We start from the raw sequence: 115,343 nt of genomic DNA, 5'->3' as shown, positions 1-115,343 counted from the left end.
TCATTGTTTTAGTAACAATAAGTTTACAAGCCCAATCCAAAAAATGGACGCTCAAAGAATGCGTAGAATATGCATTGGAGAATAATATTTCCGTTAAGCAGAGCGAGCTGGATGTAGAATTGGCAGATGTCGACAAATTAACAGCTAAAGGAAATTTTATTCCGAGTATAAATGCAAGTACCAGTGTTTCAGAAAATACGGGACTTAGTTTTAACCCAGTAACCAATAATGCTCAGACCACGACATTTTTATCCGCTACAGGAAGGATTAACGTCGGTTATACACTATTTGATGGTCTAAGAAACTTTAGACAGTTGCAACGTGCCGATATTTCTAAATTGGCAAGTCAATACCGTCTAGATAAAATGAAAGATGATATTTCTCTTTTTGTGGCGAACAATTATCTTCAGGTTATTCTCAATAAAGCGAATCTAGAGGTATTGCAATCACAAAACCAAGTAACTCAAGAGCAGATTGAAAGAACTCAACAATTGGTAGAAGCAGGTTCGTTGCCTAGAGGAGACCTACTCGAAATACAGGCTACCAATGCTAGTGAACAGCAGTCTATCATCAATGCCCAAAATCAAATACAAATTTCACTTATAAGTTTAGCACAGTTGTTATTGATTAAAGATTATGAAAATTTTGATATAATAGATGAAGGTTACGATATATCTGATGAAGATATTACCAATAAAAATGTTTACGAAATAATAGCGAAAGCAAAAGAAAATAGATCTGAAATTAAAATAGCAGAGCAAAGCGTAGAATTAGCAAAAAAAGATCTTCAAATTGCTAAAGGAGCAAATTATCCAACACTTTCGGCATTTTTTGGATATGACACACGTTATACAGATGCAACTTCATTTATTCAGGTAGCAGATCCTAATGATCCAGTTACAGTACGACAAATTGGTACTGTTGAAGGAACGGGACAAGCGGTAATTGGCGAATTTCCTAATACCGTTCCAAGAGAAGTAGGTGCAGATCCGTTTTTTGATCAGTTATACCAAAACGATGGTATTGGTTATGGCTTATCACTTAACATTCCCATTTTGAACGGTTTTAACACAAAAGGAAATATTCAGAGAAGCAGAGTTAATTTGGAACGTACCAAATTTCAATTAGAGCAAGCAGAACTAGATCTCGAATCAACGGTGTACCAAGCCTATGTAGATGCAAAAGGTGCTTTAAAATCTTATGAAGCGGCACAAACAGCTGTAGAATCCCAAGAGTTGGCGTATGATTATGCTAAGGAACGTTACGACGTTGGATTAACAAATGCATTTGACTTCAGTCAATCCAAGTTACGATACGATAATTCTAAAATCGAATTGAATAGAGCAAAATACGATTACATTTTTAAGCTAAAAGTTCTAGAATTGTATTTTGGGATTCCCGCAACAGAATTAAAATTTTAATTATGAGTAAAACAGTAAAAATAATCATTGGAGTAGTAGTTGTAGCACTTATTGTCTTAGTGGCTGGCTCTAAAATGGGGTGGTTTGGTGAAAAAGGTAACTTTAAAGAAGTTACAGTACAGGAAGTAGCTTTAAAGGATATTGTTGAAACCGTTTCTGCTACCGGAAAAATTCAACCAGAAGTAGAAGTAAAAATTTCTTCCGAAGTTTCAGGTGAAATTTTAGCGCTACCATTTAAGGAAGGTGACGAAGTTAAAAAAGGAGACTTGTTGGTGAGGGTAAATCCAGATTTAATACAATCCGCAGTAAGTAGATCACAAGCTTCCTACCAAAATGTAAGAGCAGGTTTAGAACAAGCCGAAGCTAATTTAAAACAAGCTAAAGCAGACTACGAAAGAAGTAAAAGACTCTTTGAAAAAGGGGTAATTTCTAAAGCAGATTGGGATAGGGCAGTTGCAGCATATGAAACTGCTCAGGCAAGTAGAAGTTCTGCTTATTATAATGTGCAAAGCGCTGCTGCAACCGTAAACGAAGCAAAAGACAACCTAAACCGTACAACGATTTACGCACCTATGAGCGGAACAATTTCATTATTGAGCGTCGAATTAGGAGAACGTGTTGTTGGTACACAGCAAATGGCTGGAACGGAAATTTTAAGAGTGGCTAACCTTAATAACATGGAAGTTGAAGTAGATGTAAATGAAAATGATATTGTTAAGGTCCAAATAGGAGACTCTACAATTGTTGAAGTTGATGCATATTTAAAGAAAGAATTTAAAGGCGTAGTAACCGAAATAGCTAATTCAGCAGCGGGAACTTTGGCGGCAGATCAAGTGACTAACTTTAAGGTAAAAGTAAGAATTTTAGAAAAATCCTATGAAGATTTAACCGAAGGAAAGCCTGAAACCTACTCACCTTTTAGACCTGGCATGACAGCTACTGTAGACATTATTACTAAAAAGAGAGAGAACGCAATTGCTGTTCCTATTAGTGCAATTGTGATAAAAACAGATACAAGTTCTACAAGCTCACCATATAGTAAGTCTCCAACAAGCACTGAGATAGGATCTGTTGAGGAACAAAAGTTTGAATGCGTATTTGTAAACGATAACGGAAAGGCCAAATTAAAAGTAGTTAAAACAGGCATTCAAGATGACACTAATATTGAAATCGTGTCAGGATTAGATAAGAACGATAAAATTATTACTGGACCATATAATATGGTGTCTAAAATGTTGAAGCCTGGTGATGACGTTGAAGTAAAAAGTAAAGATTTGGCTCTTAACAATGAAAACTAAGAAAATTAAAAATGGGGTTAATTCTTAATATAGAAACAGCCACAACAAATTGCTCAGTCTCTCTATCGCAAGATGGAGAGATTTTGGTTTTAAAAGAAGACTACAATTCTGGCTATTCTCATGCAGAAACCTTACATGTTTTTATTGATAAAGTTTTTGATATGGCTGGAGCAGACCCAAAATCTATTGACGCAGTTGCAGTAAGCAAAGGACCTGGTTCTTATACTGGCTTACGCATTGGTGTTTCTTCAGCAAAGGGATTATGCTACGCGCTCAATAAGCCGTTATTGGCTATAGACACCCTAAAAAGCTTAGCACTTCAGGTTGATACGGGTGATGGTTTTATAGTACCTATGTTAGACGCAAGACGTATGGAAGTATATTCCGCTATTTTTGATTCGGAATTAAATATACATCGATCAATAGAAGCTCAAATATTGGATGAAAACAGTTTCAAAGAAATTCTAAACCAATCAAAGGTGTATTTTATTGGTAACGGAGTTAAGAAGACCAAACAGCTTATTCAGCATACAAATGCCGTGTTTATTGAGGGTAAGTTGCCGTCAGCTAAAGAAATGGCTCTACTTTCCGAACTGAAATATAAAAAAAGCGACACCGAAGATGTCGCTTACTTTGAACCTTATTATTTAAAGGATTTTGTTGCTTTAAAGAAAAAGGCTTAAGTCGTTTCTTTATATAAATGTACATCTGTTTGAGGAAATGGTATCTCAATTCCGGCCGCTTCTAAACGTTTTTTGCCTTTCTCTAAGACAGTCCAGCGTATATTCCAAAAGTCCTCGTTTTTGGCCCAATAACGAAGAGAAAGATTTACAGAGCTATCTGCAAGTTCTGCCACTACAACCATTGGTATTTTTCCTTCCTCTTGTAGCACTAATTCTTGCTCATTGACCAATTCAAGAAGAATGTCTTTTGTTAATTTAATATCACTATCATAACTCACACCGAAGGTTAAATTTTCTCGCCTTATATTTTCGCCAGTGAAATTAATGATGTTGTCGTTTGAGAGTTTTCCATTAGGAATGATAGCTAGTTGATTACCAAAAGTGTTTAATTTGGTATTAAAAATAGAAATCTCCTTTACCGTTCCTTCTACCCCTTGAGCTTTGATAAAATCACCAATTTTAAACGGTTTTATTATTAGGATGAGAACACCACCTGCGAAATTGGCCAAAGAACCCTGAAGGGCAAGACCAATCGCCAAACCAGTTGCCGCAATTACTGCTGCAAATGATGTTGTTTCAATACCAACTGTACCTAACACTACTAAAATCAAAACAACTTTGAAAGTCCATTTAAGTAAATTGAGCAAAAATGTTTTTAGGCTTTCGTCATAGTTGGCTTTGTTCATTGCTTTTCTGACTCCTCTAATCAGTATGTTTATAAGCCAGCTTCCAACTATCCATATAGTTATTGCCGCGAGCACTTTTGGTGCAAACTCAATAATTAAATTGTATCCTGCATCAATCCATTTCTGTGTTTCCATAAAATTTTGGTAATGTAATTTGGTTAATATTTAGGTTGTTAAAATTTATTTCGGCACTAGCCAAATAAAAATGTGTAAGATCAAAGTGACATTAGAAATTATACATATTATAAAATTTCTAGTTAGACATTTTAAACTCACACATTTGAAATACTTGTAACTCTGTAAACTTACAGAGTAAACTCTCTAAAGTTGGTTGATATATTTTACTAACGATATCAAATCTTCCTCTTTGGAAGTTTTTATTCTATTTTTCTTTATAAAAGTTTTGATTTCCTTCTCATACTTTGGAAAAAGCTCCGCTATATCATTTTTATTAGAAGGAAGTGGCATAGCTTTTTCTGCGCCGATTTTAATGTAATATTCATCTTTTTGTCTCTCGTACTTTGCAGGCCTGCTTTTTTCATAACTTGATTTTGCAGGTTTAGCTGGTTCAAATTTAACCTCCTGTTTTTTTAATAAAGAAACTCTATTAGTTTTGACGAGATTTACAAAAAAGTCTTTTTTTGATTCATTATCTTCATTTACGTATTCATAGGTTTGATATAATTCTCCACTCGTAGTAAATTCTAATGAAATATCATTTATATCCTTCGAAAGCACATAGAAATCATCAGTTTTACTATCCATCTCTTTAACTTCCATATTGCCAGTGAAGGCATTATATTTAGCCAAAAACCTTTTATCTTCTTTTTGGTTAAAAATTTTGATTGGTAAGAACTGTTCTGAAAGATACTTCGATCCTTGAATATTTTCAGGCTCTTTCGCTGCAGTTACCTTTGTTGTCATATACTGACCAATTAATCCAGCGCCGTCTACATTCGTAGGACTTGCCGTGGATTGAGCGTTTGTAATATTAAAACTTGCTAAAACAGCAAAAATTATAATTAAATGTTTCATAATAATTATTTTGGTTATTTCTTAAAAAATTAATCTTCCCTTATAATACATCAAAAACTATACCGCTCATTGAAGATTAGATTTTTACGTTAATTTACTTCAAAAGTCAACTTAACATTGACTCTAAATTCAGTAACATCGTTATCTTTTACTACTGCTGTTTGCTCATTAATGTATACGGAACGAATATTATTAACTGTTTTAGAAGCTTCTTTTACTGCTTTTCTTGTAGCATCTTCCCAACTTTTGTCAGAGTTTGCTAATATTTCTAATACTTTTAATACTGCCATTTTGTTTAATTTTAGATTAATACTATTTAAAGTATAATATAAGAAATTATGGAGCAAATGTCGTTAACTAATTGTTAATTGCGTTGACCGTAATGGCTTGATCGTTCAACATTTCCTTAAGCATATTTTCAATACCATTTTTTAAGGTAAATGTAGAAGACGGACAACCACTGCAGGCACCCTGTAAAAGCACCTCTACTTTCTTGGTATCTTTGTCGTAGGATTTAAATTCAATATTACCTCCGTCGCTTGCGACGGCAGGTTTTATATATTCTTCTAAAATATTAACTATATTTTTTGAAATGTCATCTAATTTTTCAAATTTTTGCTCAATCGCAGTTTCGGTTTTATTAAGTTGTTTCGGCGCATTATCAGCAAGAATAGTTTTACCTTTTTCAACATAATTTTTTATAAACTCCCTTAATTGAAGAGTAATCTCTTCCCATTCTACAATATCATATTTTGTTATGGATATGAAATTCTTCTCCATAAAAACTGTTTTTACAAACGGAAATTGAAACAACTCCATTGCCATAGGAGAAAGTTTTGCTTCTTCTATAGACTTAAATTCATATAAGGTAGGTACAATGACCTTGTTGCATACAAACTTTAAAACAGCAGGATTGGGAGTGCTTTCTGCATAAACCGTAACAGCTGCTTTTGGCTGCTGTGCTTCTTCGGATACTATAATGGCGTCACTGGAAAGATATTGCTCAATCTGCTCTGCCACTTCATCCTGTACGTCTGACCACTCTACAATATTGTAACGTTCTATAGCTATAAAGTTTGAAGCTATATAAACCTTCTTCACAAAAGGAAGATAGAACAGTTGTTGTGCCAAAGGAGAGTTTTTGGCCTCGTCTATATTGTTAAATTCAAAACTATTATGGTTGGTCAAAAACCGGTCAGCTTCAAATTTCAGTATTGCTGAGTTTGAAGTTGGTACAATAGAAATCTTTGTTTTTGGCATCTTTTTTTGTTTGCAAAAATATGAAATATCAAATGGATACGTTAATGTTAAAGGCCGAGTTTTGTAATTCAATTCATATAAATTCGTTAAATTTCGGGCTCATTAAAAATTGCTACTTAAATATAGCATGATGTAAGTCATGTTTATGTCTGTTGGTTTGAAAAAACTAAATATGAAAAAGACCCTTTTCTTTGTTATTTTCTTTATTAGTTGTTTTGGTTTTTCACAAGATCTTACAATGCAAAATGGCAGTTTTAACCGCTGTGCTCCAGATCGGCTTTTTGATTCTGGAGGCGAATCTGGCAATTACAGCAATAACGAAGATATAGTCACCACTTTGTGCTCGGTCAACGCAGGTGAGCTTATTATCTTAGACTTTATTCCATTTAGTACCCAAGAAGGTCAAGATGTCCTCACAATTTATGATGGAACGGATACAACTGCTCCAATTATAGGAACATTTTCTGGCACCACTTCACCTGGAAGAGTTGAAGCGACCGCTTCTAATACTTCAGGATGTTTAACGTTAAGGTTCACTACCAACGGCTCAGGAAACACTACAGGATTTGCTGCAGATATTATTTGCGCGGCGCCATGCCAAACGATCGTTGCTTCTATAGATACTACCAATCCAGCTCAAAACGGGTCGGGATTTGTTGAGGTATTTCCTGGCGATACAGTCGACTTTTCTGGTAGTGCTACATTTTCTGGTAACGGAACGGGTGCAACTTACGATTGGGATTTTGGAGATGGCAATTCGGCGAGCGGAACGGATGTGTCAAATACTTTTAATCAACCCGGAAATTATACAGTAACCTTTACGGTACAAGATGATAATCCGCTAGGTTGCGAAGATAGCGTTACAATTGATGTTGTGGTTTTACCAGCGTTGGTAACTGTAAATAATTCAGCATATCCTCAATCCGAACTTTCACTTGAAGAACTAGTTGATCAAGTTTTAGTCACGGGTGGATGTTCTGCGGTCGAGAATTTTTCAGTTCAGGTAAATGGAAGTCCAGGTAATACCAATAATAAAAGCTATGGATACTTTACAAATGGTGGTGCCACTAACTTTCCATTTGAAGAAGGGATAGTATTAACTACAGGAGTTGCTTTTCAGGGTGGCAATCAGGTTATTACGCCAATAGTGAGTAATCTTAATGGTCAGCCAGGTGATAATGACTTAGAAATGGCATTAGGGCAAAATAACACAAATGATGCGACATTTGTTAAATTTAATTTTACCCCAACCGTTAATCGTATAAGTTTTAGGTATATAATGGCATCGGAAGAGTATAATCAACGTGACGAATGCAATTTTTCTGATAGTTTTGCTTTTTTGCTTAGGGAAGCAGGAACAACAGCATATACTAATTTAGCTGTATTGCCCGATGGGACACCAGTTAGTATAACGAATATAAATGCTTTCGCGAATTGTCCAGCAAATCAAATGTTTTTTGAAGGCTATAATATTGGTGAAACTAATTATGGCGGAAGAACCATTGTGTTAACTGCAACTGCAGATGTTATTCCTAATACGACGTATGAGATAAAATTAGTGGTAGCAGATCAAGGGGATTCTGCATTTGACTCTGCCATATTTTTGGAGGCCGGAAGTTTTAATCTAGGTGGAGATTTGGGTGAAGACCTTACAATTGATGCTGGTACAGCAGATTGTGACGGAAACCAGGTAACTTTAGATACTGGAGCATCTACAGCAACACATACTTGGTTTTATGCAGCAGATCCAAATATGCCTAATGATACAGTTGAGATTATGGGAGAAACCACATCAACCTTAGATGTGGACCAACCAGGTATTTATTATGTCGATGTAGAGTTTGGCACAGGTTGTTCCACATCAGACTCAATTTTAGTTGAGTTTAGGGAGAGTCCGGTAGCCAACCCAGCTCAAGATTTAATATTGTGCGATACTGATGGTAACATGGAATTTGACCTTTCTGAAAACAACGATGATATTCTTGGAGGACAAGACCCTGCCGATTATGAAATATCGTATCATCTCACAGAGCAAAACGCCATAGATAATGCAGGTGCACTACCACTAAATTACGTAGATACTAATACAACTACCCAAACGATTTGGGCAAGAATAGCTTCAACAGATCAATTATGTTTCGATATAACCTCTTTTCAAATTGAATACAATGCTTTATCTGTAAATGACTCCTTAGATCCTCTAGAGAATTGTGATAATAGTGCCAATAATGGTTTTACAGAATTTATGCTTACAGACAGAGATGATGAGGTTATAGGAACCAATGATCCAGCAGATGTCAATGTAACCTATCATGATAGTTTTGATAATGCAAATGACGATATGTCTCCTTTGGCTAGCCCTTATCTTAATGTCGTACCAAATATGGAACAAGTTTTTGTTCGATTGGAATTGGTGGCAAACCCTTCGTGTTATTTCATCACGACTTTAGACCTGATTGTGTTAGAAAATCCAACTGCTAACGATGCTACTTTATCATTATGTAATGCGAATGTAGAATCAGCCAATGATGAATTTACCGAATTTAATCTCACAGATAGAGAGATCGATATTACTGGAGGAGCTACTGGAATTGTTGTTACATATTATGAACGTGATGCGGATGCTCAGGCCCTAACAAATGAAATTGATGATCCTACAGCATATACCAACCAATCAGTTGATGGGCTACCAGCAAATCCACAGACCATATATGTTGTTGTTAGGGATATATTAACTGATTGTATAAGTTTTACAACCTTAGAACTAGAAGTATTGGATACTCCAAATCCAACTCAAAGCGATAATATTACTCCAATTGAACGATGTGATATTAATAATCCAGGAGATGGTATTGAAGTTTTTGATTTAACCGAAAATGAAACTCTTATACTAAATGGTGAAACGGATATTACAGTAACTTATCATGAAACACCAGAGGGTGCAGATTCTGGGAATGGTGAAATGATTGCAGATCCCACGCAATTTAGTAATGTGTCTACGCCTGAAGACATCGTTTATGTCAGGGTCACTAATAATGTCTCGGATTGCTATGTTGTTGTGAATTTTATTATTCGAGTTAACCCATTACCTTCTATAGAGCCGATTTCTGATTTATTATCATGTGAAGTAAACACAGATGGTATTGATAGTTTTGATCTTACAGTAAAAGATGCAGAGGTTTTAAATGGACAAGACCCATCGCTTTACCAAGTAAGCTATCATAGTACTCTAAGTGATGCTCAAAATTTAAATGCTCCTCTTGCCAGTCCTTATACCAATCAATCAAATCCTCAATTAATTTATGTGGCCATCACCAATACGGATACCGGTTGTTCGGCCTCAGGAGAAAGTTTTAATATTGGTGTTGAGGAAGCTGCAGTTGCCAACCCTGATATGGTACCAATTGTTTATGAACTTTGCGATGACAATATGGAAATTGACGGAGACCCAACTAATGATAGCGTCCAGTTCGATTTATCAACCTTAGACCCTGAGGTGCTCGATGGACAAGACCCAACAGGTTATATAGTTAGTTATTATACCACACAAGAGGCTGCGGATATAGGTACGGACCCAATCCCTTTTATTTATGAGAATGTATCTAATACACAAACCATTTACGCTAGAGTAGATAATGATAATTTGGTAGTTGTGGCAATTTCCTTGGACATTTCAGCTTTGTCAACAGCATTAGACCTTAATATTGACGGCAATCTAGATATTTTTGACACAAATGGAGATGATATTTTCGATTTGTTGGATGTAAATGGAGATGGCTTATCGGACGGAATTGATACTAACGCTGACGGTATTTTCGAATTTGTAGATGTTAATGGAGATGGTTTGGGTGATCCCGTAGACCTTAATAATGACGGCACTTTTGATAATTTGAGCGACGAATTTATTTGTTACGATACTACAAGCTTGATATTGCAAGTTAATCCGCTTCCAAATTTTAATCTGGAAGATAATTATACGTTATGTCTTAATACCAACGGTACAGAAATTTTAGATCCATTAGTAATTGACACGGAATTGTCTGTAGCAGATTATATATTCGAATGGTTTTTTAACAGCACTTTGCTTCCCGAAGAAACAGGCGGGGCAATAATGCCAAATCAAGGTGGTATGTATCAGGTCATTGTAACAGATAGAACTACTTTATGCGTCAATGACTTAGATGTAGGTATTACCCAAGTGTCTGAAAGCGAACCACCAATTTTAGAGGTCAACTTAACAACACAAGCTTTTGAGGGAAAAAATGTTATTGAAGCGACCGCTACAGGATTCGGTGATTATGAATTTAGTTTAGATGGTGGTCCATGGCAAGACGAAGGCACTTTTACAAATGTATCACCAGGTATTAGAACCATTACGGCAAGAGATAAAAACGGCTGTGGTATTGCGACAGAAGAAGTGTTAGTCATAGATTATCCACTTTACTTTACTCCGAACGGTGATGGTACTAATGATACTTGGAACATTGTTGGTATAAGCACGCAACCTAATGCGAAAATTTATATATTTGACCGTTATGGAAAATTATTAAAAGAGCTGAGTCCCACTGGTAATGGATGGGACGGCACCTTTAATGGTAATCCATTGCCAACAAGCGATTACTGGTTTAGGGTCACATACAATGAGCCTTTAACGGGACAACGAAAGGAATTCAATGCCCATTTCACCTTGAAACGATAAATCATTATGAGATTTAAAAATTATTGTTTAATAGCACTTATAGTTATCACGGCAAATTTTAGTTTTGCACAAGAAGGAGTACCGATTTATTCAGACTACCTAACAGATAATTACTATCTCATCCATCCGTCGATGGCTGGTGTTGCCAACTGTGCGAAAGTAAGATTAACAGCAAGACAGCAATGGTTTGGAGTAGACGATGCTCCGAGTTTACAAACGTTAAGCGCCAATGGTAGAATTGGAGATACGCCATCTGCAATAGGTGGTATTTTCTTTAATGATTCTAATGGTTATCATTCTACAGTAGGTGGTTATGCTACTTTTGCATACCATTTAATGTTTTCTAGAAATGAGATCGATTTGAATATGCTTTCCTTTGGTTTAAGCGCAGGATTTCTGCAGTATAAATTAGATGAAACTGATTTTTTGGCACCAGGTGAATTTGACCAATTAATTGCAGGTATTGAGCAAAGTGCAACAAACTTTAATGTAGATTTTGGGTTTTCATATCACTTCATTGATTTCTATGCGCACTTTACAGCGAAAAATATACTAAAAAATGAAGGTATTAACTTTAACGACCAAGGTTTTGAGTTTGATAATTTAAGAACATATCTATTATCTACAGGATACACGTTTAGCAAGTTAGGAAGCCCTTGGAGTTACGAGCCATCTATAATGTATATGTACAGAGACGCAACTGAAGAATCTTCAATAGACGTCAATGCCAAAGTGTATAGAGAAATGGATTTTGGTAAAGTTTGGGGAGGCCTATCCTATAGACGCAGTTTGGACGGTGCCGAATTTAGAGATGGATCTAGTATTAGCAGCCAAAAGCTACAATATATTACACCGTTTTTAGGTGTGGATTATAATCAATTTGTATTTGCGTATACCTTTTCTTATCAAGCAAATACTGTTAATTTTAATACTGGTGGTTTCCATCAGCTTACCTTAGGATACAACTTTAATTGTAGAAGAGAAAAATTTGAATGTAATTGCCCAGCGGTAAATTAAAATAATAGGCTCAATATATACTGGGCCTTTCTTTTTTATTTCAGAAGAAAAAAATCGCGATGAGTGACTAATCGGTTTCAATGTGTGAAACCGTAAATACTTTGAGTGTGTACCACTTTTTGTTCATTTTTATTCTATTAATAGGAATTTATCAATTATTACAATTAAAATAAAGTCGTATGTTTAGTCTGTAAAAAATAAATATAGACTGTGGTTACCTGCAAATTTTCTCATATCGTACTATTGTTATTATGGTTTACCACAGGTTCATTTGGTCAACAAAATAGCAACTTCGGAACATCACAGGATGAGCTGTTTACGATTCGCGGTGAAGTCTATGAACTTTCTACGCTAAAACCCTATGAAGGTGTCACTATTGTACTTAATAATGGTCGCTATACGACGACGGACTATAATGGTAAATTTACTGTAAAAGCTAAGATTGGCGATCAGTTAGTGATAAAGCACAGGGATTTTGAAACTATTTTTCATACCGTTCAAAGTGATGATAATAGACTTACTATTAAAGTAGATAATCGAGATCGCCGAAGCGCTCAACAAATTAAACTCGATAAAAACAACCAAAGCTTCAATCAAATGATTGATTCTGCAGACGTTTATTTAAAAAAAGATGCTGAGAAGAGTATTAAGTTTATAGGAGACGCGCTAGATATTGAAATTACAACTCGTCAAAGTGCCGAAGCTCATGAACTTTTGGGTGATATATATAAGTATTGGAAACAGTACGATTTGGCCATCTCGGCATATAAAATAAGTCTTCAAAATGCCAAAAAAAATTCTGCTAAATTAAAATTGGCGAAAGCTTATATGCTTAATGGAAATTATCAAAACAGTATTGTAGCATATAGTAAAATAGATGTAGAAAGCTTATCTAATTACGAGAAAACCCAGTATTACGAAGGGATTGGTGATGCATATGTAAATTCTAAAAATTTTGTAAAGGCAATTGATGCATTTACTAATGGTTTAAAAGTTGCAGAACAACATAAAATATCCACGAAAATTACAGATTTAAATTCTAAGATAGCCCAAACTTACAGTATTCAAGGTAAAAAAAATGAAGCAAAATTATATTTCAATAATTCGCTAAATCTAGCTAAAGAACAAAATGTTAAACGGGCAGTTGAAGAACAAATTGAAGTCGCCGAGTTTAATAATAGAAATAGAGATTACGATGACGAAATTGAACTCAGAAAACGAGCCATTGAAGGTATTGAGGATATCGAAAAGGACTCGGTAATCACAAATGAAAGTCCAATTACCACCCAGAAACAGAATTATAAAATAGGGTCAGCATATTATCTTCAAAATGATTTTCCCAAAGCCATTGAATATCTTGAAAAGAGTAAGGAAGAAGCAGATAAAAAAGGCGATTTAGTTGTTGGTAAAGATGCCACAAGAAAATTGTCGGAAGTGCTTATAAGCTCAGGTGAAACTGAAAAGGGGATTGAGTACATTAACGAATACAAGAATATCGTAGATAAAATCTACGCTCAAAAAGAGCAAGAATTATCTCAAGTCGCCAGGTTTAGCAGGAACATTGCAGAGCAACAGAACAGGATTACATCTTTAGAAAGTGATCGTAAACTGTCATTGAGCAAATACCAATTGACTCAAGAACGAAACAAGCGGCAGCAACTTATTATTTATTCGCTCATTGGTGGATTGTTGTTACTTCTCGTCACAGGGTTTTTAATGTTCAAGTACATCAAACAGCAGCGTCTAGCTAACAATTTATTGGCATTAAAATCGCTGCGAAGCCAAATGAATCCGCATTTTATTTTTAATGCTTTAAACTCAGTAAATAGTTTTATTGCAACAAATGACGAACGTACGGCAAACAAGTACCTATCTGATTTTTCACTTTTAATGCGTGCAGTCTTAGAGAATAGTGAAGAGGATTTTATTCCATTGAAACAGGAAATCGAATTATTAGAACTATACACAAAGCTCGAACATTTTAGGTTTAAAGATAAGTTTGAATACAACATTCATATAGATAAAAATGTTGATGTGGATAGTTTTCAAATTCCACCCATGTTACTTCAGCCATATATAGAAAATGCAGTGTGGCATGGTCTACGCTACAAATCGGAAAAAGGGCACTTAAATATCGATATAAAACGGAAATCTAAAGATGAACTAATCATCACTATTTCTGATGATGGTATTGGCAGGGAGCGTTCAAAGGCTTTAAAAACAGAACATCAGAAAAAGCAAAATTCTAAAGGTATGAACAACATTAAAAGGAGGGTTGCCATATTAAACAACATGTATAAAGATAAAGTTGATGTTTCCATTGAGGATTTTCAAAATTTAGATGATACCGGTACCAAAGTTATTGTAACATTAAAGAAAGATTAGTTATGAAGTTAAACGCCATTTTAGTAGAAGACGAAGAAAATAGTCGAGAAATTCTCAGGAATTATTTGGCCAAATACTGTCCCAATGTCAATCTCTTAGGTGAAGCTTCAAATATTGATGATGCTTTAGTACTCATTAGAAATAACGATCTGGATGTGGTATTTCTCGATGTAGAAATGCCTTACGGTAATGCTTTTGATCTATTGGACAAAGTTGGTGATGTAGAGTTTGAAACCATATTTGTCACCGCTTACAATCATTACGCTATTGATGCTTTAAACGCTCATGCTTCATATTATTTAATGAAACCTATTTCTATTGACGAGCTCATCAAAGCCGTAGATTACGTCACTGAAATAAAACAAAAAGAAGACGCTTTGCAGGATCACGTTTTAGTGCCAAAAACAAAGTCTGTAAACGGTAAGATTACCATTCCTCAACAGAGTGGATTTGAGGTCATAGATACTTCGAATATTATGTATTGCAAAGCAGATGACAACTATACAGAAATTCATTTAAATACTAACAAGAAAAAATTAGTGAGTAAAACTCTTAAATATATCGAAGAAAGCTTGAAGGACGGCAATTTTGCGAGAGTTCATAAAAGTTATTTAGTCAATGTTGATGAGGTGGTCAAATACCAAAAAGGAAAAGGAGGTAGTGTGATTTTGAGCAATGGAAAAGAGATCATGGTCTCGGCCTCAAAAAAGTCAGATTTATTAGCTTTTTTTAAGTAGTTTTAAGCTTAGAGAATAACAGGAAACGGGACTGAACGCAACAATCTCCTAAATTTAACTATAAGGGACTTCTAAAGGATATTTTTATTTAAAGAAACATTATGCCAATTATAAAACCAGTAAAAGGAAGATACCCACAAATTCCAGACGATTGCTATGTGGCAGACAATGCCGCAATAGTTGGGGATGTAAAAATGGGAAACCAGTGCAGCGTCTGGTTTAATGCTGTTATTAGAGGCGATGTACATTATATTAAAATGGGAAATAAAGTGAATGTACAGGACGGAGCTGTAATCCATGCCACCTACCTAAAAGCCGCTACCATAATAGGGAATAACGTATCCATCGGTCATAATGCGATTGTGCATGGATGTACCATTGAAGATAATGTACTAATTGGTATGGGCAGTATCGTTATGGACAATGCCATTATACACAGCAACAGTATTATTGCTGCTGGTGCTGTGGTAATAGAAAATACCATTGTGGAATCTGGAACTATTTATGCAGGAATCCCGGCCAAAAAAATAAAGGATATCAGTGAAGAATTGATTACAGGTGAAATTGATAGAATTGCCAACAACTATGTAAAATATTCAAGTTGGTTCAAAGAATAATGGCTTACTCATGCTGAATTTATTTCAGCATCTTAAATATTGGATTTTAAATTTACAATCAAATCTTCAACATTAGTTATACCTTCCAAAATCTCATTTGTTATAACTGTTGTAAGTTGGTTGCCTTCAAGTTTTAAAACTGTAGGGTATATGAGATTTACATTGGGGAATCGAGCCTCAAATTCATCCTTATGAAAAAATTTCATATCAATATTACTGTCTTCCCTAAATTTTCTCCAGGTTTTATCTTCACTGAATGTATCAAAAGTGAGCGCGCACAATTGACATTTATAGGTAGAAGGGCTAAGTAGCTTATGCCCAGTATCTAACAGTGCATTTAATTTGCTGGATTTTGCATTATAAACAAAAAGTAATTTCATAGAATAAGAGTGCGATGTACTGATTTAACCTAATTAAAAATTTAAATAAGAACTGGTAAAGCCATCACCAATTAGCGATCGAAGTACTTCGACGTTCCCGTTGGAATATAGCTTTAATTCAGGTGGAATTACTGAAGGGTTCAGCAAACTGTTGGCCAACAAAATAGCTTTGGTCTGTTTGGCCACTGCCAACCCTGAATCTATGATTTTAACTTTTGTAGGAAGCATTTTTTCCAATACTGGAATTAAATATGGATAATGTGTACAACCAAGCACCAAGTGATCTATATCTTGGTCTAACATGGGTTTGAGATAGGTTTTTAAAAGTAACTCCATTTCTGGGGAATTTAATTTACCATTCTCAATTAGTGGCACAATACCTTCTCCAATTTGTTCTATCACTTTTATATTACTCGCATATAAATTGGTTGTATTGTGAAACAGCTCACTACTCAACGTACCTTTGGTTGCCAATATCCCGATGGCTTGGGTCTGTGTTTGCAGCGCTGCTGGTTTAATAGCTGGTTCTATACCTATGAAGGGCACGTTATAATGTTCTCGTAAATAGGATATGGCATTGGTAGTTGCTGTGTTACAAGCCACAATAATCATTTTACAATCTCTGCTCAATAAAAATTCTGTATTCTTGATGCAGAGTTGCAGTATTTCGGCTTCAGATTTGTTGCCGTAAGGTGCATTTTTACTATCTGCCAAATAAATACAATTTTCATAAGGCAAAAGGGTATGCACTTCCTTAAAAATGGAGGTGCCTCCAACGCCAGAATCAAATATACCTATGGGATTACGCTTCATGAGTATAAAATTAAAAAGCCGCTTTTAGCAAAGCGACTTTTTATAAATTTATTTTAAAAAAGGATTATATTCCTAATTCTTTTTTTACGTCTGCAAGTAAGTCTTTACCATCTGCAACTACTAATGTAGATGCATCTAATACATATTGATAACCTTGAGCTTTTGCAACTTTCTGAATGGCAGCTTTTGCCTTTTCTGTAATAGGCTTCAGTAAGTCAAATTCTTTTTTCTGTAAATCCTGTTGTGCTTGTTGCTGGTATTTACTAAGGCTTTGCTTCATACCTTCAACTTCTTCCATTCTTTTAATATTAGATTCTTCAGTTTGAGCTTCTGCCTCAGCATTATATTGCTTTAACTTGGTATCTAATTCTTTCAGCGAACCTTGTATGGTCGCTTCGTAAGTTTTTCCTAATTTTTCTATTTCTGCTTGGGCAGCAATAGTTTCAGGCATTGCCTTGATAAGCTCTTGCGTATTGATATGAGCAATTTTACTTTGGGCAGCAGTAAAACTTGTAGCTCCAATAAATAATGCCGTTGCGAATAAAAGGGTTTTTAAATGTTTCATTTTTCTGTTAATTGTATTACGTGTTATAAATTATTAATCGTTGTTTTCATCTTCATTGTCCTCAGCTTTCTTTGCTTTGGCAATTGAGTCTCTCTTTTTTATATTTTTTTCACGTTCTTCACGTGCTTTTTTTCGTTCTTCTATTATTTTTTGTTTTCTAGCTTCTAAGGCTTTTCTTCGCTCTTCGCGATCTTTTATCTTTTGTTGACGCTTCTCTTCTGCAATTTGAGCTGCGGTTTTTGGTTTTTTAGATGCTGTTGAATCCTTTTTTACCTCAGATTTTGCTTTAGTACTATCGGCTTTAATTATAGGTTTAACCTTTAATGTTGTATCTTTTTCTAATCCTTTTGTTTCAAGTTCTGAAGTTTCAGATTTCTCATCTCGAGCCTCTAAAATTTTTCTGCGTCTCTCTTCTGTTTCACGCTTTTTAGCTTCTCTAGCTTCTTGTTGCTGTTTTCTTCTTGCTTCTAATGCAGCCTCACGTTCTGCACGTTTTGCTGCTAATTCTGCTTCTCGAGTTGCTTTCTTTTCTTCTAAAGCCTTTGTACGCTCATCTAATTCTGTTGTCACTTCAGGGACTACCTCTTCTTCCTCTAAGGCTTCGCGTTCTCTTTTATTTTTTACCTGAGTTCTTTTTGAAGCTCTGGTAATCGTATTAAGTACACGCTCACTTATATCGTAACGTTCTGCTGAATACAGCATCACAACATCAGCGGATTTATCGAAAACAAAATCGTATTTTCCAGTTTCCGCAATGTCTTGCACCGCTGCAAAAATCTGATCTTGAATTGGAGCTATTAGTTGACGCTTCTGAATCATTAAGTCGCCATTAGGTCCAAATCTATCTTGCTGATATTTTAAAATTTCAGCCTCCTCAAAAGAAATGTCTTCAAGACGCTCGTCGTATAGCTCTCTAGTTAATAGTACACTTTCGTTATTAAGCTCTTTTTTCTTAAGCTCAATCTCATTTAATCGCTGCTCTATTTCACTTTTCCATTTAAGGACTTTTTGATCTAATTGTGCTGTTGCCTCTTGGTATTCAGGTACATTTTGTAAAATATATTCAGTATCTATATAACCAATTCTAACTCCACGTTGTGCATTTGCACTAAAGCTCAATAGACCTATAATTGCCAGTAAAAAAAGAACTTTAAATTTCATCATTGCTCTGTGTTTTTGTTTTGAGACATTAATGTTATACCAAACACCTTTAATATCTGTCAGTATTACATTGCTTCAAATTTAACGAAATAAATTCTTAAAAATTTTAGCAGCATGACGAATTCTTATTAAGCTATTAGAAAATATCGTGCCAAACTTAAAACTGCTGTCCAATAATAAAATGAGTTTCCCAGCCATTGGCTCCGGTTGTACCTGGCAGAGGATCGAAACCATGACCAAAATCAATACCTAATAAGCCAAAAGCCGGCATAAATATTCTAAGTCCTAAACCTGCGGATCTATTTAGTTCAAACGGGTTAAAATCCCTAAAATCATTAACTGATTGTCCTGCTTCCAAAAACGTTAAAGCATAAATTTTAGCTTGGGCACCCAATGTAATTGGATAACGTAGTTCTAATGAGAATTTGTTATAAATTGAACCACCATCTTGAGAAGATAAAGATTGATTAGGATAACCTCTTAATTGAACAACCTCTCTTCCGTCTAATGCAAAATTACCTAAACCATCACCTCCAACAAAGAAACGTTCAAAGGGAATAACACCTCGATCATTATTATAAGCTCCTAGAAAGCCAAATTCTAAACTAGGTCTTAGAACAAGTTTTTTTGCAACTTCTGTGTACCAATCTGCTTTGAATTTAATTTTATAAAATTCCAACCATTTAAATCGTTCTTGATCTATCTCACCAATACGTTCAAAATCATCGGGATCTGACGGGTCTAAATCATCGCGTTCTTCGGCTAATGCTTTGTAGTCTACACCATTAACCAATGAGTATGGAAATGAAAACTTAGCCGATACAGAGAAATTTGAACCTCCTGTTGGGTAAATTGGATCTACATAAAGGTTGTTACGTGTAAGACCAACTGTATATGATAGGTTATTGGATGTACCATCACCAAAAGTAAATAAACCAGTGTTGTAATTCTGTAAATCGTAATGCTGATAACTAATGGCTTGCGACAATGAGAAATAGTTGTCTGGTTCAGTTAATCGTGTGGCTAGGCCTAATGTTAAACCTGTAATATTAAAACGTCTGCTTTTATCTGCTCTTCTAGTTTGCGGATTAAATAAAAACTGTCTTGAGTGAGATATCGAGGTTGAAAGTTGATAAGGCTTTTTACCACCTAACCAAGGTTCGCTAAAAGAGAAACTATAAGTTTGAAAAAACTGACTGGCCTGCAATCTCAAAGCTAAACTTTGTCCATCTCCTCTTGGTACTGGTTTGTACGCATCTTTATCAAAAACATCTCCAATTGCAAAGTTGTTAAACGACAGACCTAAAGTACCAATAAAGCCACCTCCGCCATAACCACCTTGTAATTGAATCTGACTAGATCCTTGCTCTACGACAGAATACTCTACATCCAAAGTTCCATCAACTGGATTAGGGTTTTTAATGTTAGGTGCAATTTGTTGTGCATCAAAATAGCCCAATTGTCCCAATTCCCTGATAGTTCTTATGATATCAGATTTGCTATAAAGTTCACCCGGTCTGGTTCGTATCTCTCTGTAGATAACATGGTCATTTGTAACATCGTTACCAACAACTGTAACGCTGTTGAAATAAGCAGGCTTTCCTTCTGAAATACGGATCTCCATATCAATAACATTTCCGGCGGCACTCACTTCAACTGGGTTAATTGTTGAGAACATATAACCGGTGTTTTGATATAGATTAGTTAAATCTGCCGCATCAGGATCTTTTGGGTCTGCAATACGTTCTCTAAGTTCTACTCCATTATAAGTATCACCTTCTTTAATGCCTAATACAGCTGCTAAATATCTATCTGAGTATACAGTATTACCAACAAAATCAATTTTGCCAAAAGTGTATTTTTCACCTTCTTCTAACTCAATATTAAGAGTAATGGTTTTGTCATCGTTATAAATAATAGAATCCGAGAGCACACGTGCATCTCTATAACCATTTTCTTTGTACTTATCCACCAAGCTCACTAAATCCTCTCTAAAATCTTCTTCAATATATTTTGACCTTTTTAGGACTCTAAGAAAATTTTTCTGTTTGGTATTGGACATCGCTTTTCGAAGCTTCTTATCCTTTAGTTTTTCATTACCAATAAAATTGATCTTTTTGATTTTTACTTTCTCACCTTTGTCGATTTTTACAAGCATATTTACACGCTCTTTCTCAACAGAATCAATAACTTTAGTGGTGATAATGTTTACCTTGGCATTAAGAAACCCTTTTTTCTTGTATTTATTTGTGATATAATTTCTTGTTGTAGTAAGAAGGTTTTCTGTGACCTTAACACCTGACTTTAATTCGTTCTCACTTAAAATTTCATCGACTTTTCCCTTTTTTACGCCTTCAAGTTTAACGTCTTTTAATTCTGGTAAATCAATGAGGTTGATTTCTAAATCCGCAGTGTTTCCGTCAATATTTACGATGTAAATATCTATGCTGCTAAATAAATTTGATTTCCAGAGTGTCTTTACTGCATTTCCTATTTTTTCACCACCCAGTTGTACCTCATCGCCTTTCCTTAATTTGGAATAAGCAATAATAGTTTGCTCGCTAAAATTGGTGTTCCCAGTTACCGAAATATTATTGATAACATATGTTTCGCCTTCATTAACCTGGGCGTTAGTGGTAAAAGAAACTATTAAGAATAGTATGGTAAAGGTAAATTTCGTGAATGCTTTCAACACTTTATGCTTAGGTGAGTTGTTCGCTTGTTTTTCCAAATCTTCGTTCTCTATTTTGATAATTTATGAGTGCCTCGTATAGATGCTCTTTTCTGAAATCTGGCCATAAAATATCTGTAAAATATAATTCTGCATAGGCAATCTGCCAAAGCAAAAAGTTACTGATACGTTGCTCTCCGCTCGTGCGGATTAGGAGGTCAACATCGGGTAAATTTTGCGTGTAAAGATGCTTATTTATAATTGATTCATCAATACTTTCACTAGAAATTATATTATTTTTAACTTTAACTGATAATTCCTTTATAACATTAACAATTTCTTCACGAGAACCGTAACTTAAAGCTAGGGTTAGTGTCATATTCTTATTGTTTTTGGTTTTGTCGATAACGTCCAACAGTTCGTTATGTGCTTTTTTAGGCAAATCAGACAAACAACCAATGGCTGCTAATTTAATGTTATTGTCATTGAGTGTTTTTATTTCCTTTTTCAATGATTTTACCAGCAACCTCATTAATGTTTGTACTTCCAGCTTTGGTCGGTTCCAGTTTTCGGTTGAAAATGCATAAAGCGTCAAATTTTTAATACCTAACTCTGCACTTGCTTCAACAACTTGTCTTACTGATTTTGTACCATTTTCGTGACCAATGACACGCATTAAACCTTGTTGTTTTGCCCAACGACCATTGCCATCCATAATAATTGCTATATGGTTGGGTAGTTTTTCTTTATTTATTTGTTCTTTTAAACTCATTTTAAAAGTTGCAGTAACATGGTTTTCTTCCAAAGGTGTAAGTTAAGGTAATTCCTGAAAATACATACCAATCGTTACTGTTTGTATTGCCAAAACTGAATTGTTCTCTAAATCTTGCGTCCGGAACACTACCGTCTAGCTCATCAGAAAATGTATATCGAGCACCAACTTCTGCCGCCAATATTAAATGGTGGGATATATTTGCTTTATAACCCAATATCATGGGTATGCCGTATGCCCAGCTTTTTGTATTTTCTGAAGTGTAAGTGCCATCAGTTGCAAAATAATAATTGTCATGGTTGGCCATTGTGATACCTGTATATAAGTATGGTGTGCTTTTTAGACCCGGTTTGTGCAAATCAAAATCCCAAAAGGTAAATTCCATTCCGGCTGAAAGTTCTAAAACACCAACATTAAACTCATAATCACGTTGCACTCTTCTTGGATCATCCGACTTACTGTCTTTACCTTCTAAGTCCGAAAAAATAACAGATGCCCTAAAAGCGTGTCGTGGACTTCTGTTCCACTTGGCAATAATACCAAAAGCCGGCTGATTTGGAGAAATGTAATTGGTTGCACCAACATCACCTATAAAATTGCTGCCACCTGCAAAAACACCAACTTCATAAATCTGGGAGGAAGCAGTTTGGAACAATAAAACACTTAATAAAATTAGGAATAAATACCTCATAAAATTTTTAGGATTTGCAAATATAACAATTATGATAAGCCTGTAAAGATTTGATATAAATTGTCTTACAGATAAACAGAATTTGCTTGTATTTATTGTCTAATTACGACGATCTTCTCCCCAGAGCAGTTTTTTTCTAAGGGTATCTAAAAAAGTTTCATCTAACAGTTCTACCATTTTAATTGCGAATCCAGCTTTTCTTACAGTAACTGTTGCTGTATTTGGTAGGGTTACAATTCTAGAATCTAAGGACATCAAGAAATGATCTTCCCTTCCATCAACTTTTAATGTTATTTCAGTATGGTCTGGAATAACCAATGGTCTTGCACTAAGATTATGTGGTGCAATAGGTGTGATGACAAAGTTGTTTGCGTCTGGCGTTATTACTGGACCTCCGCAACTTAAGGAATAACCCGTGGATCCGGTAGGTGTGGAAAGTATTAAGCCATCTGCCCAATACGAGGTGAGATATTCGTGATTCAAATGAGTGACGACGGTAATCATAGAAGTTGTATTTTTTCTACTTACCGCAATTTCATTTAATGCAAAATTCGTTTCAGAAATCGCTTCATTGTCTGGTGCAGTGGTGACACTTAGTAACGAGCGTTCTGATATTTTGTAATTACCTTTAAAAATCTGTGCTAATGCAGCTTTGATTTCTGTAGTTTGGATTGTGGCCAGAAAGCCCAATCGACCAGTGTTAATACCTACAATAGGGATGCCCAAATCACGTACAAAAGTTATTGCTCTTAATATAGTACCGTCACCACCTATGCTAATCACCAAATCAAAGCTTGTGTCTAATGCGGTAAATTTTTTAATGTTAGAAATGAGGTTTTCAGATATATTTTGCTGATCTAAAAAATCTGCTTCAACATAGACATTAACATTAGCATCCGATAATAGTTTCAGAAGTACGTTGAATGCCTCTTTAGTTGCATCTCTGCCATGACTTTTTCCGTAAACCGCAATTTTCATAATTACATATTCAGATATTTGTCCAAATATTGCGAACGTTCTTTTAAGCTTTCAATATATGAATCCTCTTCATGTCCTGATACGATATTGTAACTATAACGCCTAAAGGTCTGAGTCACCTCATTTAGGCTCGCATTGCCAATTTTTATAGTAACACGAACTAAATCTGTATCCATTTTGGAGATGAAAGCGCCCAAAACCTTACCGTCATTAGATTCTACAATTTGGCTAATTTCACTAAATGAATAATCATGAATGCCTTTTTCTATAATCAAAACACCACCAGGTTCTGCAAAAAAAGGCGTTTCATTAAATAAATGGATAATGTCGTTCAGTTCATAATAACCTAAATACTGATTCTTTTTATTAAGAATTGGCATGATGTTAGAATTATTCTGAGCGAAAGCTTCGAGTACATCGAGCCAATTAGTTGCAGGCCTTACAAAAAAGCCTTCTATTGCATGAATACAATCATTAATGGATGTGGCTTTCTCAAAACAATGGGCATCATTTTCAGAAAGACAACCAATATAAACACCATCTCGATGAATAGGAATGTGAGAATAAGTCAACTGATTAAATAACATTTGTAAATCGCTGATCTTATCATTGATGCTAATCGGTTTTATATCGTTTATAACAAAGTCCTGTAATTGCATGATTTGGTAAAAATTTATATCGCAAATTAATCAAAATTTACCACAAAAATGCGTCCTTGAGTTCGTATTTTTGTGTTTTAAAATGCATTAGTATGACCAAATTAAGTGTTAATATCAACAAGATCGCTACACTAAGAAACAGTAGAGGTGGTGATGTGCCAAACGTAGTTCAGTTCGCAAGAGATGTGCAGGGTTTCGGAGCTGAGGGCATTACTATTCACCCACGACCAGACGAACGTCACATCAGGTATCAAGATGCTTATGATTTAAAACCTGAAGTATATACAGAATATAACATTGAAGGTAATCCCATAGCCAAATTTATAGATATGGTATTGGAGGTTAGACCTACGCAGGTGACTTTAGTGCCAGATGCCGTAGATGCAATCACATCCAATGCAGGATGGGACACAATCAAGCACAAGGATTTTTTGGTCGAGGTAATTCAGGAATTTAAAAGTAACGGTATAAGAACTTCAATTTTTGTAGATCCAGATTTGCATCAAATTGAAGGAGCCAAAGAAACGGGAACAGATAGAATTGAACTATATACCGAAGCTTATGCGCACAAATTTTCACGTGGAAATAGGGAGGCCATAAAACCTTATATGGAATGTGCAGGATTAGCAAATACCTTGCAATTGGGCATCAATGCAGGACATGATTTATCATTAGAAAACATTCAGTTTTTCAAGGAAAATATAACGGGTTTGTTAGAAGTTTCTATTGGGCATGCATTAATAGCAGAAAGCCTATATCTAGGGGCTGAAAATGTGATTAAAATGTATTTAGATAAGCTGAAATGATTTTACACTCCAACATCATAGGCAAAGGAAAACCTTTTGTAATCCTTCATGGTTTTTTAGGCATGGGAGATAATTGGAAAACCTTAGCTCGCCAATTTGCCGAGGAAAATTTTCAATTGCATTTAGTCGATCAGCGTAATCACGGTCGTAGTTTTCATTCGGATGAATTTGATTATGAAATAATGGCAGTAGATTTAAAACGCTACTGCGATGATCATAATTTAAATAACATTATACTTCTTGGCCATTCCATGGGAGGGAAGACGGCCATGCTTTTTGCTTCAAAATATCCAAGTTATATTGAAAAACTTATAGTTGCAGATATTTCACCTCGATACTATCCAGTGCATCACGACGCAATTTTAGAAGGTTTAAGCAATCTCGATTTCTCAAAGATTGAAAGCAGAGGAGAAGCAGAGGAAGCACTAAGTAGTTATGTCGCAGATATTGGTACTCGCATGTTTCTACTCAAAAACCTTTATTGGGTAAAAAAAGGTCAACTTGGGCTACGCATGAATCTCGAAGTTTTAAAAGAAAATGTGTCTGAAGTCGGAGAGGCTCTACCAATACATCTCACATTCAGTAAGCCAACTCTTTTTTTAAGAGGAGACAAATCTGAATATATTGGTGAAGCCGATGAGGCTATTATAAAAAGACATTTCTTAGACTCAAAAATTAAATCTATTGCCAATGCTGGCCATTGGCTGCATGCTGAAAATCCCAAAGATTTTTATGATGCAGTAATTGAATTTGTTTAAATTCAACAAAAATTTTAAAATGAAATTAATTCTATCATTTGTACTTTTTCTTTTGAGTTTTCAATTAGGAGTTGCTCAAAATAACGGACCATTCAAAGAGTACTACGAGGACACGGAAATCTTAAAAGCAGAAGGCCAATACACTAACGGAAAAAGAGTTGGTAAATGGAAGAGTTATTATAAAACCGGTCAAGTCTCAAGTTTGTATAGTTATACTAATGGGAAAAGAGATGAGGAGTATATATCATATTATAAAGATGGTACAATAAAGAGTGAAGTAGAAAAAATAGAAGGGATTTACGTTAGAAAGTTTTATTATGAAAGTGGAAACATACGCTCCGAAAATAAACTAAAAGAAGGTTACTACAAAGGGTATTTGGAAGATGGAACTTTAGAAGTTGAAGCTAGTTATAAAGATTATGAACTTTCAGGTGAATGGAAGCGATTGTATGCGGATGGCACTACGGAATGGATGGTAACGTATAAAGACGGTTACAGAGATGGTGTATACAAGCAATATTATGAAAATGGTATGTTGCGAACCGAAGGAAAAAATAAAAACGACAAAAAAGAAGGTACAGAAAAGCGTTATTCAGTTGATGGTGATCTAGAATGGGAGGGTAGCTATGACCAGGGAAAGCTAGAGAAAACTTGGACCCAGTTTACTAAAGACGGCAAAAAGAAAACTAAAATAAAGTTTAAGGATGGTCTAACAAACAATTCTAAAATTGTTTTAAAACCTACCGAAGTTCCAGATGGAAGATTTGAGCATGTTCCGGTGTATAAAGGTTGTGAAGATATCTATGGCAACAAGGCAAGAAAAAATTGCATGAGCCAGAAAATAAGTGAATTAATTTTAAAAAATTTCAATTCTAATATAGCATCAAATGTAGGGCTTCAAGGTAAGCAAAGAATCTTTGTTAAATTTAAGATTGATAAATTAGGCATTATAAAGGATATAGAGGTAAAAGCTCCACATCCTAATCTTGAGAACGAGGCTATGAGAGTAATTGGTCTTATACCAAAACTTACTCCAGGCTATCAAAGGGGTAAAACAATTATAGTACCTTACTCGCTTCCTATTGTTTTTGTTGTACAATAATTTAATATTTTTTTTATGAACTTAATCATCAGACTTTTAATAAACGCATTAGCCGTTTTTGTATTGGCGCATATACTCAATGGTGTTGCTGTAGATGGATATTTGGGCGCGATAATAGTAGCCGTTGTGCTCGCCATTCTCAATCTTTTGGTAAAACCGATTTTGATAATTTTAACCTTACCTGTTACAGTGATAACATTAGGTTTATTTCTATTGGTCATTAATGCGTTAATGATCTTGTTGGCAGACAAGCTTATTGACGGATTTAGTGTCTCTAGTTTTTGGACCGCACTACTTTTTAGTGTGCTCTTATCTATACTTCAGTCCTTACTGCAATCCTTCTTAAAAGACGATAAAAAGTAACTAGAATTCAATCATTTAAAACTATTGTCGGGTTGCAAAAAAAATTGTATTTTTGCAGCCCAATTTTAGATACAGAAATTCGAGAATAATGAATATTACAAGAGAGAACATCGATGCATTAAATGCAGTTGTTAAAGTAGATATCGCAAAAGAAGATTATAGCGATAAAGTTGAAAAAATACTTTCAGATTACCGTAAATCTGCCAATATCCCAGGTTTTAGAAAGGGACACGTGCCTATGGGTATGGTTAAAAAACAATACGGAAAAGCGGTATTAGTAGATGAGGTTAACAAATTATTGCAAGATGCCCTTGGAAAATATTTGGTAGAAGAAAAGCTAGATGTACTTGGCAATCCGTTGCCAAAAGCGCAGGATGATCTTGACTGGGATTCTGATGCATTTTCTTTTGAGTTTGAATTAGGTCTAGCACCAGAATTCAACGTGGACTTAAAAAGTAAAAAAGCAATAACACATTACAATATTGTTGCGGATGACAAAATGATTGATAATCAGGTTAAACATATCCAAAAGCAATACGGAAAAATAATTGCTCAAGATACGGTTGAAAAAGACTCAGAAATTACTGGTGTCTTTAGAAACGAAGAAAAAGGTATAGAAAATACAGCAACGATTACTTTAGATAAATTAAAAGGAAAGACAAATCCAAAAAAATTAATTGGTGCTAAAGTTGGAGATGTTGTCACTTTAAAAACTAAAGGTCTTTTTAACGATGATCACGATTTGATGACGTTCTTAAAAGTACCTCACGATGATGCTCACGGTTTAGATATCGAAGTTAATTTTGAAATTACTGAAATCAACAAAAGAGAATTGGCAGATTTAGACCAAGAGCTTTTTGATAAAGTTTTCGGGAAAGACAATGTGACTTCAGTAACTGAATTAAAACAAAAAATCAAAGAGGATTCTGAAAAGCAATTTGTACAGCAGGGTGACCAGAAATTATTAAATGACGTTACCGAGTATTTAGTTGAAAATACTAAGTTTGATTTACCCGCAAGTTTCTTGCAGAAGTGGATGCAGACAGCAGGTGAAGAGCCAATGACTGAGGAGCAGGCTAAAGAAGAATATGAAAAGTCTGAAAAAAGTATGCGCTATCAGCTTATAGAAGGTAAATTGATAACCGATCATAAGCTACAAGTTCAATTTGAAGAACTCAAAGCCTTTGCAATGGAGATGATAAAAGGTCAAATGGCACAATTTGGGCAAATGAATCCTTCCGAAAAGGAATTGGAAGATATAGCTGCACGAATTTTGGGCAATCAAGAAGAGGTAAAGCGTTTATCTGAGCAACTAATGAGTCAAAAATTGTTGAAACTTTATAAAGACGAAGCAAATATCAAGACCAAGGATATTACCTATGACGATTTTGTTAAAGAATTCTACAGTTAAAAGATAATTGAATAAATTAGTATCTTTAAGGCGTAAAATTGAAAAGTTTTACGCCTTTTCTATAAAGAGTTTTCAGTAGAAAGTTCTTTATTAAGCCTGAATTAACTTGTGTACGACTTGTTTCAGTTTTTCAGGAAATCTAAAAAATTAAAATATAATTAAAGAACTAAATAACCCTATGGATTACGGAAAAGAATTTGAAAAGTTTGCTACCAAAGATCAAGGCATAAACGCTAACTATTATCAAAAAATAGTAACTAGCATGAATCCTTCAAACTTAACACCAAATATTATAGAAGAACGTCAAATGAATGCGGTTGCAATGGATGTGTTTTCGCGTTTAATGATGGATCGTATTATTTTTTTAGGTACTGGAGTCAACGATCAAGTGGCTAATATTATACAAGCACAATTATTATTCTTACAAAGTGTAGATGCTTCAAAAGATATTCAGATTTATATTAATTCACCAGGTGGAAGCGTGTACGCAGGTTTAGGAATTTACGACACCATGCAGTTTGTAAAACCGGACGTCGCTACAATATGTACAGGTATTGCGGCATCTATGGCAGCTGTATTGCTTTGTGCAGGTGAGAAAGGAAAACGTTCTGCCTTAAGGCATTCTCGTGTAATGATTCACCAGGTAAGTAGTGGTACACAAGGGCAATTGAGCGATATGCAAATTGCACTTAAGGAAACCATAAGAGTAAAAGAAGAATTATATCAAATCATCGCAGATCATTCTGGGAATTCTTTGGAACAAGTTGAAAAAGATTCCGACCGTGACTACTGGATGCGTTCAGGCGAAGCATTGGAGTACGGAATGATTGATGAAGTTTTAGAACGAAAGAAATAATATTTTTTACGACTAAAACAACTCATGCTATTAAAAAGTTGTTCGAAAAGTCAACTTCTCTGTCAGCTTACTTTAAATTAATAAGATAGAGTTACCCTAAATACTTTTCGTTTTATTGAATTGAAATTAAAACATGGCAAAAGAAGAATTAGAATGTTCATTTTGTGGTAGGAAAAAGCCAGAAACCAATTTGTTAATTGCAGGATTAGATGCACATATCTGCGACCGTTGTATAGAACAAGCGCACGGTATCGTAATTGAGGAATCCAAGCAAGCAGGCAATACTGAGCTCAGTGCAGAACTTATGCTCAAAAAACCGAAAGAAATAAAATCGTTTTTAGACGAATATATTATTGGGCAAGAATACTCAAAACGTGTTATGTCCGTGGCGGTTTACAATCATTACAAACGTTTGCTACAACCAGCTTCTGATGATGATATCGAAATACAAAAGAGTAACATCATTATGGTTGGCCAAACAGGTACGGGTAAAACTTTAATGGCAAAAACCATTGCCAGAATGTTAAATGTACCATTGGCTATTGTGGATGCTACGGTTTTAACTGAAGCGGGATACGTAGGTGAAGATGTGGAAAGCATTTTAACACGCCTGTTGCAAGCAGCAGACTATAATTTGGAAAAAGCCGAGCGTGGTATCGTATTTATAGATGAGATTGATAAGATTGCCCGTAAGAGCGATAATCCATCTATTACAAGAGATGTTTCGGGTGAAGGAGTACAACAAGCTTTACTGAAATTATTGGAAGGTACTACAGTAAATGTACCACCAAAAGGAGGAAGAAAACATCCGGACCAAAAATTTATTGAGGTCAATACCGAGCATATTTTGTTTATAGCAGGTGGAGCGTTTGATGGGATCGAAAAGCGAATCACTAAACGCCTTAACATGCAAGCTATTGGTTATAGTTCTATAAAAGTAGATAATATAGATAGTGACAATCTTTTGCAGTATATTATTCCTAAAGACTTAAAAGATTTTGGATTGATACCGGAAATAATTGGTCGTTTGCCAGTGCTCACGCACATGGATCCCTTGGATGCCGATACGCTAAGAGCTATATTAACAGAACCAAAGAATGCTATCATCAAACAGTACAAAAAATTGTTTGAAATGGACGATGTAGAATTTACCATTACAGATGGCGCACTAGATTATATTGTTGAAAAAGCAATAGAATACAAATTGGGTGCAAGAGGTTTGCGTTCGCTTTGCGAAGAAATATTAACCGATGCTATGTTTAATCTGCCAGGTTCCGACGAAACAAAACTAAATGTAACGAAATCTTATGCAGAAAATAGATTGAATAAATCTACTTTAAAGAAGTTGAAGGCTGTTTCATAGTTGAGAAATAGAATTAATAAAAAAACCACAATTTCAAAACTAGAAATTGTGGTTTTTGTTTTTAATTAGGATTGATTAATTTAATATCGCATTGCAATATATGGTAATAGCAGTGAGGGATTATAAATAATTGATAGCACATTTATTTACAGCTAAGTTAATCCCAATATGCGTTTTAACTTTTATAATTTGGACAAAGCCCAAATAAAACTCGATATATGAATTAGGTCGGTCGTTTTTTACGATGAAAAGCTCAAGACTTAATTCTACCGGGATTTTCTTTGGCAGCTAATTTCAATACTTCTCTATAAGCCACATCTGAGTTGGCATTGTCAGATTGAAATTGTACCATTGCATCTCTATAGCCGGCTTTTACGGTGGTTAAATGGTAAGCTTCAAACGGTCTTATTTTAAAATTATATGTTCCGTCACGTCCAGTTAATTGGCGCTCTACTTCCTTGCCGTCACTATCATGTAAAATTACAATGGTATTTGGCAAAACATTACCATCTTCTTTAACAACAATACCTTCTAATTCTTGGTAAATTGCTTGCGCATTAAATTGGTACATATTAAAACGTTGTCCAAGATTACCTGCATTAGACGAAAACACACCTTTTTCGTCATTTAACAACATAAAAGCTATATCGTCTCTAATTGAGTTAATTTTTATACCCAAATTTCTTGGTTCTGTATAGTTAAGATTCCTATAGTTGTTCGAGATAAAAATATCGAAACCACCTTGACTATCGTGACCTTTTGAGGAAAAGAAAATTTCTTTACCAGATTTAGTAGTGTGTGGATATTTTTCGTCTTCCTCAGTATTAATTGTTCTACCTAAGTTAATTGGCTCACTTAATGTACCGTCCTCATTAACTAGAGCTTTGTAAATATCAAAACCACCAAATCCACCTTCCATATTGGAAGAGAAATATAAAAATTGTCCGTCTGCAGACATGTGAGGATTTTCAACTGAATACGCTTCAGAAGTAATATTCAATAAAGTATGATTGATCCATTTTCCGTACGAGTCTTTCTTTAAATCAGCTTTATATAATTGATAATTTGCAGAATTATCACGTTCGCTTCTAGTGTAATAGATGGTGTATTCATCCAACGAAAAAGCAACTTGCCCTTCGTTACCTCTTGTGTTCAGAATTCTACTAAATAGTATAGGTTGGGAGAGTTCATCTCTTTTTAAGTTGATATCCGTACAGAATAAATCTGAGTATGGTTGATCAGTGTGCTCGTCAATTCCATTACCAATAGCACCAATTTTCTTAGTAGATGTAAGAACGAGTTTGCCTCTAAAAACTGCGCTCGGTATTTCGGAATATTCAGAATTTATTTTAGAAACATTCACGGTAAAAATGTAACCACTGGTGTTAAAATCTGCAGCGTCATTATTAATAGTAGGTACTGAGTTGTCCAATAAACTAAACGAAAGAAATGCAAATGCCGTTAAGACAAAGGGATTTAAATATTTCATAATTTGAGGGAAATGAATTAATTAGAATAAATTTAGGCTATATGAATGAATATCAATAGGTTTAAATGCTTTTTTAGATAAAACCCATATTTTATACGATGAGTTTACTGAATTTTGATATTCAAAATCGCAAAGATTTAGAATATACAAGAAATAACATCGTGTTATTTTATCTTATTAAGATGCAATAAACGATCCACATAATCTCTTGAATTAGACAATCGAGGTACTTTGTGTTGCCCACCCAATTTGTTGTTTTCTTTAAGCCAATCGTAAAAAAGATTGGGTCTGCCTTGGTGAATTTTTGGTTTGTTGAGTGTCATATTATTAAGACGTTTAGCTTCATAATCTGAGTTGAGGGATTTTAGCTGATTGTCAAATAATTCCTCAAAATCGGCCATATTTTGCGGTGGTGTCTTAAATTCAATGATCCATTCATGGGCACCTTTTTCTTTACCGTTCATAAATATTGGGGCAGCTGTGTAATCTACAATTTCAGAAGAGGTATGTTTACAAACAGCCTTTAAAGCATCTTCGGCATTTTCGATTATGAGTTCTTCTCCAAAAGCATTGATGTGGTGTTTAGTGCGTCCAGAAACTTTAATGCGATGAGGACTAAGGCTGGTAAACCTAATCGTGTCGCCAACTTTATAACGCCACAAACCAGCATTAGTTGTAATAATAATAGCATAGTTTTTTTTCAGTTCTACCTGACTAAGTGGAATGATTTTTTGATCTTCATTGCCATAAGTGTCCATTGGAATAAATTCGTAAAAAATACCATAATCCAGCATCAGCAGAAGCTCACCAGAATTATTCTGATCTTGTATAGCAAAAAATCCTTCGGAAGCGTTATATATTTCGTAATACTTAAACTTACTTGAAGGTAAAATGGTGCGATACTGTTCAATGTAAGGGTTGAAACTTACTCCTCCATGAAAATACACCTCAAGATTTGGCCAAACGTCAAAAAGATTATTTTTTCCGGTAGATTCTAAAACGTTATTCAGCAAAACCAACATCCAAGATGGTACACCAGCTAAACTTGTTACATTCTCGTATTTAGTTTCATCTACGATAGCCTGCATTTTTGTCTCCCAATCATGCATTAAAGAAACACGACTGCTCGGAGTACTACTAAATTCTGCCCAGAAGGGCATATTATCAATAAGTATAGCACTCAAATCTCCAAAAACAGTCCCATTTTCTTTATATAATTCTTTACTACCGCCTAATCTCAGGCTTTTTCCTGTGAATAATTGTGCGTCTTCGTTGTTGTTTAGGTACATACAGAGCAAGTCTTTACTCGCCGCATAATGGCAATCTTCCAAAGATTCGATACTTACTGGTATAAATTTACTTTTGGCGTTCGTAGTGCCACTTGATTTGGCAAACCACTTGATAGGTCTTGGCCAAAATATATTGTGTTCTCCTTGCCTTGAACGCTCTATTAAGGGTTGCATAGCCTCATAATTTACAATAGGAATACGCTCACTGAATTCTTTATACGTTCTTATAGAATTAAAGTCATATTGTTTGCCAATTTCAGTATCTTTTGCTTGTTTCAAAAGGCTAAAAAGTAATTCGTTCTGTACTTCATTCGGGTATTTTAAAAACAATTCGATTTGATGAAATCGTTTCTTTAAAAACCATGAAGCAATAGAATTTACAATAGGGATTGGCATGGATTGGCTATCTTTTGGCTAAATTAGTGGTGAACTAATTACAACCTTTTCCATTTGCTAAAAAAATGATTAATTTTCGCTTAAACGCAAAAGGTTGAAATAAGTTTAATGCTAAAAATACTAAATTTCTTTTATGCTCTACACCGGTGTACTCACTAAAATGCAAACTGAGTTTTCAGAACCGATTCAATATTATATGGTTTTTGAAAACGACTTTATTCATGTTAATCAATTATTGGAAAATACCCTTGAGATTCAGCTCATTGGCCACCAATGTTTAAGTTGTAAGTTGGATAGGCCGATTTTCCGTCAGGGTTTTTGTAGAACTTGTTTTTTTGACCAGCCCGTGGCAGGCGATTGGATCATGCGGCCAGAATTGAGTACTGCGCATTTAGATAAGGAGGATCGAGATTTAGCTTATGAGAAGAAAGTACAACTACAGCCACACGTTGTTTACTTGGCAAACTCAAGCAATGTAAAAGTTGGTGTAACACGAAAAACCCAAGTGCCAACACGATGGATAGATCAAGGTGCGCACGAAGCCATAGAAATGGTTGAGGTACCCAACCGCTATTTAGCTGGTATAACCGAGGTAGCATTAAAAGATCATGTAGCAGACAAAACTAACTGGCGGAACATGCTTAAAAATAATATTGAAGACGTAAATTTAGAAGAGTGGCGACAACGACTTAAATCCTATATTCCACAGGAAGCTTTGGATTATTTTATTGAAACCAACGCTGAAACTCATCTTCATTTTCCAGTGCTAAAATATCCTGAAAAGCCTAAAAGTCTTAACTTGAAGAAAACACGAAATTATTCGGGGAGGTTGATGGGTATAAAAGGGCAGTATCTCATTTTTGAAGATGACACCGTTTTTAATGTGAGAGCTAACGAAGGTTTGGTCGTAAACCTGAATGTTTAAAGAACAAAAAAAGAGCAACAATTAGTTGCTCTCTTTTATAAAATATTTATAAAGAAGATCTATACGTCCTCTTGATCTCTTAAGCCTTGAATGTATTCGGCTTTTTGGATTTCTCTTCTTCTTTTTACAGAAGGCTTAGTGAAATAACGAGACTCTCTTAAGTTTTGCATAATCTGCACGTTTCTGTGCTTACGCTTGTAACGCTTAAGCGCACGCTCTATATTTTCTCCTTCTTTGATTTCGATTTTAATCATTTATCGATATTTTATTGTTATCTAATTCTTGCAAATGGTCGGCAAATATATGCTAACTATTTGAAAATAAAAAATTAAATTATCCTAAATAAGTTTTTAAGATTTTGCTTTTGCTAGCATGTCTTAATCTACGGATACCTTTTTCTCTAATTTGTCTTACACGCTCTCTGGTAAGATCGTAAATTCCGCCAATTTCTTCTAGTGTCATTGGTGGCTGATCACCAATTCCAAAATTCAATCTAATGACGTCACTTTCCTTTTGTGTCAGGGTTTCTAAAGCACGCTCAACTTCAACATTTAATGATTCTTTCATCAATTGCTTATCAGGTCTTGGGGATTCTCCAGAACTCACAACGTCATATAAACTAAATGTTTCTCCATCCTTTAATGGTGCATCCATAGATAAATGGCGACCAGAATTTTTCATGGATTGTTTTACTTCACGCACGCTTAAATCCAACTCACGAGCAATTTCATCTGCATTTGGAGGTCTTTGGTTTACTTGCTCTAAATGAGAAAATGCCTTATTAATTTTATTAATGGTTCCAATTTTATTTAACGGTAACCTAACAATACGAGATTGTTCCGCTAAAGCTTGTAAAATAGCTTGTCTAATCCACCATACGGCATAAGAAATAAACTTAAAACCTCTAGTTTCATCAAAACGTTTTGCCGCTTTTACTAGACCTGCATTACCTTCGTTAATTAAATCTGGTAATTTTAAGCCTTGATTTTGATATTGCTTAGCCACAGAAACCACAAATCTTAAATTCGCCGTAGTTAACTTGTCTAGTGCAACTTGGTCACCTTTTTTAATGCGTTGAGCCAACTCTACTTCTTCATCTGCTGTAATCAAAGGAATCTTACTGATATCCTGTAAGTATTTATCTAATGATTTGTCTTCTCTGTTGGTAACCTGCTTGGTGATTTTTAACTGCCTCATGTATCCTGTTTAAATTTAGTGAACCCACATTATAACCCAATTTTTAAGAAAAGCAAATTATTACGCAATAATTAACAAAAATTGGCAAAAAAAAGCTGTTTTTGGGTTTGAAAATTAATTTTGGGTAGAATCTGTTTGTTTTTTCTTTGGTTTTAGAACATTATCTAAAATGCTTTTTACACCCTTTTTTACTTGATCTTTTGGCTTGGTTTTGGTGCTATCTGTTACTGTCGAATCTTTTTTTGAAGTATTATCTTTTCCTAAGCCACCACCTAGCAAATCAATAATCTTGTCTTTTCCTTTGCCGATGAGTTTTTGTTTTTCAATTTCTATCAGCTGTTTGGTCAGATTGGAAACACCACTCGTAAGGTCGGTCGATATATTAGGATTTGAAAAATTTCCATTTATATTGGCAGTAACGGGAATGGTAAGGTTGTTTACTTCGTTATCATTAATTTTTCCGATAAGACGATTCACCTCACTACCTAAGTATTTGGCTGGGACTTGAAACACCACATCGTATTTCATATTGTTAGTAAATGTATGTGTTCCTGAAATTTCTATTGGAATGTCCTTATATTTTAATGAGAATGGTTTCAAAGACACTTGGCCGTTTTCAAAACTTAATCTAGTATCGATATTTTGCTTTAATTCTTCTAGATCGAGAAAATCGAGCTTGCTGTCCAAACCTTGAAGTAAAGGGCTTTGTGAAACATTAATATCAGATGTTAGTATTTCCGCTAAAGCGTTTCCTGAAATAGTGCTTAAATCTGGCGAAAAGCTGTTGTTTAATAAACCGCTTAAATTTATGGTTGAATTGAGCTTACCTTCAATCACCTTTGCAATTGGCGCTAATGCCTGTAACATTTCTAAATCTTTAAATGATTGCGAAATGTCAAGTTGCTGCAATGCCAAATTCATATCAAATCTGGGCGTTGCCTCTTTGGTCGAAACGTTACCGGAAACACCTATTTTACCATTAAATATATCCGTAGTGACATTACGTAAATTGGCGTTTTGATCTTTAATGACTAGCTGTCCTTTTACATTTTTTAAATTGAGATTATCATAAATTACCGTGTTCGCATTTGCGGTAATCGTACATTCTAAAAATTCAGGGATTTTAAGTGCTTCTGTTGCCGAAGTGCTTCCGTTGGCACTAGTGGTTACATCTGTCTCATCTTTCATAAAGTCTGAAATTGCCAACGTATTAGAATTTAAGTTGAAATTTCCCTGAAGGTTTTTGTCGCTCAACATAAAACCTAATAGATTATTAATCGTTCCTGTTGCTGTAAAATCACTCTTTCCCGTTAATGCAGAAAATTTATTCAGGCTCACAAATCCATCTTTAAAAGTCAAATCTGCCTCATTGATTTGAACTGGGTTAGCAATATCTTCCGACGAAAATACGAAGTTAGAAATTGAAATATTTCCTTTGTTTTTTATGCGTTGATATGCATTTGTTTCAATCGCATCCATATCAAAAGAGGTGACAATATTACCTTTGAGAATGCCACTAAGTTCATTTTCAAGTTCAATCGGGTAGGCTTGGGTGATATTTGCTAAATTTATGACACCATCCAAGTTGGCTTCTACCAAAATATTCTTGGTGAGGTTTTTTATGTGCGCTTCGGATTTAAAAACGTCATTATCAATTTTAAAGTTCAGTTTATTAATATCAATATAGGTATCATCCACAAGACCTGTAGTGTTTTTTACATTAGCATCGATCATAATGTTCTCAACACTTTTTGGTAGGTCTGGATATTTAAACGACGCATTGTCTGATTGCATATTAATATCTAAAGTAGGTATAGTCTCTTCGGAAACTAAACCTTTAATGATACCATTGACCGTAAAATTTCCAGTAGTTTTTACAGTCTCAATATTTTTGGCATAAGCTTTTGGGATAACAGCTAGGAAATCTTTGAATGATGATTCGGGATTTTTAAAGCTGATATCTACCTGCTGTCCGTTTTCAACCTGCTGTACATAACCTTGAAACTCGAGAGGCAGTTCGTTGATGTATCCTTTATTTTCTTTAAACGTATATTTTTCCTGTTCTAAATCCAGATCAATTAATGCGTCTAATTTTATAATATTATTACTTAAATATTCAACACTATCCATTGCAAATGTTGCTTTAGCTTCTGTTCTTGTTTCTAATTCAGATAGTCCGCCAGAAAAAGTGCCATTGCCTTCATGATTGATTTCGGTAAGATATATAACCGTATTGTTGGTTTCGTCTATATAAGTGAAGGCACTATTGTCAATTTCGTAATTTTCAATATCAAAAGTAAACCCAGTAGTGGTAGAATCTGAAGCGGTTATAGTGTTTTCACTCGTCTTCAGGATATCGTAATTAACAGCGCCAGTCGCGTTTGTTTTTATAACCAAGAGTAGTTCGTTAGCAATAATTTCATTGACAGTCAATGGCTCGTCCGACCCTTTGAAAAGCTCGCCAATTGGCATTTTAAAGGAAATGGATTTTGCAGTGGCAAGAGTTTCATCCTCAAAAGGGGCATATGTGGTGATTTTTAGATTATCTACACTCACATTTGCATTTGGAAAACTTTTAATGAGGCTCAAGTCTATATCATCAAAGCTCAATTTGGCATTGAGATTTTTATCAGCATAATTCTGCACTATGGAATCTACTTTAGATTCTAATACAAAAGGAATTGCTATAAGAACAGCAATAAAAATAAGTAGAATAATACCAATTATTTTAAATACTTTTTTCATAAGTAATGTATTGTCAAGTTTAAAAGATAGCTTAGTATGTATATACACAAAAATCCTCAGAATAGTTGTGATTTCAGCTAATTTTAAGAAGAATTTAAAGGTTAATCTGCTTTTAAATTAGACTAATTTCCTCGTTGATTTTTAACTTGAAGCGTTTTCGAAAAAAGTAAACTCCAAGATATAAAAAAGGAGTATCAAATGCTGCCACTAAAACTTTAAATAAAAACCCGCTTATGAGTAAGCCTTTAAAGCTGGACCACGGCAAAACTTCAAAAAAACATAATAGGCCGATAATAAATAAAGTATCTACAAATTGAGAAAGCCAAGTAGAAAAGTTATTTCTAAGCCATAGATGCTTTCCGTTGGTCAATTTTTTCCAAAAATGGTAAATCCGTATATCAATAAGTTGAGCAAGAAGATAAGCAAACATACTAGAGCCCACGGCCAAAACTGTTTTGCTAAACACTAGCTTAAAGACCTCGTCATTTATGGGAGAGTTTATAATTGCCGGTACGTAATCTGCCATTAGAATGATTGCAATTGAAAATAGTGAAGCAAAAATCCCTGCAATCACGATATCGTTGGCACGTTTCTTTCCGTAAATTTCACTGACCAAGTCAGTAATTAAAAACGTTATTGGATAGGGTAAAATTCCCACTGAAATCTCAAATAATTTTGATCCAAAAATTTCAATATTTAAGGGATACCAATAAAAGAATTTCTGAAAAATTAAATTTGAAACAACTAAAGACGTGATAAACAAAGCACCTAAAAGAAGATAAATACGTTGGGCTAAAAGCTTGTCTTTTATTGACATTAAAAATGGTTGATAAATAGTTTTGGTAAAGATAAAGGAATAAATTTTCTTTTAGTTATTTTGCTAATTCAGCTTATGACGAACATCAAAACCATTTACATCGCTTTGGGCAGCAATAAAGGCCTGAAACTGCAGAATATACAGTCTGCAATCGACGGGATTTACGAAAGTGTGGGTGCGGTGCAGAAAATCTCAAAAGTATACAATACACCTGCATTTGGTTTTGAGGGTGACGATTTCTATAATGCTTGTATCAAGGTTGAAACGCAACTCAAACCGAAAAAACTCCTAAAGGCATTACAAAACATAGAGGCTAAACTCGGAAGAACATTAAAAACTTCAGGTGGTTATGAATCGCGCGAAATCGATTTGGACATTATTTTTTATGAAGATGAAATAATAGATGAAACTTCGCTGAAAATTCCACATCCCGAAATGCACAAACGTAAGTTCGTGTTGCAACCGCTTTGTGATATTGCCAAAGAAGTTGAGCACCCTCAGCTTAATAAATCTATCGAGTTATTACTTGAAGAATGTGAGGATAATTCGGTCATAGAATCTATAAATATATGGTTGAAAAACCCTAAGAAAGCTTATGCTTTTGGCGATTATAATTATATCGCTATTGAAGGAAATATCGGAGCCGGAAAAACCAGTTTAGCGAATAAAATAGCACGAGATTTTAATGCTAAATTGATATTAGAACGCTTTAAAGACAATGCATTTTTACCTAAATTTTACAAAGAACCAGAGCGCTATGCATTTACTTTAGAGATGTCTTTTTTAGCCGACCGCTATCAACAGATTAGCGATGATTTATCGCAATTGGATCTGTTTAAGGATTTTATGGTCAGCGATTACGACGTGAACAAATCATTAATTTTTTCTAAAGTCACTTTGCCCGAAGATGAATTTAGATTGTATCGTAAATTATTTCATCAAGTATATAAAGACATTGCCAAGCCAGATTTGTACGTATATCTCTATCAGAATACAGAACGTTTACAAGCTAATATTAAAAAAAGAGGTCGTAATTACGAAAAAAACATTAAAGACGATTATCTCGAAAAAATAAATGCAGGTTATCTTGAATTTTTAAGGAGCCAAACAGAAATGAACGTGAAGATCATTGACATTTCAAATAAAGATTTTGTTAAAAGCCGTGAAGATTATTTGTGGGTTTTGGGTGAGATAAATAGTGTTGATTAGTTAGTAATATTTTGGTTTTGTCAACCTGAACACGTTTCAGGATCCCATAAAAATGAATGCACAGTAATCCAGCAAATTTAATAGAATGATGAACTCTAAAACATCGTAAAAAGTAGCGTCACAATTTTGCTTTCAGGTTGTTTTAAAACGGTTTCCGCCAACAATTGTTTTGATTCAATTTTCAAATTAAAAGGTTCAGCTAGTAAATCCACGCCACTACCTTGTTTCAATCGAATTCCTTGACTTGTAATTTTATCTTTATTAGGAATAAAGTCACCAAGCGGTAAGTGTTCGGTAAGAATCACATATTTGTAATTGTGAAGTTTATTGACGATTTTTTGAATTTCAGCATTTGATAGGTGTTGAAGCACTTGTCTTAAAATGAGGCAATCTGCCATAGGGATATCGTCTTTTGAAATATCGAGATTAAAAAATTCTAAGTTGTTTTCCTTAAAAAGATTTCTATTTCGCTCGATTAAATCTTCAACAATATCAACGGCAAAATAAAGTTGCGCATATGGCACGAGTTCTTTGCCAACATTGAAGTCGCCACAACCTAAATCGCAAACCCTCAATTTTTTATTGTTGGACTTCAAAAAATCTCGAACAGCTTCTACATAGGGTTTTATGATTGCTGAATCATGGGAACCTTCACCTGAATAGAAGTCAGAATCGTTTCCGCCCCATAGATGTTGCTCGTAAATTTGTTTCATTACGGCTTTTGTAGGCCAAGGTTTCTTTGTTGTCTTTTTCATTTATTCGAATTTGCCATTCCAAAATTAACAACGCGTTGTGTTGAGCTTGTCGAAATAATTGAGGTATCTCAAAATAGATTTTTTTTTGAGATTTTTAGACTATGCTCGAGCTGGCAGAAAAGAATCTAATGTTTTAACTTCGAAAACACGTCCCATACCACAACACCACAACTAACAGAAATATTTAAAGAATGTTTGGTACCGTATTGTGGAATCTCAATAACCGCGTCACTTATGTTAACAATTTTCTGACTTACGCCTTTAACTTCGTTTCCAAAAACAAAAGCATATTTTTGGTTGGGTTGAGGTTTAAAATTGTTAAGCATGGTCGCATTTTCAGCTTGTTCAATCGAACAAATTTTTATGCCTTCATTTTTTAGTTTTTCTACCAAATCAACAGTCGTGTCAACATATTCCCAATCTACAGTTTCGGTACTGCCCAAAGCCGTTTTTCTAATATCGTTATGTGGTGGTGTTGCGGTAATACCACAGAGGTAGATCTTTTCAATTAAGAACGCATCACTTGTTCTGAAAACTGAACCGATATTATTTAAACTTCTAATATTGTCAAGAATTATTATGATAGGAGATTTTTCAGCTTTTTTAAATTCTAAAATTTCCAGTCGTTCTAATTCTTTATTTTTTAGTTTACGCATTTGTTTTCATTTAGAAGACCTAGAGGGTTTTTAAAACCTTTAAGGTTGAGTATTTCGACTTATCAACACCTGTAAATAACTTATACTTCTTTGACTTCACCAAACCTCAAAATATAAGTATTTTAGCAGACCTACAATTAAGTTGATTTTCACAACAAAAATACACAAATCCAGTGGCTAAAAAGGCAAAAAAAGTAACACCATTAATGAAGCAATACAATGCCATCAAGGTTAAATATCCTGATGCGTTATTGTTGTTCAGAGTTGGCGACTTTTACGAAACTTTTGGCAGCGATGCTGTTAAAGCCTCAAAAATTCTCAACATTACATTAACCAAACGAGGAGCTGGTAGTGATAGTGAAACAGAGCTGGCTGGGTTTCCGCACCATTCTTTAAACACTTATTTGCCAAAACTCGTCAGGGCAGGTGAGCGAGTAGCTATTTGTGATCAGTTGGAAGACCCAAAGCAGACTAAAACAATTGTAAAACGTGGTGTAACGGAATTGGTGACGCCTGGTGTAGCACTCAATGACGATATTCTAAATTCAAAATCGAATAATTTTTTAGCTGCCGTTTATTTCGATAATCAGCGCATTGGGATTTCATTTCTGGACATTTCAACAGGTGAGTTTTTGACGTCTCAAGGCAATGCGGAGTATATTGATAAGTTGCTTCAAAATTTCAACCCTAGTGAAGTTTTAATTTCGAAAAAATCCAGAAAAGTTTTTACAGAAACTTTTGGCAACGATTTTCATACGTTTTACCTGGAAGATTGGGTGTTTCAAGCCGATTTTGGCTATGAAACCTTGATCAAACATTTTAATACTAAAACATTAAAAGGTTTTGGGATTGAAGATTTATACGAAGGTATTATTGCGTCTGGAGTTGTACTTCATTATTTAAATGAAACTCGCCATAATAAGCTAGAGCATATTACAACTATTTCCAGAATTGAAACAGACGATTATGTATGGATGGATAAATTCACCATCCGAAATTTAGAGCTTTACCATTCTACTAATACCAATGCGGTAACCTTGATCAATGTAATTGACAAAACCATATCCGCTATGGGAGGTCGTACCTTAAAGCGTTGGTTGGCTTTACCATTAAAGCATGCCGATAAAATCAAACAACGGCACGAAGTAGTTGAGTTTTTGTTGGATAATGAAACTGTGCTTCAAAAAATTCAAGGTCACATTAAGCATATAGGTGACATTGAGCGTCTCATCTCAAAAATAGCAACAACTAAAGTTAATCCTCGCGAAGTTGTACAATTGAAAAATTCTTTGGAAGCCATAGTTCCTATAAAATCTATTGCTGAAAGTTGCGACAATGAAGCGCTTAAAATCTTAGGAGATCATCTAAATAGATGTGATGTTTTGCGTGACAAGATTAAACAAACGTTAAACGAAGAAGCACCTGTAAATGTATTAAAGGGTAACACAATTGCTGAAGGTTTTTCACAAGAATTGGATGAGTTACGAGGTTTGTCAAAATCTGGAAAAAATTATCTAGATAGTATGCTTGAGCGCGAATGTGAGCGCACAGGTATTACATCACTTAAAATAGCGTCCAACAACGTATTTGGTTACTACATAGAAGTACGTAATACTCACAAAGACAAGGTACCTGAAGAATGGATACGTAAGCAAACCTTGGTAAATGCAGAACGTTATATTACAGAGGAACTAAAAGAATACGAAGCGAAAATTCTTGGAGCAGAAGAGCGTATTTTAGCCATTGAGCAACAATTGTTTGCAGAATTGGTGCAATGGATACACCAGTTTATAGTAGTTGTTCAGCAGAATGCACAATTAATTGGAAAATTGGATTGCTTATGTGGATTTGCGAGTTTGGCAAAATCTAACAATTATGTGTGTCCACAAATAGACGATAGTTTTGATTTGGAAATTAAAGACGGTCGTCATCCGGTTATTGAGAAACAGTTACCGATTGGTGAGCCTTATATAGCTAATGACGTCTATCTCGATAGAGAAGCACAACAGATAATTATGATAACTGGACCAAATATGTCTGGTAAATCAGCAATTTTGAGGCAAACCGCATTGATTGTATTGCTGGCGCAAATTGGTAGTTTTGTTCCTGCTGGAAAAGCTAGGATTGGATTGGTCGATAAAATATTTACACGCGTGGGAGCGAGTGACAATATCTCGATGGGAGAATCTACTTTTATGGTAGAAATGAATGAAACTGCTTCAATTTTGAATAATATTTCAGACCGAAGCTTAGTGTTGTTGGATGAAATAGGGAGAGGAACGAGCACCTACGATGGTATTTCTATTGCTTGGTCCATTAGCGAATATCTGCACGAGCACCCTGCAAAACCAAAAACTTTATTTGCCACACATTACCACGAGCTTAATGAAATGACCGAAACTTTCATCCGAATTAAGAATTTTAATGTGTCTGTAAAAGAGCTTAAAGATAATGTGCTTTTTGTGAGAAAACTGGTTGAAGGTGGCAGCGAACATAGTTTTGGAATTCACGTTGCTAAAATGGCAGGTATGCCACAGCAAGTTATAAGACGTGCTAACAAAATTCTTTCAAAACTTGAAAAATCACATTCAAGCGATGAATTGACCGACAAGGTAAAAACGTTAAAAGACGATGTTCAATTAAGTTTTTTTAATTTAGATGATCCTCTTTTGGAGGATATAAAAGATGAAATTCTAAATACGGATATCGATACATTAACACCGGTTGAGGCACTCATGAAACTCAATGAAATTAAACGAATGTTAGTTAAGAAAAAACAAGCTTAAAATTATTTCGATTTATTTATAAAAAAAGCCTTTGCATTTATGATAAAAATTATAAATTTGCATCCGCTTTTAGAGCGAACAAGTTCTTTTAAAAATTCTGCGAAAGTAGCTCAGGGGTAGAGCATCACCTTGCCAAGGTGAGGGTCGCGGGTTCAAATCCCGTCTTTCGCTCTATAATATATACCAATATTGATTATAGTCTGTAATCATGATGCTGAAGTGGTGGAATTGGTAGACACGTTGGACTTAAAATCCAATGTCCATTAGGACGTACGGGTTCAAGTCCCGTCTTCAGTACTTAGAAAAACCGTAATAAACTGTATGTTAGTTTATTGCGGTTTTCTTTTTTGTAATCTAGTCAGTATTTAGTCAGCCAATTGAAAATTTAGTGTTTGTTTTAAATTATTCCTCGTATGTGCGTTGTGACTGTCAAAAAATCTTTGTTTGCGGTTCGATATGATGTCTGCGGTTTTGTCGTTTGTCCTTGACGTTTCCTTGACATTTAATTTATTGTTTCCTTAACCTAACCTAAACGTAACTTTGTACAATTCTATCTATCCCTTACCGTAAAATTACCCTCGCCGTAACCTCGTTGTTTAAACCTTTTATAATTCGAGTATTTTAGAGGGTAAATACCTTAGGAATACTTAGGGCCCTACTAACTTGGAAAACGACGAGAATCTATTTTAAAACATCTGTATTTGACTTGGTTCGTATAATCGTTTGTTTCTCAATTTAATATTACTATGCTTATTTCTAATATTATGAGCAATCTCTTTTATTTGGGTTTTATAATCTGAATTAATCCAATTAGTAGAAAGATATTTGTTTTTTATTCGGTCGTATGTGAAACGATCCGTTTTGTAGTAATATTTAAGTCCAGTATGTGAAAGTAAAATACTATCATTTCTTTGCATAGATATATTTAATCCAGTTACTAAACATCGGTTATTTAAATGTGTGCCGGTTTTACCTTTATATATAGTTAAATTGGCACACTTTTTTTGTTCTGTATAGGGTGTTAAAACGGCACACTTTTTTAGTTCTTTCAGTTTGTCAAATATTAGTTTTCTGACTTCTTTTTTAAGATGCGTTTCACAAGTATTTAAAGCATCATAATACGACTTGAAATTCGTTCTAAATACGTTTTTACTTTTGTTTAATAGTTTGTGCCAGTAAATAGGGTTTAACCTCTTTTTGTGGTTGTCTAGTTTGGTTTTGGTAAGTCCTGGTCTTGCTTGTTCATCTATTATTAAAATCTTATCAAACTCTTTTAAAATAGTGTTTTCTAATATTTGGTAGGTGCTAGGTCCTAGTAAGTCGTTGAGGTTTTTTATTCCTAAACTTTCAATATACTTTTTACGGTTGCTTTTTACTTCAAACCTAAATGTATTTAAGTCGGTATATACAGGAAATTGTAAGCCTTTAGCATAACATTTAATAATCTTATAGACGTTTGTTTTACCGTTACTGTTTGTTGTGGTACTGTATTTACAATACGAATGTTTACTATCTGTATAAAACTGGTTTTGTTCGTGGTATGTTAAAAGAGTTAAAAAGTCCTTAACACAAATTAGATTTTTAGGAATAACAATATTTAACCCAAACTCAATATTTATTATTTGTAATTCTTTAGTATCTACTTTGAAAGTGTCTGCAAACTCTCGAAGTGTTTTAATGCAGTTTAAGATTGTAAAATCGTTTGCGTTGTGTAAGTTGTTGTTGAAATAATAATGGGGCTTAAAATAGATATATAAGGCGTGTTTAGTAAACTCAAATAATATGCCGTTATATTGCTTTTTGTGTTTGGTGTGTATGGTTTCATTATCAAATAAAAGTATTTCACTATCTGAATGAAAGTATAATAGAGAGTGCGACCAAAAATATTGCTTCAGGTCGTTGTTACTTACTTTTATTTTAATAAAGTCGGTTGTCAATTAGATTTTAGTATCTTTGAGTTGTGGGTATGCGTTGCCGTATAACCTCAACATTTGAACAAATAAAGAGAGGTTTTGAACGCCTCTCTTTTTTTGTGCTATTGGTTTGTAAGGGTTGTAGTTTCGGTTATGGATGCATCTATAAAACTCAATACAGTTTTAATATCTCGAGTGTAGAAGTCTTTAAAGTAGAACACTATCATATAATCGTAATTGTCTAAAAATTTAACGATTATTAAATGTTTTTTGTCCATTGCATCGCCTTTATAGGTGTGTTTTTTAGGTGTTTTAAACAATCCTGTAAGTCTAGGTTTAACCCATTTTTTACCGTTGTGTGTTTGTACCCAAAATAAAGGGGAAGATTTGGCACACATACGGTCTTTACTAACATTTAGTAAATCTGAAAGTAAAGACGTGCCGTTTAAGGTTTTTTGTAGTTCGTAATGCTTTACGCTTTTGTATTTACCCTCATTTATTTCTTTATAAATATGGGTTACTGGTTGTGGTGTTGCCGTATTCATAATGCTTTAGTTTTTAAGTTTAACTATTGCATTTTCTACGTCGGTACGTAAATAAAAAACACGACCACCAATTTGATGCGCTGTTAATATGCCTTTTTTAGTCCAGTTGTGAATTGTCGACAAGTCCACCGATAACATTTTTGCGACTTCTTGTCTTGAAAGATATTCTTTAGGTGTCTTTGGCTCGAAGTTCTTTTTTAAGTCTTCTAATCGTTTCTTAACCGTTTCATCGATGAGGTCGATAAGTGCGTTTGGCGTTGTGCCAATAAATTGAATTTGTTGCATAATATTTCTGTTTTGTTTGCAACAAATAGAGTTTAGGTTTTTTTTAGGTTTTCCCTAAATCGTAGAAAGTGATTTATTGAGGTGGATTATAGCCTATTGAAATAAGTTTTTGATTAACTTTTGTAACTGTTTTGAGTTTTGTCATTGGGTTGTTTTTTTGATTTGTCGTATTATCGTTCATTGGGTTAATGTACGATTGTACTGTACCGCTGTTTATTCCAGTAAATCCGCTAATTGCTTCGGCTAATTTATTTGTGGACTGTATAAAAGGTTGTTTACTTTTAAGAAAATCTAAAACTCCCAATTGTTGAAGCATTATTATTTTTTCAGTTCCTTTTGATTCGCTTAAGTCAATTAGAGGTTTTGTTTCTATACTTTTTTCCTTGTCATTTTCTTTTTGGTTAAAAACTATTGTTTCATCATTTAAAACTCTGTATGAAATCCCTGCTTTGTTTAGTTTATTTCCTAAAAAATGGATTTTTGAATTGAAACTTGTTAAAAAAATTGTCTCTTTTTCGTTAAGGTCAGTTACCTCCTTAGATACTTCAATAAGCAGTTTGTGATATTTATTAAATTTTTCAGAATCAAGATTAAAATATTCTTCTTCCGTAACTCCAATCTTTTTAAAAACTATTTCGTTTCTTTCCTTACTTTTTTTATTTATTTCGAAGTTCTTTTTGGTAACTGCTTTAATTAATTCTTTTAAAAAAAACCCCTCTATTTCTGATGTCGATAAGTCATCAAAATCAACATTCTTATGCCTTAATATTTCTGTAAATTCCGAAAGAGTAATTTCGTAATTTTGAATAAAATTTTTATAATTTAATTGGTAATAGGTTGTAAAATACTCGTTAATTATATCCATTTGAACATTAAAATTTATGCGTTGCCTTGCTTATTGCAGTAAATATATTAATTAAATAATCTCGAGTTAAAAAGTGCAACCATTTCGTAAAATTCGCCATAGCCTCCAAAATGATGCATTGAACTTAGCCAGTCGGATATATCTTTGTCAAAATTGGCATAAAATCTATATTGATTTTCAATTTCATTTTCTGCTATTTTGTAGTCCTTATCTAGTAATACCTTTAATGTTTTTTGGTTTAGTTTCATATTGAAAATGCTTTAGTTTTGATTTGATGCGTTTTTAATTACGTTTAGTTGTGGTTCTTTTTTCTCTTTTTGAGCCTGTAAAGTGTAGAAGTCTGCTATTTGTTGTGCATAGTCTAAAGAGTTTTTTCCTATATAGTTTAAAAACATCTTTTCGGTGCTGTGTGCCGTTATCTGCATTATTAAAGGGGTTGGTAATATTCCGTATTGATTTGTTGCAAATGAACGTCTGCAAACGTGTGAAGTGATTAATTCGTGTTTTGGGTATATACCTTTGGTTTTTCTTTTGTATTTATTGCCCTCGCCTTTTTTGGTTACTTCAATAATACCGCCTTTAGTCATTTCGTTAATTTCTGAAAGTCTGCATACTTCTTTAATATGCTCATTTAGTTTCTGAATAGATATTTTATAAGGTAGTCCAGTTTCTAAAATATCTTTTGTGGTTTGCAATACTGGTATGGTTATATTTTTGCCTGTTTTTTGTTGCTTAAGCTCTATGACTTCATAACCGTTACGAGTTACAAAATTACTTTCGTTGAGGTTTAGCAAGTCGCCACCTCTTTGACCTATATTACAACCTAATAACAACCATTTACGAGCGTTTTGTAATGCTTCGGCTGTTATATCTGCATTGGCTATTTTTTCAAGTTCTAAAGGCGTTAAATAAATTATTGTTTCGTTTTTACTTTTAGTGCTATCAATCTTTTTTAATTGTGGATGCGTTTTTATTCCCTCTGTTTCAGCATCAAAACAAACCGTTTTTAAATCTGCTATTTTTTTAAGTGCGTAACTCTTTGAATATTTTTTATCGTTGATAAGGTATTTTAGAAAGTCGTTTGCAAATTTTACGTTTACGTCTTTAACCTTATAACTGTTTTCTTTTTGGTAGTCTGTAAATATGTTTTTTAGTGAAGTGTAAGCGTTTTTCCTACTTTTTGATAGTCCTATACCACCTTTGGCATTTTTGCGAAAATCTGCGTTATTGATTAGGTTCTGAATAGCATCTACAATTAAATCACTTTGTTTATTTTCTGTGATGCGTTCAAAATGTAAATCGATTTGATGCTTCAACCAGTCGCCTGTAACCTCAACGCCTTTTTTGTTTGCATCGTTAACCTTGTCCAGTACATAATCTTTTAACTTTCTTAAATCTGAAGTTAGATTTTTTTCATCTGCATAATTCTGTTTTGGTAGTCCTGTATCAGTACTCCAGTTTTTAGGATTGAAGTTTAACCCTGTTTTGCGTTTTATTACTTTGGACTTGCTTAATGATAGTCTTAAATAAATAGGTGCGTTATCCGACTTGCTTTGAAGTATATATTTTATCGTTGCCATATTTTGAACTTTTGAACACTCAAATATAACGATAAAATTTAATCTAGTCAGCGTTTAGTCAGCATTTAGTCAGCCGTTTTAAATTTTATTCAATTTCATTACATTTTTAAAAAATGTAGTAATAACGGTACTTATATTGATTTTATAAGTGATTTATAGGTTTTTTAAGGGTTTCAAAAAGTATTAAAATGAGAGGTTTCTTGTCCCGTCTTCAGTACAGAAAAAGCCGAAACGAAAGTTTCGGCTTTTTTGCTTTAGAACTATTCGTAAAGCTAATTTTCTACCCTATCGTAAGTTTGAAAATGAAATTAAGTATTATATTGAGTTAATTACAAAAAATAGTTAGATAATCAACAAAGCAATTATTCCCATTAGATAAAATATTGTAGGTTCATAGTAATTTGATTTTCTCTAAAGCTCAGTTTTTATAATACATTTCAATTCATATTTATTAAATTTATCTATTCAACCAATCCGTTATAATTATGAAGTATTTGCAATTTTTATTAATTATATGTTTTATTTCTACTTCTTGTCAAGAACCTCGTAAATTGAGTTCTACAGATCCAGAACTATGGGAAGCAAGGATGGTTAAAGATAGCATGCCAGATTCACTAGAAACCGGTAGTACTTTCCTGTCCGTTTATTCTCAAATTTATGTCAGAAATTCGGAAACGCTTTCCGATTTGGCTGCTACCGTAAGTATTCACAATCCTAATTTGGAAAATGAAATTTACATTGAAAAAGCTGTTTTCTATAATACTCATGGTGAACCAATACGATCTTATTTTCATCAGCCCATTTTTATAAAATCAATGGAAACTGTGCAGATTATAATTGATGGTATAGACAACGAGGGTGGTACAGGTGCAAATTTCATCTTTGATTGGAGAACAAGCGCTAGTCCGCCAATTTTTGAAGCTGTTATGCTAACAACATATGGTCAGCAAGGCATTTCTTTTGTTACAGAAGGAAAACGTATAGATAAATATTGATGAAATACACTTGATTTTGCATTGTAATTAATTTTTATTAAACCAATAAAATCATCAAGTGTTAAAGACGAAAAAATTGCGTCTAGAACAGTAATACTTCCGCGAACAGGATCTTGGGCCATTCTATTTACCTGATTTGCTTAAATATTCTATGATTTAATTTTTGATTGAAGAGTGTTCTTGTAATTTTAAAAAATTAAAGATTTTTTATCCTTGTTAATTAATGTTGTTAAATTTCATCACCCATACATACTGATATATTTTTCTCTCTGATATACCATAAATACAAGTTATTCATTATTTTATTACCTTAACAACCTTATTACAAACTTCTTGTTCTGATGTTGTATTTTAAAAATAGATTAGTTGTACTCCACTTAATTTTTTGTTTCTTTTTTTGCTTGTGTATCTCAGCGCAAGAGTTACCTCCTTTGCAAGTTTTTACGCCTCAGGATTATGCAGCTGGTGATCAGAACTGGGCAATTAGTCAAGGGGACGATAATAAAATTTATATCGCTAACAACAATGGTTTGCTAGAGTATAATGGTGCGAATTGGACATTATATAAAATGCCTGATCAAACTATTGTTAGATCAGTTGAAGTTATAGAAGGGAAGGTTTACACTGGGAGCTATATGGATTTCGGGTTTTGGGAGCGAGATATATATGGAGTATTAACATATAATTCATTGGTAAAATCATCGAATTTGAACTTAATCGAAGATGAGGAAATTTGGAAGATCCTGGGAATCGACAATTGGGTTTTATTTCAATCATTTGATAGAATTCATATCTATAATAGATCTGATAAAACATTCAAAGTCATTGAATCGGATGAACGAATTAATAAAATCTACGATGTTTCTGGCACTATTTATTTTCAAAAAACTTCTGCTGGAATTTATAAAATTGAGAATGGTAGAGAGGAATTGATTACTCAAGATTCTGAAATTCTCAATAAAGAAATTGTAAATCTCTTCTCGTATAATTCGGATTTACTTATTCAGACCAAGGAAAATGGATTTTACATTTACGACGGAAATGTAAAGCAATGGAACGTCAGTGTTAACAATTTGTTACAGAACATGAGTATTTATAGTAGTACTCAACTTAATGATGGTAGTTATTTATTAGGTACTATTTCTAACGGAATGATCCTTATAAACCCATTAGGTAAAGTTCTATATAGGATTAATCAAGCAAATGGATTAAGCAACAACACTGTGTTGTCCACTTATCAAGACAAATCTGGCAACATTTGGTTGGGATTGGATAATGGTATTAACCTTTTAAATTTAGATTCACCTTATAGGGTTTATAAAGATAATCTTGGTGTTTTGGGAACTATATATGCTTCGATATCAGATGATAAGAATCTGTATTTGGGCACAAATCAAGGGCTGTTTTATAGAAAATTAAATTTGGATGAACCTTTTGATTTGGTTGAGGGAACGAAAGGACAAGTATGGAACTTGACAAAATTTAACGAAACGATTTTTTGTGGTCATGATAAAGGGACTTTTGTGATTGAAAATGGAAAGGCAAAACAGGTTGCAGATGTCATTGGAACATGGATTATTAAACCAGTACCAGGAAATTCTGATCTTTTACTTCAGGGTAACTATAAGGGGTTAAATGTTTTGGCTAAAGATAATGAGGGCAATTGGTCTTTCAGGAATAAGATAACTGGTTTTGATATATCATCAAGGTACATAGAGTTTTTGTCAAATAATGAACTTCTTATAAGTCATGAATACAAAGGTGTTTACCGATTACAGCTTGATGACAACTATACAAAAGTTCTGAAGAAATTTAACGAAAATGTAGATAAGGGTATTTATTCAAGTTTAGTAAAATATAACGATGAAATACTCTATGTTTTCAATGAGGGTGTCTTTAGGTATAATTCAAAATCAAATCAATTTGAAAAAGATGATGATCTGAGCGAGCTATTCAATCAGGAAAATTTTATTTCGGGTAAAACTGTCGTAGATAAAGATTCAAACCGGTTATGGGGTTTTTCTAAAGATCATATATTTTACATCGAGCCTGGCAAAATTAGTGATGAACCAAGTATGCAGAGAATATTTTTGCCGAGTGAAATAAGAAAAAGTAAATCGGGATATGAGAACTTGTTAAGTTTAGATACTAACAAATATCTTATAGGATCAAAAGAAGGTTATCTTATACTTGATTTAGATAAGTTAATTGATGAGTCATATAGAATACAACTTAACAGTATTAATTATCAAGCACTTCAGAACAAAGAAAAACCATTGGAATTGACCGCGGTTAATCCTTCATTAAATAACACGGATAATAATATAAGATTTGCATATAGCGTTCCGGAATATGATAAATTTTTACCTACACAGTATCAATATAGGCTTGATGGAATTTATAATGATTGGAGTACCTGGTCTCATCAATCCAATGTTTTTTTCGAGAATTTACCAGCAGGTGAATATACGTTTCAAACTAGAGCTATGGTCAACGGTAATATTAGTTCAAATATTATAGAATACCCTTTTATAATAAAAAAACCATGGTATTTGAGCATATGGGCCATAGTGGGTTATGTGTTAGTCTTTGTATTAGTTGGACTTGCTATTCAGCAGTTTAATAAAAGACATTATGAACGTCAACAGAAAAGACTCTTAGAAAAAAAAGAGAGACAGTTGGAAGTAAAAGAGCTTGAGAGCCAACGGCAAATAATGGGTTTTAAAAACGAAAACTTACGCCAAGATATAGAAAACAAAAACAGGGAATTAGGAATTTCAACCATGAATTTGATCAATAAGAATGAATTGTTGGGATCTATTAAAAAGGAATTGTCTAACATTAAAAATATAGACGAATTAAAATCAGTAATAAGACTTATTAACGAAAACCTAAACACGTCTGATGATTGGAAGCTTTTTGAAGAAGCGTTCAATAATGCAGATAAAGACTTTCTTAAAAAAGTTAAAACCAAACACCCTTCTTTAACGTCCAATGATTTAAGATTGTGCACATATTTAAGACTTAATCTTTCTTCAAAGGAGATAGCGCCATTACTAAACATATCGTCTAGAAGTGTTGAGGTAAAGCGCTATAGGCTACGTAAGAAAATGGAATTAGAGCATAAAAAGAGCTTAACAAATTACATTTTGGAATTGTAGCGACTATACAAAGTATAAAAAGACCTATACAATACCTATACAACAGTAAATATTACGTACTAAAAAATAAATATTGCAAATTATTGCAAACTGCGAAATGTGCAATAAAAAGCGCTGTATTTGATTAAACTGTAATATTTGTTCATTTTATTTGCGATGTATGTTTTTTGTATAGCCAATAATTATAGAATTATTATTTGATTAAGTTAAATTGCAGTATTCAATAATTAAATTATGAGAAATAAATTTTTGACACTCTTGGCATTTGTTCTTTCAATTGCAATGAACGCGCAAAATGTTAATGTTTCGGGAACAATTACCGAAGAAGCAACTGGACAACCTCTACCAGGTGTTAATGTGATTATTAAAAACACAGCAACAGGTACATCGTCAGATTTTGATGGAAAATTTTATTTAGAAAATGTACCGTTAAATTCCGTACTTGTGATTTCTTATATAGGTTTTACTACCCAAGAGATTACCATCAAAGATAGCCAGCCACTTAATATTATCTTGGAAGAAGATTTGCAGTCTTTGAACGAAGTAGTGGTAATTGGTTATGGTACTCAGACAAAAAAGGAAATTACTGGTGCAGTTTCGGTGGTTTCAAGTGAAACAATAGAAACTTTAAAGCCAACACGAATTGAGCAAGCGCTACAAGGGCAGGTTGCAGGTGTAAATATTGTATCCAACTCTGGTTCACCTGGTGCGGCATCAACTATAAGTATTAGAGGTGTATCCACCAATGGAGACACACGTCCACTGATATTAGTAGATGGAACCGTTGTGGAAGATCTAAGTGTCATTAATCCAAATGATATTGAAAGTGTTAACGTCTTAAAAGATGCTACTGCAGGTATTTATGGTGTTCGTGCTGCAAATGGTGTTATTCTTATAACCACAAAGTCGGGTAGAAAAAACATGCCACTCACTTTTGAAATTAATACCTATGGTGGTGTGCAAGAAACGACACGTAAGTTACCACTATTAAATGCAACTGAATATGCACTTTTATTAAATGAGGCTTATGCAGCAAATGGTGAGACTTTACCATTTCCTAACGTCTCTGGTTTAGGTCAAGGAACAGATTGGCAAGACGAAGTTTTTCAGTCGGCTCCAATATTTAGCAACGCCATTACAATGAAGGGTGGTGGTGAAAAATCCACTTACGCTTTTGGTAGTTCGTTCTTAACACAAGATGGTATTGTTGGAGGAAGTAAATCTAATTTTACAAGACTTACAAAAAGAGGTAGCTATAGTTTGGATTTTCTGGAAAACTTCAAATTTAACTCTGGGATTACTTGGACACATACCGTAAGAAGGACTTTGCCTGAAACTGGTATTGGTTCTGTTCTTTTCAATGCAGTTAATATGGCACCAACAATAGGTGTAAATGGTGCGGCAGAAAATCTTGGTTTTGAAGTTGTGAATCCTTTAAAACAAATTGACAATACATTTAATAGAGGGTTGGTGGATAAAATAAATGGTAACCTTAACCTCTCTTATAACTTTTTAGATCACTTTACGGCACAAGCTAGTTATCAATTTAATTATGCGGAAGTCGATGGAAAAAGTTTCTCGCCAATTGTAGATTACGGTATCCAAGGAACAGTTGATAAAGTATTCGACGTTGAGAGAAACCAAGTGGTAGAAACTACAAGTTACTTCAGAGACTATACTTTTGACGCTTTTTTGAAGTACGAAAACACTTTTAACGAGGTACATAATTTAAATGTACTATTAGGAACATCCGTTTTTAAGACTTCAGGTAACAATACTGGATCTGTAGGGTTTGAAATTAGGGATAACAACATTGGCAACGCCAATTTAGAGGAAGCTAGCGACATACAAAATATATTTCCGTTCGAATCTTCTTTTGATTCTAGATTGCTGTCTTATTTTACAAGAGTTCAATATGATTATAAAGGAAAGTACTTATTATCAGCGGTGGTAAGACGTGATGGATCCAGTAATTTTGGACCTCAGAATAAGTTTGGTTACTTCCCATCTGCGTCTTTAGGTTGGATTGCGTCCGACGAAAGCTTCTTAGAAAACAGCAATATTATAGATTTTCTAAAATTTAGAGCGTCCTACGGTATCTTAGGTAACGATAGAATAGGCTCGTTTAGGTTTATATCTTTATTAACTGGTGAAGGGACTTATGTTTTTGATGATCAACTAACCTTTGGCACAACACCTGGTGCTATATCTAACCCACAAATTAAATGGGAAAAACAAAAAACATTGGATTTTGGTCTCGATATGAGACTTTGGAACAATAGGTTAGATATAACGCTTGATTATTATAAGAAGAGAACAGAAGACTTATTGGTTTCGCCACCTGTTTCTGGTATTTTAGGAGCAGCTGCACCGGGTTCGGGATCACCTTTTATAAACGCAGGTATTGTAGAAAATAAAGGTTTCGAATTAGCATTAGGTTATAATGAGCAAATCAATGATGATTTAAAGTTTAGTATTAAATATAACGTAGCTACTGTAGATAATAATGTTGTATCTGTTAGTGGTTCAAATGATTTTATACCAGGAGGGGCTTTTGGCATCGGTCAAGATCCGCCATCTCGTATGGAGGCCGGACAGCCAATCGGTTATTTTAGAGGTTTCCGTACTAATGGAATTTTCCAAAATCAAGCACAAATTGATAATTCGCCTGTATTAAATAACAATACAAGCCCTGGAGATTTAATTTTCGTCGATATCAACGGTGATGGTGTTATAAACGATGATGATAGAACTTATATTGGTGATCCGATCCCAGACGCTACAATGGGACTAAATTTAACTTTAGATTATAAGAATTTTGACTTTGGAGCCTACGCATTTGCATCTATAGGAAATGACATAGTAAGAAATTACGAGAGAAATCTTCCTAACACAAACAGAACTGTTCAATTTCTTAATCGTTGGACTGGCGAAGGGTCTACTAATAGTTTTCCGAGAGTAACAACAGGAGCTACAAACAATAGTTTGTTTTCAGATTTTTATGTGGAAGACGGATCATTTATAAGATTACAGAATGTGCAGCTTGGATATTCTATCAGTCCTGAAACTGCTGAAAAATGGGGATTGAATAAACTAAGATTATATGTTTCAGCTAGCAATTTAATAACGTTAACTGAATACAACGGATATGACCCAACGGCATCAACAGGTGACCCGATTGGAGGCGGGATTGACTATGGTTTTTATCCAAATCCAAGAACTTATTTGTTAGGAATGAATTTAAAATTTTAATAGTACCATGAAAAATTTAAAAATCACATACATTTTTATAGCACTGTTTGTCATGGGGTCATGCAGTGATGATTTTGTAGATGTAAAATCTAATGCAGAAAACTCTGAGGACTTTTTTAATTCGGAAGATGATTATCAACAAGCCCTAATCGCGGCTTATGATTTGTTGCAATCAACATACTTAAATGTCATGTTAGGAGAAATTGCTTCAGATAATACATTAGCGGGTGGAGAAAATGCAAATGACGTACCTGGTATACAGGAAATCGACGATATGATCCATACACCAATAAATGCTCAACTTAGGGATATATGGAGCTGGATGTATGCTGGTGTCAATAGAGCTAATTACATCATGGAATTTCAGGATAAGACAGATTTTCCTGGTAAGGCTGGTGTTTTGGCACAAACAAGATTCCTAAGAGCATATTACTATTTTGAACTTGTAAAATGGTTTGGAGATGTTCCTTTCGCAGTAGATACGAGATTACAGTTTGGTGACCAATTTTCTGTCGACAGAACACCAAAAGAAGAAATTTATATGCAAATGGAAGCAGATTTGATCTTTGCAGTAGACAACTTACCTTATGTGCAATCCCAAACAGGTAGAATTACAAAAGGCGCTGCACAGGCACTTTTAGGTAAAATATATTTATATCAAGATAAATTTACAGAATCTGCTACGGTGTTAGAAAATTTAATTGCTAACGGACCTCACGCTTTGGTTGAAGACTACAGTACCATATTCGAAAACGATAATGAAAACAATATAGAATCTGTTTTTGAAGTTCAATATTCAGATATAGAAGGTGCGGGTTTTGGCTGTTTACAGTGCAGTGAAGGTAATGTAGCTGTGGGTTTTAATGGAATCAGAAATTTTAACGGTCCATTATTTGGGTCTGGTTTTAGTTTCAATGTACCAACTCAAGATGTAGTAGATGCTTTTGAGGAGGGCGATATGAGATTAGAAACGGCTATTTTAGACATAGACGCTTTTGCAGAGGAGACAGGTGCTACGTTTGGCACTGGGTATGAGCATACAGGTTATTTCAACAGAAAATACATAGCTCGGCAAGGTGATTTAAACACAGGAGATGCTAATCTTACAAATCCTAACAATTACAGAGCCATACGTTTTGCAGATGTTCTGTTGATGGCAGCTGAAGCTCTCAATCGAGGTGGTATCAGTGACACTAGAGCACAAATGTATTTAAACAGAGTTCGGGAGCGTGCTTTCGGTAATTCAGATAATAACATTTCTGCAACAGGTGCGGATTTAACAAATGCTATCTATCAAGAACGTCGAGTAGAATTGGTTGGTGAAGGCCATCGTTTCTTTGACTTGGTTAGAACAGGAAGAGCCGCTTCGCAAATTCCAAATTTCCAGTCAGGTAAAAATGAATTATTTCCGATTCCGTTAATAGAAATTCAGTTAGCTGGAAACAGATGGGAACAAAATCCAGGATATTAAAATATAGAATGATGAAAAAGATAAAATTAATTTTAGCAAGTTTTATACTTATTGCCTTCATAGCTTGTGAGGAAGAGGATAGAAGCACTCAGTTCATAGATGACGCTGCTGCACCTAGTGAGGTCGCATTACAGTTTAGTATTACTCAAGATAACTCAGGTTTAGTTACAATTACACCGACTGCCGTTGGTGCAACAAAATTCGATATTTCTTTTGGAGATGGAACAAGTAATACTGCCGAGTTAACTCCTGGTCAAAGTATAGACAATGTTTATGCAGAAGGGAGCTATACCGTAACAGTAACGGCTACTGGTGTCAATGGTCTTACCACTCAAGCCGATCAACAATTAATGGTGTCTTTTAGAGCACCTGAAAATTTAGCGGTGTCCGCAGAGATAGATCCGTCCAATCCTTTTCAAGTTAATGTATCTGCTTCGGCTGATTTTGCTGCATCTTTTTTAGTGTATTTTAATACATCAAACCCAGAGGAAGAGCCTACTTCACTAGCTGTAGATGGCACTGTAAGTAATGTTTACGATTTGGTAGGAAATTATACGATTAGAGTTGTGGCCTTGAGTGGTGGTACGGAAACTACTGAAGAAGAGGTGACTATCACAATATCAACTCCAACAGAATTACCTATTGATTTTGAAGTTTTTGATACGACTACTCTTGGTGATTTTGGTGGAGCTGTAGCAGAAGTCATAGATAACCCTGTTATGGAGGGAAATCCTTCAGCTAAGGTTGTAAGAACAATAAAAGATGGCCCACAAATATGGGCAGGTAATGTTATTACGTTATCTTCTCCTTTAGACTTAACTTCACAAAGCATAATAACATTAGATGTTTGGTCTCCAAGACCAGGGGGAACGTTTCTATTAAAGTTAGAAAATTTAACCGACGGAAATACATTTGTTGAAAAGGAAGTTACCTTAACTGGAAATAGCTCATGGGAGCAGGTATCAGTTGATTTTTCTGATGTTGATTTAACTCCAGAATACCAAAAAATTGTATGGTTCTTCGATTTTGGAACTGTGGGTGACGGTAGTGCAGATTGGACTTTTTATCTCGATAATTTTGCCCAAACTTCTCCAAATACAGGAACATTTAACGATGGATTATTAACAAATGGTGATTTTGAAAACGGAAGTGATTCATGGATAGTCGGAGTGGATGATAACAATCCGGCTCCAGTAGTAACTGTAGATGGTAATACTTATTACTCTGTAGACGTTACTTCTGCTGGAAATGCGTTTGATGTAAATATGAGTCAAAAATTAGAAATTATTGAGGGAGAAACATATACTTTGAGTTTTGACGCTTGGTCTGATGTTAATAGATCGATAATTGCTGGAATTGGTCTTAGTGGTGGGAATTTTGCCAATACAAGTGAGGCGGTTAACATAAACACATTCGTTACAAATTACACCCTCACTTTAACTGCCGCAGGATTTGGTGCACCAGATGCGCGAGTTCTTTTTGATGTAGGAGCGGAAACAGGTATGGTTAACATTGATAACGTGTCTTTAAATATTATTACAAACAATTTATTGGTTAATGGTGATTTTGAGAACGGAAGCGATCCATGGATTGTGGGAGTTGATGATAATAGTCCGGCACCCGTTGTTACAATGAACGGTAATACCTATTATTCTGTAGATGTTACTGCAGCTGGTAATTCATTCGATGTTAATTTAAGTCAAAAACTGGAAATTACTGCAGGTGAAACTTATACCCTAACTTTTGATGCGTGGTCCGACGTTAATCGATCAATAATTGCAGGAATCGGCCTTAGCGGAGGTGATTTTGCTAATAATAGCGAATCTGTGGATATTACAACTATAGTATCTAATTATACACTAACGCTCACCGCAAATGGTTTTGGTGCGCCAGACGCACGTGTTCTTTTTGATTTGGGAGCAGAAACAGGAATGGTAAACATAGATAACGTAGTATTATCAATTAATTAAATTAAACGGTTTTATATTTTTTAATTTAAAGTTAGTTAACAATAGAAAACATTTAGTATGAAAAATTTAAAATATATAGCATTGAGTTTGTTCTCAATGTTGGTAATCACTAATTGCCAAGAGGATGATATAGAATTTGGAGAAATTTCAGCTCCTTCTAACATTCAAGTTAACGTTGAAGTTGTTGGTGCAGATGCTAATAATCCTAATGGTGACGGTAGTGGTGTTGTGAATTTAACTGCAACTGCAGAAGGAGCAACAACATACCAGTTTGTTTATAATGGTTCAGTATCGCCTGCGCCATCTGGCAGACAAACTTATAGCTTTGCTACATTAGGACTAAATACATATTCCATCACAGTATTAGCATTTGGGACTGCTGGTGTATCCACAAGTACAATTGTAGAAGTAGATGTGCTTTCTACATACGAGCCACCTGCAGCATTAATTGAACTTTTAACCGCAGGCAGTTCCAGGACCTTTAGAATAAAGAGCGAGTCAGATGGACACTTTGGATTAGGTGCGATAGGTGGTGATTTAAATGGTTTTTTCTCGGCTCCAGCTAACGACAAAGAAGGTGTAGGTATGTACGATGATCGTTATATTTTTAATATCGACGGAACGTTCACGCATATAACAGATAGTACAAATGATGATGGAGGTGAAGATCCATCGGGCACGGTTTTTGGTCGTCAAGTACTTATTAATGAACTTAATGGTCCAGGTGAAGGTACCCAAAATGGAGCAGATATAGAAAATTACCCATATTCAGACTATATGGAACAATGGTTTATCACTGCACCAGGAGGTGTTGAAACCCTAAATCTTACAGGTATAGGATTTTTAGGTTATTATATTGGAGGGGATCATACTTATAAAATTGAATCGCGTACCGCAAACGAATTCACCGTAAGGTCAACAGATGGCAACGGCGAGTTTGATTGGGGTTTTATCCTCATCGCTGAGGACTAAAAACTTAAATTTTCAACTTAATGAAGTTATATATCAATTCATTTATAAACTTTTTATTTTCAATAGTGCTATTGACACTATGGAGTTGTTCTAGTGACAGTTCTGATGATAGCGATGGTAGCAACTCAGTATCTAATTTAGTTGTTTCTGTCAATGTCGTTGGTACTACTGCTGCAAATCCAAATGGAGATGGTTCAGGGGTTGTAAATGTAACAGCCGCAGCAACAAATGCCGTTACTTATGGTTTTAAATTTGGAAGTGATGCTGAACAGGAAAGTACAAATGGAAATATTCAAAAAACCTTCACCAATGTTGGGACAGATACTTATATACTTACTGTAAAAGCTTATGGCGAAGATGGAGATTCTGTTAGCGAAGTCGAAACATTTTCGGTTTATGTAGAAGAAAATACAGACGATATTATTCCTTCCAACCTAGTTTTAAATACCACAGTACAAGGTGCTGATAGTAACAATATATATGGTGATGGATCTGGTGTTGTCGATTTTTATGCACAAGCTACCGATGCGGTTTCATACGGATTTGTTATTGATGGTAATACTGAAGTCATGAGTACTGACGGTACATATCAACATATATTTGATGATGTTGAAGGTGTCGAAAATCACGAAGTAATTGTTAACGCATATTCAAGCACAAATGATTCTATAGATTCTTCAGATACTATTGCAGTAGCTTATTATGTTGGAACACCACCTGTATGGGCAGATGAATTTTTTATGGATGGTGCACCAAATAGCGAAAACTGGACTTACGATCTAGGAGCAGGTGGATGGGGAAATGGTGAGGCACAAACCTATACTAATAATTCTGAGAATGTTAAAGTCGAGGATGGTCTCTTAAAAATCACTGCTAAAGCTAATGGGTCTGGTTATACATCTTCAAGATTAAAATCCCTTGATCTTTTTGAATTCAAATATGGGAGAGTGGATGTCAGGGCTAAACTACCTTCATCTGCTGGAACTTGGCCGGCAATTTGGATGATGGGTGCTAGCTTTCCAGAAATTGGCTGGCCTCGATGTGGAGAAATCGATATCATGGAACAAACTGGAATGGATAAGAACAAGGTTTTGGGAACATGCCATTGGTACAATACTTCAACTTCTGGTGTGGCGAGTTATGGATTAGACACATCCATTACTAATGCATCTACTGAATTCCACACATATTCTTTAATTTGGGATGCCAATAGCATAAAAATTTTGTTGGATGACGTGCAGTACTATGTCATTAGTAGTAACAATGCTTCTATACCAAGCACCCCTTTTCAAAGTGACTTTTTCTTAATTCTTAATGTAGCCATGGGTGGTACTTTGGGTGGTGAAATACCATCTGGCTTTACGGAAGATAGTATGGAAATAGATTACATAAGACTTTACCAATAATTATGAAGAAATAGCGTATTGTAACTATAATACAATATTTGTGAAGTAACCTTATTGAATAGTTACCGAAGGTAGAGCAATCAGTTAGGCCCTATAAAAATACGGTCCAAATTTCTGTAGTTGTTAAAATTACAATTTATTAAACGACACAGATTTACAAGCATCACTTTGAAAAAAAGTTATATAAAAACTACTAAACAACCAATGAGTAAAAACCCAATCTATATAGGAAATCAAATCGCTTCTAAAAATATTAGAGAGGTTAAAGGCGAACTTGTACAATTAAATAACGAAACTTATTACAAAATATCCAACAGTGATCAAATGAGATCATTCTTCATGAGCTTGGTAAGTAACTCAAATCACTGGATGTTCATTTCCAGTAACGGTGCTTTAACAGCTGGCAGAAAAGATGCTAATAATGCTTTATTTCCTTATTATACAGATGATAAAATCACGGAATCATTAGAAACCACAGGTAGTAAAACAATTATTCAGGTTCATAAGAAAGATAAAACATTGTTGTGGGAACCGTTTTCCAATAGAAACCAAGGTGTTTACTCTGCCCAAAGAAATCTTTACAAAAACAGTTACGGCAATAAGATTGTATTTGAAGAAATAAATGAAGATTTAGAGTTAACCTTTAAATACGAATGGAATACAAGTAATGAATATGGTTTTGTCAGAAAAGCGAGCATTGCAAACAATTCTGCTGAAGAGGTTGAAATTACTATTTTAGACGGACTTCAAAACATTCTGCCTTACGGCTTGTCATCAGATTTTCAAAACGCAACAAGTAACTTAATTGATGCTTATAAAAAGTGCGAATTAGAAGAAGATTCTGGTATGGGTATTTTCGCATTAAGCGCCATTATAGTTGATAAAGCTGAACCAAGTGAGGCTCTAAAAGCAAACACTGTATGGTTTTCAGGATTGCAAAATACAACCCATCTAATTTCATCCTTACAGTTAGATAATTTCAGAAAGGGGAAAGAGATTCATCAAGAAACAGATATCAAAGCCGAAAAAGGAGCATATTTTATATCCAAAGATTTAAGTATAAAACCCAAGGGTGATGAGAGTTGGATGTTCGTGGCCAACGTGAATCAAACAGTAACCGCAATCAATAATATTTCCGAAAAAATTAAAAGCAGTACTCAAATAGAAGAACTGGTGCAAAACGATATCGATGCTGGCACCAAGAATCTTATAGAGTTAGTTGGAGCTTCAGACGGAATACAGCTTACAGACAACAAATTAAGAAATACGAGGCATTTCGCAAATACCCTTTTCAATATAATGAGAGGCGGTATTTTTGATGAGAATTATCAAATAGAAAAAGATGATTTTGTAAACTATCTGGCCAAAGCCAATAAAGAAGTTTCCAAAAAGAAAGAAAAAATTTTAAAAAATTTGCCTGAAGTATTCAATGTAGATTTTATAAAAAATCTTGCCGATCAAGATGACGACAAAAACTTCAAAAGACTCTGCTATGAGTATCTGCCTTTAAAATTCAGCAGAAGACATGGCGATCCAAGCCGACCTTGGAACAAGTTTTCCATCAATACCAGAAGTGAGATAGATGGTTCGAAAATTCTAGATTACGAAGGAAACTGGAGAGACATCTTTCAGAATTGGGAAACCTTAGCACATTCCTATCCTGCCTTTATGGAAGGAATGATTCACAAGTTTTTGAATGCCACAACGTTTGAAGGTTATAACCCATACCGCGTTACTAAAGATGGCTTTGATTGGGAAACTATTGAAGCAGACGACCCTTGGTCTTACATCGGTTATTGGGGAGACCATCAAATCATTTATTTGCTCAAGTTTTTGGAGTTCATTGAAAACCATAATCCAAGCAAATTATCTAAAAGTTTTAATCAAGATATATTTGTTTATGCGAACGTACCTTACAAAATCAAGAGCTATCAAGATACCTTAAATAATCCTAAGGACACTATAGATTTTGATTACGAATTGGATGTTAAAATTAACCAAGAAAAAGATAGATTAGGTGCGGATGGTGCGTTGTTGAGAGATAAAAATTCATTAATCCATAAAGTCAATTTAATCGAAAAATTATTGGCTACGGTTTTAGCAAAAGTTTCCAATTTTATTCCAGAAGGAGGTATATGGTTAAACACCCAGCGCCCAGAATGGAACGATGCAAATAACGCTTTGGTGGGTAACGGAGTATCCATGGTAACTTTATATTATTTAAGGCGCTTCATCAATTTCATTGAAAACATAGTTGAAAATGCTTCAGATGAAAATTATAAGGTTTCAACAGAACTAACCCAATTTTTTACACTGGTTGTTTCAACATTAAATGATCATAGAAATGTACTCTCTGGAAGAATTTCAGACCAAGAAAGAAAAACAATCCTTGATGGATTAGGAAACGCAGGCAGCGACTATAGATTGAAAATTTACGAATCAGGTTTTACAAGCGATAAGCAATCGATTTCAAAAGCCGAATTACAGGAATTTTTCACTGTTCTAAAAGAATATTTAGATCATACTATTAAGGCAAATAAAAGAGAAGATAATCTGTATCATGCCTATAATTTAATGACGGTTGAAAACGATTCTGAAATTTCAATTTCTTATTTATCAGAAATGTTAGAAGGCCAAGTTGCCGTTTTGAGTTCAGGATATTTAAAACCTAAACAAGCATTGAGTGTGTTAGACGCCTTAAAGGCAAGTGCGCTGTTTAGGGAAGATCAGTATAGCTACATTTTGTATCCTAATAAGGAATTGCCACGATTTGTAGATAAAAACAACATACCTGCAAAAGCTGTCGAAAAATCAAAATTATTAAAGCAACTCGTTGCTGATGGCAATACCCAGATTATTGAAAAAGACAGTACAGGTCAGTATCATTTCAATGGTAATTTTAATAATGCAGATAGTTTAAAAGCTGCATTAAAACAATTGCCAGAAGATAAATACGCTGACTTGATTAAAACTGAAAAATCTCTGTTATTAAACATTTTTGAAGATATTTTTGACCATAAATCATTTACAGGAAGGTCGGGAACATTTTTCGGTTATGAAGGTTTGGGCTCAATCTACTGGCACATGGTATCCAAATTGCTTTTGGCGGTTCAGGAAAATTGCTTATTGGCAGTTAATCAAAATGAAAGCGAAGAAACCATTGGTAGATTACTGGAGCACTATTACGAAATTAACGAGGGCATTGGCGTACACAAATCACCGGAATTATACGGAGCGTTTCCAACTGATCCATATTCGCACACGCCAGCCGGAAAAGGAACACAGCAACCTGGCATGACTGGTCAAGTAAAGGAAGATATTCTTTGCAGATTTGGCGAGTTGGGAGTTTTTGTAAAAGAGGGAGTATTGCAATTTAATCCAAGATTGTTAAGAGAAAAGGAATTTTTATCAGCGCCTAAAATATTTAGATATACAGATGTTAATAAAGGAGTGAGGACTTTGGAGCTAGAGAAAGATTCACTCTGCTTTACCTACTGCCAAGTTCCTATTGTGTATAAGCAATCAGATAAAGATAAAGTCAGCATCGTTTTCTCTGATGAATCTATAAAAGAATTTAAAGGATTAGAAATAGATAGGGAAACAAGTATAAAGTTGTTTGATAGAACAGGAGAAATCAATCATATTAATGTTGAACTAGGCCATTAAAATAGTAGTTGCCAAATGAAAAAAAGTATAAAAATAGCGACACTTTTAGCTTTGTTAATACTATTGTTTTCATGTAATAATACTAAGAAGGATAAGGATTCAACAACTATTCAAAATAAAGCAAGTTTGAGCGCAAAAGATATTTTAGGAAATTCAGATTATTTAGCGATTTCCTATGGAGGCTATCGGGAAAGGACCAGAGATGTTCAGCCTACAATTACAGAACTCAAAGAGGATATGAAAATCCTAAGCGCCATGGGTATTAAAGTGTTAAGAACCTATAATGTTCATTTTGACCAAGCTGCAAATCTGCTAAAAGCCATCAAAGAATTAAAAGCTGAGAATACCGACTTCGAAATGTATGTGATGCTTGGCATTTGGATAGATTGCAAAAACGCCTTCAATTGGGAAAACGGAGAACTAGACCATACTAAAGAAAGCAAAAGAAACCCTGTTGAAATTAAAAAAGCGGTAGAATTAGCAAAGCAATATCCAGATATCGTAAAGATTTTGGCTGTAGGCAACGAGGCTATGGTGCGATGGGCAACAAGCTACTACGTGCAGCCATGGATAATTTTAAAATGGGTTAACCATCTTCAAAATTTGAAGACAAACGGAGAATTACCAGCAGATTTATGGATTACCAGTTCGGATGATTTTGCATCTTGGGGAGGAGGCGATGCCAGCTACCACACAGAGGATTTAGAAAAATTGGCAACAGCGGTAGATTATATTTCTATGCATACCTATCCATATCACAATTCCCACTACAATCCACAGTTCTGGAAAGTTCCTGAAAACGAAGAAAATTTATCCGACAAGGAAAAAATCGATTCAGCAATGTTAAGAGCATTGAATTTTGCCAAAAAACAGTACGATAGTGTTTCAAATTACATGAAAAGCATTGGAGTAAATAAACCAATCCATATTGGTGAAACCGGTTGGGCGTCAACATCAAACGGTCATTATGGCAAAAATGGTTCAAGGGCAACAGATGAATATAAGCAAGGTTTGTATTACAAACACATGCGCGATTGGACCAATAGCGAAAATATTTCATGTTTCTATTTTGAAGCCTTTGACGAGCAATGGAAAGACAGAGAAAATCCTCTCGGCTCAGAAAACCATTTTGGGTTAATCAATCTTAAAAGCGAAGCCAAATATCCCATTTGGGATTTGGTAGACGAAGGCATTTTTGAAGGTTTGACAAGAGACGGAAAGCCAATCACCAAAACATTTAATGGCAATATAGATGAGTTGATGAAAAATGTATATGTACCAAATACAGATTATCCAAGATAACCAAATTTAATAATGAAAAACAGTTTACTTACAATCTTGATTTTTATCCTTTTTATATCGTGTAAAAACGAAACAAAAAATGATAATACATCGGCCAATAATGTAATTTCAACAATTGACCGGCAGTTAATGGTGAATGGAAAAGATTACTTAATAAAAGGTATTTGTTATCATCCGGTACCAAAAGGAAAAGAGAATCGTGATTTTAGTACACTGACTGAAGATTTAAAGTTAATGGTTGAAGCAGAAATTAATACCATTAGGGTTTATGCACCAATCGAGCAGAAAGAAGTGCTGGACAAAATTGAAGAAGCAGGGATAAAAGTGATAGTGGGTTTTGGATATAACCAAGGTGGTAAGAACGATATTCTGTCGGGTTCATTTATCGATTATGTGGATAAATATAAAAACCACAATGCCATTTTGATGTGGGAATTGGGTAATGAATACAATTATCATCCAGAATGGTTTGAAGGCGACATTAAAAATTGGTACAAAGCTATGAATGAGGCCGCAGCGGAAATTCATAAAAAGGATAGTTTACATCCCGTTACCACTGCTCATGGGGATCTACCAGATTCGTTAGCTCTTACCTTAGGTTCTAATATTGATGTTTGGGGCATGAATGTTTATCGTTCCGTCCGACCAGAAACCATCTTTGAAGAGTGGAAGAAAGTCAGTTCAAAACCAATGTATTTATCCGAAACAGGAGCGGACAGCTATATGCAAATCGCTAAAGACGGCTACGAGGAAGGTGTCAATGAAAAAGCACAAGCAGATGCTACGGAAATTATTTTAAAAGCCACTTTTAACGGTCGAGATATTTGCTCTGGCGTTACACTTTTTCAATTCACAGACGGTTGGTGGAAAGCAGGAAACAATGATATACAAGACACAGGAGGCACTGCGCCAAATAGTACAGGGGTGCCGTTTGATGGCAGTCCAAATGAAGAGTATTGGGGCATTGTAGATATTGATAGAAACAAGAAAAAAGTCTTTTCGGTTGTGAAAGACATATACACAAATGCAAATAAAATTGATAATTAATATCAGTGATATGGAGACATCGAAGCATATTGTATTGTATCTTTTAATTCTTACGGTGATGAGTTGTAATACTGAAAAAAAAGAAAAAAGAGGTCTAAACGTTGAGGTTTACGAGACTTCAGAAAGCGGCAATAAACTCACTAGCATTACTGAATTTTCTCAAGCAGATTCCGCTACTGTCATAAAGATTTTGCCAGACCAGAAATTTCAAACCATCACAGGATTTGGTGGCTCTTTTACTGAGTCTTCAGCCTACTTGCTAAACAAATTGAGCAAGAAAAATCGGGACACAATTCTTCAAGCTTATTTTTCTGAAGAAGGTGCAAACTATACATTAACTAGAACACATATTGCTTCTTGTGATTTCTCGTTGAACAACTATACCTATGCATCAGTTGCAGGTGATACGGATTTGGAAAATTTCAGCATAGAAGAAGATCGTGAGGATTTAATTCCAATGATAAAAGATGCCATGGCAATTTCAAAAAATGGTTTTGGTATAATTGCGTCACCTTGGACGGCACCGCCTTGGATGAAGGACAACAACGCATACGTTGGCGGAAAGCTATTGCCAAAACATTACGATACGTTCGCATTATACTTTTCAAAATATCTGGATGCTTACAAAGCTGAAGGAATTGAAATTTGGGGTTTAACACCGGTTAACGAACCTCACGGAAACGGCAACAATTGGGAAAGTATGCACTTTACACCAGAAGAGGAAACCAATTTTGTGCAAAATTATTTAGGGCCAAAATTAGAAGCTGACGGAAAAGGAGAGGTTAAGATTCTAGGTTATGACCAAAATCGTGATGGTCTAAAAGAATGGGTAGATGAAATGTATAAAAATGAAGCATCCTCAAAACATTTTGATGGTGTGGCTATACATTGGTATGAGAGTACTTACGAGGTGTTTCCTGAGGCTTTGCAATATGCACATAATAAAGCTCCAGAAAAATATTTGATTGAAACTGAAGGCTGTATAGATTCTGAAGTGCCTGCATGGAAAGACGATGCCTGGTATTGGAAAAAGGAAGCCACAGATTGGGGTTTTGATTGGAGAGAAGATGAGAAAAAATACTTACACCCAAAATATGCTCCAGCAAATCGTTATGCCAGAGATATTATCGGTTGTCTTAACAATTGGGTAGATGGCTGGGTCGATTGGAACATGGTCTTAAACCGTCAAGGTGGTCCAAACTGGTTTGAGAACTGGTGTGCAGCACCAGTGATTGTAGATGAAGACGCAGATGAGGTTTACTTTACCCCATTGTATTACGTTATGGCACATTTTAGTAAATATTTGAGGCCAGGCGCAGAAGTTATTGGAGTGGACAAAGCAGATAGCGAACTTCAAGTCACTGCTGCAAAAAATCCCGATGGGTCAATTGCGGTTGTGGTATTCAATGAAGGGAAAGAGCCCAAAGATTTTTCGTTGGCACTTGGCGAGGAAACTGTAAAAGTGAAAATAAGCCAGCAAGCCATACAAACTATATTAATTCCATCTAAAACTAAATAATCATGTCCACAACAACCAATAAAGTTCCTATGGGTCAAAAAATCGCTTTCGGTTTGGGAATGCTTGCCAATCAAATGTTTCCTGCGGCGATGGGAATATTTATGGTGGTTTTGGTACAGGATTTAGGATTTCCGGGATGGATGTGGGGCGTGATTTTCTTCCTGCCTCGAATCTTTGATTCTGTTACAGACCCAATTATGGGATTTATTTCAGATAATACAAAATCGAAATGGGGAAGACGTCGTCAATATGTTTTTATAGGAGCATTGATAATGGGGATTTCATTTTCGATTCTTTGGCAACTACACAGGGAAAATGGCATAGATTACAATTTTGTTTATTTCTTATTATGGTCTTTTGTGTTCTATTTAGGACTGACAATTTTTAGTGTGCCTTACGTGGCTATGGGATACGAAATGAGTGACGATTTCCATGAAAGAACTAATATTATGGCAGTTGCTCAATGGATTGGACAGTGGGCTTGGGTCATAGCACCTTGGTTTTGGGTCATAATGTATGACCAAGGATGGTTCGAATCTGCAGATATTGCAACAAGAACTATTGCCGTTTGGGTAGGAATTGCTTGTATGGTTTGTGCAATGGTTCCAGCAATTTTTATCAAAAGCGAATCTACCGTTAATAAGGATTATGCGAACTTAACATTAAAGAATATAGGAAGCAGTTTTAAGAAGATTGTAGATGGTTTTAAGGAGGCCTTCAAAAACAAACCGTTTAGAAAATTATGTATTGCTACATTTTTGGTTTTTAATGCTTTTAATACCGTCGCTGCTTTTACTTTTTTTATTGTGGTCTATTATTTGTTTGATGGAGATGCTGGAGCTGCTGGTATTTGGCCTACACTTTTCGGAAGTTTGGGAGCATTGGCAACCACATTTTTAGTCATTCCAATTGTTACAAGGATGTCTAAAATAATGGGTAAGAAAAATGCCTTTATTGCTTCTCAAAGTATTTCAATTCTTGGATATATTTTACTTTGGTTTCTTTTTATACCTGGTAAACCGTATATGTTTATCGTAGCATTGCCATTCTTTGCGTTTGGAATTGGAAGTTTGTTTACGCTTATGATGTCAATGACCGCTGATGTAATTGACCTAGACGAACTTAATACGGGATTGCGACGAGAGGGAATTTTTGGAGCTATCTATTGGTGGATGGTAAAATTTGGGTTTGCAATTGCAGGCTTGTTAAGTGGTTTAATCCTATCGTATATTGGTTTTAATGCAGATGCTCCATCCCAATCAGAAGAAACAATTACCGGCTTGCGATTATTCTTTTCCGGATTGCCAATATTGGGAACACTCATTGCAATATTAGTTATGCGAAATTACGATGTCACTGAAAAACGCTCAGAGGAAATTACTGCCGAACTTCAGAAAAGAAAGGCAGCTAAGAATCTCCGCAAAGCTATAACCATAGATTAAATATTTAAAGGTTGATTAAAAAGAAATAAAATGTCATATAGAGACGAAGATTATAGAACTTACGGAGGTGTTAATTTCACCGAACACTCGGGCGAAGATTTTAGTGACTATTCTAAAAAAGACTTAAAAAAAATATGGCGTGCAACTCTAAACAAAGGCATACATGGCATTTGTTTTAGTATGTATGAAGATGGACAAAAGCCAGGAGATACTATTACTGCAGAACAAGTAGAGCGTAGGATTGAGATTTTAAAACCCTATACAAAATGGATCCGTTCTTTTTCGTGTATAGAAGGAAATGAGCATATACCAAAATTAGCCCATATGCATGGCTTAAACACTTTAGTTGGTGCTTGGCTAAGTGATGACCTTGAGAAAAATGAAGAAGAAATAGAAGGTCTTATTAGATTAGGAAAAAAAGGAACAGTTGATATTGCAGCAGTTGGTAATGAGGTTTTGTATCGTGAAGAACTAACCTTAGATCAATTGCTCGAATATATGAAACGTGTGAAAGAAGCATTGCCAAATATACCAATAGGTTATGTTGATGCTTATTACGAATTTTCCAAACATCCAGAATTGGTCGAATATAGTGATGTGATTTTAAGCAACTGCTATCCATATTGGGAAGGGTGCCATATTGATGGGGCGTTTGCACATATGCAGCAAATGTTCGGGCAAGCTTCTGATGCTGGTAAAGGAAAAAAAGTGATAATTACAGAAACAGGTTGGCCCAATAAAGGAGGAAATATAAAAGGTGCGGAATCTTCAGAAGAAAATGCAATAAAATATTTTATAAACGCACAACGTTGGTCGAAAAAACACAACATTGATATGTTTTATTTTTCGTCCTTTGACGAATCTTGGAAAACTGGTGAAGAAGGAGATGTAGGGGCATGTTGGGGTTTATGGGATAAATATGAGCGATTAAAATTTTAAATTATAAAATTGATCATATTAATAAGCGCATGGAAACACAACATTACCACAACATTATTCATTTATACATTGTCACGAACTTTAAAGAATTGATTTAACTGCCCATGTTTATTGAGTCTTTAAACGAGTAAATAATATTTTGATGATGTATAAGGTTTGTTAAGGTATTATTACGAATAATGTAATTTTCATTCTTTATCTTTATAATATTACGATTTTGAATAGATCAAAATTGAATTTTAATTAATCATTTAAATATTTAACTATGAAAAAAATTACTTTTATTTTATTATGCATAACCTTTTTGGGATACTCCCAGAACAACGTTTCTGTTGACGAATCTAACATTACTAGAGGCTATATCAATGCATTTAATATATCGGACGGCACTTTTGCCTTTGGTTTTGATTACAATGATTTGCCTACATTAAAGGCAACATTCCCAACGAGTACTTCAATTAGTTTAGCACCTAATTTTCAAATTTGGGATAACAACGATGCTACACCTTGTGGTGAGTCCTTCTGTTCAATGTGGAATCCTGATTGGTTTTCATCTCCAATGGTTCCAAATAAAGATGTAGAATTAAACGCATTTGCTGAGGATAATTCACTAGCTGGCTCTGATTTAAATTTTAGTGGGACCGTAACAGCTAATACCTTAGACGCTGGCTACTCAGCTATTGCCTTTATCAAGACTTTAGATCCAAATAACGGTTTTGCCACAGTAACAAACAATACTGTTGTTTTGCCCGCATCTGGCGACTTCACGGTCAGCGCTTCTGCAGCTGAATTACAATCTGGATTTATAATTCAATATGGTTACTCAGTATTTGGTGTAATTGCAGATCCAGCTCAAGAACCAGCTTTGGGTACGATAGATATTGATCAATTGGTGTTAAGTACAAACAGTTTTGATCTAGAAGATTTTACCGTTTCACCGAACCCAACAAACAATGTTTGGAATGTTAGGACTAACAACCAAAACATTACATCTGTAGCTGTATTTGATTTATTAGGTAAGGAAGTGATTAGAATAGAGCCTAATGCAACTGAAGCTAATATTGATGCTTCAGGTTTTGCTGATGGCATTTATTTAGCTAAGATTGCCTCTAATAACGGAACAAAAACAATAAAATTAGTTAAGGAATAATCCCCAGTAATTAGATTAATATTCAAAAGAAGGGCGTACACGGTACGCTCTTTTTTTATTTCAAAACATTTGATCTAAAATAAGCAATCACCTTTAGGTAAAATATGTCTCTTTTCCGAGGTGAGAACACTTAAAGTTATAAAGCGTAAGAGGTCATTCTAGGAAAACTTTAAAGGATATCAGTTATAACCATACAAAAACCATACATAGGTTATTATACTGGAGTTGTGGACTAGAAATGAGTTATATTTAAAAATGTAAATGTGGTTATTGATCTTAGATAAAATTAAATTAAAAAGTTAGCACTTAACTTTTTAATTTATAATTTACTTGGGTTATTTTTTACAATCTTAATCAAACTTACCTTTATTAACTTATCTGATTAAAGCACAGGTTTAAAATTGAAGTAATAATGATTTTGATAAACTTTATGTTTAACAATTAATACTTCAATTATGAAAAAAATTACTTTATTAACGTTTATCTTAATTGGTTCCTTCTGCTACGCGCAAGAGCTAGTAACCAATGGCGATTTTGAAACCGGTGTTGCTACACCATGGTATGGCAATGCTGCTAATGCTGTCGATGATGGTAGCGGCAACTTTGTGAATGAAGCAAATATTACAGCTGCAGGTACACCTTTCTCTGTTAATTTGAGTCAAGAAATAGTCTTAGAAAGTGGCAAAACTTATGAGATTACATTTAACGCATATACCGATACAGCAACAGGTACAAGAGGTATGGTAGTAGGACTTGGTCAAACTGCTGATCCCTTCAGTGCGAATTTAGTAAATCCTAACCCTATTTTAATTGAAACATCTCAAACATATACATACTCTGTAACGGTTGACTACGGTGATGCAGTACCAGATAGAGTCATATTCGATATGGGAGCAGAAACTGGATTTGTTTTTATCGATAACGTTTCAGTTCAAGAAACTGTGGACTTATGTAATGATGGTATTTTGAATAACGGTGAAACAGAAATCGATTGCGGCGGACCAAATTGCGACGCATGTCCAAATCCGCCTACTACGGCTGCACCATTGCCACCAGCCAGAGATCCTGCTGAAGTGTTTGCCGTTTACAGTGATGCATATACCGCAGAAAGTTCTTCGATTGGTGCTTTTGGAGGAGGAAGTATAGATGATTATATGGTTGGCGGTGATAATTTTCTTCAATTGTCCGGTGCTCCAGGTGCTAATGTTCAATGGGAGTTTGGGATTCCTAATGGTGTAGATTTAAGTGGATTCACACACTACCATATGGATTATTTTTTTGAAGGAGATGTTCCAGATCCTGGAGCTATTTTTCAGACTATAATTCAAGGTTTTGATAATAATTCTAATTTTACAGGTAATACACTTCATAATGTTACACCAACAGTTACAGGTTCTTGGCTTTCGTTAGATATACCAATCTCTACTTTTAATGGAGGTGTAAATGTGAGAAATAATGTTGGACAAATGCAACTGGTAATGGCAGGTCCAGAATTTGGGCCAACATATATTGATAATGTTTATTTCCATAATAATACAGTCTTGAGCACCAATGAATTCGAATTAATTGATTTCACCGTTTCTCCAAACCCAACAAATAATGTTTGGAATGTGAGAGGCAATGATCAAACAATAACCTCTGTAGTTGTATTCGATTTACTAGGTAAGGAGGTTATAAGGTTAGAGCCTAAGGCATCAGAAGCAAATATTGATGCATCTGGTCTAACTAATGGAATATACTTAGCTAAGATTTCATCTATTAACGGTACAAAAACCATTAAATTAGTTAAGGAATAATTTCATTGATTTTTAAAATCAAAAAAGGTCTGATATGTATCAGACCTTTTTATTTTATTTAATAACTTATATTTAGTTGTCGTCGTTGTCTATCTCGTCAACAGCGTCTTCGACAGCTTTACCTGCTTCTTTAGTTTCTTCAACCGCATTGTCAATAGCTTTGCCTGTTTTTTCCATTGCACCTTCTGCAGCTTCTTCTACATCGTTTCCAGCATCTTTTGTTTCTCTACAAGAGTTAAATGATAATCCCAGCAATGCAACTAATGCCATGCTTAATACAACTTTTTTCATTTTAATTGAGTTTAGTGTTAATTAATAGTGTCGCTAAAATACTAATAACATAGAAATTTTAACATAATTTCATTAGTAAAAAGATTCAGCTGTTCTATATACGTATATAGTTAAGTATTTGGATTACGACACCCTTTTGGCTTTCAACATATTTTCTGTTGATATTTCCCTGTTTATGGCGAAGTTCAGCATTGTGCAGCAATTCTGTGATCTCACGATTAAAATCAACTGAATTAATTATGCTGGTTATTCCATTTAATTGTATTAATGCTTTCGCTTCGGGAAATTTATCATAGTTTTTTCCAATTAAAATAGGTATGCCAAAAACAGCAGGTTCCAATACATTGTGCAAACCCGTTTTTCCAGCGGCACCACCAACATAAGCAATCTCTGCATAGCTATATACTTTGCTCAAATAGCCAATGGTATCTAAAATAAAGACATTAAATTTACTCAAATCTTTCCCGGTTTTATCTGAAAATGTAACCACATTCGAATTGAGCTGCGCTATAATTGCACTTATGTATTTTGAATTTACATTATGTGGAGCTATTATAAATTTATAATCCTTATCTGAATTTGAATTGATAAAATCCAAAAACAAGGCATCATCCTCTGGCCAAGTACTGCCAAAAACGATACAAAGTTCGTCGTCTATAAATTCTTCGATAAAGTCAATCCTATTATCTGCTTTTAGTTGATTTGAAACGCGGTCAAAACGTGTATCGCCAGATACTGACACAGCATTATAATTAATGCTTTCCAATAATGATTTAGAACTTTCATTTTGTGTAAAAATATGCTCAAAAGCGAATAGGGAAGACCTCATAAAACCACCATACCATTTAAAAAAACGCTGGTCTTTCCTAAATACAGCTGAAATCAAGATAGCTTTCAAATCTCGCTTTTTCACTTCTAAAAGAATATTTGGCCAAATATCATACTTCACAAAAATGATATAATCTGGATGTACCAAATCAAGAAATCGTTTGGCATTTACTTTGGTATCTAATGGTAGGTATACCACCACATCTGCTAACTGCGTATTTTTTCTTACCTCATAACCTGAAGGTGAAAAAAAAGACAAGACAACTTTGTGATTAGGATATTCCGTTTTTAAAGCTTCAAAAACTGGTAACCCTTGCTCATATTCTCCAAGAGAAGCGCAATGAAACCAAAATGTTTTGTCATTATTTTTAATGTTTTTTTTGAGCGATTCAAACGTTTGACTCCTCCCAAAAACACCTTGCTTAAGTTTGGGATTAAATAACGCAATTGCCTTTATAAATAAGCTTGCTAGTTGAATTCCTATGGAATAAAGTATATTCAAAAACTAAGATTTATGCTAAAATACATTTCTTTCAATTAAATGCATTGGGATAGCGATTACAATTTCGTATTTTCGCTAAGAGCCTAGTGCAGTAACCAGATTCTTAAAGTAAGCTTCAGAATGAAAAAAATTCAAATGGTTGACCTCCAAGGTCAATACGCAAAAATAAAAAATGTAGTAGACCCTTCCATTGAAGAGGTCATGAATAGTGCAGCATTTATTAATGGTCCCAAGGTGCACCAATTTCAAAAAAATCTTGAGGATTATTTGGATGTAAAGCATGTAATTCCGTGTGCTAATGGAACCGATGCTCTCCAAATAGCCATGATGGGTTTGGGTTTAAAACCAGGTGACGAGGTTATTACTGCAGATTTCACATTTGCCGCAACAGTAGAGGTGATTGCTTTGTTGCAGTTAACGCCTGTATTGGTAGATGTAGATCCTATAACCTTCAATATTGATATAGATGCAATAAAGAATGCAATTACACCAAAAACTAAGGCTATCGTTCCAGTACACTTATTCGGACTTCCGGCCGAAATGGATACTATTTTAGAATTAGCAAAAGAGCATGGTTTGTATGTTATTGAAGATAACGCACAGGCAATAGGCGCCAACTATACCCATAGTGATGGGTCCAAAACAAAAGCAGGCGTATTGGGCGATGTAGCTTCAACGTCTTTTTTCCCATCCAAAAATTTAGGATGTTACGGAGATGGAGGCGCAATCTTTACCAATAACGATGATCTTGCACATAGCATTAGAGGAATTGTAAACCATGGAATGTATGAGCGTTACCATCATGATGTAGTTGGTGTAAATTCCAGATTAGACTCTATACAAGCGGCTGTTTTAGACGCTAAATTACCTCATCTAGATACATATAACAATACTAGAAGAAATGCGGCTAGAAAGTATAATGAGGCTTTTAAGAATCATCCAAACATTACGATACCAAGTGGTGCCAAAAATTGTGAGAACAAAGGCAATATTTGTGATACTTGTGATTGTCATGTGTTTCACCAATACACTTTAAATTTAAAGGATGTGGATAGAGATGCTTTGTTTGCCCATTTACAGGAAAATCAAATTCCATGCGGAGTCTATTATCCAATTCCGTTACACCGACAAAAAGCTTATACGGATGAACGCTACAACGAAGCCGATTTTGAAGTGACGAATGAATTGGTTAAATCTGTGATTTCTTTACCAATGCACACTGAACTTGACGATGAGCAAATCGATTTTATCACCACAACTGTATTAAATTTTATAAATAAAAACTCATAAGATGAAAAACTTACTCATTGTTTTCGCATTATTTATCTCTATATCCATTACTGCGCAAAATACCTATCTGCACTGCGGTAAGCTAATTGACACCAAATCTGGTAAAGTACAGACAGAGATGACAGTTATCGTCTCAGGGAATAAAATAACATCAGTAGAAAATGGATACGTTAATTCAAATAGTTCCAAAGACACAGTAGTCGACTTAAAGTCAAAAACTGTGATGCCTGGTCTTATAGATATGCACGTGCATATTGAAGGTGAAACCAATCCAAAATCATATTTGGAAGATTACACATTGAATGATGCCGATGTGGCTTTTAACTCTATAAAGTATGCTGAGGTCACATTAATGAACGGTTTTACAACCGTTAGGGATTTGGGTGGATCTGGCGTAAACGTGGCACTGAGAAATGCCATAAATGCCAATAAAGTTAAAGGCCCTAGAATTTTTACAGCTGAAAAATCATTGGCAACCACTGGTGGCCATGCAGACCCGACCAACGGAGCCAAACTCAAACTTATGGGTGATCCTGGTCCAAAAGAAGGTGTGGTAAATGGAGTAGAGGATGCCAAGAAAGCGGTGAGGCAACGTTATAAAAATGGAGCAGATCTAATTAAAATAACTGCAACGGGAGGTGTATTGAGTGTCGCTAAGAGCGGACAAAACCCACAATTTACCATAGAAGAAATTAAAGCCATATGTGAAACCGCCAAAGATTACGGTTTCCATGTTGCAGCTCACGCTCATGGAGATGAAGGTATGCAACGTGCTATATTAGGTGGTGTAAAAACCATTGAGCACGGCACATTAATGAGTGCTGAAACTATGGAAATGATGAAAAAGCACGATGTGTATTTGGTTCCTACGATTACAGCCGGAAAATTTGTTTCAGAAAAGGCCAAAATAGACGGTTATTATCCAGAAATTATTGTGCCTAAGGCATTAGATATTGGACCGAAAATTCAAGATATGTTTGGGAGAGCTTATAAAGCTGGAGTAGGTATTGCCTTTGGAACCGATGCTGCAGTATTCTATCATGGAGATAACGGAAAAGAATTTGGGTATATGGTTGAAGCAGGAATGCCAGCCATGGAAGCCTTGCAAAGTGCTACAGTAACCAACGCCATGATCCTTAAAATGGAAAATGAACTTGGGCAAGTAAAGGAAGGCTTTTTTGCAGACATTATTGCAGTTGATAATGACCCGACTAACGATATCTCAACAATGCAGAACGTTAGTTTTGTGATGAAAAATGGCGAAATTTATAAGAAATAGAACATTTTTTTGAATTTCCAAAATATTAAAATCTCAGGTATTGATAATATGTATTACGAATACTACAATTCTAATGATGCCTGGTTTTCAATATGATAATCTAAAATTAACTTAACATTATTTAACATTCTATTCTTGACATTGGTAAATAGTCTTCGTTGTTTTGTAATTAATGATAATTGATTACAATGAAACTGATAAGCATAAAAAGACAAACAAAACTTGAAGGTCGTTTTACCAAAAAGATGGGTGCGTTAACTACAAATGTTACCTATATCAAGAAGCAATTTTTAAATATCCCAATAAAAACGCTTCATAAATACCGCGAAACTTACTACGGAGAAATTAAAGATTGTGAAGACTGCCGTTTGGCACGTTAAGCCTCGGTATTTAATTCTTTATTTTTGTCATTGTTGAATATTCCTGTGAATAACAACATCAATATGCCTGTTGTAACAGAGAGGTCTGCTACGTTGAATATTCCTGTTTTAAATACGCCACCTAAATCAATAAAGAAAAAATCGGTGACTTGACCATAAACAATCCGATCAAACACATTTGCAATACCACCGCCAATGATACAACAAAAAGCAATTAGACTTAACCGGTCTAATTCTTTGGTTTTAACGATGTGATAAATGACATAGCCTAAAACTACAGTTGGCAATATGAGTAAAAAAATGAGTTTCAATGTCGGATTCATATCACTTCCCATACCTAAGAAAGCACCTTTATTTTCAACCCAAATCAGCTGAAAATACTCTCCTATAACATCAATGGTTCTTCTTGGCTCTAAAGTGTTTCTAACTACAATCTTGGAAATTTGATCAATAGCTATATTGAAAATAATTAAAAGGGTAATAAATAGATTTCTATTCAAAGCAGTTTTTTTAGGAGTTGTTTGCAATTTTTGCGGAGGCAGTTTCAACCTCACGATTTATTTTTCTAACCAAGCCTTGTAGAACATTTCCTGGTCCAACTTCGGTAAAATGAGTGGCTCCATCAGCAATCATTTGTTGTATGGATTGCGTCCATCGTACAGGTGCAGTTAATTGAGACATTAAGTTAGCTTTTATCTCGTTTTCATCAGTTACAGCAGATGCTATAACATTTTGATATATAGGGCAGCTTGGTTTGTTAAATGTTGTATTCTTTATCGCAGCAGCCAATTCCTCACGTGCAGGTTCCATTAATGGAGAATGAAATGCACCACCAACTGGTAACACCAAGGCACGTCTCGCGCCTTCTTCTTTTAATGCTTCACAAGCATTATTGATGGCTTTAACTTCACCAGAAATTACTAATTGTCCTGGGCAATTATAATTTGCAGCTACCACGACACCTTCAGTTGTGGCACAAATCTTTTCAACAATATCATCATCCAGTCCCAAAACAGCAGCCATGGTGCTAGGTTCTTTTTCGCAAGCTTTTTGCATAGCCAGGGCACGTTGAGATACTAATTTAAGTCCATCTTCAAAGGTTAGAGCTCCGGCAGCAACTAAAGCAGATAATTCTCCGAGTGAATGTCCTGCCACCATATCTGGTTTAAAATTTTCACCCAAAGTTTTAGCTAATATTACAGAATGCAAAAATATTGCAGGTTGCGTGACTTTCGTTTCTTTGAGGTCTTCGGCAGAACCGTTGAACATTATATCCGTGATGGAAAATCCTAAAATGTTATTAGCTTTTTCAAATAAATCTTTTGCTAATGATGATGTGTCGTATAAGTCCTGTCCCATTCCTGTAAACTGGGCGCCTTGACCTGGAAATATATATGCGTTCATAGTTACAAATTTGTGTTGCAAAAATAGGAATAAAAATGCAATCGGTTATTAGTCGCAATAGCAGTTTTTGGCTGAAATTACATGGACTATAAATAAAGTCTGAGAATACAAATTTTACGAACAGGCCGCTTCAGCACAACGTTCGCCATCCATAGCAGCAGAAACAATGCCACCGGCATAACCACCACCTTCTCCACACGGAAATAAATTAGTTATTTCTGGATGTTCTAAAGTTTCCTTCCTGGGAATGTTTACTGGTGATGATGTGCGTGACTCTACGCCTATAACGTTGGCGTCTTCCGTATAGTAACCTTTCATTTTTTCGCCAAAGGATTTAAATCCTTTTCGTAAAGAACTGCCAATTAATTTAGGAAAAAGTGAATGCATCGGTGCCGAATTTAATCCAGGCTGATATGAAGTGTCATTCAAGCTTGAAGATAATTTACCTTCAACAAAATCAGTGAGGCGTTGAGCAGGAGCAGATTGTGATCGTCCACCAGCTGTAAAAGCTAATGTTTCAAAATCTTTTTGAAATTCTAACCCTTTTAATTCACCGAAACTCTCATATTTATAAAGGTCTTTTTCGGCATTGATCTCTACCACAATACCAGAATTTGCAAATTTATTATTTCGTTTGGAAGGTGACATACCATTTACCACAACTTCGCCATGAGCAGTTGCAGCGGGTACAATAAATCCACCAGGACACATGCAAAAAGAATAGACACCTTTGCCATTAATTTGCTCAACCAAACTATATGATGCAGCAGGCAATAAGTCGCTTCGAGGTTCACCTTTGCAATGGTACTGAATGCCGTCAATAATTTGCTGAGGGTGTTCTACTCGAACACCCATGGCAAAGGATTTTGCTTTTAGTGCAATTTTTTTATCGTTTAATAAATAAAAAATATCACGCGCAGAATGGCCTGTGGCCAATATCAATTTTTCAACTTCAAATTCTTCGCCAAAAAGCGTTTTTATAGAATTAATTTTATTATTCTGAATTTTGAAATCCGTTACCCGAGTTTCAAAATGGATTTCACCTCCATATTTTAAAATGGTTTCCCTAATATTTTGAACCACTTTTGGTAATTTATTAGTTCCAATATGTGGGTGCGCATCTACCAGTATTTGGTCTGTGGCTCCATGAAAGACCAGGTTTTCGAATATTCTACGTACATCGCCTCGCTTTAAACTTCTGGTGTATAATTTCCCATCGCTATATGTTCCTGCACCACCTTCTCCAAAGCAGTAATTAGAATCTTCATTTACAAAATGATCTTGATTGATGGCTTTCAGGTCGCGTCTTCGATCCTTTACGTTTTTACCTCGTTCTAACACTATAGGTTTAAAACCCAACTCTATACAGCGTAAAGCAGCATACATTCCGGCAGGTCCAAATCCGACAATGTGAATGGGTTTTGCATTTGACACATCGTTATATGCAAACTTATATTCGGAGTCCTTTGGCACTGGCTCATTGATGTAAACTTCAACTTTATAGTTGAACATAATGTTGGGTTTACGCGCATCAATGGATTTTCGCAGGGTTTTTATACCTGAAATTTCTGTAGGTTTAATGCCCAAATCATAAGCGGCTTTATTGAGCAGACCATTGGGTTGAGCTTCTTCTTTTAGAGAAATTCTAATTTGGAAAGTTTTTACCATTGATAAAAATTAGTGATTATTATAAAATCAATAGCACATATCTTTAAAGGTTAAAAGATCTGCTACTTCAAAATTGGCTTTTACATCAAACTCATTATTCGCCAATTTTGTACAGATAAGTTGCAATATAAACTCGTCAAATTTTACGGAGGTATTGGTTTCAAAATGTTTTATTCCTGCAATGATCAATCTTTTCTTAACGCCTTCACTGGTTGGTTCGAGGTCTAAAGCTTTCTTTAAATCCTTTACAGCTCTATTATATTGTTTGTTTATATAGTAAAGAAATGCTCTAAACACATAATAATCGTCAATATTAGGTTGCTTTTTAATTAATTTATTAATTGCATTTAGAGATTTTATATACTGTTTTGATTCAATAAACTTTTTATTGTCGTAATAATAACTGTAATTGATCATCTCTTGTTTTGGCGCCATCAACTTGTTTCTAATGCTATAGAAATCTTTGTCATGAAAAAAACCAATAGACTCACTATAAGTGCGCTTTATTTTTCCAGTCGAATAGTATTCAATGTTGTTATTGACCCTATTATTTTTATAGACCTCTTTCCTTTTGAGAAAACCCATGTTGGAATTATATTTCCAAGTTCCTATACGACTGCCATTATTGTAAAACCCTTTATTATTTAATTTTCCGTTTGTATAGTAGCTAAATTGTTGTGCGTTTTGTAAACCATTTTTATAATTCAGGATCTGCTCAATTTCTCCAGACTCATAATAGATTTTTACTTCTCCTTCTAATTTACCTTTTATTAATTTTCCTTTCCTGTATTTTGTACCGTTGATGTAGTAATCAATAAATTGTCCGGAATAGGGTAAATTTCCGTAATACCAAGTACCCAATTTATTTTTCAATTGAGCTAAACTAGGTATTTTCTTTAGTTCGAGTGATCTTTCTAAAAAAGCCTTTGTGTTTATATAAGTAATCTTACCATAATTACTATACCCAAGTTTTTTAATTTCATTAATATCTGTTTCGTACCAAATTTTTGCAATGTGCGCAGTATCGATTGAAGACTTTTTCCATGTGAAAGGTTCTGTATAAGGAATACTGTCTACTATCAATAGGTTTTTTGACTGGGAAACAGAAGAAAAACCTACAAATAAAACTAGTAATTGTAATACGGACCTAAACATAATCTATTTCCTCAAATAAGTAATAAAAGAAAACGAAAAGGCATGATCACCGTCACTCTCATGTTTTGTTCTGGTAACCTCTTCCCATTGCGATGTGTCTATTTCTGGGAAAAACGTATCAGCATTATCAAAAGAGGCATGGACACGTGTTAACTCAATTTTACGAGCAAAAGGCATCGCTTGCTTGTAGATTTCACCACCGCCAATTATAAAAGGTTGGTCATCAGCTCGGGCAGCATCTAATGCGTCTTCAAGATTATGGACAACGATAACTCCAATCGGTGCCTTATAGTTAGGCTGTCTTGTAATTACTACGTGTGTCCTGTTTGGTAATGGTTTAGCAAAACTTTCATAAGTTTTGCGTCCCATAATAATATGATGGCCACTCGTCAGTGATTTAAAGCGTTTTAAATCATCACGTAAATGCCAAATTAGGTCGTTATCCTTACCAATGGCATTGTTTTCGCCAGCAGCAACAATCATTGTAAGACCACTAGGCTTTTTTTTTCCTGAACTCACTACATCACTCGGCGCGATTTGGTTTTGATTAGCTGGACTTTCTTTTACAGGTAGTTGTTTTTTTAATTTTTCGATACGTTTTTTCTGTTGATCGACTAATTTATCCAATTGCTGTTTTTCCCACTCCTTTCCCATAAACTTATGAGTGATAAATACATTTATAAAATGATAGATGAAGAGAAATAGCCAAGCAACTATAGCATAAACGAACCAATCTATTCCAGCAATCTTAAAATTCTCACCAATTCCTAATACAGTATTTGCTAAAATCAAGAAAACAGCACCGATCAAAAAGATGACAAAATGAATGTATAATCGCTTTTTTTGTTTAATACGTTTTTGCGCATTTTCAATTAGCTCTAACTGGTCTTTATCTATGGTTGAGGTTTGTTTTTTCTTACCAAACATAATTGTTAATTTATAAGATAAAGGTAAGGCATTTTTACTAAAACGATATAGCTTTTCAAAGATTGAAATAGGGTGATGTTTTCGAAAACGATTTAGTTGAAAATCAACAATTAAGAGTCTGTTTAATTAATTAATAAATTGCTAAAATCAGCACCGATATTTAATCTAGAATACCATATTGTGACCAAAAAATTAAGAAATTGATAATTCTTTAGTTATTAAGTCTTTATTGCATTTTTAAACGTATAATCTTTTATAATTTTGGGCATTAATTAAATCTATTATTATGGCAATTAAAAAGCAGTATTTAAAAAGTAAGCCTGTTTGTAAAGTCACATTTTCTGTTCCTGCAGAAGAAGCTAAAAATGTAGCTGTTGTAGGAAGCTTTAATGAGTGGAATACTGAGGCTACAGAGTTAAAGAAACTAAAAAATGGCACTTTTAAAGGCACTATTGACCTTGAGAGCGACAATTCTTACGAATTTAGATACGTAGTTGATGGTACTTACATCAACGATGAGCAGGCGGATGCATTTGCTTGGAATGATTTCGCATCTGCAGAAAACGGTGTGTTGAATTTGTAATTCTACCAAAAAAAGAATCAGGAGGCTTTCAAAATTGAAAGCCTTTTTTTATACCGCTACGGCACCTTTAATATGTGGATGCGGATTGTAATCTACTAATGTAAAATCCTCAAATTTAAAGTCGAAAATATCTTTAATTTCTGGATTGAGTATCATTTTAGGAAGTGGTCTTGGCTCACGAGATAGCTGCAATTCTAACTGTTCCCTGTGATTGTTATAAATGTGTGCATCACCAAAGGTGTGGATAAAATCACCAGCTTCAAATCCGCAAACTTGTGCGATCATCATTGTGAATAATGCATAAGAAGCAATATTAAAAGGTACACCCAAAAATATATCTGCACTACGTTGATAGAGCTGGCAGGACAATTTTCCGTTAGCAACATAAAACTGAAAAAATGCGTGACAAGGAGGGAGTGCAGCTTTCCCATTGGCTACATTCTCAGAAAACGATTTTGAGGTATCGGGCAAAACAGAAGGATTCCATGCCGAAACCAACATTCTACGACTATTGGGATTGTTTTTTAATGAATTTATAACTTCTTTTATCTGGTCAATTTCTTCGTTTGCCCAATTGCGCCATTGATGACCATAAACGGGTCCGAGATCACCTTTCTCATCTGCCCACTCGTTCCAAATTCTAACACCGTTTTCTGTTAAATATTTAGTGTTGGTATCCCCTTTGAGAAACCAAAGTAATTCGTAAATAATGGATTTTAGATGCAACTTTTTAGTAGTCACCATTGGAAATCCTTCACTCAAATCAAATCGCATTTGGTAACCAAAAACACTTTTGGTTCCAGTTCCGGTTCTATCTCCTTTTTCGTTGCCGTTTTCTAAAACGTGTTTTACTAGGTCGTGGTATTGTTTCATAGCATTTCCCGAAAAAATGGGAATTTCATTAAATTAAAAAAAATACTTTGGGTAAGATGCTTAATACGTTTAGCATTACAGGAACGAAAATAAAAAAAAGCATTAAATCTTAGGAATTGACGCTGTTTTTGATATTAAAAGTTATTAACTATGATTAAGAATCTCCTCTTTTAGCGGGAGTTAGACTACCCAATTATCATCCCAGCGATAGTAGCTGAGATCAATGAAGCAATAGTACCGCCAATTAGTGCTTTGATACCGAACTTTGAAAGTTGTTTGCGTTGTCCAGGAGCTAAGGAGCCAATACCTCCGATTTGGATACCAATAGACGCGAAATTGGCAAAACCACAAAGCATATAGGTAGCCATAATTATTGATTTCTCATAATTAAGATGTGTCGCATTGGCTACGTTTTTTAGATCTGCCAACTGTATGTATCCAACAAATTCACTAGCTGCTAATTTTATTCCTAATAACTGTCCCATAAGCGCCATATCCTCGTGTGCGACACCTATTAGCCACATCAGAGGTGCGAAAGTGTAGCCTAAAATTAATTCTAGTGACAAACTTTGATAAGGAGTGTTTGCCAAAACCCATTCGTTAATAGTACTGATATCTCCAACCCATCCTAAAATTCCGTTGATCATTGCAATAAAGGCTACAAAAACCAATAGCATGGCACCGACATTCACGGCAAGTTTTAGACCTTCGGTAGTACCATTGGCAATAGCATCCAATAAATTTGAACCAATTTTTTCTTGAGACACTTCAACGTCAGTGTTTATTTTTTCTGTTTGTGGATACAATATTTTTGAAATTACTATAGCACCTGGTGCAGCCATAACCGAGGCTGCCAATAAGTGTTTGGCATATACCAATCTCAATGCCGGATCATCACCACCTAGAAAGCCAATGTATGCCGCAAGTACGGCACCAGCAACGGTTGCCATCCCGCCAATCATTACCAGGAGGATTTCGGACTTATTCATTTTTTCTAAATAAGCCTTTATTAATAATGGTGCTTCTGTTTGTCCAAGAAAAATATTTCCGGCAACACTGAGGCTTTCAGCACCGGATATTTTTAGTAGTTTGGTGAGTAATAAACCAAAAGCTCTAACTACTTTTTGAATAATTCCCAGATAAAATAAAACCGACGTCAATGCCGAAAAGAATAGAATAGTTGGTAATACCTGAAATGCGAAAATAAAGCCGAAAGTATCCATGTCCACCACAAGACCTTCAAACAAAAATTTGCTTCCTGCTCTTGTAAAATCCAGTACGCTTACAAAAAGGCTACCTACCCATTCAAATGCTGTTTTTACAAAGCCTACCCGAAGTACTCCAATAGCAATAATTAATTGAAAAGTTAAGCCAATACCAACGGTTTTCCAATTAATTGCTTTACGATTACTACTGAATAAGAAAGCAATAAAAATTAAAGTTATCATGCCTAAAGCACCTCTCCAAATGCTATTAATGGATGGTCCTTCACTTGGTATAATACTACTGGTACCTACATCAACAATCGAAGGCGAATTTTCTGGTTTTGCCGCAACCAAATTAAAATTCATGCCCTTACCAGAAAATACTAAAGTAGAATCGGTATGTTCAGAAATTCTGAAACGTTGGTTAGACTCTTTCGGTTCGTCATAATAAAAAACCAAAAGTTTGTCTTGTATTAAATAATCGCCAGAATAAATAAAGGCTATCCATTGCTTCGATGGAGTAACTAAAGCTTCCATTAAATAAGGATAAGGTGTCCTTGGTAGTAGTGCCAAATAAGCGTACACCAGAATCATTTGTGACAGCTTCAATCTGCCAATTTTTTTCAAGCTCTTGTGCCGTAATTGATGATATTCCAATGAAAATAGCAAGTAGGAACTTGAGAAATAGATTCATAAAATGTGTGGTTAATTAACGTTTGGAAATCTCGTCTCTTATTTTGGCAGCTTTTTCATAATCTTCATTATTTACAGCTTCTTCTAAAAGTTGGTTGAGCTCTTCAATAGTTTTGTTCTTATAGCCTTCTTTTTCGCTAGCGACTGCTTCGATTTCTTCGGCTATAATATCATCAACGAGAATGCTATCTTGTTCTTCATCGTCTTTCTTTGGATTGACTTTAAGATAAATTCCCGCTTTATCAAGAATGTTTTTATAGGTAAATATCGGTGCCTGAAAACGCAAAGCCAAGGCAATGGCATCACTGGTTCTGGCATCAATGATTTCCTCAATTTTATCACGTTCGCAAATTAGACTGGAATAAAAGACACCATCCACTAATTTATGAATAATCACTTGTTTTACAACTACGTCAAAACGGTCTGCAAAATTTTTGAAAAGATCGTGTGTAAGTGGTCGAGGTGGTCTTATTTCTTTTTCTAATGCAATAGCAATAGACTGTGCCTCAAATGCACCAATGACTATAGGCAATTTTCTATCTCCATCAATCTCATTTAAGATTAAGGCATAGGCGCCATTTTGAGTTTGACTATAAGAAATGCCTTTGATATTTAAACGAACTAAGCTCATATTTTATAAAAGACAAAGAACTGTTTAAATTAGGACTTTACCAAACTGCGTGAACAGATTTCGATTTTATGCCAATTTAAACAGCCCTTTAATACTACAAGTTAGTAAAATTATGCGTTTTGAGCTTTAAACTCCTTTAATTTTTCAGTCAATTTTGGTACAACTTCAAATGCATCACCAACAATACCATAATCTGCAGCCTTAAAGAAAGGCGCTTCCGGATCTGTATTAATGACGACTTTTACCTTAGATGAGTTGATACCTGCCAAATGTTGAATGGCACCAGAAATACCAATTGCGATATATAAATTTGAAGCTACGGGCTTACCAGTCTGCCCAACGTGTTCACTGTGCGGTCTCCAGCCCAAGTCTGAAACTGGCTTTGAGCAGGCCGTTGCTGCACCTAAAACTTCAGCTAATTCTTCAATCAATCCCCAGTTTTCAGGACCTTTTAATCCTCTTCCACCTGAAACAACTATTTCTGCATCTGCAATACTTACTTTATCGGTAGCTTTATCAACCGATTCTACATTAACTCCAGATTCCGGTAATGATGGTGTAAAATCTTCGGCTGTTGCACTGGCAGAATTTTCGACCAAACCGAATGCATTATTGGATAAACCGACGATTTTGACGTCTGTATTAATTTCTGTATTGGCAAATGCTTTATTAGTGAATACCGAATGTTTTACCGTAAACGGTGATGTATTGGATGGTTTTTCAACCACATTAGAGACATAGCCAGCATCCAAGCCAACTGCTAGAATTGGTGCTAAATAACGAGCATTCGCACTAGAGCTTACTACAACTACTTTAGCACCTTCTTTTTCTGCAGCTTGTTGAATTGCTGCTGCATAAGTTTTGGCATTAAATTTATCTAAACCACTATCTTTAACATTAAGCACTTTTTCTACGCCATATTCTCCTAGGGCAGAAGTGTCATCTGCATTGACAGTAATGGCAGTAACAGTTGTTCCCATTTGCTCTGCAATGGCTTTTGCATAAGAAGCGACTTCGAAAGACGCTTTCTTAAATTTTCCTTTTTCTGATTCTGTATATACTAAAACGGACATAAATTTTGTTTTTTTCTATCCTTACCCTTTACGAATAAAAGGGCTAAGACAAATTTGTTTATTTGTTTTTCTCAATCATTTCCTTCCTTTGGAAGGCTAGAGAAGGATTAAATCACCTTAGCTTCATTATGAAGCAAGTTCACCAATTCCTCAACATTATCGGCATCGATCAATTTTACATCACCTTTTGGTGCAGGTTTTTCAAAACTCTTTACTGAAGTTTCAGCATTTGCGTCAGCAGCTTCAACTACGTTCAGTGGTTTTTTTCGCGCCATCATAATACCTCTCATGTTTGGGATACGAAGATCACTTTCCTCAACCAAGCCTTTCTGCCCACCAATGACTAATGGTAGCGACGTGCTTACGGATTCTTTCCCTCCATCAATTTCCCTAACTGCTTTTGCGCTAGTTCCGTCGACTTCAAGACTTATACAATTGGCAACATAATTGGCATCTATCATAGCGGCCAACATTCCTGGTACCATCCCGCCGTTATAATCAATAGACTCTCTTCCTGCTATAACTAAATCATAATTACCATCTTTAACTACTTTGGCTAATTCTTTAGCAACAGAATATCCATCTGTAGCTGGAGTATTAACGCGGATTGCAGTGTCGGCGCCAATTGCCAATGCCTTTCTTAAAGTAGGCTCGGTTTCAGTACCACCTACGTTAACAACATCCACGCTCGCGCCCTGTTTTTCTTTGAACCACATCGCACGCGTCAATCCAAATTCATCATTTGGATTGATCACAAATTGTACACCGTTAGTATCAAATTTGGTATCACCATCCGTGAAATTAATCTTCGATGTTGTATCAGGAACATGACTAATACATACTAATATCTTCATAATAATTTTTTGTTTATAATGTAAATTATTTTTCGTCCACGAAGATAAATATAAAATTCTGAATTTTACTATGCACGCATAATAAATTTTGAAGAAATTAGATTTACTTAGTTTTTCTTTTATCCTTATTTTTGTTGTTCGAATAAAAATTAAAGAATGAAGACAGTTCAATTTAGAGAAGCCGTTTGTGAAGCCATGACCGAAGAAATGCGAAGGGATGAGAGTGTTTATCTTATGGGAGAGGAAGTGGCAGAATATAACGGTGCCTACAAAGCCTCAAAAGGTATGCTCGATGAGTTTGGTGCAAAGCGTGTGATAGACACACCTATTTCGGAGTTAGGTTTTGCTGGGATTGCCATTGGTTCTACTATGACGGGAAATCGGCCTATCGTGGAATATATGACGTTCAACTTCTCTTTGGTTGGTATTGACCAAATTATAAATAATGCTGCTAAGATTAGACAAATGTCTGGTGGCCAATTTAAATGTCCTATAGTATTTAGAGGTCCAACAGCGTCAGCTGGTCAATTGGCAGCAACACACTCTCAGGCTTTTGAGAGTTGGTTTGCTAACACACCAGGATTAAAAGTTGTGGTTCCATCAAACCCTTATGATGCAAAAGGACTATTGAAATCTTCGATTAGAGATGACGACCCGGTTATTTTTATGGAAAGCGAACAGATGTATGGTGATAAGGGTGAAATTCCAGAGGGTGAGTATACCATACCTTTAGGTGTTGCAGAAATTAAGCGTGAAGGAACTGATGTTACCATCGTTTCTTTTGGTAAAATAATAAAAGAGGCTTACAAGGCTGCTGACGAATTAGAAAAAGAGGGTATTTCTTGTGAAATCATAGATCTTAGAACAGTACGTCCAATGGATAGAAAAGCTATTCTGGAGTCTGTAAAGAAAACCAATCGATTAGTTGTCTTGGAAGAAGCATGGCCATTTGGAAATGTAGCTACTGAAATAACTTATTTAGTACAATCCGAGGCGTTTGATTATTTAGATGCTCCGGTTGTAAAGTTAAATACAGCAGATACTCCTGCGCCTTATTCACCAGTTCTTTTGGCAGAATGGTTGCCAAATAGCGAGGACGTGATAAAAGCGGTGAAAAAAGTAATGTACAAATAAATAAACCGCAGTTTTCTGCGTTATACAAACTTCATCAGTACGTGTGTTAGTTTAGCACGGTAGTTGATGAAGTTTTTTTATTACTATGAAAATAAAACTACTTATAGTCCTTTTGTTTTTTGGAATGATGACTGCTTTAGGACAAACCAAAGTTAGTGGTTATGTATTTGATGAAAATGAAAATCCCATTGCATTTGCGAATGTGATTTTTAAAGGCTCTACCATCGGAACAATAACTAATGAAGAAGGAAGGTTTTATTTAGAATCTGACGAAAATTGGGAAACACTCATCGTATCATTCTTGGGCTTTGAAATGATTGAAGTGCCTTTGACCAAGAGAGTCAATTACGATTTAAAATTTTTATTGAAAGAGGAAGCTTCATCATTAAATGAAGTCGTTATTGTTACCGGAAAGCAATCCAAAAAAGCCTCTGAAAATCCTGCCATTAGAATTTTGCAGAAAATTTGGGAACGCAAGCGACAAAATGGCTTGAGTCAATTTGACCAGTATCAATATGAGCAATATGAAAAAGTAGAATTCGACCTTAATACCATAGATAGCGCTTTGATAAAAAGCAAACTATTTAAGGGAATGGAGTTCGTTTTTAAAGAAGTTGATACTTCTAATATCACTGGTAAAACTTACTTGCCAATTTTTATCAATGAATCCTTTAAGAAAGTTTATGGAGATAACATAATCAATGAGGAGCGTGAAGAATTATTGGGTAATAAAAATTCGGGATTTAGCAACAACCAAGTGATAATAGATTTTGTTGATGATCTATACTCAGAATATAATGTGTATGATAATTACCTTAAATTCTTCGATAAGAGTTTTACGAGTCCGTTAAGCCGAACAGGTGTACAAACCTATAATTACGTCTTAGCAGACAGTGCATTTATTGGAGACAAATGGTGTTACAACATTATCTATTATCCAAGACGTAAAAATGAATTGACTTTTAAAGGCGACTTTTGGGTCAATGATTCCACTTATGCCATCAAGGAAATTAATCTTCAAGCATCAAAGAGTGCCAACATTAATTGGGTAAAGGAAATTTACATTGAACAAGAGTTTGAAGTGCTCAATGATTCGGTTTTCTTGATTAAACGCGACTATTTCCTTTCGGATTTCGCCTTAAATAAAAAGGAGCAATCCAGAGGTGTTTACGGAAAGCGTACCACACTTTATGATAATTATGTTTTTGATGTTCCAAAAGCTCCAGAATTTTACGAAAAAGAAGTATATAATTATGAAACCGATGTTTATAATCGTGAAGATGAATTTTGGGAGAAGAATCGACTAGAATCTCTAAATAAAGATGAGCGTGGTGTTTATAAAATGTTAGATACTTTAAAAACCGTAAAAAAGTTTCAACGACTTTATAATATCGGTAGCATCCTTGCTTCCGGATATGTAGAATTTCCGAGTATCAATTTTGATTATGGTCCAATATTTTCCACATTTGGTTATAATGAAGTTGAAGGCTTAAGACTTAGAGCTGGAGGAAGAACCTATTTTGGACAAAACGATTTGTGGAGAATCGAAGGTTTTACGGCTTACGGTTTTAAGGACGATAAATTTAAATATGGTATTTCAGGGAAATGGTTGCTCAACAAAAAAAGCAGGTTCATCCTATTTGGTGGAACGCGACGTGATGTTGAGCAAACCGGAGCCAGTCTTACGAGTTCGACAGATGTTTTAGGCAGAAGTTTGGCATCTTCATCTGTAATCAATACTGGTATTAACGACAAGCTTACAAACATAAACCTTACCAATTTTGGTTTTTCGTTTGAGCCTTCAAGAAATTTTGAAGTTAGATTAGATGGTAGTTACCGGGAATTGGAATCTGCCTCTCCCACGTTTAGTCTAGACTTTAACGACCCAGATTCGCCAACGGGAATATCCTCGGAGGTAAAACAATATGAAGCCAGGTTGTCCTTATCCTATTTCCCAAAACGTGAAATGACGGGATTTGGTGTAGAACGTAGGGTTAAGAATAGTGATTTTGCAAGACTTTTTGCACAAGTGAGTCGTGGTGACCAAGGCATACTCAATAGTGATTTTGATTATACCAAGCTTCAATTTTCCTACATTCAACCGATACGTATAGGTGCTTTTGGACGTTTTACAACTTCGATTGAAGCCGGGAAAACATTTGGTGAAGTGCCATTGGCTTTATTGAGTATAGTGCCAGGAAACCAGACGTATTTCTCTATTTACAATACATTTTCTCAATTGGATTTTTACGAATTTGTAACGGATACCTACACCTCTGTGCATTTAGAACATAATTTTAATGGTCGAGTATTTTCACGTATCCCATTCTTAAAAAAGTATAACTTAAGAGCCATAATTGGGCTTAGAGGGGTTTGGGGAGAACTGTCTGACGAAAATATAGCCTTGAGTACCACTGGTAATCCGGCTGAAATTCCGCTTATAGCACCAGACTCACGGATCTACTACGAATATAGTTTTGGTGTGGCCAATATATTTAAAATATTACGTCTCGATTTTAACTTTAGAGGCAACTATTTGGATAATCCTGATGCTAGACGTTTTGGAGTTACAGGCAGTTTTGGGTTTTATTTTTAGGCAACAGCATCTCATTTTTGCAACTTTATGTTTAAATCAGCCCCTTCATTATTAGGGCTCTAATTTGTAAAATAATTGAAGAGCTATAAAGACTAATTTTAAATTTTTCGCAAAACCCACGTTCTAGAGTATCAAAAAAGAATTGTAATTTGTAAGCCATATAAATTCTAAATTATGGCTAAAAAAGCAGATCAGACGGCTTCATTTATGGTAAGGTTTAACCAAATTATTTTTGAAGAAGATGGAGAGTCCAAAGTGCAGTGGCGAGGTAAGGTCTCTCACGTTCAAGGAGGCGAAGATAAAAGTTTTACCGATTTTAACGACGCAGTAAAATTTATACAAGAAAGATTGGCGGATTTAACTTTAGAAGCTACAAAAGACGAATCACCAGAAGAACAAGAATCGCTATTGAAAAAGAGTTTTTCACTTTGGAAAACTGTCGCCAAAGAAGGGCCAAAAGTTATCATGGAAACTATTAAAGATCCAAGAAAACAGGTGGCCAATCTTCAAGACCAGATCAGTTATTTTGGTGAGGACTTAAAGGACAAGGTGAAAATTGATGAATGGAGAAATGCATCACGCTCCGATTTTAATTTAATAAAAGAATCTTTATCCCAATTGACACAAGAGGTGCAGAGACTTAATACTAAGGTAGATGCGATCAGTAAGTCGCAAAAAAAGACTCTTGGTGCAAAAACCACCAAGAAAACTATAGCACCTAAAAAGAAGTAGCTTTACATGAGTCAGCTCAAAGATAAATTGCAAGAACTTAAAAAATTCCAGGAAGATGCATCAATTCGTATCCAGACCTTAGGGCAGTTTAATTTGTGGAGAGAAAATCAAAAAGTTGAGGCTAAACAATGGGGAAGGGATAAAACCGTTCAATTACTCCAATATTTAATTTCCAATAGACAACGCCACGCACTCCACAGAGAACGTATTATGGAGCACCTGTGGGAAGAAGGTGACGACCGTGATTTCAAAGTAGCATTACATGGCGTAAACAAGGTTTTAGAGCCTAATAGACCTTCAAGAACTGACGCGAGTTTTGTAATTAGGCAAGGTGTGAGCTATCAATTGGATTTAGAAAAAATTTGGATCGATGTCGAAGCTTTAGAGCAATACGTTATCATAGGTAATGAGGCTTTTGGTGAAGATGTGACAATTTCTAAAGCGGCATACAGATCTGCGATCGCTTTATATCAAGGTGTTTATTTGCCAAATAGAATTTTTGAGGATTGGTCTTCTGAAGAACGTGAAAAAACTCAAATTCTAATTTTAGGAGCTTATGTTATACTTGCCGAAATTATACTAAATGAAAATCCCTTAGAAAGTATAAGGCTGGCGCAATGTGCAATCGCAATTGACAAAACATGGGAGGATGCCTACCGACTTCAAATGCAAGCCTACATTATAAAGGGAAATAGACCACAGGCTATAAAAACTTATCAAAAATGCGCAGATGTATTGGAAGAGGAGTATGGCATAGACCCACTTCCAGCTACAAAAAATCTACTTAAAGAAATAGAAAGTATCTAGTTTCTATCTGATTTCACATAAAAAACAGAATTAATTTTTAGACCAAATGTTATTTGCAACTCGTTTGTAACTGGCTGATTGTATGTTTGTACCATAAATTAAAAACAACACATTAAACAATTATAAAATTATGGCAACCAAAACGAAAAAAACACAATCGACAATCATAGACCTTACTGCGAACAAGGTATTAGGATTAGCAACAAAGGCAAATGATTTGGCTTTAAATACCACCGAAAAAGTTGTTATAAAATCTTTTAGTCTAACAGAAAAAGGAATGGGAATTTCTTCCAAAATTGTAAAGAAAGGTTTAAAAGCCTCTGCAAAAAATCAAGATTTGGTATTTAATGCTTTAGAAACTGTAAAAGGAAAAGCGGTAAAATTTTTACCAAAATTTAAATAATTAAACACAGCCACATCTGTGTAACTCATTTGTAACTCACTGATTGTATGTTTGTACCAGAATTAAAATTAAAAAGATAATTATAAATAAAAATAATATGGCAACTAAGACAAAAAAAGCAACTAAGAAAGATATTAAGCCTAGTGTTGCAAAAAAAGTGAATACAAGTTTAGTCAACGCATCAGTAGCAGCAATAAATACTACTGTTGAGAATGGTGAAAAATGGCAAAAATTAGCTTCTAAATTAATTAAGAAGTCAGAAAAAGTAAGAGAACAACAAATCAATATGTTCTTTGACACGGCTGAAGCTGTAAAGGGTCAGTTTATGACTGGGACGGATAGAGCTAAAGATTTAGTGGGTTATGACGCTGAGATGGTTGAAGAAATCAAAATTAAAGTAACTAACAACCCAGTAAGCAGAAAGGTTGTTGGTATAGTAGAGGATATTACTGAAAAAGTATCTGAAAGCCCAATGGTTCAGAAAGCTGAAAAAGTAACTGACGACATGAAGATTAGAGGATTGGCAAAATTTAACGAACTTAAAGGAGATGTTTTAAAGCAAGCTTCAAAAATCGTTAACAAAGCTGAAAATAAATTGGAAGACGCCAAAGCAGATCTTAAAAAAGAAGCTAAGAAATCAACAAAAAAAGCGGCAAAAACAAATCCTAAGAAAACAACAGCAGCAATAAAAGCAAAAGGAGCAGCAAACGTAAAAGCTGTTAAAGCTAAAACGACGGCTAAAAAAACCCAAGCAAAAGCAAAAGTTGAAGCAAAAGTTGCAACTAAAGAAGTAAAGCCAACTCAAGCTAAAAAAGTAGCTGCTAAAAAAGTAGCTGACATTAATGCTAAAGGTAAAGCTAAAGTAGAGGCAGTAAAAGCCGAAACTAAAGTAGCTGTAAAAACTGTTGCTCAAGATGATTTAAAATTAATCTACGGTATAGGTCCAAAAACAGAAATCACATTTAATAATAACGGTGTAAAAACATATGCTGATCTATCAAAACTTGAAGTTTCTGAAATAGAGGCAATTCTTGAAAAGGCGGGAACAACATTCGCAAATACAGATGCTAAAGATTGGAAAAAACAAGCTGAAGTAGCTGTCAAAGATGGAGCAGAAGGATTAGAAAAATGGGTAGAACGTTATAGAACTGCTTAATTCTTAGGGTAGTTGAGTTCATAACAAAAAATATAAATAATTATGAGTAAAGATAAATCAATGCTTAACGCACCAAAAAAAATGGTCGTACAAGCAATAGATAAAACAAAAAGCACATTAAAATCTGCAAATGGTTATGCGCTTAATACAACCGAAGAAGTTGTAACAGAAGGTATATTAGTTGCAGAGCAATGGCAAACAGTGGCTAACAAAGCTATTAAAGACAGTTTAAAATTGGCGGCAACGCAACAAGATCTTGTTTTCGATGCCCTAACAGGTGTAAAAAAACATATGCTTTTAAGCAAAAAAAGATTCACTAAGCTTATGGCTTAAGTGTTGAGTGTTGATTAGATTGGTTAGTAGAAACCAAGTTGCATATAATGTGTAACTTGGTTTTTTTTGTTTTAAAGATGTTAGTATTACTGAGTTCATTTCGTATTTTTAAGCATAAAGTTTCTTATGGCAAAAAAGACTAAAATTTCAGAAGCGGATATCATCGCCTTTTATATGGATGATGTGGTTGAGCATCAAGTCAAGCCTAATTCTATTGAGGATTTTGCTAAGTCACACCAATTTGATGATGTTGTGTTCTACGAGCATTTCACTTCGTTCAAGGATTTGGAGAAAACCATATATCTTATGCTTTTTCAGAATTCTGTTGTGGTTTTGAAACAAAGTACGGAATATCATAGTTATAGTAAAAAAGATAAGCTTCTGAGCTTATATTATACCTTTTTTGAAAATCTAGCTTTAAATAAAGAATATATCCGGATTTGTTTAAAAGGATTTGAAAACCAACTGCAAGCACTTTCTGATTTTTCGAGGTTAAAACGAAGCTTTACGGATTTTATTGAAGATTTGAATCTAGAAACCTTTAGCCTGAATGTCGATACCATTGAAACCATTCAAAATAAAACCATTAAAGAATCAGCGTGGTTACAATTCTTATTTGTTTTTAAATTTTGGCTTGATGACACATCCGAAGATTTTGAAAAAACAGATATGTTTATAGAGAAATCCATTATTACTGCAATGGATTTGTTAGATACTACATCGCTCCATAATATAATTGATTTAGCAAAGTTTATATATAAAGAAAAAGTGAAATGATGGCTTCGTATGGCATTAAAATAACTTTTAAGCTTAATGCTAAATCGTTTCAATAAAAAAGATTCTATCTGTAGCGAGCATAAAATGAAAACCATAAAAAAAATACCGACAAGTAAAATTCAACGTGCATCAAAACTAGTACAGACCGGTGCAAAGGTTGGTGTAAATTATCTAAAATACTATGGCGATAAAATGGTTAATCCAGAAGCCGAAGCCAAAGAAAGATTAAACGAATCAAACGCAAACGATATTTACGATAGTCTAAAAAACCTAAAAGGAAGCGCGCTAAAATTAGCACAAATGTTAAGCATGGAAAAGAATATTCTGCCTCAAGCTTATGTAGAGAAGTTTTCTCTTTCTCAATTTTCCGTGCCACCGTTATCAGCACCTTTAGTCCGTAAAACTTTCAAAAAATCTTTTAGAAAATATCCTTCCGAAATATTTGACGAATTTAATTCCGAAGCCATAAATGCAGCAAGTATTGGTCAGGTGCATCGAGCTGTTAAAGACGGAAAAACCTTAGCCGTAAAAATTCAATATCCAGGAGTTGCAGACAGCATATTATCAGATTTGGCTATGGTGAAGCCTATTGCGATGAAGATGTTCAACATTAAGGGGGAGCATTCCGATGTGTATTTTAAAGAGGTTGAAGGCAAGCTCTTGGAGGAAACCAATTATTTGTTGGAAATTGAGCAAAGTAAAGAAGTTGTGAATGCATGCCATCACATTCCCAACCTTCTGTTTCCAAAATATTATGAGGAATTTTCTTCACGTCAAATTATTACCATGGATTGGATGGAAGGGATCCACCTTTCAGAATTTGCAAAATTTAATTCTGATCCAAAAATAGCCAATACCTTAGGTCAGGCACTATGGGATTTTTATCTCTATCAAATACATACCTTAAAAAAAGTGCATGCAGATCCTCATCCAGGTAACTTTCTTGTTTCTGAAAATGGTAAATTAATAGCGATAGATTTTGGATGTATGAAGATAATTCCTAAAGATTTTTATGTCCCTTATTTTGAATTGTTTAACAAAGAAGTTTTGGATAACTCTGAGTTGTTTCAGAATAAATTATTGGAATTGGAAATTTTGAGAAAAGATGACACCAAAGAGGAAGTGATTTTTTTTACAGAAATGTTTCATGATGTACTCAGCTTTTTTACGCAACCTTTTAGGGAAAAAACTTTTGATTTTTCCGATATAGACTTTTTCGAAAAAATTGCGGCCATAGGCGAGCGCTATTTCAAAGGTACGAGATCTCAAAATATGAATGCCAACAGAGGTTCCCGCCATTTCATTTATATGAACAGAACATTTTTTGGATTGTTTAATTTAATGTTTGATCTAAAAGCAGAAAACATAAAAATCGAAAATTATAAATCTTTATAACGCAAAATTTAATCTAAAGTAGATTGAAAAAATAAAAATACTATGCGTGCATAGTATTTCTGTTAAAATGCGTATCTTGCAACTCTTGAAAATAAACAAATAAATAGGTGTTTTTTAGTATTTTAAAGGTCAAATTAAAATATTGAAAACACTATAAAACCGAGTGGCTAATGTCAAAAAAAATGGATATTAAGGATATTGTTCAAGATGCATTTGATGCTTCTATTCAACAAATTTCGGGATCTGATGCTGCGTTCTTGTATGCTGAGTCACCCACCAGCCCAATGCATATCGCTTCCTTGAATATTGTGGAAGGTTCATTAAAATTCGAAGATTTTAAAAACATAATAGCCTCCAAATTGCATCTTATTCCTAAGTTCAGGCAACGCTTACTTAGTGTTCCGATGAATTTAGATTATCCGTATTGGGTAGATGATCCAAATTTCGATTTAGATTTACATCTTAATCGTATTAAATTACCGGATCCGTCTAATTGGAAGACGTTGAGAAATCTAACTTCGACATTATTCAGTTCTCCATTAGATTTAAGAAGACCGTTATGGTCGGTACATTTTATAGAAGGTATTGATGAAATAGCTCAAGTGCCAAAAGGATCTGTTGCTATAGTCACTAAAGTACACCATGTAATGATAGATGGTAGTTCTGGCGTTGGTATTATGGGTGTACTATACGATACTGATGCGGAAGGTAATGGAAAGAAACCTTCTAAACCTAAACCTTTTAACCCAGAGCCGCTGCCAGATGAGCTTAGCTTATTGCTAAAAAGTGGTTATGGATTTTTAAAAAATCCTTTTAGAATTCCTAAAACAGTTGCGGAGACGGCTTACAGTTTTATAAAAAGTAGAGCAGCGAAAAGGCTTAGTATTCAAAAGGAATTTAGTTCAACTAAATTTCCAGTACCGATTTCAATTTTTAACGGATCTATCTCTGCTAAAAGAACTTGGGGAACGGCTATTTTATCCTTTGATCGGATCAATGCTCTCCGTAAGGTTATGGGAGGCAGTATTAACGATATTATTTTGGCTATATGCGCTGGTGCTATTCGTCGCTATTTACAGGAGAAAGAAAAATTGCCGCTTCATCCTTTAGTCGCTAACGTGCCTATTTCGATCAGAACAGAAAACAGCACACAGATGAACAATCAAATTTCTAATATGATGATTCAATTGGCAACCCATATCGATAGTCCACTTGAGCGGTTAGAATATATACAAGAGCAAACCATGTTGGGGAAATCCAGACATAACACACTCGGCGCAAAAACGCTATCTAAAATGGCGGATGCAGTACCTTTTGGATTGGCAAATTTAGCTGCAGGTTTATACAGTAAGTACAATATTAAAGATTTACACAGGCCACCTTTTAATGTGACAATCACAAATGTTCCTGGGCCTCGCGGTTTGTTATATTTAAATGGGCATAAGGTGGTTTCTATATTTGGTTTAACACCTGTAGTTGATGGTTTCGGTTTAATTATAGCTGCATTTAGTTATAATGGTCAGGTAAGTATTACTACCACATCAGACGCTAAAACAATGCCAGATGCAGATGTATTTTCAAGATATATAAGAGAATCGGCGAATGAGTTGGAGGAACAAATTCAGAATTTAGGAGCAACGAAATCAAACGCAAAACCGTCAAAACAAAAGAAAAGTAAAAGCACATTGTTTTTTAACACGTTAAAAAAGTTTTTAAAAGACAATCCAAAACAAGTAAAAGCACATAAAGGCATCTATTGTATAAAAGTTGGACTTGGTGCAACAACTGAAACATGGGAAATTGATCTGACCAAGTCTAAAGCTATAATTAAGAAAAATAAGAATTTAGATCCAAAAGTATTAGTAGAGATTGAAGACGAAATACTCTATGCCCTTTATAAAGGCAAATTACTGCTTGATGAACTACAGATACAAGGAAGAATAAAACTAACGGGAACTGCGGCAGGAAAAACCAAACTGATTAAGTTGCTCACCGCGTTTTTAGAAAGATAAAAAATGCATTATAAAACAGATATTTTAAAATCTGCAGATGGTGAACCCATTTGTTACTACCAGTGGGATGCTAATCCCAAAATACCTTTTCAAGGAATTGTTCAAATAGCACATGGTTTAGGCGAACATGCGGGCCGTTACGATCACATTGCCCATCTTTTGCAAGAAGAAGGGTATTCGGTTTATGCCAATGATCACCGTGCTCATGGGAAAACAGCCGAGATTAAACGCCTTTTTGGTTATTACGATGGTAAAGAATATTTTGAGGATTGTGTAAGTGATATGTACGCTTTATCAAATCTTATGAAATCCGAGCATCCAAACTCAAAATTTATATTGTTCGGGCATAGTATGGGATCACTTTTAAGTAGAAAATATGTCACTCAACATGGGGACGAATTAGATGCATTAATTTTATCAGGGACGGCAAGTTTTATAAAGGGACTGGGAAATATTGGACTTGTAACCGCCTCTGCTGTGACTGCCTTTAGAGGAAGAGCGAGACGAAATGATTTTTTAAAATCTTTCTTTTTTGGTGAATTCAACAAAAAATTTAAACCGAATAGAACAAAGCTAGATTGGATAAGTAGTGATCAAGAACAAGTAGATATTTTTGCGGAGGACCCTTATAGAATAGAGGATTTTTCATTAGGTGTGTTTTTGGATATAATTAAAAACTCTAAAACTCTTAATAAACCTGAAGCATTTGATGCCACACCCAAAGATTTACCTATTTTAATGTTTTCCGGTGATAAAGATCCAGTAGGAGAAATGGGCAAAGGGGTAAAACGGGTAGCAAAGCAATACCAAAAATGTGGGATTAACGATTTCACTTTCAATTTGTACAAAGGAGGAAGACACGAAATGTTAAACGAAACCAATTCTAAAGAAGTAGAGCAAGAATTGTTAGATTGGTTAAAAGCGCATACAAACGATTAATTAAACAATGGAAGAAACCCAAATTATATATCGAATTTTTTCACGTTTGGCAGTGGCCCTGGGCATGTTAAATGGTAAAACATTAAAAGAAGCTAAAGAACTAACGAGAAAACAAATAATAGAACACCCTTTTGAGAATGAAATCAACATATTAATTAATGCAATTAATAAAGATGAACATGAAAATATAGAGCTTTTACTTGCAGAAACCATTTTAGTTTGTGAAGAATTGGGATCTAGCAGAAACTATATAACTTTAGAAACTATTTTGGAGGGTATTGCTGAAAATCTTTCAGGTGGTGATGACCAAGAGGAGATCAAATACACTAATTCAATTGTGGAACGTTTTAAACAAGAAATCACCTCAATTAATAAAAAAATTCCGCAACCACCATTATTCAATATGATTATGGAATCACGATCATTGTTAGAGTGGTCGTCAATTTATTGTTTCTATCCTTTTATCCCCAAACGTATAAAAAGTAAAGGTAAGCCTGTGTTATTAATCCCTCCTTATTTAGGTGATGATAATTCAACATCTTTTGTTAGAAAATATTTGAAATCATTAGGATTTACGACCTACAAATGGGACTTGGGATTTAATATGGTCAAGTCGCACTACATACCACGATTAGAAGAAAAACTACATGATATTTATGAAAAACATGGAGAAAAAGTAAGTATCGTCGGTTGGAGTGGTGGTGGCATATTTGCTAAAATCATGGCAAATAGACATCCAGATCAAGTGGAACAAATCTTAACTATTGGTTCGCCCATATGGGGAGTTATGGATATGAAAACACCAGTTTATGGTCTGTTGGAATTTTTTAGAGGAAAATCACTAAAAGAAAGAAACGAACGATTTTTAGCAGAACTCGAGCCGATACCAATTGTGCCTGTAACATGTATATATACAAAGACTGACGGTTTGGTGCCATGGAAACATTGTATGGAAGCGGAAACCTCCCGTAAGGATATAAAAAATATTGAAGTATTTGGAAGCCATTCCGGATTGGGCGCCAATGTAAGCGTATTATTGGTAACGGCCAATATGCTCAGTGCAAATATTCAAGGTAAGAAATTGAGGAATGTGGGCTCAAATATCGAACGCTTTTTGTATCCTAATTTTTGGAACAAAGCAAGAAAAGCGCTTAAAAATAATAAGTCAATCAGGCCAGTCGTAAAATAATCAGTCATGGATCATATTATTGAACATCATAAATTTCAAGAAGCTTTAAAGCAAATAGCTATTGAGCAAAAGTTAGATTTTAAGGATGTGCAAAAACAAGGTGCTAGTTATATAAAAGAACTATACGCACAGCAACATCCAATGGCAAAATTATTGTCGGTGAAAGGATTCGATTATATACTTTCCCGAGCTTATAGTGAAAAAATTGATGTAGATCCAAAAGGCATAAAAAAATTGATGAAACTGATGCAGAAAAACTCTGTAGCTTTCATCATGACACACAAAACCTATCTAGATACATTAGTTCTAATTTCCACTCTGGCACGTTATGGGATGCCAATACCTTATTCTTTTGGAGGCAGTAATTTGGCGTTTCCAGGGTTAAAACAGCTTGGTAATAATGCAGGACTCATTTTTATAAGACGAAGTTTTAAGGATAATGTTATTTACAAAGCAGCATTACGCCACTATATTTCCACCATAATTGATGAGGGAGATCACCTAACCTGGAACATAGAAGGCACACGCTCAAGAACGGGTAAAATTATATATCCTCAAATGGGGATTTTAAAATATATTAAAGAAGGAGAATTGCAGAGCTCAAGGCCTATTAAGTATGTTCCTGTATCTATTGTTTATGACCTCATACCGGATGTTAAACAAATGACAGAAGAAGGCAAAGGGCAAGAAAAGAAAGCAGAAAATGTAAAAGAGGCATTAAGTTACATCAAAAAATTAGGAAATGATTATGGTCGTGCAGCCATTCGGTTTGGGGATCCAGTTGAGATAGATGGAGATCAACAAGCCATTATTCCTGATATGGAAGAAGATAGTTATGTCGATAAAAACACTTTACCTCGTTTTGCTTTTGAAGTGATTCACAGAGCAAACGCAATTACCCCAGTAACAACGGTTTCTTTAGTCTGTCACGCGCTATTAAACGATTTTGCTTTAACTAAAAAGGAAATTGAATTCAAGGTCAATAAATTAATGACCTATATAGGCCAGAAGAAAGAAGATGTTTTAATCGATCGTGGTAAAAAGATTGGTGTCACGATACAGTCTGCATTAAATTTGTTGCAGGGAGCAGGAATAGTCCAAAAAAGTAGAGCAGGACAACGTGCACAATATAGTCTGTTAGCGACCGAATATTTACCTGCAACTTACTATGCAAACATGGCTTCAGGACATTTGTACCATCAAGCTTTTATTGAGATGGCATTGGTTAAAATTAAAGATGATCAATCCTCAAATCGAATTACTAATTTCTGGGAAGAAATTATGAGACTTCGTAACTTATTTAAGTTTGAATTTTTCTACACGAATAAACCAAAATTTAGTAGTGAAATCGAAACGGAATTAGCCAGATTTGATAAAAACTGGAGAGCCATATTAGCAGATCCTAAAGGTGAAGTATCCAAATTATTGAAAACGCAGGATTTATTTGTCTCAAGAGCAATTTTACTTTCCTATTTGGAAGCTGATAAAGTCGTATGCCACGCGTTAAATAGTTGGGATACTGACGATGATTTTAATGACGATGACTTTATAGAATTGGCCATGTTTAAAGGAAAGGAGTTGCATTGGCAATCTAAAATTACGCGTTTAGATAGTGTTTCTAAACCATTTTTGATTAATGCACTCCGCTTTGCCAAAAATGCGAATTTAGTTCCTGTAGATAGAAAAATAGATTATGACAGTTTAGAAAGTTGGAAGAATCAATTAGAAGATCTATCTGAACGTTTGGTGTACCTAAAGCAAATAGAAACAATTCAAGATAAAAAAGGACTAAAAAATCGAACTAAAGAGGAAACGCTTGTTCCAGATTCTCTATATAATAAAAACAACGAAAAAGAAATAGTCGAAGAAGGACCTCACATCACTGCTTTTTTTGATTTGGATAGAACCCTCATCAATGATTTTTCTGCAAAGAAATTTATGACTACACGTCTCTTTAGTGGAAAAACCACAGCAAAGGAATACCTCACACAATTTGCCACAGCAGTCATTTTTGCTACTGGAAATAGAGATTTTGAAGTCCTTACCAAGATAGCAGCTCTGGGTGTAAAGGGAATTGCCGAATCAGCTTTTACTGAATTGGGAGAGCAAGTTTTTACGGATTATTTGCAAGAGACAATCTATCCGGAATCTCGAGAATTAATAGAAAAACATTTATCAAAAGGTCATAAAATTGTGATAATTTCTGCGGCAACAACCTATCAGATTCAGCCAATAGCAAAGGCTTTGGGTATTAACGATATCTATGCCACAGAAATGGAGTTGCGAAATGGTAAATTTACAGGGCGCGTTTCAGAAATGTGTTGGGGAGAAGGTAAAGCAAGAGCAGCTCGGAAATTTGCTAAAAAAAATAATACAGACTTATCTAAAAGTTATTTTTATACAGATAGTATTGAAGATTTTCCATTGTTAAAAATTGTAGGTAATCCAGTGGCGACAAATCCAGATCAAAGGTTATCACAAATGGCATTTGAAAATAATTGGCCAATTTTAAGATTTGACGAACCAAATGAAAAACCAGTAGTTAATGGGTTTAGAACCGCTTTAGCGGCCGCAAGTATATATCCTTCTGCCGTGAAAGGCTTATTTAAAGGTGCGATGACCATGTCTAGACAAGAAGCGGCCAACACCACGTTCTCAAGTATTGGAGACTTAGGTTCAAAGATGGCGGGATTAGAAATTGCAGTAAAAGGGAAGCACAATTTAGAGGAGATTAGACCAGCTGTTTTCTGCTTTAACCATCAAAGTGCTGCAGATTTCTTTATAATAATGAAGTTAATAAGACATGACTTTACAGGTGTAGCAAAAAAAGAATTAGAGAAAACACCTGTAGGCCCAATTTTTAAAGCATTAGGTGCAATTTATGTAGATAGAGCCAATAAAGAAAAAGCTATTGAAGCTATGCAACCAGCAGTTGAGGCTTTAAAAAGCGGGGTTTCTGTGGCTATAGCGCCAGAGGGAACGCGCAGTGGAAGCAAAACCTTAGGGCAATTTAAAAAAGGAGCTTTTCATTTGGCAATGCAGGCCGGTGTTCCAATAATTCCTATTGTAATTAAAAATGCTTATATGGCTATGCCAAAAGGTTCGAGTATGTTTAAGCCAACCCATATTGAGGTTGTGGTTTTAGACCCTGTGGATACATCACTTTGGAAACTAAAAAACATGAATAAACACATTGAAGACGTGAGGAATTTGTACCTTAATGAATTAGAAAACTAACTATATGAAACTCAACGTTGGAATTTTAGGAGGAGGTTCTTGGGGAACAACAGTCGCGTCATTAACGGCGAAAAACAGTAATTCTATTTTATGGGCGAGAAACGAGGATACAGTTCATGAAATAAATGACGGACACACCAATTCAAAATACCTTCCAGGTGCCAAACTAAATAAAAACTTAAAGGCTTCTACTTCCATTGAAGAAACGGTTAAAAATGCTGATGTTATTGTAATGGGTATCCCTTCTCAGCATTTCAGAGAGGTATTACGCAGTGCGAAACCACATATTAGACCTTGGGTGCCAATCGTAAGTCTCTCTAAAGGCTTGGAATTGGATACAAAAATGCGGATGACCCAAATTATAGAAGAAGAACTTCCAGGTCATCCTGCAGGTGTTTTAACAGGTCCAAATCTTGCAAAAGAAATACACTCTGGCCAAGCGGCAGCTGCTGTAATTGCAATGGTAGATAAAACCATTGCACAACAATTGCAACAAGTATTTAGTACTGGATTGTTTAGGGTTTATACCAATACAGACGTCATTGGATGTGAACTTGGTGGTGCTTTAAAGAATATTATGGCAATTGCTACAGGAATGGGAGATGGTGCCAATGCAGGCGATAATACAAGAGCCGCGCTCATAACAAGAGGATTGTCTGAATTGACCAGATTGGGAATTGCTATGGGAGGCAGGCGAAGAACGTTTTCAGGATTAGCAGGAATGGGAGATTTAGTTGCCACATGTTCTAGTTCTAAGAGTAGAAACCATCACGTAGGGTTTCAGATAGGTCAAGGCAAAAGTTTGGAACAAATCATTAAAGAAATGAACGAAGTTGCCGAAGGTGTAAAAACCGCAAAAGTCGTCATGGAATTGGCAAGAGATTATAAGGTTGATATGCCAATTTCAAGGGAAGTGTATAAGGTCCTTTATGAAGGTAATACGGTCTATGACGCTTTTAAAGGGTTGCTAAAAATAGAAAGTGGTTCTGAAAAAGAGCCAGGCTAGACATTTAATACATTGGAATTAAAACACTAATAAAGTACTATAATCGGTGTTAACTTCATTTTCCAAATGTAAGTACAATTCAATTTTAATACCTCTAAGGTCTTTAAACATCATTCAAATTTAAATGTGCTCATAACAAAACAAAAAACTATCTTTGCACCCCTTTTAAAATTAACAATTATGAGTGACCAAAATAAATTAACTTTTGATGTATTAATAGAGATACCTAAAGGAAGCCGTAACAAATACGAATACGATTTTACATTACACAAAATACGTTTTGATCGGATGTTGTTTTCATCGATGATGTATCCAGGTGATTATGGTTTTATACCAGAAACTTTAGCTTTGGATAAAGATCCTTTGGATGTTTTGGTTATGGGAACAGAGCCAACTTACCCAATGGTGGTGATGGAGGTGAGACCAATCGGAGTCTTCCATATGACAGATGAAAAAGGCCCTGACGAGAAAATTATATGTGTGCCAGTTTCTGACCCAATTTGGAATAAAAATAAAGATATTTCAGATTTAAACCCTCATCGTTTAAAGGAAATAGAGCATTTTTTTCAGGTATATAAAGACCTTGAAAAAAAGAAAGTTGATACTGGTGGCTGGGGAAATGCAGAAGAAGCCGTAAAAATCTACCAAGAATGTGTAGATCGTTATAACAATAGTGAGCACAAAAAGAATAGAAGTTTCACTATTTAGTTATATATAGAGATAAAAAAAATCTAACCCTTTTTCATTTGAAGAAAAAGGGTTTTTCTATTATCATTGATTTTACTACTTTTGCCCAGCTAAAAACAAATCAAATTAAAAACTAGAATATGGAATCATTAATGATTTATATGCCGATAGCACTTGCGCTTTTAGGCTTAATTTACATGGTTGTGAAGCAATCGTGGGTTATGAAACAAAATGCCGGAGATGGGAAAATGAAAGAAATTTCAGATCACATTTACGAAGGTGCCTTGGCATTTTTAAGTGCAGAATATAGATTATTAGCTGTTTTTGTATTAATAGTAAGTATTCTGTTAGCAGTAGTATCATTTGTTGTGCCAACAACACATTGGTTGATAGTAGTAGCTTTTATTTTTGGAGCTGTGTTTTCAGCGTTTGCGGGAAATATAGGTATGAAAATCGCTACCAAAACTAATGTAAGAACAACACAAGCTGCGCGTACAAGTTTGCCAAATGCACTTAAGATTTCTTTTGGTGGTGGTACTGTTATGGGACTTGGGGTTGCTGGTTTAGCTGTTTTAGGTTTAACAGCCTTTTTCATCTTTTTCTTTTGGTTCTTTATGGGAAGTGAGTGGACGAATACAATGGACATGACCATTGTACTAGAAACATTAGCAGGATTCTCTTTAGGTGCTGAATCGATTGCTTTGTTCGCTCGTGTTGGTGGCGGAATCTACACAAAAGCAGCAGACGTTGGAGCTGATTTAGTTGGTAAAGTTGAAGCTGGTATCCCAGAAGATGATCCTCGTAATCCTGCAACTATTGCAGATAATGTTGGTGATAACGTAGGTGATGTTGCAGGTATGGGAGCCGATCTATTTGGATCGTACGTTGCAACCGTATTAGCAGCGATGGTATTAGGAAACTATGTAATCAAAGATATGGGTGGTGATATTGCTGAACTCGGTTTTGGTGGTATTGGCCCAATTTTATTACCAATGGCTATTGCTGGTGTAGGAATTATCATTTCGATTATCGGAACTATGTTGGTAAAAATTAAAAATAACGATGCCAAAGAGGCTCAGGTTATGGGAGCACTGAACATTGGTAACTGGACATCTATTATTTTAGTTGCTCTTTCTTGTTTGGGGCTTTGTATTTATATGTTGCCAGAAACCATGAAAATGGAATTTTTTGGTGAAGGATTACAAGACATCTCACGCATGCGTGTATTCTATGCGACTTTAGTTGGTCTTTTTGTGGGTGCGGTTATTTCTTCCGTAACTGAATATTATACAGGATTGGGTAAAAGTCCAATATTAAAAATCGTACAACAATCCTCAACCGGTGCTGGAACTAATATAATTGCTGGTCTAGCGACTGGGATGATTTCAACATTCCCATCAGTATTATTGTTTGCTGGCGCTATTTGGGCTTCTTATGCTTTTGCTGGATTTTACGGTGTCGCATTGGCGGCTTCTGCAATGATGGCAACAACTGCGATGCAGTTGGCAATTGATGCATTTGGACCAATTTCGGATAACGCAGGTGGAATTGCTGAAATGAGTGAGCAGGAACCAATCGTAAGAGAGCGTACAGATATTTTAGATTCAGTTGGAAACACAACTGCGGCAACGGGTAAAGGTTTTGCTATTGCTTCAGCTGCACTAACATCCTTGGCTTTATTTGCAGCATATGTAACATTTACTGGAATCGACGGCATCAACATTTTTAAGGCACCTGTTTTAGCTATGTTATTTGTGGGTGGTATGGTACCAGTGGTATTTTCAGCTTTGGCCATGAACGCCGTAGGTAAGGCAGCAATGGAAATGGTTTATGAAGTGCGTCGTCAGTTCAAGGAAATTCCTGGCATCATGGAAGGTACGGGAAAACCTGAATATGATAAATGTGTAGCAATTTCTACGCAAGCTTCTTTAAAACAAATGATGTTACCGGGCTTATTAACTATCGGTTTTCCATTGGCAATTGCTTTCGTTCCAATGATTTTCGGGATGAGTTCTTTAGCTATTGCTGAAATGCTTGGTGGCTATATGGCTGGTGTAACTGTTTCTGGAGTGCTTTGGGCTATATTCCAAAATAACGCAGGTGGTGCATGGGACAATGCTAAAAAATCATTTGAAGCGGGAGTTGAAATTAATGGAAAAATGACATATAAAGGTTCAGATGCTCATAAAGCTGCAGTAACTGGTGATACGGTTGGTGATCCATTTAAGGATACATCTGGTCCCTCTATGAATATTTTGATTAAATTAACGTGCCTTATCGGTTTGGTTATTGCACCAATTTTAGGAGGTCATGTGGAAGAAGGATTGGCTGAAAATGAAGTAATGATAGAGATGAACGTAGATACCAATGATTTGGCTAAAGCAACTATTACTTATACCGCAATTGAAAACGGAAAAGAAGTTGCCAAGGAAAAAGAATTTACAGGAACCATATCTGAGGTCGAAGCAGAGCTTAAAGCGTTTGAAGAGACTACTGCAAATGATAAGGGCGAAATTAAAAAAGTAATCAAAAATATAGATATTAAAAAGAATTAACCGAAATTCATTTATAAATATAAAGCCATATCGAAAGATGTGGCTTTTTTTTTATGGATAAAATGTTACATATCATATAGTGCTAATCAGATAATAAATTTTCGTTTTGAATTAATTACTACGAACGAATTGTTATATTTTAATCAATAATTTTATAGACAAAACGATCAATGAATTACGAAGACTTAATAACCTTAGCCATTGCATTCGGTCTAGGTTTGCTTGTGGGTATGCAACGTGAACGTACGGATAATCACATGGCTGGTGTAAGAACGTTTACTCTTATTTCTATAATGGGTGTTATGGCCGGGTTTTTAACTCGTGCTTATGATAATCCTTATATTCTTCCAGTTTTAGGCATTTCAATTGCCGCAATGATGCTTATGGCCAATTATATTAAACTCAAAAAATTAGATCAAACAGACATTGGGCAAACTACAGAAGTAGCTGCTCTATTAATGTTCGCAATAGGTGCTTATTTGGTTTTGGGCAGTCAGATTGTTGGTGTAATTGTGGGTGCTACTATGGCAATTTTATTATATGTCAAGGAGCATTTACATGGTCTCATAGATAAGTTAAAGCCTAAGGATATATCTGCAATAATGACTTTGGCCGGAATTAGTTTAGTCATCTTACCCATTTTACCCAACGAAACTTATGGACCACTAGATGTTATTAATCCAAGAAATATTTGGTTAATGGTTACGCTTATAGTAGGGATCAGTGTAGTTGGTTATTTTATATACAAATTTGTTGGAAAAAAAGCCGGTCTTATATCGAATGGTATTTTAGGTGGACTTATTAGTAGTACGGCAACAACCGTAAGCTATGCGAGAAAAACTGCAGATAATAAGAAAATAACAAAATTAGCAGTATTTGTTATTACTACAGCTTCAGCAATCTCTTTTGTTAGGGTTTTGATTGAGGTTGGTATAGTTATACCGCAATATTTAAGTGTTATTGCAGTACCGATTGGAGCCGTAATTTTAATTATGGTGCTATTGTGTGTAGGTTTGTTCTATCTCATTAATAAAGATGATAAAGAAGATGAGGAAATGCCTGAGCCAGATAATCCCGCACAATTCAAAAGTGCTTTAATTTTTGGACTATTGTATGGATTTATTCTATTAGCCGTGGCTTTCACAAAAGAAAAATTCGGAAATAATGCACTTTATATCATTTCAATTATTAGTGGTCTTACGGATGTAGATGCCATTACATTATCGCTTTCTCAATTAATTAAAGAAGGAACATTAAAAGCTATGGTTGGCTGGAAATTAATATTGCTTGCTGGCTTATCCAATATGCTTTTTAAAGGTATTATGGCCATTGTTTTGGGGACTAAAGAAATCGCTAAATGGATCATTATTTCTTTCGGAACCGTTATCGTATTTGGACTTTTGGTGATGTGGTTATGGCCAGACTCATGGTTCTTTTGAGATTAGGTCTATTATTTTTTCCTGGTAATATTATCTAATTATCAGTTTTAAGCAACTTTATTTATTAGTTTTTGAATTTTATGCACGTTATTTTGCGTTTATCCGATATATTTGACGATAAAAAATTTATTCCAAACCCATTTATTTATTAAGAAGCTATGACGAGAAAATTACTCCTACTAAGTTTAGTCTGTTTTTTTACTTTATTCTCATGCGAGCACCAGGTAAAAACTCAATCAATAAAATCTCTTAAAAAAGAAAAGACGACCAAAAAAACTTTAGAAGAAAAAAGAATGACGGTTGAACAGCGTGTTCAATTCGAGTATGATATGCAAAAAAATCCAATTACTGGATTGATACCATTAGAAGAGAAAGAGAAAGAATTATTATCGGCCATCGCAGCGAAGAATAATGTAAACTCATCAAGAAATTTTGTAAGTACCTATATTTCTCGTGGACCGTCTAACCTAGGAGGTAGAACAAGAGCTTTTGCAATTGATATAAGTGATAATACGGGAAATACAATGTTGGCTGGTGGCGTAAGCAGTGGCATGTTTAGATCTACAGATGGTGGATCAAACTG

Annotated in this window: 94 protein-coding genes and 2 tRNA genes (2 of these 96 running past the window's edge); 57 read left to right on the top strand and 39 right to left on the bottom strand. The window is 34.9% G+C overall.

Going from position 1 to position 115,343, the window contains the following annotated elements; all coding sequences use genetic code 11:
- The 3 genes in view from HM983_RS04795 to tsaB are tightly spaced (at most 11 nt apart) and all read left to right on the top strand, a layout consistent with a single transcriptional unit that may run on beyond the window.
- Positions 1 to 1,421: the 3' portion of a TolC family protein gene (locus tag HM983_RS04795; RefSeq protein ID WP_179344262.1), read on the top strand. 22 nt of this gene lie to the left of the window's left edge; only the last 1,421 of its 1,443 coding nucleotides appear in the window; the start codon falls outside the window, past its left edge; the stop codon is at positions 1,419 to 1,421.
- 2 nt (positions 1,422 to 1,423) lie between these two features.
- On the top strand, positions 1,424 to 2,719 hold the full coding sequence (locus HM983_RS04790; RefSeq protein ID WP_179344261.1) for an efflux RND transporter periplasmic adaptor subunit: 1,296 nt from the start codon (positions 1,424 to 1,426) through the stop codon (positions 2,717 to 2,719).
- 11 nt (positions 2,720 to 2,730) lie between these two features.
- The gene (gene tsaB / locus HM983_RS04785; RefSeq protein ID WP_179344260.1) at positions 2,731 to 3,402 is read left to right on the top strand and encodes a tRNA (adenosine(37)-N6)-threonylcarbamoyltransferase complex dimerization subunit type 1 TsaB; all 672 of its coding nucleotides are present in this window, start codon (positions 2,731 to 2,733) and stop codon (positions 3,400 to 3,402) included.
- Here tsaB and HM983_RS04780 read toward each other — a convergent pair.
- The 4 genes from HM983_RS04780 to HM983_RS04765 all read right to left on the bottom strand — a co-directional run bounded on the left by HM983_RS04780 (position 3,399) and on the right by HM983_RS04765 (position 6,383).
- Complete coding sequence (locus HM983_RS04780; protein WP_179344259.1) at positions 3,399 to 4,223, bottom strand: mechanosensitive ion channel family protein; 825 nt, start codon at positions 4,221 to 4,223, stop codon at positions 3,399 to 3,401. The two genes, tsaB and HM983_RS04780, sit on opposite strands and share 4 nt — an antisense overlap.
- 186 nt (positions 4,224 to 4,409) lie before the next feature.
- Positions 4,410 to 5,123, bottom strand: coding sequence for a hypothetical protein (locus tag HM983_RS04775; protein WP_179344258.1), 714 nt, complete (start codon positions 5,121 to 5,123; stop codon positions 4,410 to 4,412).
- Positions 5,124 to 5,212: 89 nt separating this feature from the next.
- Positions 5,213 to 5,413 carry a dodecin family protein gene (locus HM983_RS04770; protein WP_179344257.1) on the bottom strand — a complete coding sequence of 67 codons (201 nt, stop codon included), beginning with the start codon at positions 5,411 to 5,413 and terminating at the stop codon, positions 5,213 to 5,215.
- A 67-nt stretch (positions 5,414 to 5,480) separates the two neighbouring features.
- Positions 5,481 to 6,383, bottom strand: coding sequence for a NifU family protein (locus HM983_RS04765; protein WP_179344256.1), 903 nt, complete (start codon positions 6,381 to 6,383; stop codon positions 5,481 to 5,483).
- Positions 6,384 to 6,555: 172 nt separating this feature from the next.
- On the opposite strand from HM983_RS04765, the gene HM983_RS04760 reads away from it, so the two are divergent.
- The 5 genes from HM983_RS04760 to HM983_RS04740 all read left to right on the top strand — a co-directional run bounded on the left by HM983_RS04760 (position 6,556) and on the right by HM983_RS04740 (position 15,838).
- Positions 6,556 to 11,082, top strand: a complete 4,527-nt coding sequence (locus HM983_RS04760; protein WP_246277463.1) for a choice-of-anchor L domain-containing protein — start codon at positions 6,556 to 6,558, stop codon at positions 11,080 to 11,082.
- A 6-nt stretch (positions 11,083 to 11,088) separates the two neighbouring features.
- Complete coding sequence (locus tag HM983_RS04755) at positions 11,089 to 12,099, top strand: PorP/SprF family type IX secretion system membrane protein (RefSeq protein ID WP_179344255.1); 1,011 nt, start codon at positions 11,089 to 11,091, stop codon at positions 12,097 to 12,099.
- Between the two features lie 210 nt (positions 12,100 to 12,309).
- The gene (locus HM983_RS04750; protein ID WP_317166940.1) at positions 12,310 to 14,484 is read left to right on the top strand and encodes a tetratricopeptide repeat-containing sensor histidine kinase; all 2,175 of its coding nucleotides are present in this window, start codon (positions 12,310 to 12,312) and stop codon (positions 14,482 to 14,484) included.
- A 2-nt stretch (positions 14,485 to 14,486) separates the two neighbouring features.
- The gene (locus tag HM983_RS04745) at positions 14,487 to 15,221 is read left to right on the top strand and encodes a LytR/AlgR family response regulator transcription factor (protein ID WP_179344254.1); all 735 of its coding nucleotides are present in this window, start codon (positions 14,487 to 14,489) and stop codon (positions 15,219 to 15,221) included.
- Between the two features lie 101 nt (positions 15,222 to 15,322).
- Entirely contained in the window at positions 15,323 to 15,838 is a 516-nt protein-coding gene (locus tag HM983_RS04740) for a gamma carbonic anhydrase family protein (RefSeq protein ID WP_179344253.1), read from the top strand.
- A 32-nt stretch (positions 15,839 to 15,870) separates the two neighbouring features.
- Here the strand turns inward: HM983_RS04740 and HM983_RS04735 are convergent, their stop codons facing one another.
- The 9 genes from HM983_RS04735 to HM983_RS04695 form a co-directional block, all read right to left on the bottom strand.
- Complete coding sequence (locus HM983_RS04735) at positions 15,871 to 16,218, bottom strand: GTPase (protein ID WP_179344252.1); 348 nt, start codon at positions 16,216 to 16,218, stop codon at positions 15,871 to 15,873.
- 33 nt (positions 16,219 to 16,251) lie between these two features.
- Positions 16,252 to 17,031 (bottom strand): glutamate racemase, encoded by a 780-nt coding sequence (gene murI / locus HM983_RS04730; protein WP_179344251.1) that lies wholly within the window; start codon positions 17,029 to 17,031, stop codon positions 16,252 to 16,254.
- 64 nt (positions 17,032 to 17,095) lie between these two features.
- Entirely contained in the window at positions 17,096 to 17,596 is a 501-nt protein-coding gene (locus tag HM983_RS04725; protein WP_179344250.1) for an OmpH family outer membrane protein, read from the bottom strand.
- 33 nt (positions 17,597 to 17,629) lie between these two features.
- Complete coding sequence (locus HM983_RS04720) at positions 17,630 to 18,760, bottom strand: OmpH family outer membrane protein (protein ID WP_246277462.1); 1,131 nt, start codon at positions 18,758 to 18,760, stop codon at positions 17,630 to 17,632.
- Positions 18,761 to 18,914: 154 nt separating this feature from the next.
- The gene (gene bamA / locus HM983_RS04715; RefSeq protein WP_179344249.1) at positions 18,915 to 21,488 is read right to left on the bottom strand and encodes an outer membrane protein assembly factor BamA; all 2,574 of its coding nucleotides are present in this window, start codon (positions 21,486 to 21,488) and stop codon (positions 18,915 to 18,917) included.
- Positions 21,460 to 22,200 (bottom strand): isoprenyl transferase, encoded by a 741-nt coding sequence (locus tag HM983_RS04710; RefSeq protein ID WP_179344747.1) that lies wholly within the window; start codon positions 22,198 to 22,200, stop codon positions 21,460 to 21,462. The genes bamA and HM983_RS04710 overlap by 29 nt, the downstream gene beginning before the upstream one ends.
- A gap of 1 nt (position 22,201) precedes the next feature.
- The gene (porG, locus tag HM983_RS04705) at positions 22,202 to 22,891 is read right to left on the bottom strand and encodes a type IX secretion system protein PorG (protein ID WP_179344248.1); all 690 of its coding nucleotides are present in this window, start codon (positions 22,889 to 22,891) and stop codon (positions 22,202 to 22,204) included.
- A 99-nt stretch (positions 22,892 to 22,990) separates the two neighbouring features.
- Complete coding sequence (locus tag HM983_RS04700) at positions 22,991 to 23,869, bottom strand: NAD kinase (RefSeq protein ID WP_179344247.1); 879 nt, start codon at positions 23,867 to 23,869, stop codon at positions 22,991 to 22,993.
- A 2-nt stretch (positions 23,870 to 23,871) separates the two neighbouring features.
- Positions 23,872 to 24,528 carry a CBS domain-containing protein gene (locus HM983_RS04695; protein WP_179344246.1) on the bottom strand — a complete coding sequence of 219 codons (657 nt, stop codon included), beginning with the start codon at positions 24,526 to 24,528 and terminating at the stop codon, positions 23,872 to 23,874.
- 92 nt (positions 24,529 to 24,620) lie between these two features.
- Here HM983_RS04695 and HM983_RS04690 point away from each other — a divergent pair, with 92 nt between their 5' ends.
- The 7 genes from HM983_RS04690 (at position 24,621) to clpX (ending at position 31,187) form a co-directional block, all read left to right on the top strand.
- Positions 24,621 to 25,334 carry a pyridoxine 5'-phosphate synthase gene (locus HM983_RS04690; RefSeq protein WP_179344245.1) on the top strand — a complete coding sequence of 238 codons (714 nt, stop codon included), beginning with the start codon at positions 24,621 to 24,623 and terminating at the stop codon, positions 25,332 to 25,334.
- Positions 25,331 to 26,092 carry an alpha/beta fold hydrolase gene (locus HM983_RS04685; protein WP_179344244.1) on the top strand — a complete coding sequence of 254 codons (762 nt, stop codon included), beginning with the start codon at positions 25,331 to 25,333 and terminating at the stop codon, positions 26,090 to 26,092. Before HM983_RS04690 ends, HM983_RS04685 begins: the two co-directional genes overlap by 4 nt.
- 19 nt (positions 26,093 to 26,111) lie before the next feature.
- On the top strand, positions 26,112 to 27,194 hold the full coding sequence (locus tag HM983_RS04680) for an energy transducer TonB (RefSeq protein WP_179344243.1): 1,083 nt from the start codon (positions 26,112 to 26,114) through the stop codon (positions 27,192 to 27,194).
- A 15-nt stretch (positions 27,195 to 27,209) separates the two neighbouring features.
- On the top strand, positions 27,210 to 27,557 hold the full coding sequence (locus tag HM983_RS04675; protein ID WP_179344242.1) for a phage holin family protein: 348 nt from the start codon (positions 27,210 to 27,212) through the stop codon (positions 27,555 to 27,557).
- Between the two features lie 88 nt (positions 27,558 to 27,645).
- The gene (gene tig / locus HM983_RS04670) at positions 27,646 to 28,968 is read left to right on the top strand and encodes a trigger factor (RefSeq protein ID WP_179344241.1); all 1,323 of its coding nucleotides are present in this window, start codon (positions 27,646 to 27,648) and stop codon (positions 28,966 to 28,968) included.
- A gap of 178 nt (positions 28,969 to 29,146) precedes the next feature.
- A complete protein-coding gene (locus HM983_RS04665) occupies positions 29,147 to 29,824 on the top strand; it encodes a ClpP family protease (protein WP_179344240.1) in 678 nt (225 codons plus the stop codon).
- Positions 29,825 to 29,957: 133 nt separating this feature from the next.
- A complete protein-coding gene (gene clpX / locus HM983_RS04660) occupies positions 29,958 to 31,187 on the top strand; it encodes an ATP-dependent Clp protease ATP-binding subunit ClpX (RefSeq protein WP_179344239.1) in 1,230 nt (409 codons plus the stop codon).
- Between the two features lie 253 nt (positions 31,188 to 31,440).
- Here clpX and HM983_RS04655 read toward each other — a convergent pair whose 3' ends face one another.
- A complete protein-coding gene (locus HM983_RS04655; protein ID WP_179344238.1) occupies positions 31,441 to 32,676 on the bottom strand; it encodes a carboxypeptidase-like regulatory domain-containing protein in 1,236 nt (411 codons plus the stop codon).
- A gap of 164 nt (positions 32,677 to 32,840) precedes the next feature.
- The gene (locus HM983_RS04650; RefSeq protein ID WP_179344237.1) at positions 32,841 to 34,361 is read right to left on the bottom strand and encodes a GH3 auxin-responsive promoter family protein; all 1,521 of its coding nucleotides are present in this window, start codon (positions 34,359 to 34,361) and stop codon (positions 32,841 to 32,843) included.
- 133 nt (positions 34,362 to 34,494) lie between these two features.
- On the opposite strand from HM983_RS04650, the gene HM983_RS04645 reads away from it, so the two are divergent.
- A complete protein-coding gene (locus HM983_RS04645) occupies positions 34,495 to 35,286 on the top strand; it encodes a DUF2797 domain-containing protein (RefSeq protein WP_179344236.1) in 792 nt (263 codons plus the stop codon).
- A 59-nt stretch (positions 35,287 to 35,345) separates the two neighbouring features.
- Here the strand turns inward: HM983_RS04645 and rpsU are convergent, their stop codons facing one another.
- The 4 genes from rpsU to HM983_RS04625 all read right to left on the bottom strand — a co-directional run bounded on the left by rpsU (position 35,346) and on the right by HM983_RS04625 (position 40,045).
- Positions 35,346 to 35,540 (bottom strand): 30S ribosomal protein S21, encoded by a 195-nt coding sequence (rpsU, locus tag HM983_RS04640; RefSeq protein WP_179344235.1) that lies wholly within the window; start codon positions 35,538 to 35,540, stop codon positions 35,346 to 35,348.
- Positions 35,541 to 35,619: 79 nt separating this feature from the next.
- Entirely contained in the window at positions 35,620 to 36,483 is an 864-nt protein-coding gene (locus HM983_RS04635; protein WP_179344234.1) for a sigma-70 family RNA polymerase sigma factor, read from the bottom strand.
- 114 nt (positions 36,484 to 36,597) lie between these two features.
- Positions 36,598 to 39,228 carry an AsmA-like C-terminal region-containing protein gene (locus HM983_RS04630; protein WP_179344233.1) on the bottom strand — a complete coding sequence of 877 codons (2,631 nt, stop codon included), beginning with the start codon at positions 39,226 to 39,228 and terminating at the stop codon, positions 36,598 to 36,600.
- Positions 39,229 to 39,340: 112 nt separating this feature from the next.
- Positions 39,341 to 40,045, bottom strand: a complete 705-nt coding sequence (locus tag HM983_RS04625; protein ID WP_179344232.1) for a queuosine precursor transporter — start codon at positions 40,043 to 40,045, stop codon at positions 39,341 to 39,343.
- A 75-nt stretch (positions 40,046 to 40,120) separates the two neighbouring features.
- Here HM983_RS04625 and folK point away from each other — a divergent pair, with 75 nt between their 5' ends.
- Positions 40,121 to 41,254 carry a 2-amino-4-hydroxy-6-hydroxymethyldihydropteridine diphosphokinase gene (gene folK / locus HM983_RS04620; protein ID WP_179344231.1) on the top strand — a complete coding sequence of 378 codons (1,134 nt, stop codon included), beginning with the start codon at positions 40,121 to 40,123 and terminating at the stop codon, positions 41,252 to 41,254.
- A 95-nt stretch (positions 41,255 to 41,349) separates the two neighbouring features.
- Here the strand turns inward: folK and HM983_RS04615 are convergent, their stop codons facing one another.
- A complete protein-coding gene (locus tag HM983_RS04615; RefSeq protein ID WP_179344230.1) occupies positions 41,350 to 42,009 on the bottom strand; it encodes a class I SAM-dependent methyltransferase in 660 nt (219 codons plus the stop codon).
- A gap of 125 nt (positions 42,010 to 42,134) precedes the next feature.
- A complete protein-coding gene (locus HM983_RS04610; protein ID WP_179344229.1) occupies positions 42,135 to 42,665 on the bottom strand; it encodes an RNA methyltransferase in 531 nt (176 codons plus the stop codon).
- A 173-nt stretch (positions 42,666 to 42,838) separates the two neighbouring features.
- On the opposite strand from HM983_RS04610, the gene mutS reads away from it, so the two are divergent.
- The 3 genes from mutS (at position 42,839) to HM983_RS04595 (ending at position 45,748) form a co-directional block, all read left to right on the top strand.
- Positions 42,839 to 45,451, top strand: coding sequence for a DNA mismatch repair protein MutS (gene mutS / locus HM983_RS04605; protein ID WP_179344228.1), 2,613 nt, complete (start codon positions 42,839 to 42,841; stop codon positions 45,449 to 45,451).
- Positions 45,452 to 45,550: 99 nt separating this feature from the next.
- Positions 45,551 to 45,622 (top strand) — tRNA-Gly (locus HM983_RS04600).
- A 42-nt stretch (positions 45,623 to 45,664) separates the two neighbouring features.
- Positions 45,665 to 45,748: transfer RNA gene (locus HM983_RS04595), tRNA-Leu, on the top strand.
- Positions 45,749 to 46,137: 389 nt separating this feature from the next.
- Here the strand turns inward: HM983_RS04595 and HM983_RS04590 are convergent.
- From HM983_RS04590 to HM983_RS04565, 6 genes are all read right to left on the bottom strand, one after another.
- The gene (locus HM983_RS04590; RefSeq protein WP_179344227.1) at positions 46,138 to 47,388 is read right to left on the bottom strand and encodes a hypothetical protein; all 1,251 of its coding nucleotides are present in this window, start codon (positions 47,386 to 47,388) and stop codon (positions 46,138 to 46,140) included.
- 98 nt (positions 47,389 to 47,486) lie between these two features.
- Positions 47,487 to 47,909, bottom strand: coding sequence for a hypothetical protein (locus tag HM983_RS04585; protein WP_179344226.1), 423 nt, complete (start codon positions 47,907 to 47,909; stop codon positions 47,487 to 47,489).
- A gap of 6 nt (positions 47,910 to 47,915) precedes the next feature.
- Entirely contained in the window at positions 47,916 to 48,194 is a 279-nt protein-coding gene (locus HM983_RS04580; protein WP_179344225.1) for a helix-turn-helix domain-containing protein, read from the bottom strand.
- Between the two features lie 73 nt (positions 48,195 to 48,267).
- Complete coding sequence (locus HM983_RS04575; RefSeq protein WP_179344224.1) at positions 48,268 to 49,059, bottom strand: hypothetical protein; 792 nt, start codon at positions 49,057 to 49,059, stop codon at positions 48,268 to 48,270.
- A 47-nt stretch (positions 49,060 to 49,106) separates the two neighbouring features.
- Positions 49,107 to 49,307 (bottom strand): hypothetical protein, encoded by a 201-nt coding sequence (locus HM983_RS04570; protein ID WP_179344223.1) that lies wholly within the window; start codon positions 49,305 to 49,307, stop codon positions 49,107 to 49,109.
- Positions 49,308 to 49,319: 12 nt separating this feature from the next.
- Entirely contained in the window at positions 49,320 to 50,639 is a 1,320-nt protein-coding gene (locus HM983_RS04565; RefSeq protein WP_179344222.1) for a phage integrase SAM-like domain-containing protein, read from the bottom strand.
- 485 nt (positions 50,640 to 51,124) lie between these two features.
- Here HM983_RS04565 and HM983_RS04560 point away from each other — a divergent pair, with 485 nt between their 5' ends.
- From HM983_RS04560 to HM983_RS04490, 15 genes are all read left to right on the top strand, one after another.
- The gene (locus tag HM983_RS04560; protein ID WP_179344221.1) at positions 51,125 to 51,634 is read left to right on the top strand and encodes a DUF3124 domain-containing protein; all 510 of its coding nucleotides are present in this window, start codon (positions 51,125 to 51,127) and stop codon (positions 51,632 to 51,634) included.
- Between the two features lie 431 nt (positions 51,635 to 52,065).
- Positions 52,066 to 54,795 carry a triple tyrosine motif-containing protein gene (locus HM983_RS04555; protein ID WP_246277460.1) on the top strand — a complete coding sequence of 910 codons (2,730 nt, stop codon included), beginning with the start codon at positions 52,066 to 52,068 and terminating at the stop codon, positions 54,793 to 54,795.
- A 234-nt stretch (positions 54,796 to 55,029) separates the two neighbouring features.
- Positions 55,030 to 58,047, top strand: a complete 3,018-nt coding sequence (locus HM983_RS04550) for a SusC/RagA family TonB-linked outer membrane protein (protein WP_179344219.1) — start codon at positions 55,030 to 55,032, stop codon at positions 58,045 to 58,047.
- A 7-nt stretch (positions 58,048 to 58,054) separates the two neighbouring features.
- Positions 58,055 to 59,518 carry a RagB/SusD family nutrient uptake outer membrane protein gene (locus HM983_RS04545; protein ID WP_179344218.1) on the top strand — a complete coding sequence of 488 codons (1,464 nt, stop codon included), beginning with the start codon at positions 58,055 to 58,057 and terminating at the stop codon, positions 59,516 to 59,518.
- Positions 59,519 to 59,526: 8 nt separating this feature from the next.
- Positions 59,527 to 61,488 (top strand): carbohydrate binding domain-containing protein, encoded by a 1,962-nt coding sequence (locus tag HM983_RS15855; protein ID WP_246277459.1) that lies wholly within the window; start codon positions 59,527 to 59,529, stop codon positions 61,486 to 61,488.
- Positions 61,489 to 61,545: 57 nt separating this feature from the next.
- On the top strand, positions 61,546 to 62,460 hold the full coding sequence (locus HM983_RS04530; protein ID WP_179344217.1) for a glucan endo-1,3-beta-D-glucosidase: 915 nt from the start codon (positions 61,546 to 61,548) through the stop codon (positions 62,458 to 62,460).
- A gap of 20 nt (positions 62,461 to 62,480) precedes the next feature.
- Positions 62,481 to 63,866, top strand: coding sequence for a glycoside hydrolase family 16 protein (locus HM983_RS04525; RefSeq protein WP_179344216.1), 1,386 nt, complete (start codon positions 62,481 to 62,483; stop codon positions 63,864 to 63,866).
- 204 nt (positions 63,867 to 64,070) lie between these two features.
- Positions 64,071 to 67,532 (top strand): hypothetical protein, encoded by a 3,462-nt coding sequence (locus HM983_RS04520; RefSeq protein ID WP_179344215.1) that lies wholly within the window; start codon positions 64,071 to 64,073, stop codon positions 67,530 to 67,532.
- A gap of 15 nt (positions 67,533 to 67,547) precedes the next feature.
- Complete coding sequence (locus HM983_RS04515; protein ID WP_179344214.1) at positions 67,548 to 68,834, top strand: glycosyl hydrolase family 17 protein; 1,287 nt, start codon at positions 67,548 to 67,550, stop codon at positions 68,832 to 68,834.
- A 12-nt stretch (positions 68,835 to 68,846) separates the two neighbouring features.
- On the top strand, positions 68,847 to 69,881 hold the full coding sequence (locus HM983_RS04510; protein ID WP_179344213.1) for a glycoside hydrolase family 2 TIM barrel-domain containing protein: 1,035 nt from the start codon (positions 68,847 to 68,849) through the stop codon (positions 69,879 to 69,881).
- Between the two features lie 10 nt (positions 69,882 to 69,891).
- Positions 69,892 to 71,400 carry a glycoside hydrolase family 30 protein gene (locus tag HM983_RS04505; protein WP_179344212.1) on the top strand — a complete coding sequence of 503 codons (1,509 nt, stop codon included), beginning with the start codon at positions 69,892 to 69,894 and terminating at the stop codon, positions 71,398 to 71,400.
- A 2-nt stretch (positions 71,401 to 71,402) separates the two neighbouring features.
- The gene (locus HM983_RS15850) at positions 71,403 to 72,842 is read left to right on the top strand and encodes an MFS transporter (RefSeq protein WP_246277458.1); all 1,440 of its coding nucleotides are present in this window, start codon (positions 71,403 to 71,405) and stop codon (positions 72,840 to 72,842) included.
- Between the two features lie 30 nt (positions 72,843 to 72,872).
- Positions 72,873 to 73,781, top strand: a complete 909-nt coding sequence (locus HM983_RS15845; RefSeq protein ID WP_246277457.1) for a glycoside hydrolase family 17 protein — start codon at positions 72,873 to 72,875, stop codon at positions 73,779 to 73,781.
- 265 nt (positions 73,782 to 74,046) lie between these two features.
- On the top strand, positions 74,047 to 74,931 hold the full coding sequence (locus tag HM983_RS04495; RefSeq protein ID WP_179344211.1) for a T9SS type A sorting domain-containing protein: 885 nt from the start codon (positions 74,047 to 74,049) through the stop codon (positions 74,929 to 74,931).
- A gap of 455 nt (positions 74,932 to 75,386) precedes the next feature.
- Positions 75,387 to 76,727: a T9SS type A sorting domain-containing protein gene (locus tag HM983_RS04490; protein WP_179344210.1), complete on the top strand. Its 1,341-nt coding sequence runs from the start codon at positions 75,387 to 75,389 to the stop codon at positions 76,725 to 76,727.
- 72 nt (positions 76,728 to 76,799) lie between these two features.
- Here HM983_RS04490 and HM983_RS04485 read toward each other — a convergent pair whose 3' ends face one another.
- Both HM983_RS04485 and HM983_RS04480 read right to left on the bottom strand, forming a co-directional pair.
- Entirely contained in the window at positions 76,800 to 77,018 is a 219-nt protein-coding gene (locus HM983_RS04485; RefSeq protein WP_179344209.1) for a hypothetical protein, read from the bottom strand.
- A gap of 94 nt (positions 77,019 to 77,112) precedes the next feature.
- A complete protein-coding gene (locus HM983_RS04480) occupies positions 77,113 to 78,348 on the bottom strand; it encodes a 3-deoxy-D-manno-octulosonic acid transferase (protein ID WP_179344208.1) in 1,236 nt (411 codons plus the stop codon).
- 120 nt (positions 78,349 to 78,468) lie between these two features.
- Between HM983_RS04480 and HM983_RS04475 the strand changes: the two genes are divergently transcribed.
- From HM983_RS04475 to HM983_RS04465, 3 genes are all read left to right on the top strand, one after another.
- On the top strand, positions 78,469 to 79,638 hold the full coding sequence (locus HM983_RS04475) for a DegT/DnrJ/EryC1/StrS family aminotransferase (protein ID WP_179344207.1): 1,170 nt from the start codon (positions 78,469 to 78,471) through the stop codon (positions 79,636 to 79,638).
- 1 nt (position 79,639) lies between these two features.
- Positions 79,640 to 80,917: a metal-dependent hydrolase family protein gene (locus tag HM983_RS04470; protein ID WP_179344206.1), complete on the top strand. Its 1,278-nt coding sequence runs from the start codon at positions 79,640 to 79,642 to the stop codon at positions 80,915 to 80,917.
- A gap of 188 nt (positions 80,918 to 81,105) precedes the next feature.
- Positions 81,106 to 81,297, top strand: coding sequence for a hypothetical protein (locus HM983_RS04465; protein WP_179344205.1), 192 nt, complete (start codon positions 81,106 to 81,108; stop codon positions 81,295 to 81,297).
- On the opposite strand, the gene lspA is transcribed toward HM983_RS04465, so the two are convergent.
- The 5 genes from lspA to HM983_RS04440 form a co-directional block, all read right to left on the bottom strand.
- Complete coding sequence (lspA, locus tag HM983_RS04460; protein ID WP_179344204.1) at positions 81,294 to 81,797, bottom strand: signal peptidase II; 504 nt, start codon at positions 81,795 to 81,797, stop codon at positions 81,294 to 81,296. The two genes, HM983_RS04465 and lspA, sit on opposite strands and share 4 nt — an antisense overlap.
- A gap of 10 nt (positions 81,798 to 81,807) precedes the next feature.
- The gene (gene fabD, locus HM983_RS04455; RefSeq protein ID WP_179344203.1) at positions 81,808 to 82,701 is read right to left on the bottom strand and encodes an ACP S-malonyltransferase; all 894 of its coding nucleotides are present in this window, start codon (positions 82,699 to 82,701) and stop codon (positions 81,808 to 81,810) included.
- Between the two features lie 114 nt (positions 82,702 to 82,815).
- Positions 82,816 to 84,369: an NAD(P)/FAD-dependent oxidoreductase gene (locus HM983_RS04450; protein WP_179344202.1), complete on the bottom strand. Its 1,554-nt coding sequence runs from the start codon at positions 84,367 to 84,369 to the stop codon at positions 82,816 to 82,818.
- A gap of 27 nt (positions 84,370 to 84,396) precedes the next feature.
- On the bottom strand, positions 84,397 to 85,452 hold the full coding sequence (locus HM983_RS04445) for a hypothetical protein (RefSeq protein WP_179344088.1): 1,056 nt from the start codon (positions 85,450 to 85,452) through the stop codon (positions 84,397 to 84,399).
- A 75-nt stretch (positions 85,453 to 85,527) separates the two neighbouring features.
- Complete coding sequence (locus HM983_RS04440) at positions 85,528 to 86,451, bottom strand: dihydrofolate reductase (RefSeq protein ID WP_179344201.1); 924 nt, start codon at positions 86,449 to 86,451, stop codon at positions 85,528 to 85,530.
- 286 nt (positions 86,452 to 86,737) lie between these two features.
- Between HM983_RS04440 and HM983_RS04435 the strand changes: the two genes are divergently transcribed.
- Positions 86,738 to 87,034, top strand: coding sequence for an isoamylase early set domain-containing protein (locus tag HM983_RS04435; RefSeq protein WP_179344200.1), 297 nt, complete (start codon positions 86,738 to 86,740; stop codon positions 87,032 to 87,034).
- Positions 87,035 to 87,082: 48 nt separating this feature from the next.
- On the opposite strand, the gene HM983_RS04430 is transcribed toward HM983_RS04435, so the two are convergent.
- From HM983_RS04430 to HM983_RS04410, 5 genes are all read right to left on the bottom strand, one after another.
- Positions 87,083 to 87,907, bottom strand: a complete 825-nt coding sequence (locus tag HM983_RS04430; RefSeq protein WP_179344199.1) for a thymidylate synthase — start codon at positions 87,905 to 87,907, stop codon at positions 87,083 to 87,085.
- 185 nt (positions 87,908 to 88,092) lie between these two features.
- Complete coding sequence (locus HM983_RS04425; RefSeq protein ID WP_394366248.1) at positions 88,093 to 89,721, bottom strand: NupC/NupG family nucleoside CNT transporter; 1,629 nt, start codon at positions 89,719 to 89,721, stop codon at positions 88,093 to 88,095.
- Between the two features lie 100 nt (positions 89,722 to 89,821).
- Positions 89,822 to 90,436, bottom strand: a complete 615-nt coding sequence (locus HM983_RS04420) for a bifunctional nuclease family protein (protein ID WP_179344198.1) — start codon at positions 90,434 to 90,436, stop codon at positions 89,822 to 89,824.
- Positions 90,437 to 90,546: 110 nt separating this feature from the next.
- A complete protein-coding gene (locus HM983_RS04415) occupies positions 90,547 to 91,509 on the bottom strand; it encodes an electron transfer flavoprotein subunit alpha/FixB family protein (RefSeq protein ID WP_179344197.1) in 963 nt (320 codons plus the stop codon).
- A 107-nt stretch (positions 91,510 to 91,616) separates the two neighbouring features.
- Positions 91,617 to 92,363: an electron transfer flavoprotein subunit beta/FixA family protein gene (locus HM983_RS04410; protein ID WP_179344196.1), complete on the bottom strand. Its 747-nt coding sequence runs from the start codon at positions 92,361 to 92,363 to the stop codon at positions 91,617 to 91,619.
- A 156-nt stretch (positions 92,364 to 92,519) separates the two neighbouring features.
- Here HM983_RS04410 and HM983_RS04405 point away from each other — a divergent pair, with 156 nt between their 5' ends.
- The 18 genes from HM983_RS04405 to HM983_RS04320 all read left to right on the top strand — a co-directional run.
- The gene (locus HM983_RS04405) at positions 92,520 to 93,497 is read left to right on the top strand and encodes a pyruvate dehydrogenase complex E1 component subunit beta (protein ID WP_179344195.1); all 978 of its coding nucleotides are present in this window, start codon (positions 92,520 to 92,522) and stop codon (positions 93,495 to 93,497) included.
- An 85-nt stretch (positions 93,498 to 93,582) separates the two neighbouring features.
- On the top strand, positions 93,583 to 96,093 hold the full coding sequence (locus HM983_RS04400) for a DUF5686 and carboxypeptidase-like regulatory domain-containing protein (RefSeq protein WP_179344194.1): 2,511 nt from the start codon (positions 93,583 to 93,585) through the stop codon (positions 96,091 to 96,093).
- A gap of 174 nt (positions 96,094 to 96,267) precedes the next feature.
- The gene (locus HM983_RS04395) at positions 96,268 to 96,825 is read left to right on the top strand and encodes a hypothetical protein (protein WP_179344193.1); all 558 of its coding nucleotides are present in this window, start codon (positions 96,268 to 96,270) and stop codon (positions 96,823 to 96,825) included.
- A gap of 6 nt (positions 96,826 to 96,831) precedes the next feature.
- Positions 96,832 to 97,632, top strand: a complete 801-nt coding sequence (locus tag HM983_RS04390; RefSeq protein ID WP_179344192.1) for an AfsR/SARP family transcriptional regulator — start codon at positions 96,832 to 96,834, stop codon at positions 97,630 to 97,632.
- 130 nt (positions 97,633 to 97,762) lie between these two features.
- Entirely contained in the window at positions 97,763 to 98,035 is a 273-nt protein-coding gene (locus HM983_RS04385; RefSeq protein ID WP_179344191.1) for a hypothetical protein, read from the top strand.
- 97 nt (positions 98,036 to 98,132) lie between these two features.
- Entirely contained in the window at positions 98,133 to 99,191 is a 1,059-nt protein-coding gene (locus HM983_RS04380) for a hypothetical protein (protein WP_179344190.1), read from the top strand.
- Positions 99,192 to 99,233: 42 nt separating this feature from the next.
- Entirely contained in the window at positions 99,234 to 99,524 is a 291-nt protein-coding gene (locus tag HM983_RS04375) for a hypothetical protein (RefSeq protein ID WP_179344189.1), read from the top strand.
- A gap of 126 nt (positions 99,525 to 99,650) precedes the next feature.
- Positions 99,651 to 100,301 carry a TetR family transcriptional regulator C-terminal domain-containing protein gene (locus HM983_RS04370; RefSeq protein ID WP_179344188.1) on the top strand — a complete coding sequence of 217 codons (651 nt, stop codon included), beginning with the start codon at positions 99,651 to 99,653 and terminating at the stop codon, positions 100,299 to 100,301.
- A gap of 84 nt (positions 100,302 to 100,385) precedes the next feature.
- Positions 100,386 to 101,696, top strand: a complete 1,311-nt coding sequence (locus tag HM983_RS04365; RefSeq protein WP_179344187.1) for an ABC1 kinase family protein — start codon at positions 100,386 to 100,388, stop codon at positions 101,694 to 101,696.
- 170 nt (positions 101,697 to 101,866) lie between these two features.
- On the top strand, positions 101,867 to 103,708 hold the full coding sequence (locus HM983_RS04360; protein ID WP_179344186.1) for a wax ester/triacylglycerol synthase family O-acyltransferase: 1,842 nt from the start codon (positions 101,867 to 101,869) through the stop codon (positions 103,706 to 103,708).
- 3 nt (positions 103,709 to 103,711) lie between these two features.
- Entirely contained in the window at positions 103,712 to 104,647 is a 936-nt protein-coding gene (locus HM983_RS04355; RefSeq protein ID WP_179344185.1) for an alpha/beta hydrolase, read from the top strand.
- A gap of 7 nt (positions 104,648 to 104,654) precedes the next feature.
- A complete protein-coding gene (locus HM983_RS04350) occupies positions 104,655 to 105,836 on the top strand; it encodes an esterase/lipase family protein (RefSeq protein WP_179344184.1) in 1,182 nt (393 codons plus the stop codon).
- 6 nt (positions 105,837 to 105,842) lie between these two features.
- Complete coding sequence (locus HM983_RS04345) at positions 105,843 to 109,073, top strand: HAD-IB family hydrolase (RefSeq protein WP_179344183.1); 3,231 nt, start codon at positions 105,843 to 105,845, stop codon at positions 109,071 to 109,073.
- A 4-nt stretch (positions 109,074 to 109,077) separates the two neighbouring features.
- Positions 109,078 to 110,079: an NAD(P)H-dependent glycerol-3-phosphate dehydrogenase gene (locus tag HM983_RS04340; RefSeq protein ID WP_179344182.1), complete on the top strand. Its 1,002-nt coding sequence runs from the start codon at positions 109,078 to 109,080 to the stop codon at positions 110,077 to 110,079.
- Between the two features lie 180 nt (positions 110,080 to 110,259).
- On the top strand, positions 110,260 to 110,787 hold the full coding sequence (locus HM983_RS04335) for an inorganic diphosphatase (RefSeq protein WP_179344181.1): 528 nt from the start codon (positions 110,260 to 110,262) through the stop codon (positions 110,785 to 110,787).
- A gap of 119 nt (positions 110,788 to 110,906) precedes the next feature.
- Positions 110,907 to 113,321, top strand: a complete 2,415-nt coding sequence (locus tag HM983_RS04330) for a sodium-translocating pyrophosphatase (protein WP_179344180.1) — start codon at positions 110,907 to 110,909, stop codon at positions 113,319 to 113,321.
- A 170-nt stretch (positions 113,322 to 113,491) separates the two neighbouring features.
- Entirely contained in the window at positions 113,492 to 114,760 is a 1,269-nt protein-coding gene (locus tag HM983_RS04325; protein WP_179344179.1) for an MgtC/SapB family protein, read from the top strand.
- A gap of 293 nt (positions 114,761 to 115,053) precedes the next feature.
- Positions 115,054 to 115,343 carry the beginning of a T9SS type A sorting domain-containing protein gene (locus tag HM983_RS04320; protein ID WP_179344178.1) on the top strand. It continues 2,272 nt past the right edge of the window, so only the first 290 of its 2,562 coding nucleotides appear in the window; the start codon lies at positions 115,054 to 115,056; its stop codon lies off the right edge, out of view.

The sequence above is a fragment of the Winogradskyella ursingii genome (assembly GCF_013403975.1).
In the GTDB taxonomy this organism is placed as follows: Bacteria; Bacteroidota; Bacteroidia; order Flavobacteriales; family Flavobacteriaceae; genus Winogradskyella; species Winogradskyella ursingii.
Note: the sequence above shows the minus strand (reverse complement) of the source record. Positions and strands in the feature narration are given on the sequence as shown.

Excerpts from the sequence above, each read along its gene's own strand:
- HM983_RS04400 (WP_179344194.1), top strand. The coding sequence starts at position 93,583 with ATGAAAATAAAACTACTTATAGTCCTTTTGTTTTTTGGAATGATGACT.
- HM983_RS04760 (WP_246277463.1), top strand. The coding sequence starts at position 6,556 with ATGAAAAAGACCCTTTTCTTTGTTATTTTCTTTATTAGTTGTTTTGGT.
- HM983_RS04325 (WP_179344179.1), top strand. The coding sequence starts at position 113,492 with ATGAATTACGAAGACTTAATAACCTTAGCCATTGCATTCGGTCTAGGT.
- HM983_RS04465 (WP_179344205.1), top strand. The coding sequence starts at position 81,106 with ATGAAACTGATAAGCATAAAAAGACAAACAAAACTTGAAGGTCGTTTT.
- HM983_RS04375 (WP_179344189.1), top strand. The coding sequence starts at position 99,234 with ATGAGTAAAGATAAATCAATGCTTAACGCACCAAAAAAAATGGTCGTA.
- HM983_RS04655 (WP_179344238.1), bottom strand. The coding sequence starts at position 32,676 with ATGAAATATTTAAATCCCTTTGTCTTAACGGCATTTGCATTTCTTTCG.
- HM983_RS04680 (WP_179344243.1), top strand. The coding sequence starts at position 26,112 with ATGAAATTAATTCTATCATTTGTACTTTTTCTTTTGAGTTTTCAATTA.
- HM983_RS04450 (WP_179344202.1), bottom strand. The coding sequence starts at position 84,369 with ATGGTAAAAACTTTCCAAATTAGAATTTCTCTAAAAGAAGAAGCTCAA.
- HM983_RS04560 (WP_179344221.1), top strand. The coding sequence starts at position 51,125 with ATGAAGTATTTGCAATTTTTATTAATTATATGTTTTATTTCTACTTCT.
- murI (WP_179344251.1), bottom strand. The coding sequence starts at position 17,031 with ATGAAGCGTAATCCCATAGGTATATTTGATTCTGGCGTTGGAGGCACC.
- HM983_RS04470 (WP_179344206.1), top strand. The coding sequence starts at position 79,640 with ATGAAAAACTTACTCATTGTTTTCGCATTATTTATCTCTATATCCATT.
- HM983_RS04685 (WP_179344244.1), top strand. The coding sequence starts at position 25,331 with ATGATTTTACACTCCAACATCATAGGCAAAGGAAAACCTTTTGTAATC.
- HM983_RS04490 (WP_179344210.1), top strand. The coding sequence starts at position 75,387 with ATGAAAAAAATTACTTTATTAACGTTTATCTTAATTGGTTCCTTCTGC.
- HM983_RS04335 (WP_179344181.1), top strand. The coding sequence starts at position 110,260 with ATGAGTGACCAAAATAAATTAACTTTTGATGTATTAATAGAGATACCT.
- HM983_RS04385 (WP_179344191.1), top strand. The coding sequence starts at position 97,763 with ATGGCAACCAAAACGAAAAAAACACAATCGACAATCATAGACCTTACT.
- HM983_RS04775 (WP_179344258.1), bottom strand. The coding sequence starts at position 5,123 with ATGAAACATTTAATTATAATTTTTGCTGTTTTAGCAAGTTTTAATATT.
- HM983_RS04675 (WP_179344242.1), top strand. The coding sequence starts at position 27,210 with ATGAACTTAATCATCAGACTTTTAATAAACGCATTAGCCGTTTTTGTA.
- HM983_RS04525 (WP_179344216.1), top strand. The coding sequence starts at position 62,481 with ATGAAGTTATATATCAATTCATTTATAAACTTTTTATTTTCAATAGTG.
- HM983_RS04650 (WP_179344237.1), bottom strand. The coding sequence starts at position 34,361 with ATGCCAATCCCTATTGTAAATTCTATTGCTTCATGGTTTTTAAAGAAA.
- HM983_RS04435 (WP_179344200.1), top strand. The coding sequence starts at position 86,738 with ATGGCAATTAAAAAGCAGTATTTAAAAAGTAAGCCTGTTTGTAAAGTC.
- porG (WP_179344248.1), bottom strand. The coding sequence starts at position 22,891 with ATGAGGTATTTATTCCTAATTTTATTAAGTGTTTTATTGTTCCAAACT.
- HM983_RS04370 (WP_179344188.1), top strand. The coding sequence starts at position 99,651 with ATGGCAAAAAAGACTAAAATTTCAGAAGCGGATATCATCGCCTTTTAT.
- HM983_RS04665 (WP_179344240.1), top strand. The coding sequence starts at position 29,147 with ATGGATTACGGAAAAGAATTTGAAAAGTTTGCTACCAAAGATCAAGGC.
- HM983_RS04355 (WP_179344185.1), top strand. The coding sequence starts at position 103,712 with ATGCATTATAAAACAGATATTTTAAAATCTGCAGATGGTGAACCCATT.
- HM983_RS04780 (WP_179344259.1), bottom strand. The coding sequence starts at position 4,223 with ATGGAAACACAGAAATGGATTGATGCAGGATACAATTTAATTATTGAG.
- HM983_RS04745 (WP_179344254.1), top strand. The coding sequence starts at position 14,487 with ATGAAGTTAAACGCCATTTTAGTAGAAGACGAAGAAAATAGTCGAGAA.
- HM983_RS04420 (WP_179344198.1), bottom strand. The coding sequence starts at position 90,436 with ATGAGCTTAGTTCGTTTAAATATCAAAGGCATTTCTTATAGTCAAACT.
- HM983_RS04725 (WP_179344250.1), bottom strand. The coding sequence starts at position 17,596 with ATGAAACATTTAAAAACCCTTTTATTCGCAACGGCATTATTTATTGGA.
- HM983_RS04740 (WP_179344253.1), top strand. The coding sequence starts at position 15,323 with ATGCCAATTATAAAACCAGTAAAAGGAAGATACCCACAAATTCCAGAC.
- HM983_RS04765 (WP_179344256.1), bottom strand. The coding sequence starts at position 6,383 with ATGCCAAAAACAAAGATTTCTATTGTACCAACTTCAAACTCAGCAATA.
- fabD (WP_179344203.1), bottom strand. The coding sequence starts at position 82,701 with ATGAACGCATATATATTTCCAGGTCAAGGCGCCCAGTTTACAGGAATG.
- HM983_RS04645 (WP_179344236.1), top strand. The coding sequence starts at position 34,495 with ATGCTCTACACCGGTGTACTCACTAAAATGCAAACTGAGTTTTCAGAA.
- HM983_RS04720 (WP_246277462.1), bottom strand. The coding sequence starts at position 18,760 with ATGATGAAATTTAAAGTTCTTTTTTTACTGGCAATTATAGGTCTATTG.
- HM983_RS04365 (WP_179344187.1), top strand. The coding sequence starts at position 100,386 with ATGAAAACCATAAAAAAAATACCGACAAGTAAAATTCAACGTGCATCA.
- HM983_RS04410 (WP_179344196.1), bottom strand. The coding sequence starts at position 92,363 with ATGAAGATATTAGTATGTATTAGTCATGTTCCTGATACAACATCGAAG.
- HM983_RS04440 (WP_179344201.1), bottom strand. The coding sequence starts at position 86,451 with ATGTTTGGTAAGAAAAAACAAACCTCAACCATAGATAAAGACCAGTTA.
- rpsU (WP_179344235.1), bottom strand. The coding sequence starts at position 35,540 with ATGATTAAAATCGAAATCAAAGAAGGAGAAAATATAGAGCGTGCGCTT.
- HM983_RS04505 (WP_179344212.1), top strand. The coding sequence starts at position 69,892 with ATGGAGACATCGAAGCATATTGTATTGTATCTTTTAATTCTTACGGTG.
- HM983_RS04515 (WP_179344214.1), top strand. The coding sequence starts at position 67,548 with ATGAAAAAAAGTATAAAAATAGCGACACTTTTAGCTTTGTTAATACTA.
- HM983_RS04550 (WP_179344219.1), top strand. The coding sequence starts at position 55,030 with ATGAGAAATAAATTTTTGACACTCTTGGCATTTGTTCTTTCAATTGCA.
- HM983_RS04415 (WP_179344197.1), bottom strand. The coding sequence starts at position 91,509 with ATGTCCGTTTTAGTATATACAGAATCAGAAAAAGGAAAATTTAAGAAA.
- HM983_RS04520 (WP_179344215.1), top strand. The coding sequence starts at position 64,071 with ATGAGTAAAAACCCAATCTATATAGGAAATCAAATCGCTTCTAAAAAT.
- HM983_RS04545 (WP_179344218.1), top strand. The coding sequence starts at position 58,055 with ATGAAAAATTTAAAAATCACATACATTTTTATAGCACTGTTTGTCATG.
- HM983_RS04405 (WP_179344195.1), top strand. The coding sequence starts at position 92,520 with ATGAAGACAGTTCAATTTAGAGAAGCCGTTTGTGAAGCCATGACCGAA.
- HM983_RS04575 (WP_179344224.1), bottom strand. The coding sequence starts at position 49,059 with ATGGATATAATTAACGAGTATTTTACAACCTATTACCAATTAAATTAT.
- HM983_RS04615 (WP_179344230.1), bottom strand. The coding sequence starts at position 42,009 with ATGAAAAAGACAACAAAGAAACCTTGGCCTACAAAAGCCGTAATGAAA.
- HM983_RS04395 (WP_179344193.1), top strand. The coding sequence starts at position 96,268 with ATGGCTAAAAAAGCAGATCAGACGGCTTCATTTATGGTAAGGTTTAAC.
- HM983_RS04625 (WP_179344232.1), bottom strand. The coding sequence starts at position 40,045 with ATGTCAATAAAAGACAAGCTTTTAGCCCAACGTATTTATCTTCTTTTA.
- HM983_RS04735 (WP_179344252.1), bottom strand. The coding sequence starts at position 16,218 with ATGAAATTACTTTTTGTTTATAATGCAAAATCCAGCAAATTAAATGCA.
- HM983_RS04630 (WP_179344233.1), bottom strand. The coding sequence starts at position 39,228 with ATGAAAAAAGTATTTAAAATAATTGGTATTATTCTACTTATTTTTATT.
- HM983_RS04350 (WP_179344184.1), top strand. The coding sequence starts at position 104,655 with ATGGAAGAAACCCAAATTATATATCGAATTTTTTCACGTTTGGCAGTG.
- HM983_RS04565 (WP_179344222.1), bottom strand. The coding sequence starts at position 50,639 with ATGGCAACGATAAAATATATACTTCAAAGCAAGTCGGATAACGCACCT.
- HM983_RS15845 (WP_246277457.1), top strand. The coding sequence starts at position 72,873 with ATGTCATATAGAGACGAAGATTATAGAACTTACGGAGGTGTTAATTTC.
- HM983_RS04510 (WP_179344213.1), top strand. The coding sequence starts at position 68,847 with ATGAAAAACAGTTTACTTACAATCTTGATTTTTATCCTTTTTATATCG.
- HM983_RS04690 (WP_179344245.1), top strand. The coding sequence starts at position 24,621 with ATGACCAAATTAAGTGTTAATATCAACAAGATCGCTACACTAAGAAAC.
- HM983_RS04475 (WP_179344207.1), top strand. The coding sequence starts at position 78,469 with ATGAAAAAAATTCAAATGGTTGACCTCCAAGGTCAATACGCAAAAATA.
- HM983_RS04345 (WP_179344183.1), top strand. The coding sequence starts at position 105,843 with ATGGATCATATTATTGAACATCATAAATTTCAAGAAGCTTTAAAGCAA.
- folK (WP_179344231.1), top strand. The coding sequence starts at position 40,121 with ATGACGAACATCAAAACCATTTACATCGCTTTGGGCAGCAATAAAGGC.
- HM983_RS04610 (WP_179344229.1), bottom strand. The coding sequence starts at position 42,665 with ATGCGTAAACTAAAAAATAAAGAATTAGAACGACTGGAAATTTTAGAA.
- HM983_RS04530 (WP_179344217.1), top strand. The coding sequence starts at position 61,546 with ATGAAAAATTTAAAATATATAGCATTGAGTTTGTTCTCAATGTTGGTA.
- HM983_RS04700 (WP_179344247.1), bottom strand. The coding sequence starts at position 23,869 with ATGAAAATTGCGGTTTACGGAAAAAGTCATGGCAGAGATGCAACTAAA.
- HM983_RS04790 (WP_179344261.1), top strand. The coding sequence starts at position 1,424 with ATGAGTAAAACAGTAAAAATAATCATTGGAGTAGTAGTTGTAGCACTT.
- HM983_RS04340 (WP_179344182.1), top strand. The coding sequence starts at position 109,078 with ATGAAACTCAACGTTGGAATTTTAGGAGGAGGTTCTTGGGGAACAACA.
- HM983_RS04710 (WP_179344747.1), bottom strand. The coding sequence starts at position 22,200 with ATGAGTTTAAAAGAACAAATAAATAAAGAAAAACTACCCAACCATATA.
- HM983_RS04495 (WP_179344211.1), top strand. The coding sequence starts at position 74,047 with ATGAAAAAAATTACTTTTATTTTATTATGCATAACCTTTTTGGGATAC.
- tsaB (WP_179344260.1), top strand. The coding sequence starts at position 2,731 with ATGGGGTTAATTCTTAATATAGAAACAGCCACAACAAATTGCTCAGTC.
- HM983_RS04635 (WP_179344234.1), bottom strand. The coding sequence starts at position 36,483 with ATGAGGCAGTTAAAAATCACCAAGCAGGTTACCAACAGAGAAGACAAA.
- HM983_RS04485 (WP_179344209.1), bottom strand. The coding sequence starts at position 77,018 with ATGAAAAAAGTTGTATTAAGCATGGCATTAGTTGCATTGCTGGGATTA.
- tig (WP_179344241.1), top strand. The coding sequence starts at position 27,646 with ATGAATATTACAAGAGAGAACATCGATGCATTAAATGCAGTTGTTAAA.
- HM983_RS04585 (WP_179344226.1), bottom strand. The coding sequence starts at position 47,909 with ATGAATACGGCAACACCACAACCAGTAACCCATATTTATAAAGAAATA.
- HM983_RS04390 (WP_179344192.1), top strand. The coding sequence starts at position 96,832 with ATGAGTCAGCTCAAAGATAAATTGCAAGAACTTAAAAAATTCCAGGAA.
- HM983_RS15850 (WP_246277458.1), top strand. The coding sequence starts at position 71,403 with ATGTCCACAACAACCAATAAAGTTCCTATGGGTCAAAAAATCGCTTTC.
- HM983_RS04430 (WP_179344199.1), bottom strand. The coding sequence starts at position 87,907 with ATGAAACAATACCACGACCTAGTAAAACACGTTTTAGAAAACGGCAAC.
- HM983_RS04580 (WP_179344225.1), bottom strand. The coding sequence starts at position 48,194 with ATGCAACAAATTCAATTTATTGGCACAACGCCAAACGCACTTATCGAC.
- HM983_RS04570 (WP_179344223.1), bottom strand. The coding sequence starts at position 49,307 with ATGAAACTAAACCAAAAAACATTAAAGGTATTACTAGATAAGGACTAC.
- HM983_RS04770 (WP_179344257.1), bottom strand. The coding sequence starts at position 5,413 with ATGGCAGTATTAAAAGTATTAGAAATATTAGCAAACTCTGACAAAAGT.
- HM983_RS04755 (WP_179344255.1), top strand. The coding sequence starts at position 11,089 with ATGAGATTTAAAAATTATTGTTTAATAGCACTTATAGTTATCACGGCA.
- clpX (WP_179344239.1), top strand. The coding sequence starts at position 29,958 with ATGGCAAAAGAAGAATTAGAATGTTCATTTTGTGGTAGGAAAAAGCCA.
- HM983_RS04330 (WP_179344180.1), top strand. The coding sequence starts at position 110,907 with ATGGAATCATTAATGATTTATATGCCGATAGCACTTGCGCTTTTAGGC.
- HM983_RS04695 (WP_179344246.1), bottom strand. The coding sequence starts at position 24,528 with ATGCAATTACAGGACTTTGTTATAAACGATATAAAACCGATTAGCATC.
- HM983_RS15855 (WP_246277459.1), top strand. The coding sequence starts at position 59,527 with ATGATGAAAAAGATAAAATTAATTTTAGCAAGTTTTATACTTATTGCC.
- HM983_RS04380 (WP_179344190.1), top strand. The coding sequence starts at position 98,133 with ATGGCAACTAAGACAAAAAAAGCAACTAAGAAAGATATTAAGCCTAGT.
- HM983_RS04360 (WP_179344186.1), top strand. The coding sequence starts at position 101,867 with ATGTCAAAAAAAATGGATATTAAGGATATTGTTCAAGATGCATTTGAT.